General features: G+C 68.2%; 105 protein-coding genes and 3 tRNA genes (2 of these 108 cut by a window edge). 41 read left to right on the top strand and 67 right to left on the bottom strand.

Going from position 1 to position 115343, the window contains the following annotated elements; all coding sequences use genetic code 11:
• The 8 genes from BST38_RS08095 to BST38_RS08060 form a co-directional block, all read right to left on the bottom strand.
• Nucleotides 1-638, bottom strand: the start of a protein-coding gene (locus BST38_RS08095) for a PPE family protein (protein WP_083142735.1). The gene continues 670 nt to the left of window position 1, outside the view; 638 of the gene's 1308 nt are visible here — the first part of the coding sequence; it begins with the start codon at nucleotides 636-638; its stop codon lies off the left edge, out of view.
• A gap of 30 nt (nucleotides 639-668) precedes the next feature.
• Complete coding sequence (locus BST38_RS08090) at nucleotides 669-965, bottom strand: PE family protein (RefSeq protein ID WP_083142734.1); 297 nt, start codon at nucleotides 963-965, stop codon at nucleotides 669-671.
• A gap of 176 nt (nucleotides 966-1141) precedes the next feature.
• A complete protein-coding gene (gene eccCb, locus BST38_RS08085; RefSeq protein ID WP_083142733.1) occupies nucleotides 1142-2893 on the bottom strand; it encodes a type VII secretion protein EccCb in 1752 nt (583 codons plus the stop codon).
• Nucleotides 2890-5121 (bottom strand): type VII secretion protein EccCa, encoded by a 2232-nt coding sequence (gene eccCa, locus BST38_RS08080; protein WP_083142732.1) that lies wholly within the window; start codon nucleotides 5119-5121, stop codon nucleotides 2890-2892. The genes eccCb and eccCa overlap by 4 nt, the downstream gene beginning before the upstream one ends.
• Nucleotides 5118-6599, bottom strand: coding sequence for a type VII secretion protein EccB (eccB, locus tag BST38_RS08075; RefSeq protein WP_083142731.1), 1482 nt, complete (start codon nucleotides 6597-6599; stop codon nucleotides 5118-5120). Before eccB ends, eccCa begins: the two co-directional genes overlap by 4 nt.
• Before the next feature lie 3 nt (nucleotides 6600-6602).
• Entirely contained in the window at nucleotides 6603-8321 is a 1719-nt protein-coding gene (gene eccA, locus BST38_RS08070; protein ID WP_083142730.1) for a type VII secretion AAA-ATPase EccA, read from the bottom strand.
• Entirely contained in the window at nucleotides 8314-8829 is a 516-nt protein-coding gene (locus BST38_RS08065; RefSeq protein ID WP_083142729.1) for a hypothetical protein, read from the bottom strand. The genes eccA and BST38_RS08065 overlap by 8 nt, the downstream gene beginning before the upstream one ends.
• A gap of 16 nt (nucleotides 8830-8845) precedes the next feature.
• Nucleotides 8846-9631 (bottom strand): ESX secretion-associated protein EspG, encoded by a 786-nt coding sequence (locus tag BST38_RS08060; RefSeq protein WP_083142782.1) that lies wholly within the window; start codon nucleotides 9629-9631, stop codon nucleotides 8846-8848.
• Nucleotides 9632-10078: 447 nt separating this feature from the next.
• Here BST38_RS08060 and BST38_RS08055 point away from each other — a divergent pair, with 447 nt between their 5' ends.
• Nucleotides 10079-11206: a MinD/ParA family ATP-binding protein gene (locus tag BST38_RS08055; RefSeq protein ID WP_237160698.1), complete on the top strand. Its 1128-nt coding sequence runs from the start codon at nucleotides 10079-10081 to the stop codon at nucleotides 11204-11206.
• A 4-nt stretch (nucleotides 11207-11210) separates the two neighbouring features.
• On the opposite strand, the gene BST38_RS08050 is transcribed toward BST38_RS08055, so the two are convergent.
• On the bottom strand, nucleotides 11211-11948 hold the full coding sequence (locus BST38_RS08050) for a helix-turn-helix domain-containing protein (protein ID WP_083142728.1): 738 nt from the start codon (nucleotides 11946-11948) through the stop codon (nucleotides 11211-11213).
• 347 nt (nucleotides 11949-12295) lie between these two features.
• On the opposite strand from BST38_RS08050, the gene BST38_RS08045 reads away from it, so the two are divergent.
• Nucleotides 12296-12589, top strand: coding sequence for a WhiB family transcriptional regulator (locus BST38_RS08045; protein ID WP_083142780.1), 294 nt, complete (start codon nucleotides 12296-12298; stop codon nucleotides 12587-12589).
• Nucleotides 12590-12738: 149 nt separating this feature from the next.
• Here the strand turns inward: BST38_RS08045 and BST38_RS08040 are convergent, their stop codons facing one another.
• From BST38_RS08040 to BST38_RS08030, 3 genes are read right to left on the bottom strand one after another with little or no spacing between them, the layout of a single operon-like run.
• On the bottom strand, nucleotides 12739-14286 hold the full coding sequence (locus tag BST38_RS08040) for an acyl-CoA carboxylase subunit beta (RefSeq protein ID WP_083142727.1): 1548 nt from the start codon (nucleotides 14284-14286) through the stop codon (nucleotides 12739-12741).
• Entirely contained in the window at nucleotides 14279-14548 is a 270-nt protein-coding gene (locus BST38_RS08035; protein ID WP_083142726.1) for a DivIVA domain-containing protein, read from the bottom strand. Before BST38_RS08035 ends, BST38_RS08040 begins: the two co-directional genes overlap by 8 nt.
• Nucleotides 14549-14578: 30 nt before the next feature.
• Entirely contained in the window at nucleotides 14579-14845 is a 267-nt protein-coding gene (locus tag BST38_RS08030; RefSeq protein WP_083142779.1) for a helix-turn-helix domain-containing protein, read from the bottom strand.
• Between the two features lie 86 nt (nucleotides 14846-14931).
• Here BST38_RS08030 and map point away from each other — a divergent pair, with 86 nt between their 5' ends.
• The 5 genes from map to BST38_RS08005 all read left to right on the top strand — a co-directional run bounded on the left by map (nucleotide 14932) and on the right by BST38_RS08005 (nucleotide 18333).
• Nucleotides 14932-15702 (top strand): type I methionyl aminopeptidase, encoded by a 771-nt coding sequence (map, locus tag BST38_RS08025; RefSeq protein ID WP_083142725.1) that lies wholly within the window; start codon nucleotides 14932-14934, stop codon nucleotides 15700-15702.
• A gap of 61 nt (nucleotides 15703-15763) precedes the next feature.
• Nucleotides 15764-16198 carry an EVE domain-containing protein gene (locus tag BST38_RS08020; protein WP_083142724.1) on the top strand — a complete coding sequence of 145 codons (435 nt, stop codon included), beginning with the start codon at nucleotides 15764-15766 and terminating at the stop codon, nucleotides 16196-16198.
• A complete protein-coding gene (locus BST38_RS08015; protein ID WP_083142723.1) occupies nucleotides 16195-17160 on the top strand; it encodes a pirin family protein in 966 nt (321 codons plus the stop codon). Before BST38_RS08020 ends, BST38_RS08015 begins: the two co-directional genes overlap by 4 nt.
• An 8-nt stretch (nucleotides 17161-17168) precedes the next feature.
• Nucleotides 17169-17501, top strand: a complete 333-nt coding sequence (locus tag BST38_RS08010) for a GNAT family N-acetyltransferase (protein WP_083142722.1) — start codon at nucleotides 17169-17171, stop codon at nucleotides 17499-17501.
• Between the two features lie 28 nt (nucleotides 17502-17529).
• Complete coding sequence (locus tag BST38_RS08005; protein WP_083142721.1) at nucleotides 17530-18333, top strand: thioesterase family protein; 804 nt, start codon at nucleotides 17530-17532, stop codon at nucleotides 18331-18333.
• Nucleotides 18334-18336: 3 nt separating this feature from the next.
• Here the strand turns inward: BST38_RS08005 and BST38_RS08000 are convergent, their stop codons facing one another.
• Nucleotides 18337-18834, bottom strand: coding sequence for a pyridoxamine 5'-phosphate oxidase family protein (locus tag BST38_RS08000; RefSeq protein ID WP_083142720.1), 498 nt, complete (start codon nucleotides 18832-18834; stop codon nucleotides 18337-18339).
• Nucleotides 18835-18917: 83 nt separating this feature from the next.
• Here BST38_RS08000 and BST38_RS07995 point away from each other — a divergent pair, with 83 nt between their 5' ends.
• Both BST38_RS07995 and BST38_RS07990 read left to right on the top strand, forming a co-directional pair.
• Nucleotides 18918-19142, top strand: a complete 225-nt coding sequence (locus BST38_RS07995; RefSeq protein ID WP_083142719.1) for a DUF3072 domain-containing protein — start codon at nucleotides 18918-18920, stop codon at nucleotides 19140-19142.
• 99 nt (nucleotides 19143-19241) lie between these two features.
• Nucleotides 19242-20528 (top strand): MFS transporter, encoded by a 1287-nt coding sequence (locus BST38_RS07990; RefSeq protein ID WP_083142718.1) that lies wholly within the window; start codon nucleotides 19242-19244, stop codon nucleotides 20526-20528.
• Between the two features lie 181 nt (nucleotides 20529-20709).
• Here BST38_RS07990 and BST38_RS07985 read toward each other — a convergent pair whose 3' ends face one another.
• Nucleotides 20710-20979 carry a YdeI/OmpD-associated family protein gene (locus tag BST38_RS07985; protein WP_083142717.1) on the bottom strand — a complete coding sequence of 90 codons (270 nt, stop codon included), beginning with the start codon at nucleotides 20977-20979 and terminating at the stop codon, nucleotides 20710-20712.
• A gap of 83 nt (nucleotides 20980-21062) precedes the next feature.
• On the opposite strand from BST38_RS07985, the gene BST38_RS07980 reads away from it, so the two are divergent.
• On the top strand, nucleotides 21063-22940 hold the full coding sequence (locus BST38_RS07980; protein ID WP_083142716.1) for an alpha/beta hydrolase: 1878 nt from the start codon (nucleotides 21063-21065) through the stop codon (nucleotides 22938-22940).
• Between the two features lie 7 nt (nucleotides 22941-22947).
• Nucleotides 22948-23511: a lipoprotein LppJ family protein gene (locus BST38_RS07975; protein ID WP_237160697.1), complete on the top strand. Its 564-nt coding sequence runs from the start codon at nucleotides 22948-22950 to the stop codon at nucleotides 23509-23511.
• Nucleotide 23512: 1 nt separating this feature from the next.
• Here BST38_RS07975 and BST38_RS07970 read toward each other — a convergent pair whose 3' ends face one another.
• The 5 genes from BST38_RS07970 to BST38_RS07950 are packed head-to-tail and all read right to left on the bottom strand — an operon-like array spanning nucleotide 23513 to nucleotide 28244.
• Nucleotides 23513-24376, bottom strand: a complete 864-nt coding sequence (locus BST38_RS07970; protein WP_083142715.1) for a polysaccharide deacetylase family protein — start codon at nucleotides 24374-24376, stop codon at nucleotides 23513-23515.
• Nucleotides 24376-25359, bottom strand: coding sequence for an agmatinase (gene speB / locus BST38_RS07965; protein WP_181791977.1), 984 nt, complete (start codon nucleotides 25357-25359; stop codon nucleotides 24376-24378). Before speB ends, BST38_RS07970 begins: the two co-directional genes overlap by 1 nt.
• On the bottom strand, nucleotides 25356-26120 hold the full coding sequence (locus BST38_RS07960) for an SDR family NAD(P)-dependent oxidoreductase (protein WP_083142714.1): 765 nt from the start codon (nucleotides 26118-26120) through the stop codon (nucleotides 25356-25358). Before BST38_RS07960 ends, speB begins: the two co-directional genes overlap by 4 nt.
• Nucleotides 26117-26806: an SDR family NAD(P)-dependent oxidoreductase gene (locus tag BST38_RS07955; protein ID WP_083142713.1), complete on the bottom strand. Its 690-nt coding sequence runs from the start codon at nucleotides 26804-26806 to the stop codon at nucleotides 26117-26119. The genes BST38_RS07960 and BST38_RS07955 overlap by 4 nt, the downstream gene beginning before the upstream one ends.
• Nucleotides 26799-28244, bottom strand: a complete 1446-nt coding sequence (locus tag BST38_RS07950; protein WP_083142712.1) for an APC family permease — start codon at nucleotides 28242-28244, stop codon at nucleotides 26799-26801. The genes BST38_RS07955 and BST38_RS07950 overlap by 8 nt, the downstream gene beginning before the upstream one ends.
• A 142-nt stretch (nucleotides 28245-28386) precedes the next feature.
• Between BST38_RS07950 and BST38_RS07945 the strand changes: the two genes are divergently transcribed.
• Complete coding sequence (locus tag BST38_RS07945; RefSeq protein ID WP_083142711.1) at nucleotides 28387-29775, top strand: PucR family transcriptional regulator; 1389 nt, start codon at nucleotides 28387-28389, stop codon at nucleotides 29773-29775.
• A gap of 3 nt (nucleotides 29776-29778) precedes the next feature.
• On the opposite strand, the gene BST38_RS07940 is transcribed toward BST38_RS07945, so the two are convergent.
• The 14 genes from BST38_RS07940 to eltD form a co-directional block, all read right to left on the bottom strand.
• Nucleotides 29779-30579, bottom strand: coding sequence for a hypothetical protein (locus tag BST38_RS07940; RefSeq protein WP_083142710.1), 801 nt, complete (start codon nucleotides 30577-30579; stop codon nucleotides 29779-29781).
• A gap of 109 nt (nucleotides 30580-30688) precedes the next feature.
• Nucleotides 30689-31990: an HNH endonuclease signature motif containing protein gene (locus BST38_RS07935; RefSeq protein WP_083142709.1), complete on the bottom strand. Its 1302-nt coding sequence runs from the start codon at nucleotides 31988-31990 to the stop codon at nucleotides 30689-30691.
• Between the two features lie 167 nt (nucleotides 31991-32157).
• Nucleotides 32158-32916, bottom strand: a complete 759-nt coding sequence (locus BST38_RS07930) for an SDR family oxidoreductase (RefSeq protein ID WP_420872515.1) — start codon at nucleotides 32914-32916, stop codon at nucleotides 32158-32160.
• Between the two features lie 20 nt (nucleotides 32917-32936).
• The gene (locus BST38_RS07925) at nucleotides 32937-33986 is read right to left on the bottom strand and encodes a substrate-binding domain-containing protein (RefSeq protein WP_083142707.1); all 1050 of its coding nucleotides are present in this window, start codon (nucleotides 33984-33986) and stop codon (nucleotides 32937-32939) included.
• Nucleotides 33987-34040: 54 nt separating this feature from the next.
• Nucleotides 34041-35075 carry an ABC transporter permease gene (locus tag BST38_RS07920; RefSeq protein WP_083142706.1) on the bottom strand — a complete coding sequence of 345 codons (1035 nt, stop codon included), beginning with the start codon at nucleotides 35073-35075 and terminating at the stop codon, nucleotides 34041-34043.
• Entirely contained in the window at nucleotides 35072-36616 is a 1545-nt protein-coding gene (locus BST38_RS07915; RefSeq protein ID WP_083142705.1) for a sugar ABC transporter ATP-binding protein, read from the bottom strand. Before BST38_RS07915 ends, BST38_RS07920 begins: the two co-directional genes overlap by 4 nt.
• A gap of 2 nt (nucleotides 36617-36618) precedes the next feature.
• Nucleotides 36619-37086: a ribose-5-phosphate isomerase gene (locus BST38_RS07910; RefSeq protein WP_083142704.1), complete on the bottom strand. Its 468-nt coding sequence runs from the start codon at nucleotides 37084-37086 to the stop codon at nucleotides 36619-36621.
• Nucleotides 37086-38825: a D-erythrulose 4-kinase gene (derK, locus tag BST38_RS07905; RefSeq protein ID WP_083142703.1), complete on the bottom strand. Its 1740-nt coding sequence runs from the start codon at nucleotides 38823-38825 to the stop codon at nucleotides 37086-37088. Before derK ends, BST38_RS07910 begins: the two co-directional genes overlap by 1 nt.
• Nucleotides 38822-39904, bottom strand: a complete 1083-nt coding sequence (locus tag BST38_RS07900) for an ABC transporter ATP-binding protein (RefSeq protein WP_237160707.1) — start codon at nucleotides 39902-39904, stop codon at nucleotides 38822-38824. The genes derK and BST38_RS07900 overlap by 4 nt, the downstream gene beginning before the upstream one ends.
• An 80-nt stretch (nucleotides 39905-39984) precedes the next feature.
• Nucleotides 39985-41136, bottom strand: coding sequence for an ABC transporter ATP-binding protein (locus tag BST38_RS07895; RefSeq protein ID WP_083142701.1), 1152 nt, complete (start codon nucleotides 41134-41136; stop codon nucleotides 39985-39987).
• A complete protein-coding gene (locus BST38_RS07890) occupies nucleotides 41136-42026 on the bottom strand; it encodes a carbohydrate ABC transporter permease (RefSeq protein ID WP_083142700.1) in 891 nt (296 codons plus the stop codon). The genes BST38_RS07895 and BST38_RS07890 overlap by 1 nt, the downstream gene beginning before the upstream one ends.
• 2 nt (nucleotides 42027-42028) lie before the next feature.
• Nucleotides 42029-42985 carry a carbohydrate ABC transporter permease gene (locus BST38_RS07885; RefSeq protein WP_083142699.1) on the bottom strand — a complete coding sequence of 319 codons (957 nt, stop codon included), beginning with the start codon at nucleotides 42983-42985 and terminating at the stop codon, nucleotides 42029-42031.
• A gap of 11 nt (nucleotides 42986-42996) precedes the next feature.
• The gene (locus BST38_RS07880; RefSeq protein WP_083142698.1) at nucleotides 42997-44388 is read right to left on the bottom strand and encodes an ABC transporter substrate-binding protein; all 1392 of its coding nucleotides are present in this window, start codon (nucleotides 44386-44388) and stop codon (nucleotides 42997-42999) included.
• A 65-nt stretch (nucleotides 44389-44453) separates the two neighbouring features.
• A complete protein-coding gene (gene eltD, locus BST38_RS07875) occupies nucleotides 44454-45542 on the bottom strand; it encodes an erythritol/L-threitol dehyrogenase (RefSeq protein WP_083142697.1) in 1089 nt (362 codons plus the stop codon).
• Nucleotides 45543-45694: 152 nt separating this feature from the next.
• Here eltD and BST38_RS07870 point away from each other — a divergent pair, with 152 nt between their 5' ends.
• Together BST38_RS07870 and BST38_RS07865 are read left to right on the top strand one after the other, a co-directional pair.
• Nucleotides 45695-46717: a sugar-binding transcriptional regulator gene (locus BST38_RS07870; RefSeq protein WP_083142696.1), complete on the top strand. Its 1023-nt coding sequence runs from the start codon at nucleotides 45695-45697 to the stop codon at nucleotides 46715-46717.
• Between the two features lie 5 nt (nucleotides 46718-46722).
• Nucleotides 46723-47505, top strand: a complete 783-nt coding sequence (locus BST38_RS07865; RefSeq protein WP_110781677.1) for an SDR family NAD(P)-dependent oxidoreductase — start codon at nucleotides 46723-46725, stop codon at nucleotides 47503-47505.
• Here the strand turns inward: BST38_RS07865 and BST38_RS07860 are convergent.
• Both BST38_RS07860 and BST38_RS07855 read right to left on the bottom strand, forming a co-directional pair.
• The gene (locus BST38_RS07860) at nucleotides 47490-48989 is read right to left on the bottom strand and encodes an FGGY-family carbohydrate kinase (RefSeq protein ID WP_083142694.1); all 1500 of its coding nucleotides are present in this window, start codon (nucleotides 48987-48989) and stop codon (nucleotides 47490-47492) included. The genes BST38_RS07865 and BST38_RS07860 overlap by 16 nt on opposite strands.
• 240 nt (nucleotides 48990-49229) lie before the next feature.
• Nucleotides 49230-49312 (bottom strand) — tRNA-Leu (locus tag BST38_RS07855).
• 247 nt (nucleotides 49313-49559) lie between these two features.
• On the opposite strand from BST38_RS07855, the gene BST38_RS07850 reads away from it, so the two are divergent.
• The 7 genes from BST38_RS07850 to pknB all read left to right on the top strand — a co-directional run bounded on the left by BST38_RS07850 (nucleotide 49560) and on the right by pknB (nucleotide 59214).
• A complete protein-coding gene (locus BST38_RS07850) occupies nucleotides 49560-51017 on the top strand; it encodes an FHA domain-containing protein (protein ID WP_083142693.1) in 1458 nt (485 codons plus the stop codon).
• Between the two features lie 94 nt (nucleotides 51018-51111).
• Nucleotides 51112-51579, top strand: coding sequence for an FHA domain-containing protein FhaB/FipA (locus BST38_RS07845; protein WP_083142692.1), 468 nt, complete (start codon nucleotides 51112-51114; stop codon nucleotides 51577-51579).
• The gene (locus tag BST38_RS07840) at nucleotides 51576-53135 is read left to right on the top strand and encodes a PP2C family protein-serine/threonine phosphatase (protein ID WP_083142691.1); all 1560 of its coding nucleotides are present in this window, start codon (nucleotides 51576-51578) and stop codon (nucleotides 53133-53135) included. Before BST38_RS07845 ends, BST38_RS07840 begins: the two co-directional genes overlap by 4 nt.
• Entirely contained in the window at nucleotides 53132-54544 is a 1413-nt protein-coding gene (locus BST38_RS07835) for a peptidoglycan glycosyltransferase RodA (protein ID WP_083142690.1), read from the top strand. The genes BST38_RS07840 and BST38_RS07835 overlap by 4 nt, the downstream gene beginning before the upstream one ends.
• On the top strand, nucleotides 54541-56016 hold the full coding sequence (pbpA, locus tag BST38_RS07830; protein ID WP_083142689.1) for a D,D-transpeptidase PbpA: 1476 nt from the start codon (nucleotides 54541-54543) through the stop codon (nucleotides 56014-56016). Before BST38_RS07835 ends, pbpA begins: the two co-directional genes overlap by 4 nt.
• Nucleotides 56017-56047: 31 nt before the next feature.
• On the top strand, nucleotides 56048-57343 hold the full coding sequence (locus BST38_RS07825) for a protein kinase domain-containing protein (protein WP_083142688.1): 1296 nt from the start codon (nucleotides 56048-56050) through the stop codon (nucleotides 57341-57343).
• Nucleotides 57340-59214, top strand: coding sequence for a Stk1 family PASTA domain-containing Ser/Thr kinase (pknB, locus tag BST38_RS07820; protein ID WP_083142687.1), 1875 nt, complete (start codon nucleotides 57340-57342; stop codon nucleotides 59212-59214). The genes BST38_RS07825 and pknB overlap by 4 nt, the downstream gene beginning before the upstream one ends.
• On the opposite strand, the gene BST38_RS07815 is transcribed toward pknB, so the two are convergent.
• Together BST38_RS07815 and BST38_RS07810 are read right to left on the bottom strand one after the other, a co-directional pair.
• Nucleotides 59192-59866 (bottom strand): aminodeoxychorismate/anthranilate synthase component II, encoded by a 675-nt coding sequence (locus BST38_RS07815; protein WP_083142776.1) that lies wholly within the window; start codon nucleotides 59864-59866, stop codon nucleotides 59192-59194. The genes pknB and BST38_RS07815 overlap by 23 nt on opposite strands.
• 31 nt (nucleotides 59867-59897) lie before the next feature.
• Nucleotides 59898-60659, bottom strand: coding sequence for a DUF881 domain-containing protein (locus BST38_RS07810; RefSeq protein ID WP_083142686.1), 762 nt, complete (start codon nucleotides 60657-60659; stop codon nucleotides 59898-59900).
• Nucleotides 60660-60822: 163 nt separating this feature from the next.
• Between BST38_RS07810 and crgA the strand changes: the two genes are divergently transcribed.
• Together crgA and BST38_RS07800 are read left to right on the top strand one after the other, a co-directional pair.
• A complete protein-coding gene (gene crgA, locus BST38_RS07805) occupies nucleotides 60823-61104 on the top strand; it encodes a cell division protein CrgA (RefSeq protein ID WP_083142685.1) in 282 nt (93 codons plus the stop codon).
• 156 nt (nucleotides 61105-61260) lie between these two features.
• Nucleotides 61261-61698 (top strand): PH domain-containing protein, encoded by a 438-nt coding sequence (locus BST38_RS07800; RefSeq protein ID WP_083142684.1) that lies wholly within the window; start codon nucleotides 61261-61263, stop codon nucleotides 61696-61698.
• 6 nt (nucleotides 61699-61704) lie between these two features.
• Here the strand turns inward: BST38_RS07800 and BST38_RS07795 are convergent, their stop codons facing one another.
• The gene (locus BST38_RS07795; protein WP_181791976.1) at nucleotides 61705-62250 is read right to left on the bottom strand and encodes a peptidylprolyl isomerase; all 546 of its coding nucleotides are present in this window, start codon (nucleotides 62248-62250) and stop codon (nucleotides 61705-61707) included.
• An 88-nt stretch (nucleotides 62251-62338) separates the two neighbouring features.
• Between BST38_RS07795 and cwsA the strand changes: the two genes are divergently transcribed.
• Nucleotides 62339-62773 (top strand): cell wall synthesis protein CwsA, encoded by a 435-nt coding sequence (gene cwsA, locus BST38_RS07790; RefSeq protein WP_083142682.1) that lies wholly within the window; start codon nucleotides 62339-62341, stop codon nucleotides 62771-62773.
• Between the two features lie 17 nt (nucleotides 62774-62790).
• Nucleotides 62791-64149, top strand: coding sequence for an L-serine ammonia-lyase (locus BST38_RS07785; RefSeq protein ID WP_083142681.1), 1359 nt, complete (start codon nucleotides 62791-62793; stop codon nucleotides 64147-64149).
• Nucleotides 64150-64960: 811 nt separating this feature from the next.
• On the opposite strand, the gene glnII is transcribed toward BST38_RS07785, so the two are convergent.
• The 3 genes from glnII to BST38_RS07770 form a co-directional block, all read right to left on the bottom strand.
• Nucleotides 64961-65980 (bottom strand): glutamine synthetase, encoded by a 1020-nt coding sequence (gene glnII, locus BST38_RS07780; RefSeq protein WP_083142680.1) that lies wholly within the window; start codon nucleotides 65978-65980, stop codon nucleotides 64961-64963.
• Nucleotides 65964-67637, bottom strand: a complete 1674-nt coding sequence (gene glsA / locus BST38_RS07775) for a glutaminase A (RefSeq protein WP_083142679.1) — start codon at nucleotides 67635-67637, stop codon at nucleotides 65964-65966. The genes glnII and glsA overlap by 17 nt, the downstream gene beginning before the upstream one ends.
• Nucleotides 67638-67846: 209 nt before the next feature.
• Nucleotides 67847-68695: a helix-turn-helix domain-containing protein gene (locus BST38_RS07770; RefSeq protein ID WP_083142678.1), complete on the bottom strand. Its 849-nt coding sequence runs from the start codon at nucleotides 68693-68695 to the stop codon at nucleotides 67847-67849.
• Between the two features lie 259 nt (nucleotides 68696-68954).
• On the opposite strand from BST38_RS07770, the gene BST38_RS07765 reads away from it, so the two are divergent.
• A complete protein-coding gene (locus BST38_RS07765; protein WP_083142677.1) occupies nucleotides 68955-70634 on the top strand; it encodes an AMP-dependent synthetase/ligase in 1680 nt (559 codons plus the stop codon).
• 134 nt (nucleotides 70635-70768) lie between these two features.
• On the opposite strand, the gene BST38_RS07760 is transcribed toward BST38_RS07765, so the two are convergent.
• The 10 genes from BST38_RS07760 to dnaA all read right to left on the bottom strand — a co-directional run bounded on the left by BST38_RS07760 (nucleotide 70769) and on the right by dnaA (nucleotide 82863).
• Nucleotides 70769-70841, bottom strand: a tRNA-Ala gene (locus BST38_RS07760).
• Between the two features lie 135 nt (nucleotides 70842-70976).
• Nucleotides 70977-71050 (bottom strand) — tRNA-Ile (locus tag BST38_RS07755).
• Between the two features lie 69 nt (nucleotides 71051-71119).
• On the bottom strand, nucleotides 71120-72109 hold the full coding sequence (locus BST38_RS07750) for a DUF3566 domain-containing protein (RefSeq protein WP_083142676.1): 990 nt from the start codon (nucleotides 72107-72109) through the stop codon (nucleotides 71120-71122).
• Complete coding sequence (gyrA, locus tag BST38_RS07745; protein WP_083142675.1) at nucleotides 72110-74632, bottom strand: DNA gyrase subunit A; 2523 nt, start codon at nucleotides 74630-74632, stop codon at nucleotides 72110-72112. It abuts the gene before it with no gap.
• A gap of 30 nt (nucleotides 74633-74662) precedes the next feature.
• Nucleotides 74663-76690 carry a DNA topoisomerase (ATP-hydrolyzing) subunit B gene (gene gyrB / locus BST38_RS07740; protein ID WP_083142674.1) on the bottom strand — a complete coding sequence of 676 codons (2028 nt, stop codon included), beginning with the start codon at nucleotides 76688-76690 and terminating at the stop codon, nucleotides 74663-74665.
• Between the two features lie 233 nt (nucleotides 76691-76923).
• Entirely contained in the window at nucleotides 76924-77424 is a 501-nt protein-coding gene (locus BST38_RS07735; RefSeq protein WP_237160706.1) for a DUF721 family protein, read from the bottom strand.
• Between the two features lie 68 nt (nucleotides 77425-77492).
• The gene (recF, locus tag BST38_RS07730) at nucleotides 77493-78653 is read right to left on the bottom strand and encodes a DNA replication/repair protein RecF (protein ID WP_083142672.1); all 1161 of its coding nucleotides are present in this window, start codon (nucleotides 78651-78653) and stop codon (nucleotides 77493-77495) included.
• A gap of 12 nt (nucleotides 78654-78665) precedes the next feature.
• Nucleotides 78666-79559 carry a phosphogluconate dehydrogenase (NAD(+)-dependent, decarboxylating) gene (gnd, locus tag BST38_RS07725; protein WP_083142671.1) on the bottom strand — a complete coding sequence of 298 codons (894 nt, stop codon included), beginning with the start codon at nucleotides 79557-79559 and terminating at the stop codon, nucleotides 78666-78668.
• Nucleotides 79560-79590: 31 nt separating this feature from the next.
• Nucleotides 79591-80787: a DNA polymerase III subunit beta gene (gene dnaN, locus BST38_RS07720; protein WP_083142670.1), complete on the bottom strand. Its 1197-nt coding sequence runs from the start codon at nucleotides 80785-80787 to the stop codon at nucleotides 79591-79593.
• 597 nt (nucleotides 80788-81384) lie between these two features.
• Nucleotides 81385-82863: a chromosomal replication initiator protein DnaA gene (gene dnaA / locus BST38_RS07715; RefSeq protein WP_083142775.1), complete on the bottom strand. Its 1479-nt coding sequence runs from the start codon at nucleotides 82861-82863 to the stop codon at nucleotides 81385-81387.
• 603 nt (nucleotides 82864-83466) lie between these two features.
• Here dnaA and rpmH point away from each other — a divergent pair.
• From rpmH to BST38_RS07670, 9 genes are all read left to right on the top strand, one after another.
• Complete coding sequence (rpmH, locus tag BST38_RS07710; protein ID WP_003930923.1) at nucleotides 83467-83610, top strand: 50S ribosomal protein L34; 144 nt, start codon at nucleotides 83467-83469, stop codon at nucleotides 83608-83610.
• Between the two features lie 19 nt (nucleotides 83611-83629).
• Nucleotides 83630-83989: a ribonuclease P protein component gene (gene rnpA / locus BST38_RS07705; protein WP_083142669.1), complete on the top strand. Its 360-nt coding sequence runs from the start codon at nucleotides 83630-83632 to the stop codon at nucleotides 83987-83989.
• The gene (gene yidD, locus BST38_RS07700; RefSeq protein ID WP_083142668.1) at nucleotides 83986-84312 is read left to right on the top strand and encodes a membrane protein insertion efficiency factor YidD; all 327 of its coding nucleotides are present in this window, start codon (nucleotides 83986-83988) and stop codon (nucleotides 84310-84312) included. The genes rnpA and yidD overlap by 4 nt, the downstream gene beginning before the upstream one ends.
• Before the next feature lie 43 nt (nucleotides 84313-84355).
• Nucleotides 84356-85438 carry a membrane protein insertase YidC gene (gene yidC, locus BST38_RS07695; protein WP_237160705.1) on the top strand — a complete coding sequence of 361 codons (1083 nt, stop codon included), beginning with the start codon at nucleotides 84356-84358 and terminating at the stop codon, nucleotides 85436-85438.
• Between the two features lie 39 nt (nucleotides 85439-85477).
• Nucleotides 85478-86044, top strand: coding sequence for a Jag family protein (locus tag BST38_RS07690; RefSeq protein WP_083142666.1), 567 nt, complete (start codon nucleotides 85478-85480; stop codon nucleotides 86042-86044).
• An 81-nt stretch (nucleotides 86045-86125) separates the two neighbouring features.
• On the top strand, nucleotides 86126-86809 hold the full coding sequence (rsmG, locus tag BST38_RS07685) for a 16S rRNA (guanine(527)-N(7))-methyltransferase RsmG (protein WP_083142774.1): 684 nt from the start codon (nucleotides 86126-86128) through the stop codon (nucleotides 86807-86809).
• Complete coding sequence (locus BST38_RS07680) at nucleotides 86809-87798, top strand: ParA family protein (protein ID WP_083142665.1); 990 nt, start codon at nucleotides 86809-86811, stop codon at nucleotides 87796-87798. The genes rsmG and BST38_RS07680 overlap by 1 nt, the downstream gene beginning before the upstream one ends.
• A complete protein-coding gene (locus BST38_RS07675; protein WP_083142664.1) occupies nucleotides 87798-88802 on the top strand; it encodes a ParB/RepB/Spo0J family partition protein in 1005 nt (334 codons plus the stop codon). The genes BST38_RS07680 and BST38_RS07675 overlap by 1 nt, the downstream gene beginning before the upstream one ends.
• A gap of 217 nt (nucleotides 88803-89019) precedes the next feature.
• A complete protein-coding gene (locus tag BST38_RS07670) occupies nucleotides 89020-89763 on the top strand; it encodes an acetyltransferase (protein WP_083142663.1) in 744 nt (247 codons plus the stop codon).
• Nucleotides 89764-89780: 17 nt separating this feature from the next.
• Here the strand turns inward: BST38_RS07670 and BST38_RS07665 are convergent, their stop codons facing one another.
• The 8 genes from BST38_RS07665 to BST38_RS07630 form a co-directional block, all read right to left on the bottom strand.
• Nucleotides 89781-90968, bottom strand: a complete 1188-nt coding sequence (locus BST38_RS07665; protein WP_083142662.1) for an N-acetylmuramoyl-L-alanine amidase — start codon at nucleotides 90966-90968, stop codon at nucleotides 89781-89783.
• Nucleotides 90969-91063: 95 nt separating this feature from the next.
• The gene (gene trxA / locus BST38_RS07660) at nucleotides 91064-91393 is read right to left on the bottom strand and encodes a thioredoxin (protein ID WP_083142661.1); all 330 of its coding nucleotides are present in this window, start codon (nucleotides 91391-91393) and stop codon (nucleotides 91064-91066) included.
• Nucleotides 91390-92385 (bottom strand): thioredoxin-disulfide reductase, encoded by a 996-nt coding sequence (gene trxB / locus BST38_RS07655; protein ID WP_083142660.1) that lies wholly within the window; start codon nucleotides 92383-92385, stop codon nucleotides 91390-91392. Before trxB ends, trxA begins: the two co-directional genes overlap by 4 nt.
• 160 nt (nucleotides 92386-92545) lie before the next feature.
• Nucleotides 92546-93163 carry an RsmA family anti-sigma factor gene (locus BST38_RS07650; protein ID WP_083142659.1) on the bottom strand — a complete coding sequence of 206 codons (618 nt, stop codon included), beginning with the start codon at nucleotides 93161-93163 and terminating at the stop codon, nucleotides 92546-92548.
• 54 nt (nucleotides 93164-93217) lie between these two features.
• Nucleotides 93218-93790, bottom strand: coding sequence for an RNA polymerase sigma factor SigM (gene sigM / locus BST38_RS07645; protein ID WP_083142658.1), 573 nt, complete (start codon nucleotides 93788-93790; stop codon nucleotides 93218-93220).
• Between the two features lie 55 nt (nucleotides 93791-93845).
• On the bottom strand, nucleotides 93846-97448 hold the full coding sequence (gene murJ, locus BST38_RS07640) for a murein biosynthesis integral membrane protein MurJ (protein WP_083142657.1): 3603 nt from the start codon (nucleotides 97446-97448) through the stop codon (nucleotides 93846-93848).
• Nucleotides 97441-99852: a DUF6049 family protein gene (locus BST38_RS07635; RefSeq protein WP_083142656.1), complete on the bottom strand. Its 2412-nt coding sequence runs from the start codon at nucleotides 99850-99852 to the stop codon at nucleotides 97441-97443. The genes murJ and BST38_RS07635 overlap by 8 nt, the downstream gene beginning before the upstream one ends.
• Nucleotides 99849-100670 carry an NUDIX hydrolase gene (locus BST38_RS07630; protein WP_110781674.1) on the bottom strand — a complete coding sequence of 274 codons (822 nt, stop codon included), beginning with the start codon at nucleotides 100668-100670 and terminating at the stop codon, nucleotides 99849-99851. Before BST38_RS07630 ends, BST38_RS07635 begins: the two co-directional genes overlap by 4 nt.
• A gap of 103 nt (nucleotides 100671-100773) precedes the next feature.
• Here BST38_RS07630 and BST38_RS07625 point away from each other — a divergent pair, with 103 nt between their 5' ends.
• Nucleotides 100774-102231, top strand: a complete 1458-nt coding sequence (locus tag BST38_RS07625) for a CCA tRNA nucleotidyltransferase (protein ID WP_083142655.1) — start codon at nucleotides 100774-100776, stop codon at nucleotides 102229-102231.
• A gap of 6 nt (nucleotides 102232-102237) precedes the next feature.
• Nucleotides 102238-102741 carry a pullulanase gene (locus tag BST38_RS07620; protein ID WP_083142654.1) on the top strand — a complete coding sequence of 168 codons (504 nt, stop codon included), beginning with the start codon at nucleotides 102238-102240 and terminating at the stop codon, nucleotides 102739-102741.
• 100 nt (nucleotides 102742-102841) lie between these two features.
• Here BST38_RS07620 and BST38_RS07615 read toward each other — a convergent pair whose 3' ends face one another.
• Together BST38_RS07615 and BST38_RS07610 are read right to left on the bottom strand one after the other, a co-directional pair.
• Nucleotides 102842-103615, bottom strand: coding sequence for a TIGR03084 family metal-binding protein (locus BST38_RS07615; protein WP_083142653.1), 774 nt, complete (start codon nucleotides 103613-103615; stop codon nucleotides 102842-102844).
• Nucleotides 103616-103625: 10 nt separating this feature from the next.
• On the bottom strand, nucleotides 103626-104903 hold the full coding sequence (locus BST38_RS07610) for an MFS transporter (protein WP_083142772.1): 1278 nt from the start codon (nucleotides 104901-104903) through the stop codon (nucleotides 103626-103628).
• A 134-nt stretch (nucleotides 104904-105037) separates the two neighbouring features.
• Between BST38_RS07610 and BST38_RS07605 the strand changes: the two genes are divergently transcribed.
• Nucleotides 105038-105652 (top strand): YqgE/AlgH family protein, encoded by a 615-nt coding sequence (locus BST38_RS07605; RefSeq protein ID WP_083142652.1) that lies wholly within the window; start codon nucleotides 105038-105040, stop codon nucleotides 105650-105652.
• 16 nt (nucleotides 105653-105668) lie between these two features.
• Here BST38_RS07605 and BST38_RS07600 read toward each other — a convergent pair whose 3' ends face one another.
• Both BST38_RS07600 and BST38_RS07595 read right to left on the bottom strand, forming a co-directional pair.
• Nucleotides 105669-106043, bottom strand: coding sequence for a hypothetical protein (locus BST38_RS07600; protein ID WP_083142651.1), 375 nt, complete (start codon nucleotides 106041-106043; stop codon nucleotides 105669-105671).
• Nucleotides 106044-106115: 72 nt separating this feature from the next.
• Nucleotides 106116-107063 (bottom strand): LpqN/LpqT family lipoprotein, encoded by a 948-nt coding sequence (locus BST38_RS07595; protein ID WP_083142650.1) that lies wholly within the window; start codon nucleotides 107061-107063, stop codon nucleotides 106116-106118.
• Nucleotides 107064-107239: 176 nt separating this feature from the next.
• On the opposite strand from BST38_RS07595, the gene leuS reads away from it, so the two are divergent.
• Together leuS and ctaD are read left to right on the top strand one after the other, a co-directional pair.
• Nucleotides 107240-110095, top strand: a complete 2856-nt coding sequence (gene leuS / locus BST38_RS07590; RefSeq protein WP_083142649.1) for a leucine--tRNA ligase — start codon at nucleotides 107240-107242, stop codon at nucleotides 110093-110095.
• Between the two features lie 84 nt (nucleotides 110096-110179).
• Nucleotides 110180-111928 carry an aa3-type cytochrome oxidase subunit I gene (gene ctaD, locus BST38_RS07585; RefSeq protein ID WP_083142648.1) on the top strand — a complete coding sequence of 583 codons (1749 nt, stop codon included), beginning with the start codon at nucleotides 110180-110182 and terminating at the stop codon, nucleotides 111926-111928.
• Here ctaD and BST38_RS07580 read toward each other — a convergent pair.
• The gene (locus tag BST38_RS07580) at nucleotides 111925-112590 is read right to left on the bottom strand and encodes an SDR family oxidoreductase (RefSeq protein ID WP_083142647.1); all 666 of its coding nucleotides are present in this window, start codon (nucleotides 112588-112590) and stop codon (nucleotides 111925-111927) included. The genes ctaD and BST38_RS07580 overlap by 4 nt on opposite strands.
• A 56-nt stretch (nucleotides 112591-112646) precedes the next feature.
• On the opposite strand from BST38_RS07580, the gene ggh reads away from it, so the two are divergent.
• On the top strand, nucleotides 112647-113987 hold the full coding sequence (ggh, locus tag BST38_RS07575) for a glucosylglycerate hydrolase (RefSeq protein ID WP_083142646.1): 1341 nt from the start codon (nucleotides 112647-112649) through the stop codon (nucleotides 113985-113987).
• Between the two features lie 3 nt (nucleotides 113988-113990).
• On the opposite strand, the gene BST38_RS07570 is transcribed toward ggh, so the two are convergent.
• The 3 genes from BST38_RS07570 to BST38_RS07560 all read right to left on the bottom strand — a co-directional run.
• Nucleotides 113991-114431 carry a MarR family winged helix-turn-helix transcriptional regulator gene (locus BST38_RS07570; protein WP_083142645.1) on the bottom strand — a complete coding sequence of 147 codons (441 nt, stop codon included), beginning with the start codon at nucleotides 114429-114431 and terminating at the stop codon, nucleotides 113991-113993.
• A gap of 81 nt (nucleotides 114432-114512) precedes the next feature.
• Complete coding sequence (locus BST38_RS07565) at nucleotides 114513-115244, bottom strand: amino acid ABC transporter ATP-binding protein (protein ID WP_083142644.1); 732 nt, start codon at nucleotides 115242-115244, stop codon at nucleotides 114513-114515.
• On the bottom strand, nucleotides 115244-115343 hold the 3' end of the coding sequence (locus tag BST38_RS07560) for an ABC transporter substrate-binding protein/permease (protein ID WP_420872561.1). Its footprint extends 1634 nt past the window's final position; 100 of the gene's 1734 nt are visible here — the last part of the coding sequence; its start codon lies beyond the right edge, outside the window; its stop codon occupies nucleotides 115244-115246. Before BST38_RS07560 ends, BST38_RS07565 begins: the two co-directional genes overlap by 1 nt.

Below are 115343 nucleotides of genomic sequence, written 5' to 3'. Positions count from 1 at the left end.
GAGATGATCGCGTTGCGCATCACCGCTTCGCTCGCACCGGGTGCGGCGCCGGACATCGCCGTTGCCAGGGCGCCTTCCGAGCCCGTCGGAACGGTAATCGGCTTCGGCGGCGCCACCGGTTCGAACGTCGTGTTGAGCACGGTCTCGGTTTCGTACGCCGTCATCACCGCGGCGGCCTGATTCCACATCCTGACGTAGTCCGCCTCGTTCAGCGCGATCGGGATACCGTTGACACCAAGGAAATTGGTTGCGTTCAGCGTCGCGTTGGTGACGTGGTTCAGCTCGATCTCGGGTAGCTGCGGGGTGCCGGTGGCCGCAACAGTCCACGAACTCGCCTGAGCAGACGCCTGCAACGCGCGCTTGTGAGCCTGCAGCGAGAGCATGCGCAACCACAGCACCATCGGCATCGCGGCCATGATCGCCTGCTCGGCGGCGGCTCCCTGCCAGTTCTGCGCCAAGGACGCCAGGCTGGAGGCCAGTTCGTCGGCTTGGGTTTCCAGGGATATCGCGAACGCTTCCCATCCGGCCGCGGCCTGAAGCATCGGCACCGCACCCGCACCCGCCTGAAGGCGTGAGGTGTTGATCTCGGGTGGAAAAGCCACCCAAGACGGTGGGACCGGGATACCGATGTTGGCCATGGGCTCAGCAGACTCGAATGAGGCGTTTGCCTAGATGAGCGTCGTGCCGATCGCCACGTCGGTCGCCTCATAGGCGACCGACGATTCGATGACAGCGGCGCCTGCGCGGGCGATCTCCTGCTGGGCCAGCGCGTTGATCCCGAGGGTCTGCACACCCTCGGACGCGAAGCTCAACGCCGCGGTGGCCGAGATCTCGTCGACGCCGGCCGGGGCCAGGGCGCTGACCTCGGCGGTCGCCGCCGTTCCGAAGCCGAGGCCACGTGCCCCGTTGGCGGTGACCTGGCCGCCGATTCCTGCGGCCGCCGGATTGTGCGCAAGTGGCTGCATTTGCTGTCTCCTCATATCGTGAAACACATTGATGTATTTATCTTTGGCAAAGATGCTGGCGCAGAATCATTCGCAATTTTTACTGTAGGGACAATAATGGTTCGCGAGAGCGCTATTTGATTTGCTGGAGTACCGCTTCACCCATATTAACCGCATTCCGCAGGGGGTCAGAACACTTATTCTTCGGGTGGATCCACATAGGCTGCCTGGATCACTTCCTTGGCGTCGGGCGTCACCCAGAACGCCTGCCCAGGGGGCCGTTTCTTGACGATGATCTCCCTCGACGGGAAATCCTGTCGCTCCCCGGACAGGAACATCGTCGGCGTTCCCGACCCGTACGCCGCACCCACGAACTTGTCCATCGTCGCCCGGCTGGCATGGCTCATCTGACAGGTGACCACCAGGTGCAGCCCGATGTCCGCCGCCGCGGGCAGCAACGGTCCCAGCGGAGCCATCGGCGGCATCATGGCTCCCGCGGCCGTGATCATGTGCCAGTCGTCGACCAGCAGCACGATGTCGGGTCCTTCCCACCACGAGCGCGCCCGCAGCTGCGACGGTGTCAGGTCCGCCGGCGGCAGCCGCTTGGACAGGATCACCGCCAACGCCTTGATCGACTCCTCCAGAGCACCCTGGTTGCGGTTGATCGCTCCGGCCGGGAGAAGGTGGCTCTCCGGGACGGCCTCCAACAGGCCCGACCGGTAATCGGCGATCATGAACCGCACCTGCTTGGGACTGTTGCGCGCGCAGATCGCCTGGGCGATCGCGTGCGCGATCGTGGTCTTGCCCGATTTGGGCGCCCCGAAGATCAACTGGTGCGGCGTGCTGAACATCTGGTTGTTCGCCACCGTGAGATCCGCTTCCCGCAAGCCCACCGGGATCGTCCAGCGCGTGCGGTAGTCGGAGTCTGGCCCGGCTGGGTTCTGATCCATGTCGCGCAGATGAATCCGGCTGGGCAACACCCGGACCGGCGGTGCTTCGTCGGTGTGACGTGCCGAGATCTCCTTCACCGCGGCAGTCATCGCCGACACTAGGCCTTCGGCGCTATGCACGCCGTCGAGCCGGGGCACACCGATCATCAAATGGTGCTTCTCGGTCGACACCGCCCGTCCTGGCCGGTTCACCGGGATTTCCCGCGTGACGCGGTCGATCTGGGTCTCGTTGACATCGCCGAGGCGGAACTCGATCTTGGTGCCGAGGTAGTCGCGGATCCGCGCCCGCAGCTCCGTCCACCGCGGGGTCGAGATCATCGTGTGCACGCCGTAGGCCAGACCCTGACCGGCGATGTCCTGCACCGTCGGTTCCAGCGCGTCGAACTCCGCGGCGAACGCCGGCCACCCGTCGATCACCAGGAACACGTCGCCGAACGGGTCCGCCGACGCGGGATGGCTCGGGTCCTCGCGCATCGCGCGGTAGTCGGCGACCGATCCCACTCTGTACTGCTTGAACATTTGCTCACGTTGTCGCAGCACGGTTTTCACTTCGGCGACGACGCGATTGACCCGGTCGGGTTCGGCGCGGGTCGCGACACCTCCGACGTGTGGCAGATCCTCGACGTACATCAGGCCGCCACCGCCCATGTCCACGCAGTAGAACTGGATCTGCCTCGGGGTGTGTGACGCGGCGGCCGACAGGATGAACGTCTGCAGCAGCGTCGACTTGCCGGTCTGCGGGGCGCCGCCGATCGCGATGTTGCCCGCCGCCGTGGTCAGGTCGATCCCCCACACCTCCTGGCGGTGCCTGCGGGGCTCGTCCATGACCCCGAGACCGACCCGCAGCGGGCGCCGCTGATAGTCACGTGCGACCAGTTCGTTGACCGGCGTCGGCTGCGCCAGCGGGGGGAGCCACATCCGGTACGCGTGGTTCTCCCCGGTGGTCAGCTGCTCGAGCACCACCTCGCGCAGCACCTTCGACCCGGTGTCGATGCTCATCGGACCACGCTCGCGTCCAGGATCGGCGCCGTGGTGAACCGATGGATCCGAATACTGGTATCGGCGTGCGCGCCTGGTTCGCCGTCGTCGTCACCGGGCCCCACCACCGTCGGCGCGTACGGGTTGCCGGTGTACACGCTCTGGAATTTCACGGGATCCTCCATCCCCACCCGCAGGAAGCCCACACCGCTCTCCTTGTTGGTGATGTACTGCGCCTCCGGCGTGCCGATGACCGCCTTGGACTCCGCGGAGCTGGTGGTGCGCAGCGCGATTCGGTAGGTCAGGTTGGGTTCGAGTTTGTCGATCCGGGTGCCGCCGGTATTGAGCGACTGGGTGGCCAGCAGCAGATGCACCCGCAGGGATCGGCCCACGCGGCAGATCCGGTCGAACAACTGGATGAAGTCGGGGTGGTTCTGCAGCAGCTCGGCGAACTCGTCGACGACGACGAACAGCGTCGGCAGCGGTGGAAGATCCGCTCCGCGCTCACGGTGCTTCTCGTACTCGGCGACGCCCGAGAGCGCACCGGCGGCCCCGACCTCGATGCCGGCCTGGCGCAGGATCGACTGCCTGCGGTCGAGTTCGCCGGTGAGCACCTCACCCATGCGGCTGACGAGTTCGGCCTCCTCCTCCATGTTGGTCACCACCGCGGCGGTGTGCGGAAGCTTCTCCATGCCGAGGAATGTCGAGCCGCCTTTGAAGTCGGTCAGCAACAGGTTCACCTGGTCGGGATGGTGGGTCGCGGCCAACGACAGGATCAGGGTGCGCAGGAACTCCGATTTGCCCGAACCCGTGGTGCCGATCAGCATTCCGTGCGGACCCGCACCGAACTCGGCGCCCTCCTTGATGTCGAGGTACATCACGTCGCCGGTCTTGAGCTCATGCCCGAACGGGATCCGCAGTCGGTCCCGGTCGGTGTCGGCGAACATCCGCCACCGCGCCGGAGTCACGTCCTCCACCGATTTCGCACCGACGATCTCGTGCCACTCGGTGGCGACCTTCTTCTGCACCCGGGTGCCCTTGTCGATGATGGTTCCGGTGATCGACCATCCGGCGAGCTTGCGCGCCACACGTTCGGCCTGCCCCGGGGTCATCCGGTCGACGTCGCCGGCGACCAGCCGGAACGACGCTCCGGGGAGTTTGTCGTCGGCGGTCCCGTCGGCGGCGTTCACCCGGATCCGGTAGGTGGACTTGTGGTTGCCGAGCGTGATGACGGTGACGCCGGAACGGCCGTCCATCGGGAATCCCGCTCTGCCGCCGGTCAAGTCGATCACGATGACGTAAGGGCCGCTCGGTGTCGCATCGGCGGTGTGGGGACCGCGCGCGGTCAGGTCACCGAGGGCGTCCGGACGGGTGAACACCATCCGGGTGTGGCCGGCCGCGTCGGTGTCCGAATCGTGCTGCAGGTGCGGAAGCCATTTGAGCCACGCCCACGTCGGGTCCTCCGGGTCGTCGGTCAGGACCCGCATCTGCAGCATGTCCGGCGGATGGAACACCGCCAGGTGGCAGATCATCGCGGTGAGCAACTGCGCCGCGCCGTCGGGGTCGCCGCCGATAGCGATGGTGGGGAAGGTCTTCAGCTGCACCAGTTTCGGGCAGTCGTGGATCAGGCCGTGGGTGCGCAGGAACTTCGTGACCCACATATGGCTGACCGGTTCGAGGTGCGGTTGCGGCGCCCCGGCCGGGCCGGCGAGTTCGGCGCCGACGGACGGCTTGAGCAACCGGTCGACGGCGGGTTCTGAACCCAGGCCGATCCGGGTGGCCGCGTAGAAGTCGTTGTTCGAGGCCCTCGACCACTGCCGGTGCGTCCCGACCACGGACAGCAGGTCGTCGGGGTGCGGTGCGTGGTAGTTGAAGAACGAGACCTGCGCGGCCGCCGAGGACGTGACCCGGGTGCGCAACCCGGCCAGGTACCGCAGGTACTCCTTGCGGTCGGCGTTGATCTCGGGCATCTTCTTACCGCCGCCGCCACCGCCGGCCATCATGCCGACGGCGCCCATCACCACCATCATCGGCATCATCAGCATGTACGGCGAAAAGCTGCGCAAGCCACCGAAGATCAGGATGGCGATCATGCCGAGCATGCAGCCGCCCATCACCCACGGCAGCGCCTTCTGCATGCCCGACGGCGGGATGTCGACGCCGAGATCCTCGGGCGGGGTGACGTTGATCTCGCCCGGGGTCAGCCGGGGCCCGCGCTTGATGATCGGGGTGAACTTCCGGGTCGTCATCCTCCACCTCCGTTACCGGCCGCGGTCGCGGACTCGCCGCCGGCCCTGCGCGGGTTCGGGTTCGGGGCCACGGTGTCGTGTTCGACGAGGGCGCCCTGCTGCGAGAGCACGGGTCCGTCCACCAGCAGGCCCACCGCCTGCCACGGCGCGGTGACCGGTGCCGTCAGGCCCAGCTTGGCCGCGGTGTCCTGATCCGGCAGGCCGTAGCGGACGCCCTGCGGGTCGATGTAGTACAGGTTCTCGCCGTATCGCGGGTCCGGCGACTGCAGTTGGATGTACCGGCCGCCGTCGATGTAGACCGTCGCGTCACCGGTGATCTGGTCGATGCCAGTGGTCATCGCGGCGGGCGGCAGCGGAAGGCGGCGCCCGGCGATCACGGAGATCTCCGGCGCCTGGTCACCGGCCACGCGCTGCCACGACCAGCACAGCGTCGGAAGCTGTTCGCGGGACAGCACATCCATCGGCACCTCCGGAAGCGGGGAGTCGTACACCTGCTCGGGCACCCGGGCCACGGCGCTCGATTCCATCCCCGGCGGCTCGACAAGCCCGTAGGAGTTCGTCGCGCGCAGCGCGGCCGCGGTGGTGTCGTTGACCTTCGCGACGCCGGTGGACAGCACCACGTGGTGCTGGGCAGCGGCGCGGTCGTCCGGACCGGTCATCGTCGCGAACACCGAACCGATCACCAGTTGCGGCGGCAGCCCCAGCGTGTTCGGGGCACCGGCTCCCGGGATCACCGGCAGGCGCCACGGACCCGCGTCGGGCAGCGCGTTGAACAGCCCCTCGGAGATCGGGGTGGGCCGTGCGGTCACCGGGATTCCGACCGCCGAGGTCACGGCACGATCGGCGAGGTCGATGAGGTGCCTGCCCGTGGCGGTGACGAGCCAGTTCTGGTTCTCGTAGGTGACGAGCATGCCCTGCTCGGGGCGCATCTCGCCGACGGTCGCGTCCAGCGCCAGCGGGGTGACGAGCACCGAGGACTCCACGGCGGGGGCCACGCTGTCGGGCTTGATCGCGGTGTCGCACAGGCTCCACTGCGAATCCGCGGACGACGACACCGGCGTCGCGTACGGCGCGCCGGGGATTCCGACCGGCTGGCCCTTCGGCATCGTGTTCAGCTCTTCGGATTTCACCGCGACGGGTTCCTTGCCGTCACCGAGGATCAGCCGCGCCGAGGTCAGGTTGTACACGGGCCGCAGCTGGGAGCTGTTCGGCAGCACGAGGTAGAGCTGGTTGGTCGAGCGGTCGACGAGCAAGGTGTCCTCGCCGCGCTTGCCGAGCGGTTTGAAGTAGGCCAGCAGGACCGCGCCGACGCAGATCAGCACCGAGATGACGATGCCCGCGGTGACCGCGCGGCTGTAGAACTGCAGCGGATCGTCGAACATCCGAGTGTCGCGCCGCACGATCGCGTGTTCGACGCGGCGGAGCAGAAACCGCCAGCCGCTGACCTGAACCTTGGTGGTGAGCCTGAATCCCGCCACGCGTCACCCGAGATTCAATCGGGCGTGCACGGAGGTGATCGCGGCGTCGATGTCGTCGCCGGTGATCTCGCTGAGCGTGTCCACGTCGAGGTTGTCGAAGTCCAGCGAGCGGGCCAACCGCATGTCGCGATTCTGTTCCCCGGCCTCCACCAACTGCCGGGCATATCGGCCGTTACCTGCGATGTCGAGTGCCGGTTTGCCGTTGGTGGTGCTCTGCGTCAGCAGGGTAGCGGCGTCCAGCACGTGCTTGGCCGCGTCGTCACTGAGGCTCGAATCGTTGCCGGCCGCAATGACCTTTGCGATGTCGACGATCTCCTCGGGGGAATAGGAGTCGAACTCGATGCGGGTGGCGAACCGCGACCGCAGACCGTCGTTGCTCTCCAGCAGCCGGTCGATGTCGTTGCTGTAGCCGGCGATGATGACGACAAGGCGGTCACGGTCGTTCTCCATCCGCGCGAGCAGAGTGTCCAGCGCCTCGGTGCCGAATGGGTCGGCCCGCCCGTCGCGCTCCTGCACCAGGGTGTAGGCCTCGTCGATGAACAGCACCCCGTCCATCGCGCGGTCGATCGTGCGGGCGGTCTTGGACGACGACTGTCCCTCGTACTCGGCGACGAAGTCCTTGCGGGAGGTCTCGACCAGTTTCGGTTCGGCGATGACCCCGAGCCCGGCCAGGATCTGGGCGACGACCCGCGCGATGGTCGTCTTGCCTGTTCCGGGAGGTCCGGTGAAGATCATGTGCTTGGACGCCTGGGCGACCTTCATCCCGCGTGCGGCACGCACTCTCGCCATCTGGGTGGCCGCGCGGTAGCGCTCGATCTGCTCCTTGACCCTGGTCAGGCCGATCTGGCGGTCCAACTCGGCCTGCGCGTCGGCCAGCATGCTCTCCCGGCCGGAGTTGTCGGCCTGCGCGCTGGCCGGATCCCACGGGTCGCGGCGCGACGCGATCTTCTCGGCCGTGGTGGTCTGCAGCCGGTACGACGTATCCCGCAGTGCCGCAGCCACGTCGGGCGACGGGTGAGACACTTGAAGCCATTCGAGCAGACGCACCGCGGCGTCTTCGTTGCCCAGCCCGCGATAGGCCATCGCCGAGTACCACGCGATCACGCGGTTACAGGCCTGGGCGGCCGGCCCCGAGTTCGCTTCCACCAGGCGCCGCTCGGCCTCGGTGAACAGACCGAGGTTGGCCGCGGCGACGCCGTGGGCCACCAGCGCCGCGCCGGTCAGGAACTTGTCCGGCCAGGACGACGCGGAGCGCACCTGATCGATGACGTCGCTCCAGCGTTCGGCGGCCGCGTAGATGACCGCCTTGACCCACGCCACCAGGTGCTCGCCACCCGCAGCCGGGGCGGTGTCGAGCGCCTCCATCGCGTCGGCGTAGTTGCCCGCCGCCGCTTCGCTGACCGCGAAGCTCAACGTGATCGACAGCGGCGAGTTGACCGGGTAGGTGATGTCGCCGAACATGCCGCCGATCGGAACCCGCGCGCCCAGACTGTTCATCGACACCTCGGCGGAGCTGGCGAGCTGGCCGAAGTTGTTGCGCGAGTACCACGCCCGGAACATCGTGACCCGGTCGGTGTCACCGCAGCGGATCCGGCCCACCCACGCATCGCACGCAGCCTCGTCGAACGTCGTGATCTCGGTGAACAGTTCGAGCGAGCGGGCCTGCGCGGTGGGCAGCAGCCCCACCGCGGTGCCGAAGACGCCGGCCAATTGGTCAGTCATGGTCACCTGCGTAACGGTTCATGAACAGCTCGGCGCGGGCCGTGCGAGCCTGTTCCGGAGTGGGCAGATTCAGATCCCGGGCGAGGAAGTCCCGGGTCGCCACGCTGTCGTGGCCTTGCTCGCGCATTCCGTCGAGCATCATCGTGTACTGGGCCGACCTGGCATCCTGTGTCGCCAGCCCGGCGATGACGACGATCTCGTCGGCCAGCATCACCTCGCTCAGCGTCGCCGCACCCGCCGACAGTTCGACGTCGTGGACACTGCCGTCGATGTAGGTCGTGACGGTCACGGTGCCGGGCGGATTCGTGACGGTGAACATCGGCATACCGGCCTCGTAGTCCGCGGAGTCCGAATAGGCATCCGAAGACGGGTAGTCACCGAGGATTTCGCTGAGCCCGCTGTCGGCGTCGCTGGTGTCGGCGGCAGGCAGGTCGAGCGCCGCCAGGTCGTAGAAGTCCCCATCCTCGGCGAAATCCGAAGAGTGGGAACCGGGCGGGGGGTTGGGCACCGTGTCTTCGCCTTTCCTAGTGCGCGAAGGAGTGGTGGCGCTCCGGTGCGCCGACGTCCTTGTGTTCGAACCATGTTGCGGAGGGCAGGAACTCGACGAGGCCGTCGAGCGCGCGTTGCAGGTTGTCCTGCGTGCCCGGCAGGAAACTTCCGTACAGTTCGCCGTTGACGCGCCGCGGAATCGACACGATGCGGCCGTGCGAGCAGTCCAGTACGCCGGCGCCGATGCCCGCCTCGGAGTGCGTCCCACCCGGATGCCGTTCGCCGGCGGTGATCTCCACCCAGCTGTCCGGTGCGGCGATCGCTTCGGCGTAGATCTTCGCCGAGTGTGGCGGCTGACCGTAGCCGCTGAGCTGATCCGCGGTGCGGGTCTCGGCCAGGGAGCTGACGATCCCGGTGAGTGGCTCGACATCGGCAGGCGTTCCGGCGCCGATGACGACCGTCAGCATCGCCGCGAGCCCGATCTGCGGCGCGACCCGTTGCAGGACCAGCATCTCGTCATCACGAGCGGCGACGACGTGCCGATCACCCTTGCGGCACACCACGAATCGGACCATCTTCTCGCCGGCATCGCGGCGCCACCATCGGCAATCCAGGGTCCGGTCGGCACGGCTGAGCGTGTCCACCATCGCCGCCACCTCGGGGTGTGGGCCTCCGTGGGCGTCCAGGACTCCCTGCGCCGTCAGATCGCGCGTCACCTGCTCCCAGACGAGCTTGCGTTGGTCCTCGTAGGGAATGTTCGGCCGGATTCCCAGCGCCGGTGGGAAGTCGACGAGTTGGAGGCGGTCGGCGATGACCAGCATCCCGTCGATCGTGAGCTCGACCCCCACCACGTCGTCGTAGTGGGTGGGTTCGAGGTTCCGAAACAACGGACCGGTCACCACAGAGCGCCTCCCAAGGGGTCAGGCATTGCTTTGCCACACCCCCTTGGAACATCGATCTGAACCATCTGGCACATCCCTTCCCCGGGGGACTGTACCAGCGGAATTGGAGGGTCCAGCACACTATTTTTCTCGATCGCGGTACGCCGCCACGCACGCGGAGAACACGCCTCACTAGTGCCGAGTTTCGCGCCGTACCAGCTACGTTGACGCACTCGCAAATTTTGTTTGGCTTTTCGCCACTCCCAGCGGTCGGAGGTCAGGCCTGCGGACAACGGTGGCGACAAAGCGTTCGTTCCGAGGCCCGACGACCCTTCGCACTGCCCGTCGACTTGTTTGCTGGGGTACTGGTATGACTAGGCTTGTGGAGTGACAGACCGCGACGAGACCCTGCGGACCGAGCAGATGCCCACCACCGCCCCGCCGGACTGGACACCGCCCACCCGCCCGGTCCCTCCGGTCAGCCAGCCTGTCCCTCCCCCGCTGCAGCCATGGCCTCCGCAGCCGGTGCAGACCACGGCGCCGCAACCGACGAGGCCGCCGCAACCCGCGAGTTACGCCGACGGCATCCGGTCCCAGGAGTTGGTCCCGACGCCGAAGGAGCTGCCCGGTCACGGTTGGCGGCTGGCGCTCTACAAGGCCACCTTCGGCCTCGTCAATCTCGGACCATCCCCACAGGAGCGGCGGCTGGCCGCTCTTGAGGCTGCTGTGCGCGGTCCGCTGCGCGGGCATTTCAAGGTCGGGGTGATGGGCAAGGGCGGTGTCGGCAAGACGACCGTGTCGGCCTGTATCGGCTCGATCTTCGCCGAGCTGCGCCAGGAGGACCGGGTGATCGCCGTCGACGCGGATACCGCATTCGGCAAGCTGGGCAGCCGGGTGGACCCGAAGGCGCAGGGATCGTTCTGGGAACTGACCGCAGATCAGCATCTCGAGACGTTCGCCGACCTACGTAACCGGCTGGGCCACAACGCCTCCGGTCTCTACGTGCTCGCTGGCGAAGCCAGCCCCGCGCGCAGGCGGGTGCTCGACGCCGCGATCTACCGCGAGGCGATGGCCCGGCTGGATCGGCATTTCTCCATCGCGATCGTGGATTGCAGCTCGACGATGGATTCGCCCGTCACCCAGGAGGTGCTGCGCGATCTCGACGCGCTGGTGGTGGTGTCGTCACCGTGGGTGGACGGTGCGGCCGCCGCGGGTCAGGCATTGGACTGGCTCACCGCCCGTGGGATGACCTCATTGCTGCAGAACACCGTCGTGGTGCTCAACGACAGCGACGGACATGCCGACAAGCGAACGAAAAGCATTCTGGCCGACCAGTTTTCCGGGCACGGACAGCTCGTCGTCGAGGTGCCGTTCGACGGGCGGCTGCGCCCGGGTGGCGTGATCGACGGCAGCGCGCAGATGTCGCGCACCGCCCGCCGCAAGCTTGTCGAGGTGTGCGCGGCACTGGCCAGCTTCTACCCGACCCAGGACGACCGCCACCGCGACCGGCGCTGACGCGTCAGATCTGGCCGATGAGGGCCTCGATCGCGTCGGCCTCGGCTGACGAGATCTGTTCTCCCGCTTCGCTGTGCTCGATGGCCTGCTCGGAAACGCCTGCTGCCTGCGCGGTTTCGAGCACGGTCAGGTTGGCGCGGCGGCGCGCGGCGTAGAGCCGATGCCCGAGCGTCGCGCGCGGCGCGCGTGCGGCGCGCATCATCAGGTCGTCGTACAGGCCACGCACGGTACTCAACGCCTTGATCAGGGTCGGCGTCACCCGGCCGATGCGGGCGGCCCGGGACGCCACCGCCTCGAGCTGGCGCAGATCGGTCAGGATCGCGGTGACCCGCGGGATGAACGCGTCGTCGTCGGCGGGCGGCAGCGCGGCGACGGTCGCGTCGAACGCGTGCACCGCGGTGATGACGGCCTGCGCAATCAGGGACACCTCGTCACCGCTGGGCGGCGGCGCCTGCGGCGCCTGGGCCGGCGTGGACCGCACCGGTTCGCCGCGGCGCAGTCCCGCGATGGTGCCGGGAGGCCACTGCAGGATTTCTTCGAGCCGCGCGCGGGTGCGCTCCCGCGGCCAACTGCGGCCCTTCTCGAAGGCGATCAATGCGCCGGCGTTGATGATTCCCTGAGCCGCCAGGCTCCGCTGGCTGATGTTCAGTTCACGCCGCCGCGCCGCGGCCGCCGCCCCCGCGCGGACCATGCCGGGATCCGGCGCACCGATCGATCCGTCGATCGGTTCGGCGTTGGTCATCTACCCGGGGTCCCTCATGCGGTTTGGCGCGGCGCGGTCATCGTACCGAGCTATGTATCACGATCGGCGATGCGGTTACCGAAGCAGCGCCGCACCAAAACTACATCATTTCCGCGGTCTATACCGTAACAATGCGACGGAAATCGCCGCCGAGTTGTCTCGGGTGTTCGAAACCGTAGCACCGCGGTTTCTCGATGTCAGAGCCGTTTATGCCCGGCCAACCGCCGAACAGCCCGGGATTCCCTCCGCAAGTACCGCAGCACTAACTGTTGCATCGCTACGGTTTGGTGATTACCTTGTTCCACATCGCGGCGGGAACCGCCGACACCGGACAAGAGGAGCGACCGATGAACGCCAAGTCGTGGGATGAGACGCCGATCGGCGAGTGCACGCGGGATCCCGAGCGGTGGACCACAACGGCCGATGACGACGCCAAGAAGATCTGCCGGTCCTGCCCCCGGCGGTGGCTGTGCGCCCGCGAGGCCTACGAGTCGCCGCGCGCGGAAGGGCTCTGGGCAGGGATCTACGTCCCGGAGTCCGGCCGCGGCCGGACCTTCGCGCTACGTCAGCTCAAGTCGCTGGCCGAGCAGAACGGCTACCCCGTCGGCACCCGCCGGGTGTACTACGCCGATATCGCGTAACGCGAACCGAGCAATCCCGAGCCGGAATACATCCCCACACCCGACGGTTACATGATGCGACGGTGCCGAGCATGCCCCGGGCCCCATCCACAACAGTCGCTTCGAGCGACCACTCGCCGAGAGGCGCAGGCGGCACCGTCTCACCACACTCACCAAGTGTCGACGAACCGGCTCCCCTCGGGGGCCGGTTCTTTCGTCCCCGCCGCCAGCGTCGACGCGATCACCGCGCGGGTGTCCGCCGGGTCGATCACGTCGTCGATCTCGAACAGCATCGCCGCGTTGAGCGCCTTCGCGTTCTCCTGCGCCGCGGCGGTCGCCGCCGCCACGCGGGCCTCCCGCTCGGCCTCGTCACCAATCGCCTCGAGCTCCTTGCGCAGGCCCAGCCGCACCGCGCCCTCCAGCCCCATCGGCCCGAGATGCGCACCCGGCCAGGCCACCGTCAGCACCGGTTCGTGCAGGCTGCCGCCGGCCATCGCCTGCGCTCCCAACCCGTACCCGCGGCGCAGGATCACCGCGATCATCGGCACCCGAAGTGCCGCGCCTGCCACCAGCATTCGCGACGCGCGGCGCACCAGGGACTCGGCTTCGGCGGCCGGCCCGACCATGTAGCCCGGGCAGTCGATCAGGGAGACGACCGGCAACCCGAACGCATCGCAGAGCTGCAGGAAGCGCGCGGCCTTGTCCGACGCAGCGGCGGTGATCGCGCCCGCGGTGAACCGGGTGTCGTTGGCGATGATGCCGACGGGTCGTCCCTCGATCCGCGCCAGCGCGGTCACCATCTCCCGCGCGAACCGCGGCCGCAGGAAGGTCACCGAGTCCTCGTCGGCGAGGGTCTCGATGATCGGCGCGACATCGTAGGCGCGGCGCGCGCGTTCGGGCACCGCGGTGCGCAACGCCGACTGATCCGCGGCGCTCCAGGTGCCGACCGTTCCGTGGAAGTTCCCGATCAGGCGTTTGGCGACAGCGACCGCCTCGGCTTCGTCGTCGACCAGCACGTCGACGTTGCCGTTGGGCTCCTGCACCGCCATCGGCCCGACGTCGTCGGGTGCGACGTCGCCGAGCCCGCCCCCCGCGATCATCGCCGGGCCGCCCATGCCCAGTGACGCGTCGCGGGTCGCGACGATCAGGTCGGATGCGCCGGCGATCACCGCGTTGCCGGCGAAGCAGCGGCCCTTGACCACCGCGATGCGCGGTACCAGCCCGGACAGCTTGGCCCACAACGCGAATGCCCGGGTGTCCAGTGACGACACCGCCGGGTAGTCGGTGTCGCCGGGTCGTCCTCCCCCGCCCTCGGCGAAGAACACGGTCGGCAGCCGCATCCGCTCGATCAGCTCGAACAGCCGGTCCTTCTTGCGGTGGCCCAGCCCGCCCTGCGTTCCGGCCAGCACGGTGTAGTCGTAGGACAACACCGCGCACGGGTGTCCGTCGATCCGCGCGGTCCCGGCGACCAGTCCGTCGGCCGGGGTGCGGGCGATCAGGTCCTCGACCTCGCGGCGCATCCGCTGCGGGGCGATGGCGAACCGGCCGTATTCGACGAACGAGCCGTCGTCGACCAGATCGGCGACGTTCTCGCGGGCGGTGCGCCCACCGGCCGCATGCCTGCGGGCCACGGCGTCGGGCCGCGCGGCATCCTCGGTCAGCGCGCGCCGGCGCGCCAGCTCGGCCAGGTCGTCGCGGATCGACTCCGGCTCAGGCATCGAGTTTCGCGATGGCCGTGGCGATTTCGTCGAGCAGCGCATCGACCTGGCTCGCGTCGAAACCGCGCTTGCCGAACGGCGGCTTGTTGAACCGGACGTTGCGCACGTCGTCGGCGCTCAGGTGTCCGCGGCCCTCGAGGCGGCGCGCGCAGAGCGCGAGGAAGTCGGTGACCGCCTTCTCGTTGTATCCGCGCTTCCCCCAGGGCGGCTTCTCGAAGGTGGTGGTGCGCAGGTACTCGGCCGTGACGGTGCCGTCGCTCATGGCGTCAGAGTAGACGGACCGGGCGGCCGCTCAGATGGCGATCTGTTCGTCACCGTCGCCGCGCCACACGTCGACGGCCTGCTGCAGTGGCAGATCCAGCGCGTCACACAGGCCCACGACGGTGCCGAAGCTGGGGCTGGGCATCCTGCCGACCTCGATCTTGCGCAGCGTCTCCGGCGAGATCCCGGCTGCCCGGGCGACGTCGTCGGGCGCCCGGCCGGCCCGGGCCGTGCGGATCAGCGCGCCGAGACGCTGTCCGGCGCGGATCTGTTCGGGGCTCAACGGGACGCGGACCATGACAGCCACCATAACCGAACCGGTATTCAAATACCGATCCTGGTACTGTCGGTTCGGTATAAAAATACCAAGCCATGGAGCGATGCATGATCGAACTCAAGACGCCCGCCGAGATCGACAAGATGGCCGTCACCGGCGAATTCGTGGCGCAGACGCTGGCCACCTTGGCGGGCGTCGCCGAACCCGGGGTCAACGTGCTGGATCTCGAGCAGCGGGCCCGCAAGCTCGTCGCCGACCGCGGCGCGGTGTCCTGCTACTGGGACTACGCGCCGTCGTTCGGCAGCGGCCCGTTCCGCAATGTTATCTGTCTGTCGGTCAACGATGCTGTGCTGCACGGACTTCCGCACGACCACGTGCTGCGTGACGGCGATCTGCTGTCGATGGACTTCGCGGTGTCGATCGACGGCTGGGTCGCGGACGCGGCCGTCACAGTCGTCGTCGGCGACGGGCGCGACGACGCGGACCGGGCACTGGTGGACTCCACCCGGCGGGCACTGGCCGCCGCCGTCGCCGCGGCGGTTCCCGGTGGGCACCTCGGTGATATCTCCGCGGCGATCGGTGCCGTCGCGCGCAGTGGCGGCTACGCGGTCAACACCGATTTCGGCGGCCACGGCGTCGGCAGGACCATGCACGAGGATCCGCACGTCCCCAACCGCGGCAAACCCGGCCGAGGCCTGGTGCTGCGGCCGGGCATGGTGCTGGCACTGGAACCGTGGTGGGGCCGGGGCACGGCGCGACTGACCGTCGACGACGACGGCTGGACGCTGCGCTCGGCGGACGGTTCGAACACCGCGCACTCCGAGCACACCGTCGCGATCACCGAAGACGGGCCGCGCGTACTCACCACCCTCGGCTAGTTGTCCACAGGGCCGGGATCGACCCCTGTGGAGTGTCGGTGTGGCGGCATAGCGTTCGGACATGACGAACTGGATCAACACCGTGAGCCGCGATCACGTCGAGCGCGCGGTCCGCGGCCGCTTCACCCAGGCCAACCACGGCAAGCCGCACATGCTGCGCAAGATGGCGCGTGGCGACTGGCTCGTCTTCTACTCCCCGAGGACGGTGTATCCGGACGGCCCACCGCTGCAGGCGTTCACCGCGATCGGCCGGATCGCCGACGACGAGGCGTACCAGGCCGACATCACCCCCGATCTCCAGCCGTGGCGGCGCAACGTCGACTTCCTGGACTGCGTCGAGACACCGATCCGCCCGCTGATCGATCGCCTCGGCTTCATCCAGGACAAGACGCGCTGGGGCTACAAGTTCAGGTTCGGCGTCTTCACGATCGACGATGCCGACCTCGACGTGATCCGCTCGGCGATGATGGTCACGGCGCCTACTCTGGCGCAATGAGCAACACCGACCCCGCGCCCCCCGAAGTCGATTGCACGGCCACGGGATTCGCCGGTGTCCTGCATCCCCGGGAGGTGCCGCTCGGCGGCCCCCGCGCGATCAGGGTGCGGCGCACGCTGCCGCAACGGGAGCGCTCGCTGATCGGGGCGTGGTGTTTCGCCGACCATTACGGCCCGCACGACGTGCGCGGCGGTACCGGGATGGACGTGCCCCCGCACCCGCACACCGGGCTGCAGACGGTCAGCTGGCTGTTCAGCGGCGAGGTCGAGCACCGCGACAGCGCCGGGGTGCACGCGATGGTGCGCCCCGGGGAGCTGAACCTGATGACCGCCGGCGCGGGGATCTGTCACTCCGAGGTGTCGACGCCGGCGACGACGACACTGCACGGCGCGCAGCTGTGGGTCGCGCTGCCCGACTCCGCCCGCGACACCGACCGCGACTTTGCGCACTACGCACCCCGGCCGCGCAGCTCCGGTGGGGTCACCTCCCGGGTGTTCCTCGGCGAGCTCGACGGCGACCGCTCTCCGGTGCACACCTTCACACCGCTGCTCGGCGCACAGCTCGACCTCGATCCCGGCACCGAGGTCGCCCTCGACATCGACGAGGCCTTCGAGCACGGGGTGCTGGTGGATCACGGTGACGTGGTCGCGTGCGGAGCGGCGCTGGCCGTCGCCGATCTCGCCTACCAGGGCACCGGCCACAGCCGGCTGCACCTGGCCAACCGCGGCGACAGCCCGGCGCGGGTGCTGGTTCTCGGCGGCACCCCGTTCGGCGAGGAGCTGGTGATGTGGTGGAACTTCGTCGGCCGCAGCCACGCCGACATCGCCGCATACCGCGAGCAGTGGGAGCAGCACGACGCACGATTCGGTGCCGTCGCCGGCTACGAAGGACGCGTCGGACGCCTGCCGGCCCCGCCGCTTCCGAACGCCACCCTGCGTCCGCGCCCCAACCCCAAGGTATAGAGGAGGGCATGAGCACAGACAAGACAGGCGCGCCCACCGAGGTGACGGCCGAGTCGGACCGCTTCGTAATCTCCGTCGACGGCACCAAGGCCGGCTTCACCGAGTACTTGGACTTCGGGGAGCAGCGGATCTTCCCGCACACCGTGATCGACGACGCGTTCGGCGGGCGTGGGCTGGCGACGATCCTGGTTCGCGAAGCGCTCGAAGCGACCCGCGCCGAGGGCAAGCGGATCGTCCCGGTCTGCTCGATGGTCGCGGGCTTCATCGACAAGAACCCCGAGTTCAAGGACGTCACCGATCCGGTGACCGACGAGGTCAAGGGCGTCCTGGCCGGGCGCTGACCGCCCCGGCTGCGCTAGTGTCCCGGCGGTGAGCAGCCGCGCAATCTACGTCCCTGACAGGGACGCATTCGTCCCGACGAGCTGGGCGCGCGGTCCGTGGGGCCAGACGATCAGTGGGCACTACGTCGGCGGCCTGCTCGGCCACGTCATCGAGCGTGACGCCGCCGACCCTGATCTACAGCCCGCGCGGTTCACCGTCGATCTGATGCGGCCCGCGGCGATCGACCATCCCGTGCACGTCACCACGGAGGTTGTCCGGGAAGGCCGCCGGCTCAAGCTCGTCGACGCGACGATGTCGCAGGCCGGCACGGTGGTCGCCCGCGCATCCGCGCTGTTCCTGCGCCGCGGCGATCAGCCGCAGGCCGACCGGTTCACCACCACGGTCGCGATGCCGGACATCCCGTCGGACCCGCCGACCAGGGATGTCCTGACGCTCGTGTGGTCCTTCGGCAAGAACGGCGAGCAACCCAGCCTGGGCCTGGATGCCTGGGGCTACGCCGGGCCCAAGTACGTCTGGGCGAAGGAACTCGGCCAGGTGGTGGCAGGCACCGAGCTGACCCCGTTTGTCCGCACCGCGCAGGCCGGGGACTTCGCGAGCTCGCTGACTCACTTCGGTGCGGACGGGCTGCCGTTCATCAACGCCGATTACACGCTCACGCTCAGCCGCCTGCCCGAGGGTGCGTGGATCGGCCTGGCGGCGCTGACCCACGACAGCCACGCCGGGGTGGCCACCGGCACGGCCGTCGTCGTCGACGAGAAGGGCCCGATCGGCACCGCCACCGCGACCGCGCTGGCCAACCCCGGCTTCAAGCCGCCGCGGGAATTCAGCTGAGGCTCAGAGATACTGCGCGGTGCTGCCCGAGATCGGCATGCCCTGCATGCCGAGCTTGCGGTGATCCCAGCTGCGCATCCGCGACGGGACCACCCGCACGCTGATCCGGTTGTTCATCATCTGCTCGACGAACGGGCGCATCTCCTCGGTGTAGGGGCCGGTGTAGCGCTCCCACACACTGATGCCGACGCGCAGATTGGTCTCCGGATCGTCGTAGATCTCGGCAGTCCCGTCGATCGACACGCCACGCAGGGTGTCGTAGGTCAGACCGTCCTCGACCATCACGGTGATGGTCGGATCCCGGCGCAGGTTGACGGCCTTCTGGGACTTGCCCTTGGTCTCGAACCAGATCTCGCCGTCGAGCACCGCGTACCACATGGCGACCAGGTGCGGCCGCCCGTTCGGCAGCACGGTGGCCATGGTGGCGGTCCGGTTACGTTCGATGAACTCGGCGATCTCGCCGTCGGACATCCTGATTTTTCCGCGCTCATTCTTACCCACGCGTCGATACTTGCAGTTCATCGTCGCGGGACGGACGCGACCCACAGGTTTCGAACATGCGTGCGATGGGCAATCGGGAAAACATGAGCGACAACATCACCCCCGCAACCACCCCCGCACCCCGTGAGAACGCCGAGAAGGACACCTCGCAGTGGGTCACCGGGCACGAACCGATGACCGGCCCGCAGCGCAGCTATCTGCAGACCCTGGCCCAGGAGGCCGGCGCCGAGGTCCCCGAGGACGCCACCAAAGCCCAGGCCTCCGAGTTGATCGACGACCTGCAGCAGCGCACCGGGCGCGGCGCCTGACCCCAGCGGCCGCACCGCCCGCCGGCGGTGGCACATTGTTGTCGAACATCGGCAGTCCTGCCCCTGTCCCGCCGGAGGGTTCGCGGCCATAGTCGAGCGGTGACCGTCACCGCTCGTCCCCGCGGGACCCTGCGCCTGCACTGGGCCTGGGTGGTGGCGGCCGTCAGTTTCGTCGCGCTGCTCGGCGCGGCGGGCTTCCGCTCCGTGCCCGGGGTGATGATGACGCCGCTGCACCACGAGTTCGGTTGGTCGCACGGCACGGTCGGGTTGGCGATGTCGGTGAACATGACGCTGTTCGGCCTGACCGCGCCGTTCGCCGCCGCGCTGATGGACCGCTTCGGCATTCGGCCGGTGCTTACCGTGGCGCTCGCGTTGATCTCGGCGGGCAGCGCGCTGAGTATCGCGATGACCGCGAGCTGGCAGCTGGTGCTGCTGTGGGGTGTGCTGGTCGGCACAGGGACCGGCGCGATCTCGATGGGATTCGTCGCGACGATCGCGACGCGGTGGTTCGAGGCCCAGCGCGGTCTGGTCACCGGTGTCCTGACCGCGGCGAGCGCGACCGGCCAGTTGATCTTCCTGCCCGTGGTCGCGGCGGTGACCACCGACCACGGCTGGCGGTGGGCATCGCTGGTGGTGGCCGCCGCCGCCCTCGCGGTGATCCCGCCGGTGCTGCTGCTGATGCGGAACTGGCCGCAGGACAAGGGCCTTGCCCGGTACGGGCTGGCGCCCGGGATCGACACCGGGCCCGCACCGACACCGCCGGGCAGTAGTTTCGCCGCGGCGTTCTCCGGGCTGTCGGTCGGGGTACGGGTCCCCGCATTCTGGCTGCTGGCAGGCAGCTTCGCGATCTGCGGGATGACCACCAACGGGCTGATCGGCACCCATTTCATCCCGGCCGCCAACGACCACGGCATGCCCACCACCGTGGCGGCCGGCTTACTCGCGGTGGTCGGGATCCTCGACGTCGCCGGCACGGTGTTCTCCGGATGGCTCACCGACCGGGTGGATCCGCGCGTGCTGTTGGTCATCTACTACACCGGGCGCGGGCTGTCACTGGTGGCGTTGCCCGCGCTGCTGTCCCCGCACGCGGAAGCCGGCACCTGGGTCTTCATCATCTTCTACGGCCTCGACTGGGTCGCCACGGTGCCGCCGACGATCGCGTTGTGCCGCAACTACTTCGGCGACAAAGCACCGATCGTGTTCGGTTGGGTGTTCGCCTCGCACCAACTCGGTGCGGCGGTGGCCGCTGCCGGCGCGGGGTGGCTGCGCGACCTGCAGGGCGACTACGACCTCGCGTTTTATCTCGCGGCCGGGTTGTGCGGCATCGCGGCGCTGATGTGCCTGTCGGTGCGACAGGCCGCCGACGTCGGCGCCGCGGCACGGTGATGCGGGCGAGCTCGGCGGTGCACCGTCGGCCCGATCAGATCTGGTGTGGGCGTTGCACTTCGACGTATCTCAGCACCGGGTCCCCGGTGGCCACCGACCACGACGGGGGCCCCATGCCGAAGACCATCAAGTCCGTCGACGCGATCATGAAAACGAACCGGCGGGAGACCGCGCGCAACCGTCAGGGCTTGCCCGTGCGCTCGCGATGCTTGCAGCCGGGCCAGCAGCACGGTCTGCGCATACCCTCCTCGAGCTCCTCCTGGGTGCGCCGGATCCGTCGCTCCCGCGTCTTGTCCTGCTTGGCGTCCTCCACCCAGCAGATGAACTCGTTGCGTGCCAGCGGGGTGATGTCCTTCCACGCCGCCAGCGCGGTCGCGTTCCCGACGAGTGCGCTGCGCAGGTCCGCAGGCAGCTTGTGGACCACCCCGCCGGGGACCCGTTCGCCGCTCATTCGCCCAGCGTAACGCCGACGCCGAGTTCCGACGCGCTGCGCCGAGTCACCGATGTGCAACGATCGGTTGCGGAGGAGGGACCATGACCGTGTCGGTGTCGACGGTGCGGGATTCGCAGCCGGACCGGTTGGTCGACGCCGCCGACGCGATGGGCCGTACATTCGCGACGCTGAAGACGATCGCCACCGGCGAACGCGAGACGCTGTCCTCCCTGTCGGGCCGCTGGTCCGGTAGTGCCGCGACCGCCGCACTCGACGCGGGACTCAAGGACAGCGCGCATCAGGACCGGATCGCGATGCGGCTTGGGCACCTGGAGTCCGCACTGCGCAACGGCGGGTTGCAGCTGGGCGCGCTGCGCGAGGGTCTGCTGGATCTGGTGGCCTCGACCGAACGATTCGGATTCTCGGTCGCCGACGACGGCACCGTCACCCCCCAGCAGTGGCTGGTCGGCCCGCTACTCGAGGGCATCGCCGAGAACCTGACCCGGTTCCTGCAGAAGATGCTGCAGTTGTTCACCGACCTCGACGAGAACACCGCCGCGGCGATCGACCAGGCGGCCGGTGTCGACATCCCGAATCCGACGGTGGAGGTCGGCGGAGAGCAGATGCGCCTCCCGTCCCCGGACACCGACCCGGCCGACGTCAAGCAGTGGTGGGATTCGCTGACCGACGCGCAGCGGCAGGAACTCCTCGCCGCGCATCCGCCGATGCTGGGCAATCTCAACGGGATTGCGGCCGAGGTGCGTGATCAGGTCAACGTCGCGGTGATGGACGACGACCTCGACCGGGTCGACAACGTCGCCGCCCGCCACGGCGTCTCCCCCGATCAGGTCACCGCCGACCCGGCGCGCTACGGACTGTCGCCGTCCGACGTCACGCGCTACCAGAACGCCAGGCGGACCCAGGAGGGCCTGGTCCACCAGATGACCGGCGAGAACGAACTCAAGGGGCCCGGCGGCGAGATCCGCCGCTACAGCGACATCACCGACCGGGAGCGGGCCGACAAGAACTGGCGTCCGACCATGCTGTGGGCCTACGACCCTCAGGCGTTCGACGGCAAGGGCAGGGCGGCGGTGACCATCGGCAACCCGGACAAGGCCGCCAACACCGCGGTGATCGTCCCCGGCACCAGCGCCAGCGTCCGCGACGGGTGGTTGTCCGACAACCACAACGACGCGATCAACCTCTACAACCAGTCCTTGCTGGTCGATCCCGACAACCCGACGGCGGTGATGTCCTGGATGGGCTACAACACCCCGGAGAGCTTCACCGACCCGAACATCGCCACCACCGGTCTGGCCCGCACCGGCGGTGACGCACTGGCCTGGGATGTCAACAGCCTCAAGGTGACTCATGATCCCGGCGTCCCCCAGCACATCACTGTCGCCGGGCACTCGTACGGGTCGACCACCGTCGCGGACGCCTTCGCCAACAGCGGGATGCGGGCCGACAACGCGATCCTGCTCGGCAGCCCGGGCACCGACGTCGCGCAGAGCGCGGCGGATTTCGGCGTCGACGGTGACAAGGTGTACATCGGTGACGCGTCGACCGATCCGGTCGGCTGGCTGGGCCAGATGGGCAACACCCTGCCCGGCGAGATCAACGACAGCCTCGGTTCGATGGTCGGCCCGACCGCCGGCCTCGGCGCGGACCCCGCCTTCGAGGATTTCGGCGCGACGCGCTTCCGCGCCGAGGTGCCCGGCGCCGACATGATCGATCCCGGGGACCATTCGTACTACTACACCCCGGGCAGCGAATCCCTGCGTAGCATGGCCGAGATCGTCACCGGCAACGGTGACCGGCTCGGCGACCTGGACCTGCTCGCCCAACCGCGCACCGAGATGACGGTGTCCACCCCGCGTGCGGTCGACCTGCCGATCTTCGGCGAAGTGCCACTCCCCCATGTCGAGGTCGAGACACCGGTGATCTACGACCCGGAATTCAACAGGCCGGGAAGGTGATTCGACTGTGACCCGCCCCGTACCCCCGCCCCTGCGCCTGCCCCTGCCCCTTGCCCACCGCCGCGCCGCGGCCGTGCTCGCCGCGCTGACCGCCCTGGTGGTCCCGATAGGAGGATGCTCGGAGATGTCCGCTCAGAACGATCCGCAGGTGAGCCCGCTGTCCGACGAGGAGTCGCGCGCCCAGGTGGTCGACGCCGCCAGGGAGATCGTGCGCACGGCCGGCCTCGACATCACCTACGCGAACCTGCAGTGGGAGTGGTGCAACGACCAGGGCGAACCGCCGTTCCGCACCAAGGTCGAGCTCGCGTTCGTCGTCCCGCCCGGCAGCACCGGGCAGGCGGCCGGCACCGAGATTGCGACAACCGTTGCCGCGCAACCGGGTTGGGAGCCCGGTCCACCCCCCGGGCAGCATTCGGCCGGCGATGTCGTGCACAAGGGCAACGTGTGGGCCACCGTCGGACCCGGCAACAATCCCGACCGCGGCGGCATCGTGGTGTTCGGCGAATGCCGCAACATGAACGACCACCGCGACACCGGCGGGGTGGAGATCACCGACGAGATCCGCGGCTGAACTACCGCGGGACGTCGGGCAGGGTGATCGAGCGCGGCGGAAGCGCCAGTGTCCGAACGTGTTCGGCGATCTGCTCCAGCGAGGTCACCCACACGTCGTCGTGCTCGAGCACGTACCGCATCAAGTCCCCCAGCTCGGCGGCGCGTGACGCCCGGCCGGTCAGGAACGGATGATTGGTCAGCACCCAGCAGCCGCCGACACCACGAAGAGCGTCGAACTCCAGTTGCCACAGTTCCCGTGCTTTGCGGGGGCTCTCGATCAGGCCACTCCCGGACACGTCGGGCAGGTAGCAGTACTGCTCCCAGTCGTCGAGCGCCCACTGGATCGGGATCTCGACCAGGGACTGGTCCGCGCCCGGGGTGATCGACAGCTCGTAGGGGTGGTCGGCGTCCATCAGGCTGGAGTCGTACAGGAAACCCCGTTCGGCCAGCAGCGCCGGGGTGCGCCACGACAGGTCCCACATCGGGGCCCGGTATCCGACCGGCCGCACACCGGCGACGTCGGCCAGCGCCGCGAGCCCGCGGTCGAGCGCGTCGATCTCCTCCTCGAGAGTCAGCGCGGTCGGCTGCTCGTGCAGATACCCGTGATGGGCGATCTCGTGGCCGGCCGCGACGATGCTGCGCACCGCCTCGGGGTAGCGGTCGGCGGTGTGCCCGGGAACGAAGAACGTCGACCGGATCTGGTGCTGCTCAAGGAGATCCAGGATGCGCGGGATACCGACGAGCGGGCCGTAGGCCTGGTGGCTCATCACGCTCATCCGGGCAGCGACGGCCTCGTTGCCCCACAGGACCGCCGACTCGGCGTCCACGTCGAACGTGAACGCCGCGGCGGCGGACTTGCCGTCGGGCCAGCGCAACTGCTCCATCAGATGACCATAAGGCTGATCAGCTCGTAGACCAGGTTCGCCGCGGCCACCGCGGTGACCTCGGCGTGGTCGTAGGACGGCGCCACCTCGACGACGTCGGCGCCCACGATGTTCAACGCGCGCATCGCGCGCAGCACCGCGACCAGCTCCCGGCTCGTCATCCCGCCGATCTCGGGGGTTCCGGTGCCCGGCGCGAACGCCGGGTCGAGCACGTCGATGTCGATCGACACGTACACCGGATGGTCGCCGACACGCTCGAGCACCCGCTCGATCACCCCGTCGACGCCGATGCGGTCGATGTCGCGGCAGTGCACCGCGGTGAACCCGAGTTCCGCGTCGTCGAGCAGGTCACCCGCGTCGTACAGCGAACCCCGGATCCCGACGTGCGCCGAATTCCCCTTCACGATCAGACCCTGTTCCGACGCGCGCCGGAACGGGGTGCCGTGGGTGCACGGCGCCCCGAAGTAGGTGTCCCAGGTGTCGAGGTGAGCGTCGAAGTGCACCAACGCCACCGGGCCGTGCAGCTCATTGACCGCCTGCAGCGCGGGCAGCGCGATGGTGTGGTCGCCGCCGAGCAGCACAAACCGTTGGTCCGGGGTGCGGACGTGGTCGAGGATCCCGGCCTTGATCTGCTCCACCGCGGCGTCGATGTCGAACGGGTTGGCCGCGATGTCGCCGGCGTCGACGACCTGCGCGGAGGCGAACGGCGTCACCTCCAGAGCCGGGTTGTACGGCTTGAGAAGTCGGGACGCCTGCCGGATCGCGGCGGGGCCGAACCGGGCACCGGGACGGTAGGTGACGCCGCTGTCGAACGGCACCCCGAGCACCGCGATGTCGTGGCCGTCGACCTCGTGGAGCTGCGGCAGCCGCGCGAACGTGCCGAACCCGGCGTAGCGCGGCACCTGCTGCGCGTCGATCTGGCCGAGTACGCCGGACTCCGAACGGATCCGCGGGTCGATCTGCACTGGATACTCCTTGCTCATACTCGGGTTCGGGTCGATCCGCCGTTACACGAGACCACTTGTCCCACAATTGCTTCCACGCTGAAGTCGGCGAGCAGCTCAACCGCGGCGGACACCTCGCCGGCGCTGCCGATACGCGCCAGCGGGATCGCCTCGGCATACCGGCGATGGATCTCGTCGAGGGCCACTCCGGCCGCGTCGGCATCCACCTGCAGCTGCGGGGTGTCGATCACGCCGGGGGCGACCGCGTTGACGATGATGTGCTCGCGCGCCAGTTCGCGGCCGAGTGTCTTGACCAGCGAGATCAGCCCGGCCTTCGACGCCGCGTACGCGGTGGCCTCCGGCCAGCCGGTCACGCCCCACTCGCTGGAGATCACCACGATGCGGCCCGCACCGTTCTCACGCATGTACGGCAGCGCGCTCTGGATGAGGTAGAAGGTGCCACCGAGGTTGGTGTCCACCACTTTCCACCAGTCGGCGTCGTCGTGCTCGAGCAGCGGCGCCATGGTCATGTACGCGTGGTTGGCGACGAGCACGTCCAGCCGTCCGGCGATGGCCGCGACGTGCGCGGCGATGGTCCGGCACTGGTCTGGGTCGGAAACGTCTCCGGCGGCGGTGAACCCGCCGATTTCGGTGGCCAGCGCGGTCAGCGCGTCGCTGGGTTCGCGGTCGTTGACCGCGACCGTCGCACCGGCGTGGGCGAGCCGGCGCGCGTGGGCGGCGCCCATGCCCTGGGCGGCACCGGTCACCAGTGCGACGCGGCCGCGCAGATCGGTACTCAAATCACCGCTCCCGAGTTCACGTTCACGACGTCGCCGGTGCTGAACGTGGCGTCACAGACCAGGTATTCGACGCAACGAGCCACCTCCGCCGGCGTGGTGAGCCGGCGCAGTGGCAGCATCTGCAGGTAATCGTCTGCGCGCCAGGGTGAGTCGGGGGCCAGCAGCGGGGTGTCGGTGGGTCCGGGGGCGACCGCATTGATCCGAACCCCGCTGCCGGCTGTTTCCGCGGCGAGGCTACGCACGAATCCGAGGATCGCGCCCTTCGCCGCCGCATAGTGGGCGTCTTCGTCACCGCCGCCGACGGCGAGCTCGCTGGCCACCGCGACCAGCGATCCGCGCGTCGCCCTCAGGTCCGGCAGCGTCGCACGCGCGACGTTGACCAGCCCGCCGAGGTGGACGCGCAGCATCCGCCGCCACGCGTTCTCGCTGATGTCGGACACCGGCGCCATCTCGTAGTAGCCGGCCGACGTCACCACAGCGTCGAACGTTCCGAGCTCGTCACGCAGTTTCCCGACCGCACGGGCCACCGCGTCGGCGTCGGATACATCGACCGCGACGCTGTTCGCGGCGGCACCGGGGTTCAGGTCCAGGCAGCCGACCCGGTAGCCGCGGGCGGTGAGCGCGTCGACCACCGCGGCGCCGATACCGCTGGCGCCGCCGGTGACCAGCGCGACCTTGTCAGTCATCGACCAGTACGGGCTCGTCCTGCGGCGCGGAGATCCGGGATTTCACGCTCGTGTACAGCACCGCGCCGATGATGCCCAGCACCACGACACCGATCCACACCGACCAGTCCAGGTAGCGCTGCTCGAAAGCCACGCGCGGCCACGCGATGTTGAGGAACTGCAGGACCGCCCACACCACGGCGACCACGGCCACCGGCATGGTCCACCCGCGCAGCGAGAACGCACCCGGCGTCCACGCCTTGCGCAGCAGCACCGCCAGGAAACCGATCAGCGGGAACAGGAAGGCCAGGTAGAAGCCGCCCGCGGTGAAGTTCACCATCAGCGAGTAGATGTCTCCGGCGACGATGCTCAGCAGGAACAGCGCGGCACCGATGACGGTGGTCACCAGGATCGCGACCACCGGGATCCGGGCCTTGCCGCGCAGCTGTACCAGCGTGCGCGAGGCGGGCAGTGCGCCGTCGCGGGCGTAGGCCCAGATGACCCGCGACGCGGAGGTCTGCAGGGCCAGGAAGCTGGCCAGGAAGCCGATCACGAACATCACCTGGACGGGCTTGGCGATGCCGGCGCCCAGCGCGGTGGTCAGGGTGTCATAGACCGGGTCGGCGACGGCGCCCTCGGCGACCGCGTCGAGGTCCGGGATGGCCAGGATGATCGCCAGCGCCGAGTAGCCGACGACCAGCGCGATGAACGCGATCGAGAACAGCACGGCCTTGGGCAGATCGCGACGCGGGTTGTGGACTTCCTCGGCGATCGAGCCGGCGCTCTCGAAGCCGACGAACGACCAGCCGATGAACGCGACCGCGAGCAGGAACGGGCCGCCCAGGTAGGCCCCGAGGTCCAGGTCGGCGCCGCCGCCCTCGAACAGCACCGACAGCGAGTTGTGCCGATGGAAGATCAGCAGCCACGTGCCCAGCACGACCGACCCGATGACCTCGGCGATGATGCTGCCGATCATGAAGATCTTGAGGGCCTGGCGCCCGACCAGGTTCACCGCCGTGCCGCAGAGCAGGATCACCAGCGCGATCAGCGCGAGCGTGCCACCCGACGGCTCCTCGATCCCGACGATGTTGGCGACGAAGCCCGCCGCACCCAGCGCGACGGTCGCCATCGCGATGACCAGGGTCCACATGTAGACCCAGCCCGCGAACCAGCCGTACGTGCTGCCGAGCAGCCGGCGCGACCACTGGTAGATCGAGCCTTCCAGCGGCCACCGGGAGACCAGGGTCGCGAACACCAGCGCCACCAGGAACTGGCCGGCGAAGACCAGGGCGAAGCCCCACCAGAAGCTCGGCCCGGCCGCCGATAGGGCGAGGCCGAAGATTCCGTACAGGGCGACGATGGGCGAGATGAAGGCGAACGCGAAGGCGAACGCCGATCCCAGCGAGAACTCCCGGCGCAACTGAGGCTGCTGCTCAGCCGGGCTGACCAATGACGACATGGCTGGAACTATCGACGCCGAGGTCAGGTGACGCCAGCTGTGAAGGTGAAGACGCCAGAATCGCACCGTCGCGGGGGTGCGGTATTGGAGGATCGCACAACGGAGGCGCCCCGGCGTGTGACAGCCGCGTTACGCTCGCGGGGTGTCAGAGCAGCGTGCGGAGTCGGTCGCCCCGACGCTGCATGATTTGCTGGAGACGGCCCGGTTGGGGTTGTCGGTTCCCGCCGACACCGCCCAGGATCTGGACCGGACCATCAGCTGGGTGCACACGACCGAGATGCCGGATCCGTCGCGGTATCTGCGCGGCGGGGAGTTGGTGTGCACCGTCGGCATCAGCCTGAACAGCGAGCGCAGCTGCACGACGTTCGTCGACGCGCTGGTTTCCGCCGGGGCTGCGGGGGTGTGTTTCGGCGTAGGTGACGGACATGACACCGTGCCTGCCGCGCTGCTGCAGCGGTGCAGGCAGAAGGGGCTGCCGGTGCTGGTGGCGCCGCCGTCGGTGCCGTTCAGTGTGATCAGCCGGTTCGTCGCGGAGTTCCGGCTCGGTCACGAGATCGCGGTCGCGCGGGCGACGAACGCGCTGGTCCCGGAACTGCTGTTGTCGCTGCGCCGGCACGACTCGCCCCGACAGCTGCTGGACGCGGCGGGCCAGGTGCTGGGGTGCTACTTCCTTCTTGAGCCCGACGGCAGCGCGGAGGGTGACGCGGACAGTGACGCGGGCAGTGAGGACGCCGGGGTGACGGTCCCGGTGCCGGGGATGGGCACGCTGGTGTGGATGGGCCGGGGTGACCGCCCGGAGCCGGCACTGCTGGACCTGATCGCACGGTTCGTGCGTGCGGCGCAGGGTGAGCGCGACATCGAGGCGGCGTTGACCCGGGAGCGGGTCGGGCAGCTGCTGTCGCTGGTCGAGCGCCGGATGCTGCTGCCGGACGCGTTGAGCCAGTTGTTGGAGTGGCCGGGGTTCGGTGAGGAGGTCGCGTGCTCGGCGTGGCCGGCCGGTGCGGGCGCGCTGTTGTCGATCTCGTTCCCGGACGCGTTGATCGGGGATGCCCCGGATCTGTGTCTGATGCTGACGGTCGGCGCGGCGAAGGTGACCGACGACCTGGCGCTGCCGACGGGGCATTCGGCGCCGGTGCCACTGCCTGACCTCGGGTCGGCGATCGCGCAGGCGCGCATCGCGCTGGGCTTGGCCGAGCACCGGGGCGGCCGGGTGGGGCCCGATCAGTTGAGCACGCTGGAGAGCCTGCTGGAGCAGTTGCCGCTGGCGCAGCTCGCGCCGTTCCGGCAGTTGTTGATCGATCCGCTCACGGAGCTGGACAGCGCGCGCGGCACCCAGCATGTCCGAACGCTGCGGACCTTCGTCGCGTGCAACGGCTCGCTGAGCGAAACGGCCAAGGCGTTGTTCCTGCACACCAACACGGTGCGCCACCGGCTGTCCCGCATCCAGGAGATCACCGGCCGAGACCCGTTGCAGCACAACGACTTGACGGCGTTCGTGATCGGCATGTGGGCGGCCGAGCGGGCGGAGTGACCCTCAGGCAGCGCCGTCGAGGCGAGCCTTGTCGATCTCGCCCTTGATTTCCCGGTACGCCTGCACGCGCGCCATGACCGAGTCCACGGCCGGGCTCGTGGACGATGTGTCCGGCGTCGCTTCGACGCCGTAGAGCATTGCGCTCAACTCGGCATGAAGCTCGGCGCGCTGCGCGGCGACTTTTGCATCTTCACGTTCCCTGCGCAGCGAGTCGTCGATGTGTTGTGCCTCTTCCGCGCATTTGACGATCAGCACGACGCGGCGGTTCGCCGTGTCCTCCAGCCTTTTTATCGTTGCCTTGGCTTCGGCGAGGATCCTGCGATCGTCGTCGTTCGGCGACTCAAGCCCAGCCAGCCTGTCGGCAACCAAGCGAAGGTCGTAGGCCTTCTTCAAGCTGCCGGTGATCGTCTGGATGTCGGTCGTGAAGTCAACGTCACCGAGCCATCCGGCGTGCGCAGCTTCCGAATCGCCGACCTGTCTCGCTGCCACGACCGCGGATTCGACAACTTCGGCATTCTTCTTGCCGAGCGTCGCGATGCGCTCCTGCCGCGCTCGTTGGTCGCGTTCCCGACGCTCCCGCTTCGCCTCCGCAGCCTGCTCATATGCGTCCGCACGGTCCCGCTCCTCGGCCTCCGCGCGACACTTCCGGTCCTCTTCTCCTATCGCGAGGATGATCCAGGTGATCAGGGCGGCGCCCCCAAGGATCAGGAGGAGTATCCACACCGGCTTGGGGACTATCGCGATCAGTACGACGGCCAAAACAAGGAATCCGCCCACGGCTGATCCGCTGAATGAACTACTCATGCCCCCCACAAACTCCCTCGTCGCCCCGGCTGCATTTTAAGGGCCCTGCTTGATTCCGGGACTTTATTGGGGCACCGCGATCAGCGGCCAGGCTGAACCAGGCTCGACTTCAGTTCCGCATCGGCGGTGGGGGTTCGTAGGGGTTGTACCACTTCCATTGGGCGCGTTCACCGCACGGCCCGGGGTAGGGCGGGACATCGGGTGGTGGTGTGGACGGCTGGTGTGCCAGCGACCCGTGCGTCAGTGGTTTACCGAGGTGATTGGCGACGACGAGCCGGTGGGCGGGGCCGACGATGTTGATCAGCCCACGGTGGTGCGCGCGATGGTGGTACGGACACACCAGCACCAAGTTCTCGAGCTCGGTTTCCCCGCCGTCTTCCCAGTGCACGATGTGGTGAGCATGCAGCCCCTGGGTGGATCCGCAGCCGGGGACGACGCAGGTGCGGTCGCGCTGTTCCAGCGCGCGTCGTAGCCGCCGGTTGACGGTGCGGGTGCTCCGTCCGGCACCGATGGGCCGGCCGTGGCGTTCGAACCACACCTCGCAGGTGGCGTCACAGGACAGGTAGCGGCGCTCCTCGTTGGTCAGCATCGGTCCGAGATGCAGTGCGGCGACTTTGGTGTCGGCGTCGACGTGCACCACCACCGTGGTGTGCTGGCCGTGCGGGCGACGGAACGCCTCGGCATCCCAGGCGGCCCGCACCAGCGCTTTGAACGCCGCGACCTTGCCGGGCAGCGGCGGACGCTGCGACTGCGAGCCGCTGTCGGTGTCGGTGTCGTGGTCGTGGTCGCGTTTCCACTCCGCGATCAGTCCGTCTTTGTGCGATTGCAGTGCCGAGGCGAAGATCGCGGAGTTGTCGTGGGTGAGCTTGATGTGCCAATAGGTGTAGTCGGCGTCGCTGGTGGTGGTGATCGCCTCGTCGGGCATCGGCGGCGGGAGCGGATCGTCACCCTCTTCGGCGAACGGATCGACCTCGGGTTCGGGGTCGGGGCGGGGTTCGAGTTTGACGGCGGTGCGCAGCTGGCTGACCGAGGCGTTCTCGGCGAGCTGGGCGTAGTGGGCATCGGAGCCCTCGCCGGCGTGCTCGGCGATCACCCCGACCTGATCCAGCGAGAAGCGGCCCTCCTTGAGCCCTCCGACGCAGAGTGGGAACTCACCGAGCCGATCGGCCACCGTGACAATGGTTTCGGCGTTGCGGCGCGAAGTCCCGACCTTCCAGGCCAGTAGCGCCGCGACCGTTTTGGCGCCACTGATGCCGAGCAGTTGCTGCCGGTCGATCTCGGCGGCGAGCTCGACGATGCGCCCGTCGATGGCATTGCGCTGACCGGCCAACTCGGAGAGCTCGTCGAAGATCAACCCCAACTGATCCGACTGAGTCAGCCCGACAGACGTGTCAGCACCGGTCAAGGACATAGCCCCATACAACCACCCGGGTCTGACAACTAACGCGCGCGAAACCGCCTGTCACTCAAACGAATCGCGATGACCGCGAAACTGCGCCCAGGGTCGTGAAATTGGTCAGATCACGACCCTGAGCACCGTCTCGCGGTCGGGCGACGTCGTCGCGCAGGTCGATACAGCTAGCGGATGGTGTACCCGCCGTCGATCAGCAGATCCGCGCCGTTGACCATGCCGGCCGCGTCGGAGGCCAGATACACCGCAGCGGCGGCGATCTCGTCCGGATAGGCGAACCGCCCGCTCGGGATGAGCTTCTTCATCTCCTCCCCGCGCGGACCGTCCCATGCCTTGCGGCCGAGCTCAGTGAGCACCACGGTCGGCGAGATGGTGTTGGCCCGCACCCCGCGCGGACCCCACTCGGAGGCCAGCACCTTGGTCACTCCCAGCACACCGAACTTCGAGGCGCAGTACGCGACGTGCTGATCGAGGGCGACCGTGGCGGCCTGGGATGCCAGATTGATGATGGCCCCGCCCCCGGCTTCCAGCATCGCCGTCCCGACCGCCTGACACATCAGGAACGTGCCCTTCAGGTTCACGTCGAGGGTCGCATCCCATCCCTTCACCGACAGTTCCTCTGCCGGGGCCAGCGCCACGATGCCCGCGCAGTTGACCAGGATGTCGATCCGGCCGAACGTCTCCAGTACCGCGTCGACGACAGCCCGCACCGAATCGGGATCCGCTACGTCGCAACGAAATCCGCGACTGTCGCCGGGCAGGGACCGGGCCGTCTCGACCGCGCCGTCCTCATCGCGGTCGACGACGGCGACCCGGGCGCCCTTACCCGCGTAGGCCGAGGCGATGGCCGCCCCGATGCCGGCGGCTCCGCCGGTCACCAGGGCGACCTTGTCGTCGAGTCGGAAGGTGAAATCGACTTCAGTCACCGATATGTCCGATCGTCCGCTCAGGGCTGCTTCTGACCGGGAATGCCCTCGTAGGCGATGTCGCCGGTCTCGAGGTTCTTCGTGATCAGGTCGCTGAGTCCGTCGAGGAACTGCTGCCGGCCGGTCACCACGTGCTCGATCGCGACGTCGACGTTCTCCGGGGTGATGGCGGGCATGATGTAGACGGGCTTGGTGTCCACGGTCTCCCCCTTGACCAGCGCGTTGGCGACCGCCAGGCCCGTCGCGAGTTCCACGGTGCCGTTCTGCAGTGAGGTGCCGATGAACTCACCGCTCTTGACCGCGTTGAGCCCGTCCTCGATTCCGTCGATGCCGACGATCGGCACGCCGGTCCGGCCGGCCTCCTTGAGTGCCTGCAGCGCGCCCAGACCCATGTCGTCGTTCTGCGCGACCACCCCGTCGATCTGCGGGCCGAACCCGGAGATCCAGTTCTTCATCTTGTTGACCGCCTCGTCGCGTTTCCAGTTCGCGGTGTCCTTGGCGAGCACTTTGATGTCGGGATACTTGGCCAGGGTCTGCTCGATGCCCTTGCTGCGGTCGAGTTCACCGGACTGTCCGAGCGGGCCCTGCAGGATCACGATGTTGCCCCTGCCGCCGAGTCGGTCGGCCATCATCTGCATCTCCTGTGCCCCGGCCGCAACATCGTCCGGTTGCACGCTGGCAGCGACGTCGGGGCTGTTGAGCGCGGCGTTGACCGGGATGAGCGGAATTCCCTTGGCCTTGGCCGCTGCCACCTGCGGCCCGAGCGAATCGGCTTGCACCGGAACCACGATGATCGCGTCCACACCCTGGTTCATCATCGAATCCACCTGGCTGGCCTGGGTGGAGACGTCGAGATTGGCGGAGTTCCAGACCAATTCGATGTTGTTGTCCTTGGCGTAGGCCTCCATGCCCTCTTTGCCGGCGGTGATGAACGAGCTCATGTCGTACACCGTGACGCCGATCCGGGACGCGTCGCTGCCCGCGCCGGGGTCACCGGCGCCGCAGGCGGTCATCGTCAAGCCCAACGCGGTGGCGGATGCGACCGCGAACATCTTTGTGCCCAGTCTCATGTGTCTTTCTCTTTTCAGTGGTGGGGATGGGATCGCGGACGCCGGATGCGTCCGTCAAGTTCTTCGGCGGGAGGACCACACGTCGACGGCGACCGCCGACACGATCAGTACGCCCTTGATGACGTCCTGCCAGTAGGCGGGCACGACCAGGATGTCCAGGCCGTTGTTCAGCGTCTGGATCATCAAGAGCCCCAGTGCGGTTCCCCAGATCGACCCGCGACCGCCCATCAGGCTCGCGCCGCCGATCACGACCGCGGCGATCGCGTCGAGTTCGTAGCCCTGGCCCAAGTTCGGCGGTCCCGAGATCACTCGCGAGGCCAGCATGACGCCCGACAGCCCGGCCAGCAGGCCGGAGATCGCGTACACGCTGAACAGCACGTTCTTGGCGTTGATCCCGGCGATCTCGGCGGCGACGCGGTTGCCGCCGACGGCGTAGACCCGCATGCCGTAGGTGGTGCGCTTCATGATGACGGCCAGCGCGATGATGGCGACGATCATCAGCAACACCGGCACCTGCAGTCCGAGGATCTTGGTGTTGGCGATGGAACCGAACTCGGCGGGCAGCCCGTTGATCGGTGCGCCGCCACCGATCACATACGCCATGCCGGAGCCCGCGGTCAGGGTGCCCAATGTCGCGATGAACGGTGGAACGTTGAGGCGCGACACCAGGATTCCGTTCACGCAACCCACCGACAGACCCACCAGCATCGCGACCAGCACGCTCAGCCAGACCTGGCCCGGGTTGGCCTTGGCCGTGGCCGCGGCGGCCATCGCCGACACCGCGATGACGCTGCCCACCGACAGGTCGATGCCGCCGGTGAGGATCACCAGCGTCTGCCCGAGCGCGATCAGCGCGAACGGCGCGGCGGCCACCAGGATCGTGACGAGGTTGTCGACCGTGCCGAATCGTGCACTGCGGTAACTGAAGTAGGCGATGACCAGCAGCATCACCAGCACCATCGCGTATCGCAGCGCCATCCCGGCGAACCACTCGCGCGAGAACAGCCGCACCGGCTCGCCGGTGACCGGCGACGCCACACTGGGTGCCCGGGAGGACGCGGTGTCCTCCCCGTCAAGCCTGGTGGTCACGATACGGCCTCCTGATCGCTGGGAAGTGAAGTCTCCGGAGTGGAGTCGAGCGCTGTGGCAAGCCGGAAGACCGACTCCTGCACCGCGGGATGATCGAGTGCGTCGCGGTCCAATTCGCCGACCAACCGCCCCTCCCGCATGACGAAGGCACGGTGCGACAGGCCCACCACCTCGGGCATGTCCGATGAGGCCATCAGCACCGCCATCCCGCGGGCGGCCAGTTCGGTGATGATGCGGTAGATCTCGCTGCGCGCGCCGACGTCGACCCCGCGGGTGGGTTCGTCGAGCAGCAGGACGTTGACGTCCCCGGTCAGCCACCGCGCCAGCACGACCTTCTGCTGATTGCCGCCCGAGAGCGTGCCGACCTCCTGGCTGAGCCCGCGACTGCGCAGCTGCACCGAGGCCATCGCCTGCTCGACGGCGGTGTTGCGCGCCTTTCCGCGCAGCCAGCCCGCCAGCGAGAACGACGACATTCTGGGCAGTGTCGCGTTGTCCAGCACGCTCATCGACAGCACGGCACCGGAAAGCTTGCGGTCTTCGGGCACCATCGCCATCCCCGCCGAGATCGCGGCGGCCGGCTGGTTACGTTTGACCGTCTTCCCGCCGACCGTCACGGAGCCACCGGTACTGTGCCGGGCTCCGAAGATCGCCTCCAGCAGTTCGGTGCGGCCGGCGCCGACAAGTCCAGCCAGCCCGACGATCTCACCGGCGCGGACCGTGAACGACACCGGCCCGGAGGCGCCGTCGACGTGCAGGTCGGCCACCTCGAGCACCGGATCGTCCCCGGGGTCGGACCGGTCGGGGAACAGGGCCTCGAGTTCGCGGCCGATCATCGCGGTGACGATGTCGTCGTCGGAGACGTCGTCGATCGACTCGTCCAAGATCAGGCCGCCGTCGCGCAGTACCACCACCCGGTCCGCGATGGCCCGGATCTCTGCCATCTTGTGCGTCGTGTAGACCATCGCCACCCCGTGGTCACGCAGTTGCCGCACGATCCGGTAGAGGCCTTCGACCTCTCGCTCCGAGATCGCCGAGGTGGGTTCGTCGAGCATCATCACCTGCGCACCGGTGCGGGCCGCCTTGACGATCTCGACGATCTGCCGCAGCCCCACCGGCAGGCTGCCCATCCGCGCGGTCGGGGAGATCGCGACGTCGAACACGGCCAGGGTCTCCCTGGCCTCGGCGATCATCGCGCGCCGGTTCAGGAACGGCCCGCGCTTCAATTCCCGTCCCACGAACAGGTTCTCGTAGACGGTCATATCCTCGATCGAGGCCAGCTCCTGCGGCACGATAGCCACGCCGTGCCGGACCGCGTCCCGGGTGTTGCCCGAAGCCAGCGTCTTTCCGTGCACCGACACGGTGCCCGAATCTGCGGCGTACTGGCCCGAGACGATCTTCATCAACGTCGACTTGCCCGCGCCGTTCTCGCCGGACAACGCGGTCACCGTCCCCGGTTCCAGGTGCAGGGTGACACCCTCGAGTACCGGCACTCCACCGAAACTCTTTCTGATGCCCGAACATTCGAGCAGTGCTTCGGCCATCGCTAGTTCGCGACCGGGTGTTCGTAGTTCTCGATTGCCTCGACCTTGGCAGCGGACGCACTTTGCGGGTCGAACTGGTAGCCGATCCACTCGCGGGCGAGCCGGCGCGCCAGCTCCAGCCCGATCACGCGCTGGCCGAAGCACAGCACCTGCGCGTTGTTGGACAACACCGACCGTTCCACCGAGAAGCCGTCGTGTGCGGTGACCGCGCGGATGCCCGGCACCTTGTTGGCGCTGATCGCCACCCCGAGCCCGGTACCGCACACCAGCAGTGCGCGGTCGGCCTTGCCGTCGGCGACGATCCGGGCCGCCGCGACAGCGATGTGCGGGTAGGCGGTGTCCTCGTCGGACCCCACCCCGACGTCGGTGACCACCTCCACCCTCGGGTCGGACGCCAGGTCGCCCTTGAGCGCTTCCTTGTACTCGTATCCGGCGTCGTCAGAACCGACGACGATCCGCAGCTTGTCCATCAGATATCTCCTTGCCCAACAGATGTGAAGCACTCGGCGATGGTGTGTGCACACATCGCCAGTGAGGTGGCGCCGGCGTCGGGAGTGCCGACACTGCGCTCGGCCAGCGGGCGGGCCCGTCCGACCTTCGGGCGCAGCGACGCCGTCGCGCTCGCGGCCGCGGTGGCGACCTCCGCAGCGTCCCGCCACGCCTCGCCGAGCGAAGCGCCGTCGGACACCCGCCGGTCCAGCTCGTCGACGAGCGGCAGCAGCGCGTCGAGCATCGTCTTGTCGCCCGGCGCCGCGCCCCCGAGTGCGACCAGGGCGTCGTAGCCGTCCCGCAGGCCGGCCGCGACGCCGGCCGCATCCGGTGTCCCGGTGTCGCCGAGCCGAGCGCCGACCGCGGTGAGCAGCGCGCCCCAGAGCACCCCGGACGTACCGCCGGCCTTGGCCGCCCACGCCCTGCCCGCGGCGCTCAGCACCGACCCGTGTCCGGCGCCGCCGTCGGCGGCCTCGGTGGCGGCATCGCGCGCCGCCGAGGAGCCCTTCACCATGCCGCGGCCGTGGTCGCCGTCTCCGGCGACGGCGTCGATGCGGCCGAGCTCGGCTTCGGCGTCCGCGAGCATCGCCGCCACGGCCTCCAGTCCGCGGGCGACCAGCCGGCCGACGGCGCGGCCCTCGTCGTCGGCGACGGCCGCCGGTTGGGTTGCCGCCGCGACGGTTTCGTCGTCCTGGCTGCGGGCTTCACCGGCCGGGGCCGTCACCGCCGACCCCTTGCGGTAGGCCGGGGTGTCGGCGGGTGCGGTCCAGTACCGCTCCAGTTCGTCGTCGAGCCACATCACCGTCAGCGAGCAACCCGCCATGTCCAGGCTGGTGACGAGTTCCCCGACCTCGGGTTCGACCACCACGTATCCCCGGTCGCGCAGCAGCCGCGACACCTCGCCCCACACCACGAACAGTTCCTCGTACTTGGTCCGGCCGAGGCCGTTGAGGATCACCGCGATGCGCCGGCCGTCGGCGTCGGGGCGGTCACCCAGCACACCGTCGACCAAGGTGCCGGCCAACTCGGCAGCGGTGGGCATCGGCTCCTCGGAGACACCGGGCTCGCCATGAATACCGAGGCCGACGCCCATCTGCCCGTCGGGCACCGTGAACAGCGGTTCGTCGGCGCCGGGCAGGGTGCATCCGTCGAACGCCACCCCGAGCGTGCGGGTGGCCGCGTTCGCCGCCTCCGCGACCCGCAGCACACCGGCGAGATCGAGTCCTTCTTCGGCCGCGGCGCCTGCACATTTGAAGACCGTGAAGTCCCCCGCGATGCCGCGCCTTTTCGTCTCGTCACCGCGCGGTGCGCTGGCGACGTCGTCGGTCACGGCGAAGTAGTGCGCGTCGATGCCCTCGCTGCGCAGTTGCGTCACGGCCAGACCGAAGTTCATCACGTCGCCGGCGTAGTTGCCGGTGGTCAGCAGCACGCCGGCGTCGGAGTGTGCGGCGCGCGCAACCGACGCTGCCTCCTCGGCCGACGGCGAGGTGAAGATGTTGCCGACGACCGCGCCGTCGGCGAAGCCGGGCCCCACGGTGCCGCAGAACGCCGGATAGTGCCCGGAGCCGCCGCCGATCACGACGGCCACCTTCCCCGGCCGGGTGCGGTGCGCCCGCACCACGCCGCCGGGCACACCCACCACGTAGCGGGCGTTGGCGTCGAGGAAGCCGGCCAGCATGTCCTCGGTGAAGCGGGCGGGGTCGTTGTACAGCTTCGTCATCGCAACCTGTCTCCGGATTCGGCGTCGAACAGATACACCCGCTCCGGTGGCGCCGTCACGATCACTCGCTGGTCGGTCCGGTACGAATCGGCTGCCGGGGTCTGCACCACGAGACCGTCCTCCAGTCCGGGCACGGTGCCGGTCAGCAGCCCGAACTCCAGCAGGTGCTCGAAGTACGCGACCGTGGCGGCGATTCCGTCGCCGTCGGCGCCACCGATCACGCAGTCCTGCGGCCGGACACCGACATCGACCGTCGCGCCGTCCTGTAGTCCTGAGGTCGCCGCGTCCACGGTGGTCTCCAGACCGCCTGCGTCGGCGCCGATCTCGACCTGCACGCCGCCGTCGCGTACCCGGGCGATACCGCGCAGCACGTTGATCTGCGGTTCGCCGACGAACTGGGCCACGAACAGGTTCGCCGGATCGTCGAACACCTCGTCGGGGGTGCCGAACTGCTGGACCACCCCGGCGTCCATCACCGCCAGCCGGTCCGCCAGCGACAGCGCCTCCACCTGATCGTGGGTGACGACGATCGTGGTGTATCCGAATTCCCGTTGCAGCACTTTGAGTTCGCGGCGCACCCGTTGCCGCGCCGACGCATCGAGATGACTGAGCGGTTCGTCGAGCAACAGCACCGGTGGATTGCGCACGAGCGCGCGGGCCAGCGCCACCCGTTGCTTCTGCCCGCTGGACAGGCCCGCGGGCCGCAGCTCCAGCATGTCGTCGAGCTCGAGTCGGCGGCTGATCGCGGCCACCGTCTGCTCGGCGCCCTTGACCTTTCGGGCCTTCAGCCCGTACAGGAGGTTCTCCCGCACCGACATCGGCGGGTAGAGCGCGTAACTCTCGAAGCCGACCCCGACGCCACGCTTGGCGGCCGGCAGCTGCGACACCTCCCTATCCCCGATGCGGATCGATCCGCCGGTGACCGTCTCCAGCCCGGCGATCATGCGCAGCGTGGTGGTCTTCCCACAGCCCGAAGGACCGAGCAGGGCGACCAGTTCACCCGCCTCGATCGCGAGGTTGATGCCCTTGACCGCGGGCACGACCTCCCGGCCACGGTAGACCTTGACGAGATCGGTCAGCGTGAGGCTCTGCGCGGCCGCCGCCTCGGTCGCACCGCGCGCCCGGCTCCGCGTCGTCGATGTCGTCCGAGTAGTCGAAGTCACTGTGCGGCCTCCAATACCGGCTCGTGGCCGGACGTCCCCAGCCGTGGTGTGGCGCCGTCGCCGATCTCGAAAAGATGGACGTCGGTATCGGCGACGGTCAGCGCGACCTCGGCGCCTTCACCCGCCCCGCCGCGACCGGCGGTGAGCACGATCAGCTGGGTGCCGCCGATGTCGACGGTGAGCTCGACGTTCCGGCCGAGCCGTTCGGCGAGCACGACGCAGCCGCGCGGTGCCGATCCATCGGCACTCGGTGCTACGTCGGCCTGAATGTCGGCCTGAATGTCGCAGGGCCGCAATCCCACCCGGACACGGTCGCCGCGCTGACACGGCGTGCTCGGCGGGACGGGAACGTCGAAGGTGCCGTCGCCGAGCCGGATCCGGCCGCTGTCCACCACCCCGTCGAGCAGGTTGATCTCGGGCTGACCGAGTGCCTTGGCCACGAAGGTGTCCGCCGGTTGGTGCCAGATCTCCTCGGGGCGGCCGATCTGTACCAGCCGGCCGTCGCGCATGACCGCGATGCGGTCTCCCAGCGCCAGCGCCTCCTGGTAGTCGTGCGTGACGTAGATCGTGGTGGTGTTGCTCATCGCGCCGAGCTGTTTGAGTTCGGCGCGCATCGATGCCCGCAGCTTCGCGTCGAGATGGCTCAACGGCTCGTCGAGCAGGTAGACGTCGGCCGGGCGGACCAGCACCCGCCCCAGCGCGACGCGTTGACGCTGTCCGTTGGACAGCTCCCGCGGAAAACGCTTCTGCAGGTGGTTGATTCCGAGGGTCGAGGTCACCTGGTCGATGCGCTCGGCGCGCTCGGCCTCGGTGTAGCGTCCCGTCCTGCCGGACTTCAGCGGCGAGGCCAGATTCTCCGCGACGGTCTTCTGCGGGTACAACGCGTAGCTCTCGAACGCCATCGCGACGTTGCGGTTGTACGGCTCCACCAGGGTGACATCGTTGCCGCCGATGTGGATCGACCCCGCGTCGATGTCGACCAGGCCCGCCACCGATTTCAGCGTGGTGGTCTTGCCCGCGCCGCTGGGGCCGAGGATCACGAAGAACTCCCCGTCGGCGATGTCCACCGAGAGCCCGTCGACCGCGTCGATCGTGTTGCCGCCCTTGTTGAACGACTTGTGCACGTCAACCAACGACACCGTTGCCATCAGGCCTTCACCGCCCCGAACGACAGGCCGCGAACCAGGTACCGCTGAATGGTCAGGGCCAGTATCAGCGGTGGTAGCGCGGCGATGATGGCGGCCGCCGCGGTCAGGTTGTAGTAGGCCTGACCGCCGCCGCCGAGGAACTTGGTGATCGCGAGGGTCACCGTGCCGGCATTGCTGTCGGCGAGAATGAGGGGGAACACGTAGTTGTTCCACGCGAAGATGAACGCCAACAGGGCGGCCGCGGCGATGCCCGGCCGCACGATCGGCAGCGCGACCATCACGAACGCCTGCCGCCGGGTGTATCCGTCCAGCAGCGCGGCCTGCTCGAGATCGTCGGGCAGGTCCTGGAAGTAGGACCGCAGGATCCACACCACCAGCGGCATGGTCACCAGCTGCAGCACCCAGATCATGCCGACCTTGGTGTCGAACAGCCCGATCTGGTTGTAGATCACGAACAGCGGCACGATCACCATCAACTCGGGCGCGAACCGGAACGACAACATCGTGAACATCAGGTCGTTGCTGCCCTTGTACTGCCAGCGTCCGGCGGCATAGGCCGCCGGGATACCGATGACGAGCGACACGATCACCGCGCCACCACAGTTGAGCAGGCTGGTCACCAGCGAGGCCTTGAAGTCGACGCTGGTCATCTCGGTGCCCTTGTTGCTCAGCACGGTGACGAAGTTCTCCAGCGTCGGGCTGAACGAGAAGTAGGTCGTGGTCTGCTCCTCGGCGTTCTTCAAGGCCAGCAACAGCATCCAGAAGATCGGGAACAGCGAGAAGACGAACCAGAACACCAGCCCGACGTCGGCGGCGACCGCGCCGATCGACCACCGCCGCTGACCGGGTTGCAGTTCCGCCCGGCTGAATCGGTCCTTCAGACCCGCCATGTCTATGACTCCGCCCCGGCAGCGCGGCGCTGCGCCTTGCCCAGCACGCTGACCAGGTAGCGCGCCGTGATGAACACGATGACCCAGAGCAGCAGCATGTAGGTGCTGCCCCGGGAGTAGTCCAGGTTGATGATGGAGTCCTCGAACGCACCGATCTGCAGTGTCCTGGTGGCCACGCCGGGCCCGCCCTGGGTCAACACGTAGATGTGGTCGAACACCTTGAGGTTGTCCATGAACCGGAAGATGACCGCGACCAGGATGTAGGGCCACAGCATCGGCAGCATCAGCTTGCGGAACATGTAAAACCAGCCCGCGCCGTCGACCTCGGACGCCTCGAACGGCTCCTTGGGCAGTGACCGGATCCCGGCGAGCACCAGGATGGCGACGAACGGGGTGAAGATCCACAGATCGACCAGGATCACCGACCACAGCGCGTTGGTCGCCGACAACCAGTCGAAGGTGTTCCCCAGCGCCAGAACGTGATTGAGGATGCCGAACTGCGGGTTGAACATCAATTTCCAGATGACGCCCGCGATCACCGGCGCGATCATCAGCGGCAGGATCAGCACCTTCTCGAACACCTTGCCGATCAGCGACGAGCGGTTCAGCAGCAGCGCCAGTCCCACCCCGATCACCGTCTCGATGACGGTGGCGACCACCGCGAAGATCGCGGTGACCTTGACGCTCTGCCAGAAGATCTGGTCACCCAGCACGGATTTGAAGTTGTCGAACCACACGAAGTGCGGATCGGGGTTCACCGCCGCATAGTTCAGGAATGCGTAGTAGGCGCCCACCGCGAACGGATACAGGATGCCGATGACGATCACCACGGCAGGCACCGACAGCAGGTAGGGACGCAGCCGGCGCCGCCAGGTCGGCACCTCGGGCACCGCGCGCGCCGAGTCCGCGCCGACCTGGTCGGCCGGGGCGGCGGGCTGTTGGGAGGTCTGCAAAGTCATGTCGCCGGCTCCTAGAGGTTGACCTTGGAGGTGTTGGTCTTGGCCAGGCTGCGCAATCGGGAGGCCGCGTCGTCACCGCCGTAGATGTCCTGCAGGGCGACCGCCCAGTCCTTGGTGGTGTCGAAGAACTTCTTCTGCGGCGTGAACTGGATTTTCGACGACCCGATGACGGTCTCGAACGCCTCGAGGTAGCCGGGCTGGTTCCCGGCGACGCGCTTGAAGGTGCTGTCGAACACCGACTTTCGGACCGGATCGGCGAAGATCCCGCCCTCGACGGCCTTGGTCATCGATTCCTTGCCGGTGGCCCACTGGATGAACAGCCAGGCCGGCAACTTGTTGGCGGAGTTGGCGTTCATCGCCCAGCTCCACGTCCAGAGGTTGGTCTTGTAGTTGCCGTCGGGACCGGCCGGACCGGCGTACCACCCGAGGTTGCCCGCTTCGGCGCTGGCCCCGGGCTTGTTCTTCGGATAGGTGGCGCTGTCGGCGTCGTAGACCATCATCGCCGTCCCGTCGCCGAGATCACCGGTGGCGTTGGGGTAGTCGTAGGTCGTCCACGACGTCGGACCCGCCTTCTGCTGCATCTCGATCCACTTGCGGGTGAAGTCGACGGCCCGGTCACTGTCCATCTCGGCGATCAGATCGGTGCCGTCGAACGTGTAGTCCACAGCCCCCTCGCGGACGTATTGGGTCATGAAACCGGGGTGGATCGTCGCCCAGGACTTCGACCCGCGCGTGGCGATGCCGTACCGGTTGGCGGAGCGATCAGTGAGGTCGATCGCCAACTGGATGAAGTCGTCGAAGTTGTCCGGCAGCCGGATCCCGCGGCGGTCGAAGTAGGCCTTGTTGTAGGCCACGACGTTGTTCTCGAATCCCCACGGGATGGCCCACTGGCCACCGCTGCCCAGCGGCTGGCCGGTGGTCAGGTCCCACCGGGTGGAGGTCCGCAGGCCGTCGAAGATGTCCTCGAAGTCGTACTCGGCCGAGGTGGCCGAGGTGTTCTGCAGCCACGGGCCGAGGTCCTCGATCCATCCCGGCGGGCCGTACTGCCAGATGAAGTAGGCACCGAGCATGAACGCGTCGTGCTTTCCGGTACCGCCGGCCAGTTCGGTGTTGAGTTTGGTGAAGTAGTCCGCCTCGGGCACCAGGTCGACGTTGACATCGATGCCCGTCAGCTCGGTGAACTCGGCGAGCATCGGCTGGTAGGACACCTGGTAGGGGTGCGGGGTCTGCAGGATGTTGATGGTCTGACCGGCGGCCTTCTTCCAGTCGAACCCGCCGGTGACGTCCGCGGCCCCGTTGGGGGCACTGGCCCGCCCGCCCACACCGCACGCCGACAGTATCGGCAGACCGGCCGCCGCGATGCCGGTAAAGCCCATGGCGGCCAGCATGTTTCGACGCGTCATGGGCCGGTGCGCGCCGAGGCGATTGCGTCCGGTCGGGGTTTCTGGGCTCATCACAGTCGCTTTCGCTACGCCGGAATCAGGGAGACCTTGACCGACTCCTTGCCGTTGGCCACCAGGTCGAGCCCCTTCTGGAAATCGGTGAGGGGCAGCTGATGCGTGCAGATCTCGTTCATCGGCAGGACGCCGGATTCGATCATCTTGATCGCGGCCGGCCAGCAGTACGGGCCCAGATGCGCGCCGAGGACATCGAGTTCCTTGTCGTCGCTGATGATGCTCCAGTCGACGGTGGCATCGCTGCCGAAGACGCCGTACTCGACGTAGCGGCCGAGCTTGCGCAACAGGTTCAGGCCCTGCGGCACGGCCGAGGTGTGGCCGGTGCCCTCCAGGTACACGTCGGCGCCGTAGCCGTCGGTGAGGTCCTTGATGATCTTCTCGGCGTCCTGTTCGGCGATGTTGATGGTGAGGTCGGCACCGCACTTCTCGGCGAGCTTGAGCTTCTCGGGCGCCATGTCCAGTGCGATCACCCGCATCGGGTTCTTCGCCTTGGCGCCGGCGACCATGCCCAGGCCGATGGGCCCGCACCCCGCCACCACCACGGTGTCCTCGAACAGGATCTGCGCGCGCTCGACGGCGTGCAGGGCGCAGGACAGCGGTTCGGCGAACGCCGCGTGGTGTGCCGGCACGTCCGGGGAAACCTTGTGCACCAACGCTTCTGCCGGGTACACCATGTAGCTGGCCATGGCTCCGGGGGTGCGGCGCTTGAAGCCGTACAGGTCGTGCGGCTGACACATGTGGTACTGGCCGCGCTTGCAGAACCGGCACTCCCAGCACGGGACGATCTGCTCGGACACCACGCGGTCGCCGACGGCGATGCCCCACCGCTGGGCGGCTTCGTCGTCGAGTTCGACGACGCGGCCCACGAATTCGTGCCCGGGGATCACCATGGTCTCGGCCCACGCCGGCCGGTTCTCGTCACCCCAGAACTTCGCCGCACCGTGGTAGCACTTCAGGTCACTGGCACAGATGCCGACGGCCTCGACCTTGATCAACGCCTCACCCGGGCGCCTTGTCGGTACCGCGACCTCTTCGAGTCGGTAGTCGTGCGGTCCATGGCACACCACCGCTTGCATCTTCTCGGGCGTCGAGCCTGACATCTGCGCTCCTGTGGATGTCGTCGGGATCATGTCCAACACCGCGGTCGGCGATGTGGGTCCAGTCACACTAACTCCGCCTGTGCACGAATGTCCAGAACAGTTGTTCAGCGAACATCTGACGTGGACAGGTGCTCAAATGGCATACTCCTGGCATGGCCAGCCACGCCAAGCCGACGCCTCCCACAGGAGCCTCCACCTCTTCACCCGAGGGGGAGCCCGGGCACTTTCCGGCGTCGCTGCTGTATCAGGCGGCCAAGTTGTACTACTCCGAGGAGGCCACTCAGGCCGAGGTCGCGGCACAGCTCGGCACCAGCAGGGCGACGGTCAGCCGGCTGCTGGCCGAGGCCAAGCGGCGGGGCATCGTCCGGATCGAGGTGATACCTCCGTCGGACGTCGAGGTGGGCGATCTGTCCGACCGGCTGGCACGCGCGCTGTCGCTGGCCAAGGTGGTGCTGAGCCTGCCGGTTCCCGCGCCGGGACCGGGCCGCACCACTCTGGACGTGATGGGCGGCGTGCTCGCCCCGGCCGTCGGCCGGGCGCTGTCGACGGCCGGCCTGTTGGCCGGCGACGTGCTGCTGGTGTCGTCGGGACGGACGGTGTACGAGGTCGCGCAGTACGACCTGCCGCCGCTGCCCGGCGTCCTCGTCGCGCCGACGGTGGGCGGGAACGACCAGCCCGAGGCGTGGTACCAGACCAACGAGATCACCCGGCTGGTCGCCGCCCGGGTTGCCGGCCGGCCCAATTACCTTTTCGCCCCGGCACTTCCGGGCCCGGACCTGTATCCGTCGCTGCGCAACGACCCCAGCATCCAACGCGTCCTGGATCTCTGGCCGCAGGCCCGGTGCGCCCTGATGGGGGTGGGCGCCCCGCCGCTGATGCGCTCGGACATCCCCCGGTTCGTCCCGACCGAGTCGACCTCGCTGCGCGCGGCAGTCGGCGACGTGTGCTCGCGGTTCTACGACCGGGCGGGCGATCCGGTCGAATTCGACGGCAGCGGACGGCTCATCGCGGTGGAACTGGAGGCGCTCCGCCACATTCCGGTGACGATCGCCGTGGCGATCGGCGCCGAGAAGATCGACTCGATCGTCGCGGGCGCCCGCGGCGGCTACTTCAATCAGCTCGTCACCGACCCTGCCACGGCGACGGCGATCCTCACCCACCTGGAGAAGGCGTGACGACAATGGCGATGCCCCGGTACGCGGGTGCACTCCGGCTGGACGGCAAGCGCGCGTTGATCACCGGCGCGACCAAGGGCATCGGCGCCGACATCGCCGCGGCGTTCGCGTCGGCCGGCGCGAATCTGGTGCTCAGCGGCCGCGACGAGGGCGAGCTGGACGAAGCGCGGTCGACGTTGGCCGACCGGTTCGGCGTCCAGATCCGCACCGTCGCAATCGATCTGGCGGAACCGGCGGCGCCCGCGGAGTTGGCCAGGATCGCCGGCGGCGCGTTCGACGGCCTTGATGTCCTGGTCAACAACGCCGGCGTCTCGTACCCGCAGCCGGCCGCCGAAACCGACCCCGCCCAGTTCGACGCGACCATCGCGGTGAACCTGCGGGCTCCCGCCCTGCTGGCGTCGGCGGTCGGCGCCACGATGGTGGCGGCGGGCACCGGCGGGTCGATCATCACCGTGGCCTCGGCGGCCGCGTTGGCCCCGCTGCCCGACCACTACGCGTACTGCGCGTCGAAGGCCGGCCTGGTCATGGCGACCAAGGTGCTCGCCCGTGAGCTGGGGCCGCACGGCATCCGGGCGAACTCGGTCTGCCCGACAGTGGTGCTGACCGAGATGGGGCAGCGGGTGTGGGGCGACGAGGTGAAGGCCGCGCCGATGCTCGCGCGGATTCCGCTCGGTCGCTTCGCCGTTCCGCAGGAAGTGTCCGACACCGTGGTGTGGCTGGCATCCGACATGGCCGCGATGATCAACGGCGTGGACATCGCGATCGACGGCGGTTACACGATGGGCTGAGGCTCGCGGCGGTCCAGGTTCGCGAGCCTGTGCACCTGGTCTCTGGTGGCCGGGTAGAGCTCGCGCCAGCCCGCGTACAGCTCCTCGTAGAGCTCCTGGTTGGCCGGGTCGGGTTCGATCTCACGTGCGATCCGGGCCCAGTCCGTCGTCGCCGGTACCACTCCGGCGCCGATGCCGGCCAACAGCGCATCGCCGTAGCTGGCGCCGATGGCCTGTTCGGGGACCAGCTGCGACCGTCCGGTGACGTCGCTGACGGTCTGAGCCCAGATCGGACTGCGGAGTCCGCCGCCGACCGCGACGGTCCTGGTGCCGCTGTGGGCGTCGTCGAAGCGTTCCAAAATCTGCCGGATACCGAACGCGATGCCCTCGTACGCCGCCCGGAACAGGTGGCCCCTGGTGTGCCGCAGCGTCAGCCCGGCGACCACTCCCCTGGCCTGCGGATCGAACACCGGCGTGCGCTCACCGGCGAGGTACGGAAGCACCAGCAGTCCCTCGCTACCCGGAGGGACCGCACGCGCCTCGGCCATCAGGTCGTCGAAGGACGCGCCGCCGGTCACCGTCTGCAACCAGTTGATCAGGCTGCCCGCGGTCGAGGTGCCCGCGGCCAGCGCATGGCTGCCGTGCGCGACGCCGGCCGTGGTCCACAACGCCGGATCGCTGTGGTACTCGTCGATGACCTGGACGATGAACATCGTCGAGCCGTACATCAGCATCTGATCGCCGGGCGCGCGCACGCCGACGGAGAACGCCTCGGAGTACGCGTCGACGGCGCCCGCCACGACCGGTGTGCCGACCGGGACCCCGGACGCGTCGGCTCCCTCGGCGGTGACCGTCCCGACCACCTCGCTGGGCCACACCAACCGCGGCGACGGGATGTGCCCGCTGATGCGCTCCGCCCACTCGCGGTTCCAGTCGAAGTCGCGCGTCGCGTACATCGGGTCGCACTGGCTGGCGGTGTGATGGTCGATGACGTACTCGCCGGTCAGCTTCGCCGCGATGTAGGAGTTGGACCCGTACCAGCCGCGGGCCCGCGCGAACACGCCGGGCTCGTTCCGGCGCACCCATTCGAGTTTCGGGCCGACGGCCTGGCTCGACAGCAGCGTCCCGGCCCGGTCGAGGATGTTCTGCTCTCCGAATTCGGCTGTCAGGGCATCGATTTCAGCCGTGGCACGGGTGTCGATGCCGTACAGGATGGCGGGACGCAGTGGCCGGTGATCGGAGTCGCACAACACCAGGCACGGACCCACACCGCTCACACACATCGCCGCGAGCCGGCCGCCACCGGGCATCTTGGCCATCAGCGCACGGGCGATCGTGCAGACCTCGCGCCACCACACGGCTTCGGCGTCGACCTCGGCCCACCCGGGCCGCGGCAGATCCATCGAATGCGGGATCGTCTCCGTGGCGATCACCGACCCCGCGGTATCCACCAGGACGCCTTTCGTGCTTCCCGTCCCCATGTCGATTCCGAGCAGCAAGTCCACCCGACAGACCCTACGTCGGGCCGGCGGGCCGCGAGCCCGGCTTCAGGGTTGCGATGTCGTCGTCATTCGCGACCCTGGCGCCCGGCTCGGCGAGCACCCCCCTTTTGCCCGCGAGCAGACACAAACTCGCGCAACACGCCTACGACACGCCCGATTTCGCGTCTGCTCGCGCCCGGAACTCAGCGGCCCCGACAACGACGAAGGTCGCGGACTCCGGAGAGTCCGCGACCTTGTCTCGTGTGGGCGAAGGGGGACTTGAACCCCCACGTCCCGAAGGACACTGGCACCTGAAGCCAGCGCGTCTGCCATTCCGCCACTCGCCCGAATGACCGAGGGAGCCTATCACGCACGGCTCCCGGCATCCCAACCGTACTTCGGCACCCCCTTGTTCTCCAAAACGGGTACACACAGATCCGTGACCAGCACCGATGGCTTTCTCAGAGAACTGTTGGTCCCGCGTGCGCACCCATGGCCGATAGCATGCATGCAAGCATCGCTGCCGGTCGACGCGCCGGTGGCGGCGTGGTGCGAGCAGAAATCACCCAGTCGATGACGGAGGCGAACAGGACCATGGGACTCGTCGGCCGCTTCGAGCGCAAGCTCGAGGATTCGGTCGGTGATGCCTTCGCCCGGGTGTTCGGCGGCTCCATCGTCCCCGCGGAAGTCGAGTCGCTTCTGCATCGGGAGGCCGATGCGGGCGCTCGTAAAGTCCACGGTGGACGCATTTTGGCCCCGAACGACTACGTCATTACCCTCAGTGTGCCTGACTTTCGGAAGGTGAATGCCGATCCGGACATCACCGCGACCACGTTCGCCAAGCACTTGGAGGGATACATCCATGAGCAGGGATGGCAAACGTATGGTGATGTGGTCGTCAGATTCGAGCAGTCACCCACCCTGCACACCGGACAGTTTCGCGCGCGTGGCGTGGTCAATCCCGACGCGGCCACAGATGAACCCGCTCCACCTTCACGAGACGTCACGTCCCAGGCAGAACCAGGAGTACCAGCGATGACCGACAATCCGAGCTACCGCGGCGGCCCAGGACAGGGTCGGCCAGACGAGTACTACAACCGTCCGGAGAACCGTCCCGAGGGCCGCCCCGAAGACGAGGGCTACCCCCGCCAGGACGCCCGCCCCGAAGACCAGCGCGGCGGCTACCCGCCTGCGGATCAGGGCGGCTACCCGCCTGCCGATCAGGGCTATCCCCCTCAGGAGCAGGGGTATCCGCCCCGCGGCGGCTACCCGGAGCAGGGGGGTTACCAAGACCAGGGCGGCTACCCCCAGGGTGGCTACCCGCCGCCGTCGTACGAGCAGCGTCCCCCGGCCGGCTACGGGCCGCCGTCGGGCGGCTACCCGCCGCACAACTACGAGCAGCGCCCCCCTGCCGGCTACGGCCCGCCCCCCGGCGGACCCGGCTACGGCGCTCCGTCCAACGACTATGACTACGGCCGCCGCCCCGACGAGGGTGGCTACGGTCAGGGCCGTCCGGCCTACCCGGACCAGGGTGGCTATCCCGAGCAGGGCGGCTACCCGGACCAGGGCGGTTACGGTCAGCAGCCCTACGGACGCCAGGACTACGGCCAGCCCGATTACGGCCGCTACGGCGAGGCCCCGGCCGGTTACGGCGACCAGGGTTACGGCGAGCCCGCCGGCTACGGCGACCAGGGCTACGGCGCACCCGCCGGGCAGCAGGGCGGTTACGGCGGCTACGGCGCCGGACAGGGCGACTACCCCGCCGGCGCGACGGTCACGCTGCAGCTCGACGACGGCAGCGGACGCACCTACCAGCTGCGTGAAGGCGCCAATGTGATCGGTCGCGGACAGGACGCGCAGTTCCGTCTCCCCGACACGGGTGTGTCACGACGGCACCTGGAAATCCGTTGGGACGGTCATGTCGCGCTATTGTCAGACCTCAATTCCACCAACGGCACCACGGTGAACAACGCTCCGGTTCAGGAGTGGCAGCTGGCCGACGGCGACGTCATCCGGCTCGGACACTCCGAGATCATCGTCCGCGTTCACTGAGGCGCGCCGCTGAGGGAAGCGGTCGCGTGCACGCCACGTCGATCGACGCCCCACAAGGTGGCGTGCCGATAGGACGGGACGGAGAGGACGTCAGATGCAGGGGCTTGTTCTGCAGCTGACCCGTGTCGGCTTCCTGTTGCTGCTGTGGCTGTTCATCTGGTCCGTGCTGCGCATCCTGCGCACCGACATCTACGCACCCACCGGCGCGGTGATGGTGCGGCGCGGGCTGGCGCTGCGCGGGACGATTCTGCCCAGCCGGGGCCGGCGCACGGTTCCGCGCCAGCTCGTGGTCACCGAGGGCGCCCTGGCCGGCACCCGCATCACGCTGGGCACCCAGCCGGTGCTGATCGGCCGGGCCGATGACTCGACGCTCGTGCTGACCGACGATTACGCCTCTACCCGCCACGCCCGGCTCTCCCCGCGAGGTCCGGAATGGTACGTAGAGGACCTAGGATCAACCAACGGTACATACCTCGACAGGGCGAAGGTGACGACAGCGGTACGAGTTCCGATGGGCACACCGGTGCGGATCGGCAAGACGGTGATCGAGTTGCGCCCGTGACACTCGTTCTTCGATATGCAGCCCGTAGCGACCGGGGGTTGGTGCGCGCCAACAACGAGGACTCCGTCTACGCGGGGGCCCGGCTGCTGGCGCTGGCCGACGGCATGGGCGGCCACGCCGCAGGTGAGGTCGCCTCGCAGCTGGTGATCGCCGCGCTGGCACACCTCGACGACGACGAGCCCGGCGGAGACCTGCTCAGTAAGCTCGACGCCGCGGTGCGCGACGGCAACGCCGCGATCGCCGCGCACGTCGAGGAGGACCCCGAGCTCGAGGGCATGGGCACCACGCTGACGGCGATCCTGTTCGCCGGCAACCGGCTCGGGCTGGTGCACATCGGCGACTCCCGCGGCTACCTGCTGCGCGACGGCGAACTCACCCAGATCACCAAGGACGACACGTTCGTCCAGACCCTGGTCGACGAGGGCCGGATCACCGCCGAGGAGGCCCACAGCCATCCGCAGCGGTCGCTGATCATGCGCGCGCTGACCGGCCACGAGGTCGAGCCGACGCTGATCATGCGGGAGGCCCGCGCCGGCGACCGCTACCTGCTGTGCTCGGACGGGCTCTCCGACCCGGTCAGCCAGGACACCATCGCCGAGGCGCTGCAGATCCCCGATGTCGCCGAGAGCGCCGACCGCCTCATCGAACTGGCCCTGCGCGGCGGCGGTCCCGACAACGTCACCGTGGTGGTGGCCGACGTCGTCGACTACGACTACGGCCAGACCCAGCCGATCCTGGCGGGCGCGGTGTCCGGCGACGACGACCAGACGGCCCCGCCGAACACCGCGGCAGGCCGCGCGTCGGCGTTCAATCCGAAACGCAACGCCGCCAAACGTGTTGTGCCGCAACCCGAGGAACCCCCACCGCGCCCCCCGTCGCGTCGGCGCATGATCATCGCCGCGACCGTGCTGGTCCTTGTGGTGCTGGCGGGCCTGGCAGTCGGACGCGAGATCGTGCGGAACAACTACTACGTCAGCGAGCACGACGGCACCGTCTCCATCATGCGGGGTGTTCAGGGCTCCTTTCTCGGAGTGTCCTTGCAGGAGCCATATCTCCTCGGATGCCTGAACAACCGCAACGAACTCTCCCTCATCAGCGCCGACCAGTCCGGTGACCCCCGGGACTGCCGCCTCCTCGCCGTCGGTGACATCCGTCCCTCAGAGCGCGCCCAGGTGATCGCCGGGCTGCCGTCCGGCTCGCTGGACGAGGCCATCGGCCAGATCGAGGAACTGTCCCGCAGCTCCGTGCTGCCGGTGTGCGCGACCCCGACGCCTACCCCGACACCGAAGCCGGCTCCCCCTCCCGCGCCGACGTCCGCGTCGCCGCGGCCCGCCCCGACGTCGGCCTCCGGCGCACCGGAATCGCCTGCGCCGTCGGCGAATCCGCGCCCGAGAAGCCCTGCGCCCGCGACCCCGCGCGCCTCGGCCCCACCGACCCCGTCGGGATCGGCGCCGCCCGCTCCCCCGCCCGCCGCCACACCGTCGCCGTCGCCGACGGTCACCGCGCTGCCCCCACCGCCGCCTGAACCGGGAACGAACTGCCGGGAAGTCGCATGACGACCCAGCCGCAGCCCGTCGTCTCGGTCGCCCCGCCGCTGCCGAACCGCCGCAACGCCGAGCTCGCGTTGCTCGCGTTCGCGGCGGCGATCACGACCCTCGCACTGCTGTTGGTCGAGGCCAACCAGGAGCAGGGGCTGCGCTGGGATCTCGCCCAGTACACCGTCGCGTATCTGGCGCTGTTCACCGGCGCGCATCTGGCCGTGCGCCGCTTCGCCCCGTACGCCGATCCGCTGCTGCTGCCGGTGGTGGCGCTGCTGAACGGTCTCGGCCTGGTGATGATCCACCGCCTGGACCTGCCCGAAGGCCAGGCCACCGCCCAGGGCCTCGGCGGCACCGCGAACCAGCAGATGCTCTGGACGCTGGCCGGAGTGCTCGGGTTCTCCGCGGTGGTGATCTTCCTGCGCGACCACCGCATGCTGTCGCGCTACGGCTACGTGTGCGGGCTGACCGGCCTGATCCTGCTCGCGATCCCGGCGGTGCTGCCCCGGTCGATGTCGGAGCAGAACGGCGCCAAGATCTGGATTCAGTTCCCCGGCTTCTCGATTCAGCCGGCCGAGTTCTCCAAGATCCTGCTGCTGGTGTTCTTCGCGTCGGTGCTGGTGTCCAAGCGCAGCCTGTTCACCAGCGCCGGCAAGCACGTCCTCGGCATGGATCTGCCGCGCCCGCGTGACCTCGCGCCGCTGCTGGCGGCGTGGATCGCGTCGATCGGCGTGATGATCTTCGAGAAGGACCTCGGAACATCGCTGCTGCTGTACGCGTCTTTCCTCGTGATGGTCTACATCGCGACCGAACGGTTCAGCTGGGTGGTGCTGGGGCTGGGGCTGTTCGCCGCGGGAAGCGTGGCCGCCTACTACATGTTCGACCACGTGCGGGTGCGCGTGCAGACGTGGCGCGACCCGTTCGCCGATCCCGACGGGGCCGGCTACCAGATGGTGCAGTCGCTGTTCAGCTTCGCCACCGGTGGCATCTTCGGCACCGGCCTGGGCAATGGCCAGCCCGGCACCGTCCCGGCCGCGTCCACCGACTTCATCATTGCTGCGATCGGGGAAGAGCTTGGGCTGGTTGGCCTTTCGGCTGTGCTGATGCTCTACACCATCGTCATCATCCGCGGTCTGCGGACGGCGATCGCGGTGCGCGACAGCTTCGGCAAGCTGCTGGCCGCCGGGTTGTCCGCGACGCTGGCAATCCAGTTGTTCATCGTCGTCGGCGGTGTCACGAAGCTGATCCCGCTGACCGGCCTGACCACCCCTTGGATGTCCTACGGCGGCTCGTCTCTGGTCGCGAACTATCTGCTGCTGGCCATCCTGGTGCGCATCTCCCACAACGCGCGTAAGCCGATCTCGACCAAGGCACTGCCCTCGGGCAACATTGCGGGCGCCAGTACCGAGGTGATCCAGAAAGTATGAACACCTCACTTCGCCGCATCTCGGTCATGATCATGGCGCTGATCGTGCTGCTCCTGGCCAACGCGACCCTGACGCAGGTCTTCACCGCCGACGGGCTCCGCGCCGATCCGCGCAACCAGCGGGTGCTGCTCGACGAGTACTCCCGCCAGCGTGGGCAGATCTCGGCGGGTGGTCAGCTGCTCGCCTATTCGGTGAAGACCGAGGGCCGCTTCCGGTTCCTGCGCGTCTACCCGGATCCGCAGGCCTACGCGCCGGTCACCGGCTTCTACTCGCTGAGCTACTCGAGCTCCGGTCTGGAGCGCGCCGAGGACACCGTCCTCAACGGCTCCGACGAGCGGCTGTTCGGGCGCCGGCTCGCCGACTTCTTCACCGGCCGCGATCCGCGCGGCGGCAACGTCTCGACCACCATCAACCCCGAGGTCCAGCAGGCGGCATGGGACGCGATGGAGGACGGCTGCAACGGACCGTGCAAGGGCTCCGTGGTCGCGCTGGAGCCGTCGACCGGGAAGATCCTGGCACTGGTGTCGGCACCGTCCTACGACCCGAACCTGCTGGCCACCCACGACATCACCGAGCAGGCCGCCGCGTGGGAGGCGCTGCGCGACGACCCCGACTCGCCGCTGCTGAACCGCGCGATCTCCGAGACCTACCCGCCCGGCTCGACGTTCAAGGTCGTCACCACCGCCGCCGCGCTGCAGTCCGGCGCCACCCCGCAGACGCAGCTGACCGCGGCGCCGCAGATCCCGCTGCCGAACAGCACCGCGACGCTGGAGAACTTCGGCGGCATGTCCTGCGGCGGCGGTCCGACCGCCACGCTGGAGTACGCCTTCGCCCACTCCTGCAACACCGCGTTCGTCCAGCTCGGCGTCGATACCGGCGCCGACGCGCTGCGCTCGACCGCGGCCGATTTCGGGGTGGACACCCCGGCCCCGGCGATCCCGCTTCAGGTCGCCGAATCCACAGTCGGACCGATCGCCGACGACGCGGCGCTCGGCATGTCCAGCATCGGACAGAAGGACGTCGCGGTGACGCCACTGCAGAACGCGATGATCGCCGCGACCGTCGCCAACAAGGGTGTGACCATGACGCCGTACCTGGTGGACAGCCTCAAAGGCCCGGACCTGGCGACGATCGCCACCACGGCGCCCACCGAACAGCGGCGAGCGGTACCCGAGCAGGTCGCAGATACACTTACGGACCTGATGGTCGCCGCCGAGCAGGTGACGCAGCAGAAGGGAGCCATCGCCGGCGTGCAGATCGCATCCAAGACCGGCACTGCGGAGCACGGCACGGACCCGCGCAACACGCCGCCGCATGCCTGGTACATCGCCTTCGCGCCCGCTCAGGCACCCAAAGTCGCGGTCGCGGTACTCGTCGAGAACGGTGGCGACCGCCTCGGAGCCACCGGCGGCGCGCTGGCCGCACCGATCGGGCGCGCGACGATCGCGGCGGCGCTGAGGGAGGCATCATGAGTCCCCGCAGCCGAGCGAAGCGAGGCGAGAAATGAGCCCCCGCGTGGGAGTCACGCTGTCCGGCCGGTACCGCCTCCAGCGGCTGATCGCGACCGGCGGCATGGGCCAGGTCTGGGAGGGTGTCGACTCCCGGCTGGGACGCCGTGTGGCGATCAAGGTCCTCAAGGCGGAGTACTCGACCGACTCCGAGTTCGTCGAACGCTTCCGCGCCGAGGCGCGCACCGTCGCGATGCTCAACCACCCCGGCATCGCCGGCGTGTACGACTACGGCGAGACCGACATCGACGGCGAGGGCCGCACCGCGTACCTGGTGATGGAACTCGTCAACGGTGAGCCGCTGAACTCGGTGATCAAGCGGACCGGCCGGCTGTCGCTGCGACACGCGCTGGACATGCTCGAGCAGACCGGCCGCGCGCTGCAGGTCGCGCACAGCGCCGGCCTGGTGCACCGCGACGTCAAGCCCGGCAACATCCTGATCACCCCGACCGGCCAGGTGAAGCTCACCGACTTCGGCATCGCCAAGGCCGTCGACGCCGCCCCGGTCACGCAGACCGGCATGGTGATGGGCACCGCCCAGTACATCGCGCCCGAGCAGGCTCTCGGGCACGACGCGACCGCGGCCAGCGACGTGTACTCGCTCGGCGTGGTCGGCTACGAGGCCGTCTCCGGCAAGCGCCCGTTCACCGGCGACGGCGCGCTGACCGTCGCGATGAAGCACATCAAGGAGACGCCGCCGCCGCTGCCCGCCGATCTGCCGCCGAACGTCCGCGAGCTGATCGAGATCACGCTCGTGAAGAACCCCGGCCAGCGGTACAAGTCGGGGGGACCGTTCGCCGATGCGGTGGCTGCTGTGCGTGCCGGCCGTAGGCCGCCGCGACCCAACGCGGCGCCGTCGATCGGTCGTGCCGCCCCGGCCGCGGTGCCGCCGGCGATCCAGAACCGTCCGGATCCGACCGGGCGCGCCCCGGCCGCGACCGCACGTACCCGCACGACCGGGAGCCATCACCGCTCGGCGCCCCCGGCGCGGCGCACGTTCTCGTCGGGTCAGCGCGCCTTGTTGTGGGCCGCCGGTGTGCTCGGTGCGCTGGCGATCGTGATCGCGATCCTGATCGTGCTGAACCACCAGGACAAACAGAACAGTCCGACGCGCAGCACGGTCACCGAGACGCCGAGCAGTGAGACGACGCCCGAGTCGCCGGTGGAGGGAACCCCGGGTGCCGCGCCGCCGATCGAGGGCCATGGCCCGGGGGAAAACTGGGTATCCCCACCCGTTAATAACGCGTCACCGCCGGTGACGCTGTACGCCCTGGAACAGATACCGCGATGACGACCCCACAGCACCTTTCCGACCGCTACGAAGTCGGTGAGATTCTGGGCTTCGGAGGCATGTCCGAGGTCCACCTGGCGCGCGACCTTCGCCTGCACCGCGATGTCGCGATCAAGGTGCTGCGCGCCGACCTGGCCCGCGATCCGAGTTTCTACCTGCGCTTCCGCCGGGAAGCGCAGAACGCCGCCGCACTGAATCATCCCGCGATCGTCGCCGTCTACGACACCGGCGAGGCCGAGACGCCGACCGGCCCGCTGCCCTACATCGTGATGGAGTACGTCGACGGCGTGACGCTGCGCGACATCGTGCACAACGAGGGACCGATGCCGCCCAAGCGCGCCATCGAGGTCATCGCCGATGCGTGCCAGGCCCTGAACTTCAGCCACCAGCACGGCATCATCCACCGCGACGTCAAGCCCGCCAACATCATGATCAGCCAGAGCGGCGCGGTGAAGGTGATGGATTTCGGCATCGCCCGCGCGCTCGCCGATGCCGGCAACCCGGTCACCCAGACCGCCGCGGTGATCGGCACCGCGCAGTACCTGTCTCCCGAGCAGGCGCGCGGGGTCAAGGTCGACGCCCGGTCGGACGTGTACTCGCTCGGGTGCGTCCTCTACGAGCTGCTGACCGGCGAACCACCGTTCGTCGGGGACTCCCCCGTCGCGGTCGCCTATCAGCACGTCCGCGAGGATCCGGTGCCGCCGTCGGCGCGGCATGAGGGCATCTCCCCCGAGCTCGACGCGGTGGTGCTCAAGGCGCTGGCGAAGAATCCGGACAACCGGTACCAGACGGCCGCCGAGATGCGTACCGACCTGGTCAAGGTGCACAGCGGCGAGACGCCGGACGCGCCGAAGGTGCTCACCGACGCCGAGCGCACCTCGCTCCTGTCGGCGACCCCGTCGCACCGGACCGAGCCCGTCGAACCCGTCGGCGCGCACCAGCCCCGCTACGACGACCGCAGCAGCGGCGGATCGCTGGGCCGATGGCTGATCGCCGTCGCGGTGCTGGCGGTGCTCACGGTGCTGGTCACGATCGGCATCAACGCGTTCGGCGGCGAGACGCGCGATGTCCAGGTGCCCGATGTGCACGGGCTGACCTCGGCCGACGCGATCGCCACCCTGCAGAACCGTGGGTTCTCGATCCGCACGCAGCAGAAACCGGATTCCGAGGTGCCGCCGGATCACGTCATCGACACCGATCCGGACGCGAACGCGTCGGTCGCGGCGGGCGACGAGATCACCGTGAACGTCTCGACCGGCCCCGAGCAGCGCGAGGTGCCCGACGTATCCGGTCTGAGCTACTCCGACGCGGTGCGCAGGCTGACCGCGGCCGGCTTCGAGAAGTTCCGCCAGACCACGTCGACCTCGCTGCCCGAGCAGAAGGACCGCGTGCTCTCCACGGTGCCGCCCGCCAACCAGACGTCGGCGATCACCAACGAGATCACCGTCGTAGTCGGCAAGGGCCCGGCGACGGCGCCCGTCCCCGACTGCGTCGCTCAGAGCGTGGACGTCTGCCAGCAGGTCCTGGCCGCATCCGGCTTCACGAAGTCCGTGCCGGTCGAAGTGGACAGCACCGTGGCGGCCGGTCAGGTCGTCGGGCTGGAACCGGCGGCCGGACAGACCGTGCCGCAGGACACGGTCATCCAGATCCAGGTGTCGCGCGGCAACCAGTTCGTGATGCCGGACCTGAGCGGGCAGTTCTGGACCGACGCGGAGCCGCGCCTGCGCGCACTGGGTTGGACGGGTGTGCTCGACAAGGGCGGCGACGTGCAGAACAGCGGTCAGCGCACCAACGCGGTGGTCCGGCAGAGCCCGCCGGCGGGCAGCGGCGTGAACTACGGCGCGACGATCACGCTGAACTTCGCGTCGTAGCGGCCGCGACGGCGCCGGCGACCTCGTCCTCGAGCTGACGGACCAGGGTCTCGGCCGGTGCCGCGCCGCAGTACCCGAGCCAGTTGGCCAGCATCCGGTGCCCGCCCTGGGTCAGGATCGACTCGGGATGGAACTGCACGCCGTGCACGGGCAGTTCGCGGTGCTGGACGCCCATGATGACGCCCCCCTCGGTGCGGGCGATGACCTCGAGCTCGTCGGGCACCGTCTCCGGCAGGATCGTCAGCGAGTGGTACCGCGTCGCGGTGAACGGGTCGGGCAGCCCTTTGAGCACGCCGGCATCGGCGTGGTAGACGGTGCTGGTCTTGCCGTGCAGCAGCTCCGGAGCCCGGTCCACGGTGCCGCCGAAGGCCACCCCGATCGCCTGATGACCCAGGCACACGCCGAGCAGCGGAGTGCCCGCGGCCGCACACGCGTGCACCAACGGGATCGTCGCGCCGGCCCGCTCCGGGGTGCCCGGTCCGGGGCTCAGCAACACGCCGTCGAACTCGGCGGCCGCGCGGGCGATGCCGGCATCGGAGGACAGCCGGTCGTCGTCGTTGCGCCACACCTGAGCCTCGACGCCGAGCTGGCCGAGGTACTGGACCAGGTTGAACACGAAGCTGTCGTAGTTGTCGACGACCAAGACCTGCATCAGCACAGGTTACCGGCAGCGGCGGGGCGGCTCAGTAGCCGAGCGGGCCGATCGGCTGGGCGTACTTCATGCGGACCGCCTCGGTGTGCCCGACCAGTTCCACGTCGCGGACCTCCTCGGTGTAGCCGAGCCCGAACCGGACGGCGTAGCGCTTGTACAGCGTGACGAGGGGCGCCGCGGCCAGTGCCTCCTGCATCGCCGCGGAATCGCCGACCGCGGAGATCACATACGGCGGGCTGTAGGTGCGGCCGTTGAGCAGCAGCGTGTTGCCGACGCACCGCGGTGCCGAGGTCGCGATGATGCGCTGGTCCTGCACCTGGATACCCTCGGCGCCCGCACTCCACATCGCATTGATGACGCCCTGAATGTCCTGCTGGTGCACGACGAGGTCGTCGGGGGACGCGTCGCGGGGGAACCGGCCGTGGGCGTCGCGTTGCGCATCGTTGAGCGTGACGACGAGGCCCGGCCCGCGCAGAGGTGTCAGGCCCGCGGCCGCGGCGAGCGCGTCTCCGCGGTTGGTGATGGCCGTCAGCGCGGCCTCGGCTCCGGGGGAGCCGCCGTGATGGTTGTCGATGCTCGAGGCCAGCGCACTCTGCTGGGCGCTGAGCCGGTCCACCGAATGCTGTGATTCCCGGACCAGGTCGACGAGTCGGGGGGCGTCGCTGCTGCGGATCTCGTCGCCGCCGGAGACCCCGTGGGTGGCGCCGAGGAGCAGGCCCGCGGCCACACACACCACCGGGACGCCGACGCGCCACCCGGAGCGGGTGCGCGCTGGGGTGTCCTTGCCGGTCATCTGTCTTCGTCGGTCATCGTCGTCCTGGCCTTCCGTAGGTGGCGTAGGTGAGGTCCGGAAGTGCGCGGATCGCCTGCGTTAGGCTCTCCCTAAACATCGTCGCACTGACCGGCCACAAAGTGGCACCGGCGACAGACGCGGCGCCGATCGTTCGAAGGTACGCATGCCCAAGTCCAAGGTCCGTAAGAAGAACGACTTCACCATCAACCCGGTGAGCCGGACTCCGGTCAAGGTCAAGGCCGGGCCGTCGAGTACGTGGTTCGTGGTGCTGTTCGTGAGCCTGATGCTGATCGGTCTGGTGTGGCTGATCGTCTTCCAGCTCGCCGGCAGTGGCCCCGACGTTCCTGGCTTCCTGCAGTGGATGGCCGATCTGAACGTGTGGAACTACGCCATCGCGTTCGCTTTCATGATCACGGGTTTGCTGCTGACAATGCGCTGGCGATGACGGGTACGGGCGGCCAGATGAATTCATCGTGGTCGCCTGTTGTTCGTCCGACGGTCACCCGGACGTCACCGGATCACACGGATGTGATTCATCCCCATTGGGGATAGCACTTGTGGATAACCGCCGTTTCTCGCGGTAGAAGGGTGTGAAGTACCGGTGCAGCAAACACAGTGGCAACCGCAGACCGCAGCCATCGTGGTGCAGGGAATCCTGGGCATCCTGCTGGCCGTTTTCGCTGTGACGCTGGTCACAGACACGCCAGGGCGCGTCCTGATCGGCCTGGCCGCAGTCGGCCTGATCTTGTTTGCGCTCATGTCGTGGCGCGCGCGGCCCAAGCTAGCAATCACCGAGGACGGCCTGGTACACCGCGGCTGGTTCACCACGCGTCAACTCACGCGCGGGGACATCACACGGATCCGGATCACGGAGTTCCGCCGGATCGGCCGCAAAGTCCGGCTTCTGGAGATCGACACCGTGGACGACCGGCTGCTCGTGCTGAGCCGGTGGGATCTGGGTACCGATCCGCTGACGGTGCTCGACGCACTCACCGACGCCGGGTACGCACCCGGCGCCGGTGCGGGGGAGACCCCGTAGCAGCGTCTAGGAAATGGTGATCGACTCGATCACGACCGGATCGACGGGGCGGTCGCTGCGGTCGGTCGGCGTCGTCGCGATCGCGTCGACGACCTTCTTCGACTCCTCGTCGACGACCTCACCGAAGATGGTGTGGCGGCGGTTCAGGTGCGGGGTCTCGGTCACGGTGATGAAGAACTGCGAGCCGTTGGTCCCCGGCCCGGCATTGGCCATCGCCAGCAGGTAGGGCTTGTCGAACTGCAGCTCCGGGTGGAACTCGTCGGCGAACTTGTAGCCCGCGTCGCCGCGGCCGGTGCCCGTCGGGTCGCCGCCCTGGATCATGAAGCCGTCGATGACGCGGTGGAAGATCACGCCGTCGTAGAACGGCCCCGACGAGCCGCCCGACGCGTTCTCCGTGCTGTACTCCTTGGTTCCCTGGGCCAGTCCGACGAAATTGGACACGGTCTTGGGGGCGTGGTTTCCGAAGAGTGCGATCTTGATGTCGCCGCGGTTGGTATGCAGGGTCGCGGTCGCGGTCTGAATGGGACTCGTCACGGGAATCCAGTCTGCCACGCGCCCTCGCGGGCCAACCGGGCACCGTGCGCTCCACGGGATGGCAGGCTGAAGGTGCGACATCCGTCCATCGAGAAAGGGGTGGGAAATGAGCTCCACGACCCGCGAACACCTGACACCCGGCCAGCGCCTCGGGCGCGGCCTGAAGTACTCGACCGTCGGTCCGGTCGATGTGACCAGGGGAGCGGTGGGGCTCAGCGTCGACTCGGTGCGGTCGTCTGCCGCGTGGGTCGGTGACCGCTACCGCCGCAGCAAGGTCGCCCGCCAGCTGCGCGAGGAGCTGTCGTCCGCACAGCAGGTGATCGCGGCCGAGGTCGCCGCCGCCCAGGAGGTCGTCGCGAACCTGCCCGAGGTGCTGCAGAAGGCCCGCAAGCCACGGCGACGGGTGCGCCCGTGGCTGCTCGCCGGCGTCGGCGTCGCATTGCTGGCCGGGGGAGCGGTGACGTTCTCCATCCTGCGCCGATCGGCCCAACCGGATCCGTCTCCGCTGCCGCCGAGCGTCGAAGTGACGCCGAAGCCCTAGCGAAAGCTGTTCGCGCCGTGGCTGTCTCGGTATTCGATCTGTTCTCGATCGGTATCGGCCCGTCGAGCTCACACACCGTGGGCCCGATGCGGGCGGCCCGGCGCTTCGTCGAGCGCCTCGCCGCCGCCGGAGTTCTGTCCGGCGTTGCCGGGGTGCGCGTCGAACTGTACGGTTCGCTCGGCGCGACCGGCGCCGGGCACGGGACACCGGGCGCGGTGGTGCTCGGTCTGGAAGGCGCCGACCCCGAGACCGTCGACCCCGACGCGGCACGCGCCCGGGTCCCGGAGGTGGGGGAGCGGCGCGTACTTCAGCTCCGCGGCGAGCAAGAGATCGAGTTCGACATCGCCTCCGACATCGTCCTGTCGTTGCGGGCCATGGACTTTCACAGCAACGGCATGGTGTTCGTCGCCCGCGACGCCGACGGTGGCGAGCTCGACCGGCACGTCTACTACTCGGTGGGCGGAGGATTCGTCGTCGACGAGGACGAGGCCACCGGCGGAGCGCGCGACGAGATCGCGGTGCCGTACCCGTTCCACACCGGAGCGGACATGATGGCGCTCGCGGTCGAACACGACTGCCGAATATCTGATCTCGTCGCCGCGAACGAGGAAGCACTCGGAAACGGGGCGCGGCTGAGGGACGGTCTGCTGCGGATCTGGGCGGCGATGCGGGAGTGCGTCGACCGCGGTCTGGCCGCCGACGGCACGCTGCCGGGCAGTCTGCAGGTGCAGCGTCGGGCCCGGGTGCTCGCCGCGGCCCTGGAGGCCAACCGCGCCGAGCCGCTGTACGCGATGGACTGGGTGGGGGTGTACGCGCTCGCGGTCAACGAGGAGAACGCGGCGGGCGGACGGGTCGTCACCGCGCCGACCAACGGCGCGGCCGGGATCATCCCCGCGGTGCTGCACTACTACTGGCGATTCGTGCCGGGAGCCGACGAGGACGGTGTGGTGGAGTTCCTGCTGACCGCCGGCGCGATCGGTCAGTTGTTCAAGACGAACGCGTCGATCTCGGGCGCGGAGGTCGGCTGCCAGGGCGAGGTGGGGTCGGCCTGTTCGATGGCGGCCGGGGCGCTGGCGGCGGTGATGGGTGGGACCCCGGCCCAGGTGGAGAACGCCGCGGAGATCGGGATAGAGCACAACCTCGGCCTGACGTGTGACCCCGTCGGGGGACTGGTGCAGATCCCGTGTATCGAACGCAATGCGATCGCGTCGGTGAAGGCGATCGCCGCGGCGCGGATGGCGATGTTCGGCGACGGCACGCACCGGGTGAGCTTGGACACCGCCATCAAGACGATGCGCGACACCGGGGCCGATATGGCGGACAAGTACAAGGAGACGTCACGCGGGGGACTGGCCCTCAACGTGGTCGAGTGCTGACGCCCCGCCTCCCGCGGGCCTTGTCCATGGAATGCGAGACCTAGCCGCGATACAGCCTGGATACCAGGCGATCTCCCCGCCGAAGCTTGCCGGGTGCACAACCCCGATCCATTCTCTCCCGACGATTCACTGAGACGCACTGTGTTCGCCGTCCTCGTGACCTTTGTCCTGATCGGCATCCTCGCCGGTGTGATGGTCGGCCTCCTGTGACGCCGGGAGGCGCCATCGACCGCGAAATCCTCTGGCTGGTAATCGAATACGCCATCCTATGAAGGATTCACCTAGTAGGAGTACAGCCTCGACAGCCGCGCGTCGTCACCTGAGCATTGGTGTGGTGATGCCATACCTGAGAATTCGACCTTCTGCGGCGGCTGCGCTGCCTGATGGTTCCAAACCTCTTACCCCAGTGAATAACTCGCCGTCATTGATCGGTTCCTCGTCGCCGCGGGCACGAAGCAGATGGCTGGTGCGTCTCTGGCAGCTCGTCAGGACACCCGCCAGAACCGCAGGCGGCGAGGTGAGGACCAAGGGTTCGAAGGTGCGCCGCCCCGACTATATGGAAGAGGCCGCGATGCGGCGGGAGATGTTCCGGCTTTGAGGCTGCCGTGTTATGGGCCGCCGGCGGCGCTGGGTCTGCGCGTATGAGGACGTTACGTGTCGGCGCGTGGATTCCGCCGCACCGTCCGCAACATGATTCGCTGTACCGCAACGCGTTCCGTGTGGTCCCCACAATGAGTCCGGCCCATCCCGCGGTCGATGATGACGCGCGGGATGGGCCGAATGCCCGGGGCCTGCAAAGGCCCCGGGTGTGTCAGGCCAGGCCGGCCTTCTCCAACGCCGTCGCACAGGTGTCCACGATGAGCCGCGTCACCACGTAGGGGTCGACGTTCGCATTCGGGCGGCGATCCTCGATGTAGCCCTTCTGCTCAACCTCGACCTGCCAAGGGATGCGCACGGACGCACCCCTGTCGGCCACGCCGTAGCTGTACCGGTCCCAGGGGGCAGTTTCGTGGGCCCCGGTGAGACGCGCTTCGATCCCGACTCCGTAGTGCTCGATGTGCTCGGCCGGCTTGTCGTCACGGCCCAGGGCCTCTGCGGCTTCGATTACCGCCTCGTAGCTCTCCCGCATCCTCTTGGTGGAGAAGTTGGTGTGAGCACCCGCTCCGTTCCAGTCACCCTTGGCGGGCTTCGGGTCGAGGGTCGCCGAGATTCCCGCGTCCTCGGCGGTGCGGTAGAGCAGCCAGCGCGCCACCCATAACTGGTCGGCGACATCCAACGGGCCGAGCGGACCCACCTGAAACTCCCACTGCCCCGGCATGACCTCGGCGTTGATACCGGAGATGGCGAGCCCGGCGGACAGACAGTTCTCCAAATGCTTCTCGACGATCGCACGACCGCTGATCTCGTCCGCGCCGACACCGCAGTAATATCCCCCCTGCGGAGCAGGGAAGCCACCGTCGGGGAAGCCCATCGGCCGCGAGCCGCGGAAGAAGGTGTACTCCTGCTCGATGCCGAACAGTGGTTCTTGAGATTCGTGACGTGCCGCGACATCCCGTAAGGCAGCCCGCGTATTGGACGTATGCGGGCTGAGATCGGTGTTGAGCACCTCGCAGAGCACGAGCAGGGCATCACCACCGCGGATCGGGTCCGGGTACGTCGCGACCGGCTGGAGTACCCGGTCGGAGGCATGCCCCGCCGCCTGATTCGTGCTGGAGCCGTCGAAACCCCAGATCGGTGGCTCATCGCCTGCGGCAAGTATCTTCGTCTTCGACCTCAGCTTGGCAGTTGGCCGCGTGCCGTCAATCCAGATGTACTCAGCTTTGTAGGGCATGGTCTTTCCTTTCCTTTGTCCGTTTGGTGGGGCTCTTGGCGGGTTGTCCGATGCCTTTGCAGCGCAACAGATCGGCTACTTCGGTGTGTTCTCCGCGGAGTGCGTCTGTCAGCGGCGTACCTCCCCAGCGGTCGGTGACGTCCGGCCGGGCACCTGACACGAGGAGATAGCGCACAGCGGCGACGTGGCCCTCGGACGCGGCGAGGTGCAGCGCGGTACGCCCGTCGTAGTCCGCGGCGTTCGGCTCGGCCTCAGTGGCGAGAACTGCCCGCAACTCGTCGAGGTCGCCCTGGCTCGCCGCGTAGAGAAGGCGCATCGTCACGCTGATCTCGGCTTCGTTCTTCTTCCGACGAGGGTCGCGCTTGTCGGTGTCCTCGCCCATGGTGAGGGAATCGAAGGCATGGAAGTTGTAGCGGTTGACCAGCTCCTTGCAGAACGCGACTCCGCGAACTGAATTGCCGTGGGAGTCCAGGCGCGGCGACCATACACACACCCCCATCACTCCCGGGACGACAAGCATCAGTCCGCCGGAAACACCGCTCTTGGCCGGTAGTCCGATCGTGAACGCGAACTCGCCCGAATAGTCGTACATTCCGCATGAAGACATCAACGACAAGCAGTGACGCACCGTGTTCGGGTTGAATACCCGGTCATTGGTCAAGGGGTTGATGCCGGCATTGGCGAGCGTCGCGGCGACAACGGCCAACGCTTCTGTGTCCAGTTCGATCGAGCAACACTGAAAGTAGAACTCCAGCGTTTCCAGAAGGTCTGTACGTTCGGGAAACGCTCCCCGTTCTCTCATGAAGTAGCCGAGGGAGAAGTTGCGGTCTGCGGTTCGTCGCTCAGAGAGGTAGACAGAGTTGTTGAAGCCGACCCTGTCGGAGCCGCAGAGCCTACGCCAGGTCTCCGCTACGTAGTCGAAGCGGTCTGCAAGCTCGTCGTGCGCCCGCAACATCGAGCACGCCATGATGGCACCCGAGTTGATCATCGGGTTGTGCGGCAATCCGTCAGCGGTCAGCGAAAGCTCGTTGAATCCGCGGCCGCTGGGTTCACGACCGATATGACGGTGGACGACCTCGACACCGTGTTCCTCCAGCGACAGGCTGTAGTTCACCGGCTTGCACAGGGATTGCACGCAGAAAGGGTCGTTCGTGTCGCCGATGCTGAAGCGCTGGCCGTCGATCGTGCAGACAGCGATACCGAACTTCTCCGGATCGACACGCTTGAGCTGCGGGATGTAGTCGGCCGTCGCCCCCCTGGTGTCCCCTCGGACCAGGTCATAGGTCTCCCGGAGCTCTCTTTCGAGGCGTCCGAAGTCAGGGATGACGAGGTCACCACGCAGCGCCCGGGCAATCAGACCGCCGCTTGCCTCGCAGATGGAAGCGAACTGCTCCAACGTCAGACCGCCTCCGTCATCACCGTCAGCCGCCAGCAACTGTGAAATGCCTTGCCGTACTCGGAGGTCATCTGGCGCGATACCCGCGACCTGGATCCTCGTCCGAAGCTCCATCAGCGAAATCCGCTGCTGCGAAGAGAGTTTGAACGTCCTCGCGAGGGCGCTGACACCGAACGAGTCCCGGTCCTCGGGCGCTGATGGGGTTGGGCGGCTATCCGCCGGTGCGCTCTGCGCCACTGCAGAACCTTCGGCCACGAACATTTCTCTCAGTGCTCCTACTGCGTTGGCTCGCGCAGATCGCGATCGGCCCTGTGCCGAACGGTGGATGTGCGTGCTGCAAAACCTCTGCGACTCAACAACGATCGCCCGGCCGCTACCGCAACAGCCAGACCCCAGTGCTACTAGGAGAATTTCTCATAGCCCGCTGGTGGCGGGGTCGGTCGCGCCTCGGTATCGAGGCCGAAGCCTTCCTAGGTCCGAGCCGTGCCCTGGTGCGAATCAGTCTCAGCTGTAGTGATTTCCACGAGCCTGTGCAATGCGCGTTCGGACGGCGACTCCGGCTCGGCCCAATAGGCAACCATGATGTGCTCACCCGTGCGAACGTTCAGATGCTGGAAATGGAGGTCCAACGGTCCGACAATCGGATGATTGATGAGGAGCAGACCCCTGCTATGGCCTTTGACGTCGTATGACGCCCACAAACTGCGAAACCGCGCACTTTCGCTGAGCAGCTCGTCGATCACGGCCTGCAACCCAGGATCAGGGTGCCGGCCGACGTAGGCACGTAGCCAACGCACCGCCCACGCAGTCAGCCCTTCCCAGTTTCGGTAGAACTGGTCCATGCCGTCATCCAAGAAGAGGCTCCGCATCGGGTTCTCTCCCTGTGCGAATGTCGGCGTCAAAGCTGCCGCCAGGGGATTCGCCATCACGATTGTCGCTGTGACGTCGTGAATATGCGCCGGCGTGACGGGCCAGTTGTCGATCAGGTGCTGGAGGGCCGGATTCAGCGGCTGGATGAATTCGCGCTCCCGCGGCCACCGCTTGGGGGCATGCACGAGATTGCGCATGTGCGCCGCGGCGTCTGGACTGAGACGGAATGCTTCCGCCAACGCGTTGAGGACTTGTTCCGAAGGCTTTTCACGTCCCTGCTCGATGCGGTGGTAATAGTCGGTGCTGATGCCGGCGAGAATCGCCACTTCTTCGCGCCGAAGACCTGCGACTCGACGACGATGACCGGTCGGCAACCCAACATCGCTGGGCTGGATCTTTGCGCGTTGTGTACGTAGGAATTCGGCAAGTGGATCATTCTTCCGGACCACGCATTCATCCTAGGTGCGGGGCCTGCCGCGGGACCAGGACGAGAAGTGTTCAGACGAGTCACCCGACCTGGAACGCGGCGGATTCGAGCAGGTGAGCGGTCGGTTCTGCGGAAGGTGGGCGTGATCTTCCTAGGAAACTCTCTGCCTTTCGTTCGAGTCGTCTCACATGTTGACTCTCAGACGGATGCGATTGTCGAATTGCATTGTTGTGTCGCGTGATTCGGCGTCGTCAATGGTAGCCGTCGGAGAGGATCGCAAAATGTTGACGTCCAGTGCCACCCCGAGTCCGGATGAGCGCCCGATTGCACACGGCGGTCCGCATCTGGCGACCAGACATTTGACCGTTGCGGAGGCATTTCTCTCCCAAGTTGCGCGCGGCGGCACATATCCCGCAATTCTTGACGAGCAGCTCGGCGTTGCCTTGACGTGGCGCGGATACGGTAAAGCCGCGCAGAATGTTTCGGCAGGATTGAAGGCTGCCGGACTCGGCCGCGGCGATGCGGTGGGTCTGCTTCTCAGTAATCGACCCGAGTTCCACATCGCTGACATCGCGGTCCTTCTGGCCGGGAGCACGCCGATCTCGCTGTATCACACCGCGGCCCCAGAGCAGCTGGCCGAGATTCTCGACAACGCGGGATGCAGCTTCATCATCACTGAGCCCGCGTACGAGGACAAGCTGGAAGCAGCGTTGGCGTTGATGAATTCTGCGGCGCCGCGGATTGTCGTCGTCGGACGGGACTCGTGGATGATGCTGTTGACCAACCCGTCCGCCCAACCCACCCTCGCGGCGATCTCGATGCCGGAACAGTCCGATACCGCCACGGTGATCTACACGTCCGGCACCACGGGCGCTCCCAAGGGGGTGGAGCTCACCCATCGAAACATCATGACGACGATCACCGAGATCACTCGGCGGATCCCGCTTCGACGCGATATGCGATCCATCTCCTTCCTGCCGATGGCTCATATCGCCGAGCGGCTGTCGACGCACTACATCCCGCTGATCACCGGCTCGACCATCGTGTGTTGCGGCGATATGGCCCATCTCGTGCCACTTCTCCAGCAGGTGCAACCAGAAATTCTTTTCTCGCCGCCTCGGCTCTGGGAGAAGTTGATGGCAGCCACCGCCCCCGCGTATCAGAAGGGCGCCGACCCGGATACGTTGCGCCGTAACATCGGCTGCAGCCGGGTGGAGGTCGCGCTCACCGGCGCCGCGCCTTGTTCGCCCCGCGTCCTCGACTACTTCCGCACATTGGGCGTGCCGCTGCGCGAAACCTACGGAATGTCAGAGAGTGCGGGTGTCGTCTCGATCGCCGAACTCGACGCCGCCGGATGTGTCGGCAAGCCTCTGCCACACAATGAAGTTCGGGTAGACGCGGACGGTGAGCTACTCGTGCGCGGCCCGTCTGTGATGGCCAGGTACCGCCGCCGGCCGAGCGCGACTTCCGCAGTGATCGATGAACAGGGCTGGCTACGGACGGGCGATATCGCGCGGGTCGACAACAACGGAAGGATCTGGATCGTCGACCGCAAAAAGGACCTGATCATCAACAGCGGCGGAAAGAACATGTCCCCGGCGAACATCGAAGCGCGTCTGAGGGAGGCGGATCCGCTGATCGAGCATGCGTGCGTCATCGGCGACGGCCGTCCGTACAACATCGCTCTGATCGTCGTCGATGACGCCGTGCGACAAGCCCTCGGCCTCGACAGTGAGGACAGTCTCCGCGCGGCGGTGCAGGAACATGTCGATCAGGCCAACTCCCGGCTGTCGCGGGTCGAGAGGGTTCGACGCTTCGCCGTGGTGCCGTCCTCGTGGACGCCGGACTCCGACGAACTCACCCCGACGTTCAAACTCAAGCGCACATCCATCCAGAAGAAGTACGCCGACGTGATCGAGGCGCTCTATGCGGACGACTCTCCGGTTTCGGTGATCCCCTGAGTGGACGCCGCGGCTCGCGTGGATGCACGGCGCTCTGGCCCGTCAGGTGCTTGCTCGGCCACGCACGGCCCGCCGCCTGGACGCCCGAACGCAGAACAGGTCAGACCCACGCGGTCTGACCTGTTTGTTGATTGTGGAGCCTAGGAGATTCGAACTCCTGACATCTGCCTTGCAAAGGCAGCGCTCTACCAACTGAGCTAAGGCCCCTCGCCGTCAGGAAGGTGTCTCGCTGAGACTGTGCCAGACCTCCGGCCCGTGCTGGGTTCGCCACACGATGACCGAGGCGACGGCCGCAGCAGCGCCTGCGAGGAGAAGCACCAGCTTCATCGACGTACCTTTCCGTGGGGCTAGGAGGACTCGAACCTCCGACCTCTTCGTTATCAGCGAAGCGCTCTAACCGCCTGAGCTATAGCCCCGTCAACCACACGGGCCGAGCGACGAGATTACCGTACGAGTATCCCGACTCCCAAACCGGAAGGTCGCGGTCAGTCCCGGTCTGCCAGGGTGACCTCCACACCGCCCACGAGGTCGGTGGTCAGGTTGTAGATGAACGCCCCGATCGTGGCCCCGGCGGTGAGCAGAACGATGTTCACCAGACCGATGAGCGTCGCACCGCCGAAGATGGTGCCGCTGGACACCAGCTCGCCGCCGGAGCTACCGCTGGCACTGGTCAGCAGGTCGCCGACGTTGCTGTTGAGCTTGCTCCAGACGCCCATGCCGCCGAGCACCAGGTACAGGATCGCGACCGCGATCATCCACACGAAGAACAGCACCACCGACAGCAGCAGCGACACCTTCAGCGTGCTCCACGGGTCGACCCGGCGGATCTGCATGCTGGCGCGCACCGGGCCCTTGTGCTGGCGCGTACCCACCTGCAGACGGCCGGCGGGGGCAGCGGTGCCCTTGGCAGCGGGTTTGTCCGCCGGACGATCCACCGGCGGACGCTGCGGCGGACGCGGTGGCCGCGGCCCGGACAGGTCCGGCAGCTCGCTGGCGTACGCGGCACCGGGCTCGGGCCTGCCCTCCGGCCGGCCCTCGGGACGACTGCCCTCGGGACGGGCACCTTCCGGGCGTACGACGTCGGTGCGGTCCCCGCGGGGCCCTGGTTCGGGGCGCGGGTCCTTCCGTGGGATCTGCTCGGTCTCCGGCCGGCCCGCCGGGGCGGACCCACCGGCCATGAACCGGTTCAGCCGCGCATCGAGGCCACCGGGCTGACCCGGCTGACCCTGCTGCCCGGGCTGACCCGGCTGCGGGGTGCGGGGCCCGTCCTGGCGCTGCGCTTCCGGGCCCTGAGGCTCCTGCCTGGCCCGCGCGGCCGGACCCCGCTGCCAGGGCGGCAGCTCGGTGGTGTCGGCCGTGTGTGCCGGTCGTGAGCCACTGTCCTGGCCCGAGGCCGGTGCGCCGGCGCCCGACCCGTTGGCCGGGCCGGAACCTTCACCCGTCGGCGCGGATCCCGGCTCTTTCGGTGAGCTCACCTACGACTCCTCATCCGTCGCGTCCAGGTCCGTGTTGACCTCGTCCGTGCTGTCGCCGGCCTCAGCGTTCCGCGCGATGGCGATAAGTGTGTCGCCCTCGCCCAGGTTCATCAAGCGAACGCCCTTGGTCTGGCGTCCGGCCTTGCGGACCTGCCGGGCCGCCGTGCGGATGACACCTCCACCGGAGGTGATCGCGTACAGCTCGGTGTCGTCGTCGACGATCAGCGCGCCGACGAGGGTGCCGCGACGACGGTCGTACTGGATCGTCAGGATGCCCTTGCCGCCACGGCCCTGCGGTGAGTACTCCTCGATCGCGGTGCGCTTGGCGTAACCACCCGAGGTCGCCACCAGAAGGTAGGTGTCGGGCCGAACCACGTTGAGCGACAGCAGCTGATCCTCTTCGTTGAACCGCATGCCCTGCACGCCCGAGGTGGCGCGGCCCATCGGCCGCAGCACCTCGTCGTTGGCCGAGAACCGGATCGACTGACCCTTCGCGGACACCAGCAGCAGGTCGTCGTCCGAGGAACACAGCACCGCACCGACCAGTTCGTCACCGTCGCGCAGGTTGATCGCGACGATGCCGCCCGAACGGTTCGAGTCGAAGTCGACCAGGCGGGACTTCTTCACCAGACCGTTGCGGGTCGCGAGCACCAGGTACGGCGCGTCCTCGTAGGTCTTGAGCTGGATGACCTGAGCGATGCGCTCCTCCGGCTGGAACGCCAGCAGGTTCGCCACGTGCTGGCCGCGCGCCGTTCGAGACGCCTCGGGCAGCTCGTAGGCCTTCGCCCGGTACACCCGGCCCTGTGTGGTGAAGAACAGGATCCAGTCGTGGGTCGAGCAGACGAAGAAGTGGTTGACGATGTCGTCCTGCTTGAGCCCGGCGCCCTGGACACCCTTGCCGCCGCGCTTCTGGCTGCGGTACAGGTCGGTCTTGGTGCGCTTGGCGTAACCGGTCTCGGTGATCGTGACGACGACATCCTCACGGGCGATCAGATCCTCGTCGGCGACGTCGCCGTCGGCCGGGATGATCCTGGTGCGGCGGTCGTCGCCGTACTTGTCGACGATCTCCTTGAGCTCGTCGTGCACGATCGCGCGCTGACGTTCCGGCTTGGCCAGGATGTCCTCGAGGTCGGCGATCTCGGCCTCGATCTTGGCCAGATCGTCGACGATGCGCTGCCGCTCGAGGGCGGCGAGCCGGCGCAGCTGCATGTCGAGGATCGCCTGGGCCTGGATCTCGTCGATGTCGAGCAACTCGATCAGGCCGGTGCGGGCGATCTCGACTGTCTGCGATGCCCGGATCAACGCGATGACCTCGTCGAGCGCGTCGAGCGCCTTGACCAGACCGCGCAGGATGTGGGCGCGTTCGTTCGCCTTGCGCAGCCGGTAGCGGGTGCGCCGGACGATGACGTCCAACTGGTGGTTGACGTAGTGGCGGATCAGCTGATCCAGGCGCAGCGTGCGCGGCACCCCGTCGACGATGGACAGCATGTTGGCGCCGAAGCTGGTCTGCAGCTGGGTGTGCTTGTAGAGGTTGTTCAGCACCACCTTCGCCACGGCGTCGCGCTTGATCTCGACGACGATCCGCAGACCCACCCGGTCGCTGGACTGATCCTCGATGTTGGAGATGCCCGTGAGCTTCCCGTCGCGGACCTGTTCGGCGATCGAGGTGATGAAGTTGTCGTGGTTGACCTGGTACGGCAACTCGGTGATGACCAGCGAGGTACGCCCGCGGGAGTCCTCTTCGATCTCCACGACACCGCGCATCCGGATCGATCCGCGACCCGTCTTGTAGGTGTCCTCGATGCCCTGCGTTCCGACGATCAGGCCGTAGGTCGGGAAGTCGGGCCCCTTGACCCGTTCCATCACCGCCTCGCAGGTGGCTTCCTCGTCGGCCTCGTGGTTCTCCAGGCACCAGTACACGGCCTCGGCCAGCTCCCGCAGATTGTGCGGAGGCATGTTGGTGGCCATACCGACGGCGATACCACCGGAGCCGTTGGCGAGCAGGTTCGGGAACCGGCTCGGCAGGACCGTCGGCTCCTGCACCCGTCCGTCGTAGTTCGGAATGAAATCGACTGTCTCCTCGTCGATTTCGCGCAGCATCTCCATCGCCAGCGGAGTCAGCCGCGCCTCCGTGTAGCGCATCGCGGCCGGCGGATCGTTTCCGGGCGAACCGAAGTTGCCCTGACCGTCGACCAGCGGGTAGCGCAGCGACCACGGCTGGGCCATGCGCACCAGGGTGTCGTAGATCGACGAGTCGCCGTGCGGGTGGTAGTTACCCATCGTCTCGGCAACGGAGCGTGCAGATTTCGCGTGGCCGCGGTCCGGGCGGAAGCCCGAGTCGAACATCGCGTACAGCACGCGGCGGTGCACCGGCTTGAGACCGTCGCGCACCTCGGGCAGCGCGCGCCCGACGATGACGCTCATCGCGTAGTCGATGTAGCTGCGCTGCATCTCCTGCTGGATGTCGACCGGTTCGATCCGGTCGCCGGCGTCCCCGGTCGGGGGCAGGGTGGTGTCAGTCATGAAGTTGTCCTATGCATTTGGCTAACGTCATCAAACATCAAGGAATCGAACGTCTTTGGCGTTTCGGGTGATGAAGCTGCGCCGGGCTTCGACGTCCTCGCCCATCAGGATCGAGAACAGTTCGTCGGCCGCCGCAGCGTCGTCGAGAGTGACCTGGCGCAGCACGCGCACCGAGGGATCCATGGTGGTCTCCCACAGTTCCTTGGCGTCCATCTCACCGAGGCCCTTATAGCGCTGGATGCCGTCCTCGGTGTTGATCTTCTTGCCCGCGGCACGGCCGGCCTCGAGCAGGCCGTCGCGTTCCCGGTCGGAGTAGGCGAACTCGGGTTCGGTGCGCTGCCACTTGAGCTTGTACAGCGGCGGCTGGGCCAGGAAGATATGGCCGTTCTCCACAAGGGGTTTCATGAACCGGAACAGCAGGGTCAGCAGCAGCGTGGAGATGTGCTGGCCGTCGACGTCAGCGTCGGCCATCAGCACGATCTTGTGGTAGCGCAGCTTGCTGATGTCGAACTCGTCGTGGATACCGGTTCCCAGCGCTGTGATGATCGCCTGGACTTCGGTGTTCTTGAGCACCCGGTCGATGCGGGCCTTCTCGACGTTGATGATCTTGCCGCGCAACGGCAGGATCGCCTGGAACATCGAATCGCGGCCGCTCTTGGCCGAGCCACCGGCCGAATCACCCTCCACCACATACAGTTCCGACTTCGTCGGGTCCGTGGAGCGGCAATCGGCCAGCTTGCCGGGCAGCCCGCCGATGTCGGTGGCGCTCTTGCGCCGCACCAGTTCGCGCGCCTTGCGGGCCGCGATCCGGGCCTGCGCCGACGACACCGCCTTGTTGATCACGGTCTTCGCCTCGGCCGGATTCGACTCGAACCAGTGGGTGAGCTGCTCGTTGCAGATCTTCTGCACGAACGACTTCACCTCGGTGTTACCGAGCTTGGTCTTGGTCTGGCCCTCGAACTGCGGCTGGGACACCTTCACCGAGATGACGGCCGCGAGGCCCTCGCGGATATCGTCGCCGGTCAGGTTCGCGTCCTTCTCCTTGAGGAGCTTCTTGTCCTTGGCGTACTTGTTCACCACCGTCGTCAGCGCCGCGCGGAACCCCTCTTCGTGGGTGCCGCCCTCATGGGTGTTGATGGTGTTGGCGAACGTGTGCACCGACTCCGAGTAGCCGGCGTTCCACTGCATCGCGATCTCGACCTCGTGGCCTTCGCCCTTGCCGTCGAAGTCGATCACGCTGGGCTGGATCGGGGTCTTGGTCCGGTTGATGTGCTTGACGAAATCGACCAGGCCGCCGGGGTAGTGGAACACCCGGTGCTTGACCTTGTGCGGGGCATTGGCCTCCGCCGCCTTCTCCTCCGCGGACTTCGGCGCTTCGGCCTGATCGCTGACCACATCGTCGACGACGTCCTCGGAGCTGACCCGTTCGTCGGTCAGCTCGATGGTCAGGCCCTTGTTCAGGAAGGCCATCTCCTGCAGGCGGCGCGCGATGGTCTCGAAGTCGTAGGTGGTGGTCTCGAAGATGTCCGGATCCGCCCAGAACCGGATCGTGGTCCCGGTCTTGTCGGTCGGCTCACCCTTGCGCAGCGTTCCCGGTACCGACTTGTCATAGGTCTGGAACCACTGGTGACCATCCTTGTAGATGTCCGCCTCAAGGCGCGTCGAGAGTGCGTTGACCACGGAGACACCGACGCCGTGCAGACCGCCGGACACCTGATAGGCGCCTTCTTCGAACTTGCCGCCGGCGTGCAGCACCGTCATCACGACGTCGACGGTCGGGATGCCGGTGGAGTGCATCGCGACCGGGATACCGCGGCCGTCGTCGGTGACCTGGACACCGCCGTCGGCGAGAAGGCGCACGTCGACCTTGGTGGCGAAGCCCGCCATCGCCTCGTCGACGGCGTTGTCCACTACCTCCCAGATAAGGTGGTGTAGGCCGCGTTCGCCGGTGGAGCCGATGTACATGCCCGGGCGTTTGCGTACCGCTTCGAGACCTTCGAGAACTTTGATGGAATCGGCGCCGTACTCACTCGGAGCATTCTTCTTCTGGGCAGCCACGTTGGACGCGTCTCCTTGGTTCTTTGGCAGGGATCGCCTGCTGAGCGGAGGACCACCGCTCGCGGATCACCGAACCAGTCTACCTTTAACTACCGTCAGGACCGATCCTGCGGGGGCGTTTCTGCATACCTGATCAAGCCGTGCGCGGAATTTTTCGGTCGAAGTTAGGTCTTGACGCCGTGGAAACTGTGATGTTGTGTTCTGGCGGCTCTGAGACGATCGTCGGCGGGCGGCTAACCGTACGTGTCGCGGGGTCCGCGACCGGGCACGTTGTAGCGCCCCTTCCGCCAGGACGGACCCACCGGACCGACGATCTTCAGCGAGGTCACGACCCCGTCGCCGACCGCCGCGGCGATCTTGGCCAGGATCTGGGACTGCACCATTCGCAGCTGGGTGGCCCACGCCGTCGATTCGGCCGAGACGGTCAGCACACCGTCGTGCAGGCTGGTGGGGGAGGCGTGCTCGGCGATCTGCTCACCGACGACGGCAGGCCACCTGCCGAACACCGCACCTTCGGAGACGCGCGCCGACCAGCCGCGACTGCGCGCGACGTCCTTGGTGATCGAGCCGAACAACTGCGGATCGCGGCTGTCCGGTCCCGGACCGGACCAGCGTCGCCGTCCGTTGCCCGCGGCCCGGCGCGGAGCGGGGTTCGTCCTGCCGTTCCCGACATTCTTGCCCTGCCGGCGCGCGGCACCACGGGCCTCTTCCAGTGCGCGACGCACCAGATCCATGCCCTTGAGCCCCTCGAGGTGCGCGGGCGGACCCAATTCCTTGTCGTTGTCGTCCTTGCTGTCGTCGGTCACTGCCGCACCACCGAGATCCGGCCCGAGTCGCTGTCGGTCATGGTGATCTCGACAAGCCGGGCGTCCCAGTCCGTCGGGATGTCCTCGTGTACCGCCGCGGTCACCAGCACCTGTTCGGCCGACGCGGCAACCTGAGCCAGCGCCTGGCGACGGGCGGTGTCCAGTTCGGCGAACACGTCGTCGAGCAGCAGCACCGGATCACTGCCCTCGGCGCGCAACAGTTCATACGCCGCCAATCGCAGAGCCAGCGCCATCGACCACGATTCTCCGTGGCTGGCAAAACCTTTCGCGGGCTGATCGCCGAGACGGAGTTCCAGGTCGTCGCGATGCGGACCGACCAGGCACACCCCGCGCTCGAGCTCGGCGTCGCGGCGGCGGCTCAACGCCTCGAGCAACGCGGCCTCGAACACCTCCGCGTCGCTGTTGCCCGCCGCGGCCTCGGCCTCCACCACCTCGACACCGGAGCGGTACCGCACCGCCGCCGGCCGGGAGGCCGGAGCCAGCAGCTGGTACGCCTTCTCCACCTCCGGGGCCAGTTCGTGGACGAGTGCCACCCGCGCGGCGATCAACTGGGCGCCGTGATGCGCGAGGTGCCCGTCCCACACATCGAGTGTCTCGAGCGCACCCCGGTCACCGCGGAACCGCGCCGCGGATGCGGTCTTGAGCAGCGCGGTGCGCTGACGCACCACCTTGTCGTAATCGGCGCGCACCGCGGCGATGCGCGGTCGCCGCGTGGTGGCCAGTTCGTCGAGGTAACGGCGGCGCTCACCCGGGTCGCCGCGGACCAGCGCGAGGTCTTCGGGGGCGAACAGCACGGCGCGCAGCACCCCGAGGATCTCGCGCGCCGAGCGCACCGGGGAACGGTTCAGCCGGGCCTTGTTGGCCCGCCCGGACGTGATGTCCAGGTCCACCGCGAGCTCGCGACCGTCGTTGACCACGATCGTCGACACCACGGCCCGCTCCGCGCCGGCGCGGATCAGCGGCGCGTCCGAAGCCACCCGGTGCGATCCCAGCGTCGACGAATACCACAGTGCTTCAACGAGATTCGTCTTTCCGAAGCCGTTCGAGCCGACGAACACGGTGCGCCCGGGTTCCAGCTCGAGCTCGACCCGAGCCCAGGACCGGAAGTCGGTCAGCGTGAGGTGACGGACGTACACAGGTTCACCTTGTCAGCCCGACTCGCTGACCCGCTTGACGGCATGGCCGCCGAACTGGTTGCGCAGCGCCGCGACGGCGCGCATGGTCGGGGATTCGTCCTGGCGCGACAGGAACCGCGCGAACAGCGATGCCGCGATGCTCGGCACCGGCACCCGCAGCCGGATAGCTTCTTCGACGGTCCACCGGCCCTCACCGGAATCCTCTGTGTAGCCGCTGATCTCGGCCAGATTCGGATCTTCTTTGAGAGCCTTGGCCAGCAGCTGCTGCAACCACGACCGCACCACCGTGCCGTTGGTCCAGGCCTGGTACACCGCCTGCGGATTCTGCACGAGGTCCTCGGCGGCGAGCAGCTCGTAGCCTTCGGCGTAGGCGGTCATCAGCGCGTACTCGACGCCGTTGTGCACCATCTTGGCGAAATGACCCGCGCCGACCGGTCCGACGTGGACGAAACCGTCCTCCTTCGGTCCCGGCGGACGCAACGTGTCGAAGATCGGCATCGCGCGCTCGACATCGGCGTCGCTGCCGCCGACCATCAGACCGTACCCCTCGGTCAGACCCCAGATACCGCCGGAGACACCCGCGTCGACAAACGATATCCCCTTGTCGCCCAACAGCTTTGCGTGCCGGCCGTCCTCGGTGTAGCGCGAGTTTCCGCCGTCGATCACCAGGTCGCCCTCGGACAGCACATCGGCCAGCGCCGTGATGGTGCTGTCGGTGACCGTGCCGGACGGGACCATCACCCAGACCACCCGCGGGGATTCCAGCCGCTCGGCGAGTTCCTCGAGCGAGGCCACGTCGGAAACCTCGGGCCGCGGGTCGTAGCCGATGACCTCGTGGCCGCCGTCGCGCAACCGCGCGCGCATGTTGAAACCCATCTTGCCGAGGCCGATCAGACCCAGTTGCATGGTGAGCGCCCCCTCTCGTGTGGCAGACCGGTCAGCCGGGTAGGCGCACCGGCATCAGCAGATACACGTAGTCGGTCTGCGCAGCGGGGAACGGACCATTGCCCTCGGCAGCGGCGTCGTCCTCACCGGCGGGCCGCAGCACCGCCGGACGGCTGGGGGTGGTGAATCCGAAGGTGACCCGGTCGGAGTGCAGCGAGCCGAGCCCGTCCGTCAGGTAGTTCGGGTTGAACGCGATGGTCAGCGGGTCGCCCGCGAACTGCACCGCCAGGTCTTCCTCCGCGCGGCCGACATCGTCGGCGCCAGCGGACAGTCGCAGCACATCGTCGGCGAATTCCATCCGGACCTGCGCGCCGCGGTCGGCGACCAGGGCCACACGCTTGATGGCCTCGGTCAGCTCGGCGACACCGATGGTCGCGATCGCGGTGTGCTCGGTCGGCAGCAACTGGCGGAACTTCGGGAACTCGGCATCCAGCAGCCGGGTGGTGCTGCGCTTGCCCTTGCTGCGGATGCCGAGCAGGCCTTCCTTGCCGACGGTCGGGCCCTGCCCGAGTGACAGGTGGACCTCGGTGCCGTCGGTACCGGCCTTGGCCGCCTCGGCAAGCGTCTTCGCCGGCACCAGAACCGCGGCCTCGACGCCGGCGGCGCCCGCCGACCAGGTCAGTTCGCGAACCGCCAGGCGGAATCGATCGGTCGCGGCCAAAACGACTTTCTCGCCGGAGATCTCGACCCGGATGCCGGTCAGCATCGGGAGGGTGTCGTCACGACCCGCGGCGACGGCGACCTGGCCGATCGCCTCGGAGAACAGCTCCGAGGAGACCACACCGGTCTCGTCGGGCAGCGTCGGCAGCGTCGGGTAATCCTCGACGGCCATGGTGGGCAGCGAGAATCGGGACGAACCGCAGGTCAGCGACACCCGGGTGCCCTCCACGCTGACGTCCACCGGCTTGGCCGGCAACGCGCGCACGATGTCGGACAGCAGCCGCCCCGAGACCAGAACGCTTCCCGGAGAAGCGATTTCGGCCGGAATCTGGACCTCGGCGGAGACCTCGTAGTCGAAACCCGAGACCGTGAGGCCTTCGTCGGAGCCCGTGAGCAGCACGCCGGCCAATACCGGCACCGTGGGCCTCGACGGCAGGTTGCGAGCTACCCACGCAACCGCGTCGGCGAAGTCCTCGCGAGTCAGCCGGAATTTCAGGTCCGACAGACCAGCCGTTGTCGCCACGTTCATAGCGTCCCTTCGATGCACACCCAGTCAAGCTTCACCAGCGGTTTCGGCGAATGACGCGGCGCTGCGAGTGGGCTGCGCCGCGACTACCGGAACGGCTGTCGCTGAACCACCGTAGAGCTTTCGGCTCCAACTTGAAAGCTAAACGATCGCGCTGACATGCGCCGAAGGAACCACCCCGGGGAGCCGGTGAATGACAGGTTTCCCCAACAGTCTTCTTCTAGAAGATATTGAGAGAGAGATACAAGTATTAGTAATAGGCACTGTGCAGACTGGGGATTACCGGGGTTTCGCGCAGGCCAGCGGCTGCCTCGAGCTGTGAGCAGACTGGGGATGGCCGTGGAACGGTTGGGCACCGGTTGGGGATGGTTCGGCGTTTGGGGACCGCGGGGGATGTTGTCGGCAGGTTGACCTCAGGTTGTGCACACCGTTGTGCACAGCTCTCGACGTGGCTGCTGTGGCACCAGTGACAGAAGATTTTGTGATTCGGCCGAGCCGAAAGGGTGCGACACGCGGCACGACACGCGCAGCGGTCATCGCCCGACGGCCGGCCGCGGCGGCCCTTCGGGTGGGGTGGGAGCTGAATGTGATCCGGTCGGCTCAGCGCTTCGCGCGCTGGCGGATCCGGGTGGTGAGTTCCTTGACGTGGTCGAAAACCTCACGGCGCTCGGCCATTTCGGCGCGGATCTTCTTCTCCGCGTACATCACCGTGGTGTGATCGCGACCGAACGCCTGCCCGATCTTGGGCAGTGACAGATCGGTGAGTTCGCGGCACAGATACATCGCGATCTGCCGCGACTGCGCCAGCGCACGGGTCTTACCCGGCCCGCGCAGCTCGTCGACGCTGGTCTCGAAGTACTCGGCGGTCGCGGCCATGATGGCCGCGGTGCTGATCTGCATGGTGCCGGGATCGGAGATCAGATCCCGCAGCACGATCTCGGCCAGCGACTTGTCGATCGGGGTCTTGTTCAGCGATGCGAACGCCGTGACCCGGATCAGCGCGCCCTCGAGCTCGCGGATGTTGCGCTCGATCCGGCTGGCGATCAGCTCGAGCACGTCGTCGGGCACGTCCAGGCGATCCATCTGGGCCTTCTTGCGCAGGATCGCGATCCGGGTTTCGAGTTCCGGGGGCTGGACGTCGGTGATCAGACCCCACTCGAACCGGGTGCGCAGCCGGTCCTCGAGGGTGGCCAGCTGTTTGGGCGGGCGGTCCGACGAGATGACGATCTGCTTGTTCGCGTTGTGCAGCGTGTTGAAGGTGTGGAAGAACTCTTCCTGGATGCCGTCCTTGCCCTCGATGAACTGGATGTCATCGACCAGCAGCACGTCGATGTCGCGGTACGTGCGCTTGAAGGATGCCCGGCGGTCGTCACGCAGGGAGTTGATGAAGTCGTTGGTGAATTCCTCGGTGGAGACGTACTTGACCCGCATGCCGGGGAACAGGCGCTGGGCGTAGTTTCCGGCGGCGTGCAACAGGTGGGTCTTGCCCAGCCCGGACTCGCCCCAGATGAACAGCGGGTTGTAGGCCCGCGCCGGGGCCTCGGCGATTGCCAGTGACGCCGCGTGGGCGAATCGGTTCGACGCACCGATCACGAACGTCTCGAAGGTGTAGCGCCGGTTCAGGTTGACCGAGACAGTGTCGTCCTCGGTCAGGTTCCTGGCGCGGTTGTAGTACGTCGGCCAGCTCTCTTCGGCGCTGGCACGGGCGGCGAGGTCGTCGTCGACATCGTCGTCGTCGGATTCCACCGGCGCTACGGCCGTCGGCTCCGGGCTCGGATCGCCGATGTCCTCGGTCGCGGGATCGGCGATCCGCACTCCGAGCTCGACGCGCTGACCGAGCTGGCGGCTGAGCGCCGACACGATCGGTTCGCGGAGATGGCGTTCGATCTCGTTCTGGACGAACGGGGTGGGCACCGAAAGCAGCGCGAAACCCTCGGTGATGACGAGCGGCCGGACCAGCTTGAGCCAGGCGCGCTGTTGCGGGGTCAGGGACCCGTTCCCGGTGCCGCCGGCGCCGTTGAGTTCGGTGACGACGTTGTTCCAGATGGATACGAAGGGAGGATCGGGGTCAGCGGTCAACGACACTTACCCCCTCGCGGTCCCGTCCGAGACGGCCAAAAAATACGGTGACGAACTGTCCACAAGGTTATCCACAAGCTGTGGAAAAAGGACACTCGCCGCCGTCTGGTTGTCTACCGGCGTGAACACCTCGGTGCCGGAGCTCATCACGATTGGATCAGTGGGCTCGCGACGGAGTCTGGGCGCCCCCGCTTCGTTGTCTTGCGCCGATCCGGCGTGGAATCGGCATTGCCAGAAGCTAACAGTTTTCTCTCCGAGTGCCAACAGTTCTGCAACATTCCCGGGATGCGAAATCCGGGGCGGCCCAATAGAACCAGACGGACGTGACGGTTGAGACTTTTGTGATGTTCCTGACGTGCGGCGCAGCGGTGTGAGGCAGGGTTTTTGCGCCGGTGGAACCAGGTTTGACCCAGCCAATTCTCGTCAGTACCCTCGAACAGTCGCCCGCACGTGGCGATACGGCTGCGACCGGCCCCGGCCGGGGACCGCGCCGGCTAGGAATGCAAGACCGATCGAGCTTAACAACGGCCGACAGCTTTGCGCCTGCATGAGAAATCATGGGGGTGTCGAGCCGGGGGCCAGACTCAACAAGGAGTGACTGCCGTGGCCAAGGGCAAGCGGACTTTCCAGCCGAACAACCGTCGCCGGGCCAAGGTGCACGGTTTCCGGTTGCGGATGCGTACCCGCGCGGGGCGTGCGATCGTCACGGCTCGGCGCGCTAAGGGCCGTCGTTCACTGACTGCGTGACGCGGTCAGGTCTGACGCGGTGCTTCCGGCCCAGTACCGGATGACACGGTCGGCCGAGTTCGGTGCCACAGTCAGCCGAGGGACCAAGGCCTCACAGCCTGACCTCGTTCTGTATGCACTTCGTTCCGATGAGACGGGTGACCCCGGACCGAGAATCGGCCTGATCGTCTCGAAGGCCGTCGGCAATGCTGTCGTACGGCACCGGGTGTCCCGTCGGTTGCGGCATGCCGCGCGGACGATTCTTCCGGATCTCGATCCCGCCGAGCGGGTGGTGATCCGCGCGTTGCCGCGCAGCCGCGACGCGATCTCGGCTCGCCTCGAGCAGGAACTCCACGCCGCGTTGCACCGGATTCGGGTCCGCACCGGAGCACTCCCATGACCGGGCGTTCGGCCGCCGTACGGGCCGCGGTGTTTCTGATCCAGCTGTACCGCCACACCATCTCGCCGTTGCGGCTGCCGACGTGCCGGTTCACCCCGACCTGCAGCCAGTACGCCGTCGATGCGCTGACCGAATACGGCTTCGTCAAAGGCAGCTGGCTGGCCGCGGTGCGGCTGCTCAAATGCGGTCCGTGGCACCCGGGCGGATGGGATCCGATCCCGGATCGCGATGGCCCCGTGGACGGTCCCGTGGATTTCTGTGACAGAGCCGAACACCGGGACGCCCCGGTAAACCAAGGGAAGAGTCAAACGAGTGTCGTTTAACTGGTTCAGCCTCGACATCATCTATTACCCGGTGTCGGCCATCATGTGGATCTGGTACAAGGCGTTCGCCTTCCTGCTGGGGCCGTCGAACTTCTTCGCGTGGGCGCTGTCGGTGATGTTCCTCGTGTTCACGCTGCGCGTCATCCTCTACAAGCCGTTCGTCAAGCAGATCCGGACCACCCGGCAGATGCAGGAACTGCAGCCCCAGATCAAGGCGCTGCAGAAGAAGTACGGCAAGGACCGCCAGCGGATGGCGCTGGAGATGCAGAAGCTGCAGCGCGAGCACGGCTTCAATCCGATCCTGGGCTGCCTGCCGATGCTGGCGCAGATCCCGGTGTTCCTCGGCCTGTTCCACGTGTTGCGATCCTTCAACCGGACCCAGGGCGGCTTCGGTCAGGTGCACCTGACCGTCGAGCAGAACCGGGCGACGGGCAACTACGTCTTCAGCCCGGCGGACGTCGCGCACTTCCTGGACGCCAACCTGTTCGGTGCGCCGTTGGGCGCGACCATGATCCAGACGACCGGTCTGGATGCGTTCACCGAATTCAACCGGATGGCGGTGATCGGTGTCGGTGTCCCGATCATGATCCTGGCCGGCATCGCGACCTACTTCAACAGCCGTGCATCCATTTCCCGGCAGAGCCCCGATGCGGCGGCGAACCCGCAGACCGCGATGATGAACAAGCTGGCGCTCTATGTGTTCCCGCTCGGCGTTGTGGTCGGTGGTCCGTTCCTGCCGCTGGCGATCATCATGTACTGGCTCGCGAACAACATCTGGACCTTCGGTCAGCAGCACTACGTGTTCGGCAAGATCGAGAAGGAAGAAGAGCAGAAGCGGCTGGAGGCGCTCGAGCGGCGCTCGGCCAATGCTCCGGCCCCCGGTGCGAAACCGGCCCGCAAGAAGAAGTCGGCAGCTGATCGTGGTGCGTCCGGATCCGACGAAGCCGGCGACCCCGGTCAGTCGGTGTCCAAGGACGGCGACGACGAGCAGGGCAGTGACGGTGCGGCCACCGACAGTGCGGCCAGCAAGCCGACAACCCAGAGTCCGAACAAATCCGCTGCGCAGAACGGGGCGCCGAGTCGCACCCCGAAACCTGGCGCGCGGCCCAAGAAGAAGAAACGTTGACGCGCGGGCGACCGCGAACAAAGAGAGGTGGTTCATCCCATGACTGATATCGAGAACGGCGCCGACGGCGCGGGCGCGACCGACGTGCTGCCGGCAGGCGACGACGCGGATACGACGATCCCTGCCGACGAGCCGGACGACCTGGAGGACAAGCTGGTCGCCGAGGGCGAGATCGCCGGCGACTATCTCGAGGAACTGCTCGACCTGCTCGACTTCGACGGCGACATCGATCTGGACGTCGAGGGCGACCGCGCGATCGTCAGCATCGACGGTGGAAGTGATCTGAACAAGTTGGTCGGCCGTAAGGGCGAGGTGCTCGACGCGCTGCAGGAGCTGACCCGGTTGGCGGTGCACCAGAAGACCGGTGAGCGCAGCCGGCTGATGCTCGACATCGCGCAGTGGCGTCAGCGGCGTCGCGACGAGCTGGCGGCGCTGGGGGAGAAGGTGGCCCGCCGCGTCCTGGAGACCGGGGACCGCGAGGAGTTGTCGCCGATGACTCCGTTCGAGCGCAAGATCGTCCACGACGCGGTCGCCGGTATCGACGGGGTGCACAGCGAGAGCGAGGGCGTCGAGCCGTCACGGCGAGTGGTCATCCTCGCCGACTAAGAGTTACATCGATGTAGTTCTACGTCGATGAGAGGGGTGTCGGTAGGTGGTAAGCCCGCGCAGGGTCGGAGGATGTTTCACGTGAAACACGCGGAGGTGCCACCACCGCCCCCATCGGTACACGAAGTTTTCGGGGACGCCGCAGAGGCGGCACAGCGGTACGCGGCGATACTGGCCGGAGCCGGGGTCGAGCGAGGACTGCTCGGCCCGCGGGAGATCGATCGTCTCTGGGACCGCCACATACTCAACTGCGCGGTCGTCGGTGAACTGCTGAACCCGGACGAGACCGTCGCGGACATCGGTAGTGGAGCCGGACTGCCCGGGATACCGTTGGCGTTGGCCCGGCCGGACGTGAAGGTGATCCTGATCGAACCCCTGCTCCGTCGCAGCGATTTCCTTCGCGAGACGATCGAGCAGCTCGGTATCACGTGTGCGGTTGTCCGAGGGCGGGCGGAAGATCGACAGGTGCGCGAGGAGGTGGGGGAGACGGACGTCGTGGTCTCCCGAGCCGTCGCCTCCCTCGACAAACTGACCAAGTGGAGCAGTCCGCTGCTCCGTCCCGGCGGCCGGATGTTGGCGATCAAGGGCGAGCGCGCGGACGACGAAGTCGAGCAGCACCGCCGCGCGATGGCCGCGCTGGGAGTGACCGAGGTGAAGGTGGAAAGATGTGGCGGCCAATACGTGGATCCGCCCGCGACAGTCGTCGTAGGGTTTCGGGCAACGGCGCCGGGGAAGCAGCCACGGTCCGGAAGGAGACATCGCTGATGACGGGCGCCGAGAGTTCTGGAGCCGCGAAGGGGTCCATCCCCGACGTACCGGGCGGTGTTTCACGTGAAACCGATGTTTCACGTGAAACGTGGACGACACCCGACGTCGACACCCCGATCGGTGCGGAGGCCGCCCGGGCCGTCCGCCTGATGCAGGCCGCCGTCCAGGGACAGCTGCCGCGGCCCAGCCGTCAGCGGGTGTTCACCATCGCGAATCAGAAGGGTGGTGTCGGCAAGACGACCACCGCCGTCAACCTCGCCGCCGCGCTCGCGCTGCAGGGGCTGAAGGTGCTCGTCATCGACCTCGACCCCCAGGGCAATGCGAGCACCGCACTCGGGATCGAGCACCGCCCCGGTACCCCGTCCTCCTATGAAGTGCTCATCGGCGAGATCCGCGTCGAGGATGCCCTGCAGCGCAGCCCGCACAACGAGCGGCTGTACTGCATTCCAGCCACCATCGACCTGGCCGGTGCCGAGATCGAATTGGTCAGCATGGTCGCGCGCGAAGGCCGGCTGCGGACGGCGCTGGCCGAACTCAAGCATTACGACTTCGACTACGTGTTCATCGACTGCCCGCCGTCGCTGGGTCTGCTGACGATCAACGCGCTCGTCGCCGCCCCCGAGGTGCTGATCCCGATTCAGTGCGAGTACTACGCGCTCGAAGGCGTGGGGCAGCTGCTGCGCAACATCGAGATGGTGAAGTCACACCTGAACCCCGACCTCGATGTCAGCACGGTGGTGCTGACCATGCACGACGGCCGCACCAAACTGGCCGACCAGGTCGCGATGGATGTCCGCGAGCACTTCGGTGACAAGGTGCTGCGGACGGTGATCCCGCGCAGCGTCAAGGTGTCCGAGGCGCCGGGCTACGGGATGACGATCATCAATTACGACCCGGGTTCACGTGGAGCGATGAGCTATCTCGACGCCAGCCGGGAGTTGGCGCTTCGTGGGGGGACCAGGCAGGACGAAGGAGGACAGGGTTGATGAGCAAGCAGGCCGGCAAGCGCAGCGGGCTGGGTCGAGGACTCGCCTCCCTGATCCCGACGGGACCCGTGGAAGGGTCGGAGCCCGCGACGCTCGGCCCGAAGATGGGTGGTGCTGCGGCCGACGTCCTGCTCGGTGGCGCACCCGCACCCGCGGCGACGGGCACGGCGGAGACCAACCCGGTCGGTGCGGTGTACCGCGAGATCGCGCCGTCGCAGATCGACCCGAACCCGAAGCAGCCCCGCCAGGTCTTCGACGAGGAAGCCCTCAACGAACTGGTGCACTCGATCCGCGAGTTCGGCCTGATGCAGCCGATCGTGGTGCGCGCGACCCCGGCGGAGCCCGGCGCGGCGCCCCGCTATCAGCTGGTGATGGGGGAGCGGCGGTGGCGCGCCGCCCAGCAGGCCGGCGTGGCGACCATCCCGGCGATCGTGCGCGAGACCACCGATGACAACCTGCTGCGGGACGCACTGCTGGAGAACATCCACCGCGTTCAGCTGAACCCGTTGGAAGAGGCCGCGGCATACCAGCAGCTGCTCGAGGAGTTCGGCGTCACCCACGAGGAACTGGCGTCGCGAATCGGTCGCTCCAGGCCGCTGATCACCAACATGATCCGCCTGCTGCGCCTGCCGATCGCGGTTCAGCGCCGCGTTGCCGCGGGCGTGCTCTCGGCCGGCCACGCCCGTGCGCTGCTGTCGCTCGAGGGCGGCCCGGAGGTCCAGGAGGAGCTCGCGGCGCGCATCGTGGCCGAGGGTCTGTCGGTACGCGCGACCGAAGAGGCGGTGACACTGGCCAACCGCAACGGCCCGACCCCGCCGGCGGCGCCGCGCCGCAAGCCGATCCAGATGCCGGGTCTGCAGGATGTGGCCGAGCAGCTGTCGACGGCGTTCGACACCCGGGTCACGGTCAGCCTCGGGAAGCGGAAGGGCAAGATCGTCGTCGAGTTCGGTTCGGTGGACGATTTACAGCGCATTGTGGAGTTGATGAACGCGTCACAGCAATGACCCACCACACCGGCGAATTACGTCACTGTGACACACCTTCGGCGCGCCTCGGTGGCGGCGGGAATCGGTGTCGTAAACGTGATGTGGCGCAGGTGAATTGGATTCACTGCGCTGGGAACGCCGGTTTTGGTGCCCACGCTGGCCCTGCTCGGCGCCGGGCTTCTATCCTGGACGGGCAGTCGTATGTTTCGGCGCGACGAAGAGACCGGGATTTTCAGTGGCTACACGGATAACGCCTCTGCGGCTCGAGGCTTTCGAGCAGCTACCCAAGCATGCGCGGCGATGCGTGTACTGGGAGGTCGACCCGGACATCGTCGGCAGCGGTGACAGCCTCTCCGATCCCGAATTCGAGAAGGAAGCATGGCTGTCGATGGTCATGCTCGAGTGGGGATCGTGCGGGCAGCTCGTCGTCGAATGCCGCGACACCTCCGATGACGAACCCCCGGCCTTCTCGGATGACGACCCCTGCCTCGGATACGTGTTCTACGCACCCCCGCGATCGGTACCTCGAGCGGTCCGGTTCCCGACGGGACCGGTCAGCGCGGACGCCGTACTGCTCACCACGCTCGGCATCGAGGCAGGGCAGAACAGCGACGAGCTGTCACACGCGTTGATCGGTGCCGTGGTCGCGGATCTGGTCCGCCGCGGTGTCCGCGCACTGGAGGCGTTCGGCCGCACCGACCGTGTCGGCGAATTGGCTCACCGCGATTCCGTTCCGCCGGACTGCCGGCCGGTGACCGACGCACTCGGGGACTGTTCGGTGGAGCAGTGTGTGCTCGACTCGGATCTGCTGCTCGATGCCGGGTTCGTCGTGGTGTCGCATCACTCGTATTTCCCGCGGCTGCGGCTCGAGCTCGAGCAGGGTCTCGGCTGGAAGGCCGGAGTCGAAGCCGCCCTGGAGCGTCTGCTGGAGAGTGCGCAGTTGCAGCAACCGGTGGGTGCGGGCGCGGGCTGCGTCTGAACTGAAGGGGCCGGGACTCAGCCGCGGCGGGCCTGTTCCACGGCAAGTTCGTGGGCGAGCAGTTCGGCGAAGGTGAACGTGCCGGTCGGGCGGTCATTCTTGCCGAGCAGGTACAGCCTCTTGACGGCGGCCAGGATTCCCTCGGCGATCGCGTCGCGGGCGTCGGGGGACACCAACGTTGCGCAGTCGTTCGGGTTGGTGATGTAGCCGACGTCCACCTGGACAGTGGGCATCCGGGTCAGGCGCAGCAGGTCCCAGGTACGTCCGTGTACGCGGCAGTCCCGTAATCCGGTTCGCGCCACCACTTCTCGCTGGATGAAGTCGGCGAGGTTGCGCCCGATGGTGGACACCGAACCGTGTGAGTTACCGAAGTGGAACGACGCGACGCCGTTGGGCGCCGACGAGGCCTGGGTGGCGCATCGGAGGCTGATCATCATGTCGGCACCGACGGTGTTCGCCGTGGCCGCGCGCTCGGCATCGGTGGGGGAGTTGGTCGCCGAGCGGGACAGAAACGTCTCGATGCCGATCGCGGTCATCCGGCCCTCGAGGCGACTCGCCAAGTCCCACAGGATGTCTGCTTCGCTGATCGGTCCCGACGGACCGTTGACGATCAACCCGTGGTCGGAGCCGCCGCGGCCCGGATCGAGGATGATCCGCTTGCCGGACAGCCGCGGCCCGGAGCTGCGCACCAGCTCCTCCTCGCGGATCGCGTGCGGGGAGCCGCCGGTGACGCGGGCGCCGAGAAAATACAAGGAGCGCAGCGTTTCCGGACCGCAGATGCCGTCGGGGTAGAGGCCGTACTCGCGCTGGTACGACGACAGCGCGTTGTGGGTCTGCAATCCGAAGTGTCCGTCGACCAGACCGGTGTAGAAACCGAGATCCTGCAGGCGTGCTTGCAGTGTCGCGACGTCGTCGCCGTACATCGGTGCGCCGAACTGATGATTCAGCGTGCGGGCGCCGAGCCGGTAGGAGGCTTCTTTGAGCGCCCGGTAGGTGGCCTCGCCGACGATGCCGTCGACGAGCAGGCCGCGGTGCTGCTGGAAGGCGCGCACAGCACGGTCGAGTTCCTCGTCGAAGAGATCCAGGGCGACGTGCTTGCCGGTGGTCAGGTCGTCGTCGGGGTTCTCGAGCATGCCGAGCGCCGCGAGAGCGGCTCTGATCTCGGTGACCGCACCCCCGCGGTCACCGCGACGCAGACTCGACATAGGCCGATTCTCTCAGACGGATTCCCGATTCGAGAAAACCCCAGGAGCGAACCGCACCCGCGATTCGCGCTTTTTCGGGGGGATCAGACAGGGGATCAGACCACGTCGGAGAGCTCGCGCAGCAGCGCTGCCTTGCCCTTCGCGCCGACGATGCGCTTGACCGGCTGGCCGTCCTTGAACAGGATCATCGTCGGGATCGACACCACCTGGAAGTCGCGGGCGGTGGCCGGATTCTCGTCGACGTCGAGCTTCGCGACGGTCAGGGAGCCGGCCTTCTCCGACGCGATCTCCTCGAGCACCGGGGCGACCATCTTGCACGGTCCGCACCAGGTGGCCCAGAAGTCCACCAGGACGGGCGTTCCGCTGGACAGGACGTCGTCGGAGAACGAGTCGTCGGTCACCGTGACCGTGCTGGAACCGCTCATTGCTGTGCTCCTATCAGATCGGTGTCGTCCGTTGTGGTGGAGGTACGTTCGCCGGGCTCAGCGTGGTCGGCCAGCCACCGCTCGGCGTCGATTGCTGCGGCACAACCACTTCCGGCCGCGGTGATGGCCTGGCGGTAGGTGTGGTCGACGAGATCGCCTGCGGCGAAGACACCGTCGAGCGAGGTGTAGGTGGTACGGCCCTTGACCTGCACGTAGCCCTCGTCGTCGACGTCGACCTGGCCGCGAACCAGTGCGGAGCGTGGGTCGTGACCGATCGCGACGAACACGCCGGTGACGGCGAGCTCGGACTCCTCACCGGTTACGGTGTTGCGCAACTTGATTCCCGTCACCTTCGGATCGCCGACGACTTCGGTGACCTGGGTGTTGGTCAGGAACGTGATCTTCTCGTTCTGCTCGGCGCGGTCCAGCATGATCTTCGACGCGCGGAACTCCTCGCGGCGGTGGATCAGTGTGACGCTGCGGGCGAAGCGGGTCAGGAACGTCGCCTCTTCCATCGCCGAATCGCCGCCGCCGACCACGACGATGTCCTGGTCGCGGAAGAAGAAGCCGTCACACGTCGCACAGGTGCTGACGCCCATCCCGGTCAGTTCCTTCTCGCCGGGGACGCCGAGCTGACGGGCAGCTGCGCCCATCGCCAGGATCACGGCGCGGGCGCGGTGGGTTTCGTCACCGACGGTGACGGTCTTGACCGGACCGGCCAGATCCACCGAGTCGACGTCCTCCATGCGCAGATCGGCGCCGAAGCGCAGCGCCTGCTCCCGCATCTCGTCCATCAGTTCCGGACCCTGGATGCCGTTGCGGAAGCCGGGGTAGTTCTCGACCTCGGTGGTGGTCATCAGCGCACCGCCGAACTGGCTGCCCTCGAACACCAGCGGCTTGAGCTGGGCGCGGGCGGCGTAGACCGCGGCGGTATAGCCGGCGGGTCCCGATCCGACGATGATGACGTCGTGAATGGTCTCTGAGGAGGTCATGCGAACCTTTCTGCCTGAGGCAAGAGTTCTCCAGATCGCCGGCACGACAAACAGCCGGAGGCTGTCGGCTCACCGCAGGCGCTCTGAACACCGCGTTCTATAAACAACAGGGTATGCCGGGGTGTTCCCGCGTTCGCAACGGGCGCGGCCGGTGGCGGGTTCACCGGGTGAACGTGGTCTGCGCGAGCAGCCCGCTGTCGGCCGCGGAGCATCCGCTGTCGACCGTCAGCGCGGTCACCTCACCCGGCGCGGTGCCCGCGATCAGCACCAACACCGTCGGCCGACCCAGTACCTCCAACTGGGTGCCGCCGAGCACGTCGGTGCCGGGCGGGTAGCCGAGGGCGCCCAGGCACGCGGTACGCCGGCGCGCGTCGGCGAGCGGGCCGAGGTCGGCGGGTGCCTGCAGCCGGGTGCGCAGTTCGGCTTCGGACAGCGGGAACGGCGGGTGTGCGGTGCCGACGGTGATCTGCGACGCGGTCGGCCCCGGCGGGAACATCGGGACGGGGTCGTGGGTGAGCATCCGCGCACCGATCACGGTGGCGACCGCCGCGGCGGCGATCCCCAGCGCCAGTGCGATCCGCTGGGTCCGGCTCAACGCCGGCCGGGTCACGGTGTGCGCACCACCGGCGGTGCGCAGCGCCGCGCCGATGCGGGCGGACACCTCGGGGGGAATGTCGGGGCCCGCACCGGGGTCGCTGCCGAACTCGGCGAGCTCGCGCCGCACACGGGCGTCGGCGGCGGAGTCGAACTCCGGCGCCTCGCCGGTGCCGCTGCTCATCTGGTGCCCCCGCCGGTCGAACCCCTGACAGATCGTTCGAGGCTAACCGACGGCTCAGTCGACGACGGAGGCGAAGCAGTCCAGTGTTTCGGCGAGTTTCGCGCGGGCGCGTGAGCACCGCGATTTCACGGTGCCCTCGGCGACCCCGAGCAGGTGGGCGGTCTCGGCCACCGAGAAGCCCTGCATGTCGACGGCCACCACGGCGGCGCGTTGTTCGGCGGGCAGACGCATCAGCGCCCGTTCGATCACGATCGCGGTGTCGAGCCGGCCCGTCGGGTCGAACGCGCCGCCGGCGTCGTCATCGAGCACCTCGCAGGCACGGGTCTTGTTGCGCCGCAATCGATCCAGGCAGGCATTGACGACGATCCGGTACAGCCAGCTGCTCACCGCGCTGTCATGCCGGAACCGCGGTGCGGTGCGGTGTGCGGCCAGCATCGCATCCTGGAGGGCATCGGCGGCGTCGTCGGGATCGCGACTGGTCAGGTACGCCAGCCGATAGAGCCGGCGCTGATGGCGGTAGAACAGCTCCTCGAACGCATAGCGGTCGCCGGCGACGTGGGCGGCCAGCAGTTCGGCATCCGTGCGCACCCGCTGCGGTGGCTGCGGACCGTCCCCGAATATCCCCACAGCCGAACACTAATCGGCACCCGGGGAGGGGTCGGGCACCAGTTTTTCAGGCGCCTCAGGAGGCGGCGTTGAGGGTGATCTCGGCGATGTCCGAACGGCTCTGGCCGTTCACCTGGCCGAGGGTGGAGACCCACACGAGCACATTGGAGGTGGGTTCGGCGTCCTCGACCTCGATGGTGTTGGAGCCGGGTTTGACCGGGGTCGGGTCCGTCAGCGCGGTGGTCGCGTCCAGCGAGGACGGGTTCGGCGACGACGAGGACCGGATCTGCACCTCGGTGCCGGTGCTGTTCAGGTTGATGGTGACCGAGCCGATCTTCGTCGGCTCCGACAGTTGCAGCATCAACCCGACACCGTTCTTGAAGTTCGGGAACGGCACCGGGTCGCTGTAGGTGTCGATCGGCCACACCGTGGAGGAGTCACCGTCGATGGCCAGCCCGGCGGACTCCGGGGCGTCGGCCTCGCCTTCGGGCGAAAACACTGTTGCGCGAACGGGTTTGATCTCGGTGCCGGGGACGGCCGGGCTGGAGGAGGATCGCGATGAGCTCGGGCCGCTGAGCCCGAGTTCGTCGCCGCCGAGGCCACTGCCGACGTCGCCGAAGATCCGGCTGAGGACGGTCGCCAGCAGCACGATCGCGATGACCGCGATGGCGCCTGCCACCGACAGGCCGACGATCAGGCCCTTGCGGCGCCGTGCGGCGGCCTCCGGGTCGGGTTCGTCGGTCCAGGGTGCCGCGGCGGGTTCGGGGGAGGGATCGTCGACCGGCGCGATGTGATCGGTGCGGTCGGCGACCGCGGTCGCCTGCTGCAGCAGGTTCAGCAGCGTCGGGGCGCTGCGGATGCCGCCGCCCTCCTGCACCGCGCGTGCCGCGGCCGCGGAGATCTGGAACGGGATGTCGCGGTCGAGGGTGCGCGGCTCGGTCGGCTGGCCGGCGGCGTCGAGTTCGGCCGGAGCCAGCCCGCTGGGCTCCCCGGTCTCCGGCAGCGGCCACTTGTCGACCAGCAGCGCGTACAGCGCCGCGCCGATCCCGCGGATGTCGTCGTCGGGGGTCGCGTCGGGCAGGGTGGCCGGGAACGCCAGCGCGACGTCGCCGTCGATGCTGACCCGGATCCTGCTGGGATGGTCGATCGACAGCGCGACGCCGTTGCGGTGGGCCACCTCGGCGGCCGCGGCCAGCGACTGGATCGCGCGGGCGCCGCCGATCGGGGACGGGTGGGTGTCGGCGACCTCGGCCAGCGACCCGCCCCGGATCCACTCGGAGACGACGAGGCCGCCGGTGCCGGTCCTGAGCACGTCGAGCACGCGCGCGACGCCGGGCATGTCGATCTGGCTGAGCCGCTGGGTGCGATCCAGGATGGCCTGCACCTGGTGCTCGGGCATCGACCCGTCGGGGTCGACGAACGTCAGCGCCACCTGCCGGTCCAGCGCGGTGTCGGTGGCCTGCCAGAACTTCAGGTGGCTGGGCCCGCCGTGTGAGACGAGCAGCCGGTAGCGGCCACCCGCGATGGTCGCGCCGGGGATCAGATGGGTGTCCTCGGCGGCGGTGGCGGTCTCGATCGCCGGTTCGCGGGGCGGGTCGAACGCGAGCGCCTCGCGGGTGGGGTCGTTGGAGTAGTCGGCGCGCGGGCGCGATACGACCTCGGTGGGCTGCGACGGCGAGGCGGGCAGCACCGTCGTCGCCGAATCGGGCCCGGAATCGGGCGCCTGGTCCACGGGTTCTTTGTCGACTTCTTCGCCGACGCGCTCCGGGACGTCCGGGGTCTCGGGGACGTCGGGCTGGAAGTCGTCGGGGGACGGGCCGGACGGCACCGTGAACCGGGTCGTCGGCGCAGCGTCGACGTCGGGTGAAGAATCGCTGGTGGGTTTGTCGCTCACCGCTGATCCTTTCCGCCTCCCGTCGTCGGCAACCCGGGCCGAGGACTGATTTCTGGCATCAGCGTACGTCAGCGCCCGAGGGGCAAGCGGTGGGACCGCAGCGCCGCCACGACGCCCGGGCAGGCGGCGGCGCACCGCGGCCAGTGCGGCCAGCGCGTCGGGGACCTTGGCGCCGATCAGCACCGCCCCGATGATCGGGACCATCACCAGCCCGATGACCGTCAGCCGGATCAGCGAGCCGCCGCCGCCCCAGTGCTCGGTCAGCTTCTCCAGACCCAGCAACTGGTCGACGACATGGGCGGTCAGCCCCGCGGCCAGCGAGGCGGTGATGGTCACCAGGATCGTGCGCAGCACGTCACGGCTGAGCAGATGGCCGCCCGGCGGGTCCAGGCGGTTGCGCAGCAGCAGGTGGCCGAGGGTGGCCCCGGCCAGGAACCCGAGACCGTTGGCGAGGCCCAGATAGCCGGCGACGAGGTGCGGGTCGTCGGTGACGTGCGGCGCGGCCAACGACGCGACGACCTTGACGATCGTGATGACGACGATCAGCGCGATCGGCGTCCACGGTTCCTCCCGCGCGTAGAACACCCGCAGCTGCAGCAGCGCCATCGTGTACGGGATCAGCGTGAACGCCGACAGCGTGATCGCCATGCCCAGGTAGCCGGCGTCCACGGCACCGAAGTTGCCGTAGGAGAACAGCGCGCTGCCGATCGCCGGACCGCCGACGGTCATCAGCGCCACCACCGGGATCAGCACCAGCATCGTCAGCCGGGTCGCCAGGGACAGGTCCGCGAGCACCGCGGGGCCGTCGTTCGCGGCGGCGTTGCGGGACAGCCGCGGCATCACCACGGTCAGCACGGTGACACCGACGATGCCGAACGGCAGCTGCAGGATCAGCCAGGTGTAGTTGTAGATCGCCGGGCCGGACGCGGCCGCGCCGCTGGCGACCTGGTTGCCGACGATGAACCCGACCTGGCTGATGAGCACGTAGAGCACCATCGCCAGCGCCATCATCCCGAACTTCTTCAGCCGGGCGTCGATACCCCACAGCGGGCGCAGGCTGACCCGTTCGCGGCGGATCGCGACGAACAGCACCGCCGCCTGCGCCACCACGCCCAGCGTGGTACCGACTCCGAGGACCAGCAGCTTGGTGTCGCCCATCCGGACCGGATCGAGCGAGAGTTCGCCCGGCACAAGGACATAGACCACCAGCGTGGCGATGGCGACGACGTTGTTGACCACCGGCGCCCAGGCGGGCGGCCCGAAGATGTTGCGGGTGTTCAGGATTGCCATGAACACCGAGGACAGACCGTAGAAGATGATCTGCGGCAGCAGCAGGTACGCGAACGCGGTGGTCAGCGAGCGGTCCACCATCGGGTCCGACCCGAGCATCAGGTCGACCAGCAGAGGGGCACCGACCGTCGAGACGATGGTGACCGCCAGCAGCAGGGCGGTGGCAAGCGTCAAAAGCCTTCGGATGAACGCGGTTCCGCCGTCGGGGTCGTCGCGTTCGGCACGGGCCAGCACCGGCACGAAGATCGCGGTGAAGGTCGCCTCGAGGACCAGCGCCGCGATCATGTTCGGCAGCTGGTTGGCCACGGTGAACGCACTCGACAGCGCGGCGCCGAGGATCGCGGCGAGCAGCACGATGCGGGCGAATCCGGTCAGCCGGCTGACCAGGGTGGCCACCGCCATCCCCCAGGACCGCGACACCACGGCCCGGTCCGACATCTCCGGGCGCGGCTGGCGGGGCTGGGCGGGTGCGGTGTCGCGCCGGGTCTCAGCCATCGTCGCCGCCCGGCGCGGTGGGTGCGCGACTCTTGGCGGGCCGGCGGGCGCCGGTCTCGTCGTCGTAGGCCAGCGCGACGTCGACCGGGTCCGGCCGGGTCGGGTCGGCCTCGAGATCGGCACGGTCGGGCTGGCCGCGGAACCGGTGCCACAGCCGCCGCCCGACCAGCAGCGCCAGCACCACTCCACCGGTCAGCGTGATGATGAACAGCACCTTGCCGTACGCGTTGGAGTGCACCGACAACCGCACCGGCTCGCCGAGCGGCAGGCCGTCGGCGGTGCGCAGCGCCACGTCGACGGCGACGCGCTGGGTGAAGTGCACCTCGATGGGCACCTTCAGCGGCAGGAAGCCCGGGGGCAGCACGATCTCACCCATGTCGGTGACGGTCATGCCGGGCGGCGCGTCGATGTCCAGCCGCACCCGGATCGGCACCGGAAGGTCGTTGCGCAGCGCCAGCGGCAGCGGACTGCGCTCGGTGGCCAGCGTGTAGGAGCCGCCGGGGTTCACGATCGTCACCGCGTCGAACAGATCCTCGACGGTCTTGCGCACCGTCGTCAGCCGTTGCTGGGCCAGCCCGTTGCGGGCGTCGGGCGGGACCGACAGGCTCAGCGCGCGCAGCAGGTCCTCGCGTAGCGGAGCGGTGTACTGGTTGCCGGTCAGGCCGGTGCGCTCGTCGGTGGTCAGCGCGGCGGTGAGGCCCCACAGCCGGTTCGTCGCGGCGGCGATCCCGGTGACCACGCCGTCGTCGAACCGGCCCCGCGGGCTGCCCAGCGGCCCGTCCGGCGGTGCCGACTCGCGTGCGGTGGTCTGCGCTTCGGCGATCACGACCGGCAGCGGTCGGGGTACGGCGAGGCGGGCCCGGATCGCGGTCGCGACGGCCGACAGGATCGCCTGCGCGTCCGGCGGGGTCAGGTTCCACATCAGCGGAGGCATCAGGATCTGGGTGCGCGGCGCGACATCGGGCCGCAGGCCGTGCCACAGCAACGAGCCGAGCGCCGACTGCAGGCGCGCGGCCGGGGAGTCCTGTTTGACCGCGATGTCGAGCGACGGGTCCACATAGGACGGTGTCTCCGGGGTCGGGCCCACCCCGGCCAGCGCCGCCCCGACTGCCGGGTCGAACGGCGCGGCCACCACGTTGGCGGTGTAACGCACCGGCGCGGTGTCGGCGGTCTCGGCGACGCCGTACTCGCCCTCCTGCGGACCGACCAGGTTGGCCGCGGCAACGGCGACCGTCGGCGCCTGCCCGGACAGCAATTGCAGGGCCGGCGCGGTCAGGGGCCCGTCACCGACCAGGGTGAGGCCGCGAGTGGAGGCGACCCCGAGGATCTGGTCGACGATGCCCGCGGCCCCACCTGTGGCGATCGCGGACAGCCCCGGGTCGGCGACCCGGTTGAGCGCGTCGAGGTCGGCCTGCGCGTAGGTGGTCGGCGCGACGCACAGCCGCCGCGACAGCGTCTTGAGCCGGTTGAGCCAGTCGATGGCGGCCTGCTGACCCGCGCCCGGATGGGTCGGGGTGCCGGGGCCCGCGTCGGCGGCGTCGTTGACGACGTAGCCGTTGGTCATCGCGTTGACGGTGACGAGCAGGTCGGGGTCGACGGCCAGGCACAGTGCCCGCCCGACCGTGCCGTCGGGGTCCACGTCCGGGCTCGTCGCGAAGTCGACCGCGCTGAGCATCGTGTCCAACCGCCCACCGGCGGCCAGCGACGTCGCGAGGTCGTCGTCGATCAACCGCACCGGGGTGGTGCCGCCGGGCGCACCCGCGGCCAGCCGGGGCTTGTCGGCCAGCGGCCAGAACATGGTCAGCCCGACCGGTCGCGTGATGTCCGGTGCGACCGTGGAGTCGAAGGCCTCGCCGGCGGAGTCCGATCCCGGCTGCGGGGGCACGCCGAGCACGGGCAGAAGGAACCGGGAGTCGTCGAGCCGGGCCGGCGACCCGTAGTCGGGGGTGCCGTTGACGTTGACCATCAACGGGTACACGCCCGGTTCGTCGATGCGCATCGACGAGCGGTCGTCGGCGCGCAGGGGATAGGCGAGCCGGAACGGGACCTTCTGTCCGCGGGCGAGTTCCGGTGCGGCGGTGATGAAGTCGGCGACGGGGGAGTACTGGTCGACGTTGCCCGCGAGGTCGGTGCGCAACTGGCTGGACGACGTGACGGCGCCGGCCCGTTCGAGTCGCACCACGATGTCGCGAACCGGCCGATCGCCGACGTTGCTGATGGTTCCGGTGACGATCACCGTCGGGTTACTGGTGGTGGTGACGATGTCCGGGGTGACGTTGTCGATCTGCACCTTCAGGAACGGCATCGATCCCGGCTGGGCGGACGCGGTCGGAGGCGCAACAGCGGGGGCGACCGCGAACAGCAGCGCGACGACCGCGGCGAGCAGCCGCGCGGCGCGGCTCACGGCCCTTGACCGCAGCCGTTCGTCCTCCGGCCGGGCTGTTGTTGGGTGGTCGGATCCGGTCTGTTCCTGCGCGTGTGGGAGTGCGTCTGGCCGCGCCGGCGCGGCGTCGAGTGGGGCAGCGGCGGAAGGGCGCCGGGGCCGTCGGTGTGCAGTTTGTCGATGAGCTCGTCGGCGACCTCGGCGAGTTTGCGTTCGTCGGCGTAGGCCAGCCGCGACGGCAGCTCCTTGAGCGGCACCCACGCGACCTCGCTGACTTCGACGTCTTCGTCGGAGAGCTCACCGCCACGGAATCGCATCAGGTAATGGTGCACGGTCTTGTGCACGCGCCTGCCCTCGGTCACGAACCAGTAGTCGATGCTGCCGAGCGCGGCCAGCACGGTGCCCTCGATCCCGGTCTCCTCGGCGACCTCGCGGATCGCGGTCTGTTCGGCCGTCTCGCCCATCTCGATGTGGCCCTTCGGCAGTGACCACAGCATCCGGCCGCGCCGGTCGATGCGGCCGATCAGCGCCGCGACCTGGCTGTCCTTCGGCCCGTCGAGCCCGTCGATGACCAGGCCCCCTGCGGACGTCTCGTGCACGGTGCGCAGGCGTTCCTGTGGGCGCCGGGCCCTGCTCTTCTGGGGCTTGGGCGTTTGGACCGGCTTGTCGGCTGCCGCGGGTTTGTCGAAAGACGCCGGTTTGTCGAAAGAGGGCGTCCCCGAGTTCGGCTGCTTGCGGTTGGTGGCCTGCTCGGTTCCCGCCTCGGGCGGACCCGCAGCGCGTCGGCCGCGGCGGCGTCCTCGACGCCGTCGTGGTTTGGCCTGCTCGCCGTCCGACACCCAAGCGATAGTAGCTGGCACCGGTACCGCCAATCGCCGCACTCGCCGGTCGGTGACATGGCTGTGACCAGTGGGCTCGCCAGGACCAGTAGGCTCACCGGACGTGCCCGACCCCATCTCCGATGCCGAACGCCTGGCGACAGCGCAAGTCGCGCTGAACCGCCGCGGCGAAGTGCTGCGTGGTCTCGGCCGGGTGTTCGCCGACCACGGACACGAGCTGTACCTGGTGGGCGGTCCGGTCCGCGACGCGCTGCTGGGCCGCTTCAATCCGGACACCAACGACCTGGACTTCACCACCGACGCCCGCCCCGACCAGATGCAGCGATTCCTGCGCGGTTGGGGTGACGCGCTGTGGGACACCGGCATCGAGTTCGGCACGCTCGGCGTCGCCAAGGGCGCCGACCGGCTGGAGATCACCACCTTCCGGGCCGACTCCTATGACCAGGTGTCGCGCAATCCGGAGGTCCGGTTCGGCGACAACCTGGCCGACGATCTGGTGCGCCGAGATTTCACCGTGAACGCGATGGCGGTGCGGGTCACCGCCGACGGACCGACCGAATTCCTGGACCCACTCGACGGGCTGTCCGCGCTTCGCGACGGCGTGCTCGACACCCCCGCCGCCCCGGAGGTGTCGTTCGGCGACGACCCGCTGCGGATGCTGCGCGCGGCGAGGTTCGTCTCGCAGCTCGGGTTCACCGTCGCGCCGCGGGTGCGAACCGCGCTGCAGGAGATGGCCCCGCAGCTGGCGCGGATCACCGCCGAACGGGTCGCCGCGGAGCTGGACAAGCTGCTGCTCGGGCAGGACCCGGTGGCCGGGCTGGACCTGATGGTCGAGACCGGCCTGGGTGACGTGGTGCTGCCCGAGATCGGTGCGATGCGGATGGCGATCGACGAGCACCACCAGCACAAGGACGTCTACCAGCATTCGCTGACCGTGCTCAGACAGGCCATCGACCTCGAAGAAGACGGGCCCGACCTGGTGTTGCGCTGGGCGGCGCTGCTGCACGACATCGGCAAGCCCGCGACCCGCAGACACGAATCCGACGGCGGGGTGAGCTTCCACCACCACGAGGTGGTCGGGGCGAAGATGGCGCGCAAGCGGATGCGTGAGCTCAAGTACTCGAAGCAGATGATCACCGACGTGTCCCAGCTGGTGTATCTGCACCTGCGGTTCCACGGCTACGGCGACGGCCGGTGGACGGACTCGGCGGTGCGGCGCTACGTCACCGACGCCGGGCCGCTGCTGAGCCGGCTGCACAAGCTGGTGCGCGCGGACTGCACGACCCGCAACAAGCGCCGCGCGGCGCGGCTGCAGGCCAACTACGACGACCTCGAGCGGCGCATCGCGGAACTGGCCGAGAAGGAAGACCTGGCGCGGGTGCGCCCCGACATCGACGGCAACGAGATCATGTCGATCCTCGGGATCCCGCCGGGACCGCAGGTCGGCAAGGCGTGGAGCTATCTCAAGGAGCTGCGGATGGACCGCGGGCCGCTCGATCACGACGAGGCGGTGCAGGAACTGTTGACATGGTGGAACCAGCAGGGCGAGCCGCGCGTCTGAACAGATGTGGAGTATTGCCTGGGTGATCCGGACGGTTCGGCCACGATGTGGAGCGCCGGCCTCGACACCGATCTGGACGGCGACGGGGTGTTCGACGCGCTCGGCATCGACCTCGACGACGACGGGTTGGCCGACGACGCGCTGACCGATCTGGACGGCGACGGGACGGCCGATCATGCGGCGCTGGACCTTGACGGCGACGGGGCGCGGGAGGCCTATTTCACCGACGACGGCACCGGCACCTGGTCGGTCGGGGCGGATCGGATCGGCGGCGCGCTGCGCTGGTTCGGTCTCGACGGTGTCGAGCAGCCCGCGTCGGCGCAACCCGTGGACATCGACGGCGACGGCGCCCCGGAACGGTTGGCCGACGCCGACGGTGACGGTCTGGCCGACCGGGCTTTCGGCACCGGCCAGGCCTGGGCGGACACCGACGGCGACGGCAGCTGGGACGTCCGGCTCGTCGACTCCGACGGTGACGGCGCCGCCGACAGCGCCGAAACCCTGCGGTGACCGGCGGTCCCGTCGCCCCGCGAGCGCGCATGTCTGCACGCCGACGCGCCGCCGATTCCGGACGACAGCGCGCATTCGTCAGCGGCGAGCGCGCGTGAACCTAATCGCGGCCGGTACCCGGCGGCCCGGCGAACGCCTGCGCGATCGTCAGCCACCGCTCGGCATCGGCTCCGGTCGCGACGACGTCCAGCGCGCCACGTGGCCGCCGCTGGGTGACGAGCATGCAGAAGTGCTCGGCCGTTCCGGTCACCCGCTGCGCCGCATCGGGCGGACCCCACTCCCAGCTGGCGCCGTCCGGTGCACTCAGTTTCACGTGGAACGGTTCCGCGGGCGGGGTCAGCCCGTGCACCGAGAATGCGAAATCACGGGTGCGGACCCCGATGTGCGCGACCGAGCGCAGCCGTGACGTCGGCGCCCGGGTCACCCCGAGGGCGTCGGCGACGTCGAGCCCGTGCGCCCAGGTCTCCATCAGCCGCGCGGTCGCCATCGACGCGGCGCTCATCGGCGGACCGAACCAGGGCAGTTTGCGGCCGTCGGCGACGGCGACGAGTTCGTCGTGCAGCGCGGTGCGTGCTTCGCGCCAGTCGGCCAGCAACACCGCAGGCGGTGTGGCTGCCAGTTGCGCGGCGCCGTCGTCGACGAAGTGCGGGTTGTGCGCCGAGTCCGCGACGACGGCCGCGAAGGCCGCCTCATCGGTCACGGCCAGCATCGCGACGCGATCGGTCCACAGCAGGTGGGCGATCTGATGGGCGATGGTCCAGCCCGCCGCCGGGGTGTCGGCCGCCCACCGGCCGGGTTCCAGGCCCGCGACCAGCGTGTCGAGCTCGTCGCTTTCGGCCCGCAGTTCGGCGACCAATGAGGCGGCTGTGGCCATGCGGCTCACCCTAGCCGCGTCGCGCGCGCCGTCCTACCGTCGCGTGGATCGCCAGGCCCACCAGATAAAGCACCGAGCCGGCCACCGCCAGGCCGGGGGAACGGCCGTCGGCGGGGATCACCGCGGCTGCGCAGGAGATCGCAGCGATGAACGCCATCCAGAACAGCGCGTCCTGCACCGCGAACAGGTGGCCGCGCAGCGCGTCGGCGACATCGATCTGCATCGCCGAGTCGACGCACAGCTTGACCACCTGACCGGCCGCGCCGAGCACCAGGCCGCAGACGATCATCACCGGCAGTTGCAGTGTGGCGCCGCACAATTGCACGCAGGCCGCCAGCAGCAGCGCGCCGTTCGGCGTCGCGTATCGGCCCCACTTCCTGATCAGCGCGGGCGTGGCGATGGTCGCGAGGAACTGTCCGGTGCCGCCGGCCATCACGAACAGCACCGTGATGCCGAACCCGGCGACCGTCGCATCCTCGACGTGGCGGACCATCACCAGCATCAGCAGTGTGTTGATCCCGAACACCATCCGGTGCGATGCGAGCCCGGCCAGTGTCGAGGCCACCGCCGGGACGGCGATCACGGTGCGCGCTCCGTGCAGCCATCCTGTCGCGACGGCGTAGACGACCGACCCGTGCACCGCGGCCGCGGAGGGGTCGGGGCCGAGGAGCCGGGGCGGGAACCGCATTGACAGCCACAGTGCGCCCGCGACCGGAACCGCGACCATCAGAATCGTGATCGAAGATCCCGAATCGCCTGCGCCGAACAGCCAGCGCGGCAGCAGCATGAAGATCGCGCCCGTGAACGCGCCGATCGAGCTGGTCAGCGTTGCCACCGAGTTCATCGCGATCACCTGATCGCGCGGCACGACGTGCGGCAGCGCCGCCGACAGGCCGGCGGACACGAACCGGGTGAAACCGTTGGCGACCAACGCGCTCAACAGGATCGGGATGTCGCCGGCCCCGGCTGCCAGCAGCGCCCCGACCACCAGGATCACCGCCACCCGCCCGGTGTTGGCGCCGATGAGCACCAGTCGGCGGTCCCAGCGGTCCAGCAGCGCACCGGCGAACGGGCCGAGCAGCGAGTAGGGCAGGAACAGCGCGGCGAACGCACCGGCGATGGCCCACGGATCGGCCTCGCGTTCCGGGTTGAACAGCAGCGCGCCGGCAATGCCCGCCTGGAACAGTCCCTCGGCGAACTGGCTGACTGCCCGCAGTTCCAGCAGTCTGCGGAAGTCGGGCAGCGCCCGCACCGCACGCCATGACGTCCGGGTTGCGTCGTCTGGCACGAAGGTCACGTCCTGGGGCGGGGAGCCGGGTCGGGGTCGGATGTTTCGGGGGAGAACCCGACCCACAGTACAAATATCGGGCCGGGCTGTGCTCGTTCGCCACGATCTGCCAAGGGTGGTGACATGATGGATGAATGGGCCAGCCCGACGATCCGGAGGAGTACCAGGACAGGGCCGCACCGATCGCGCCCCGGGTCCGCGCGGGGACGTTGCTGCTGGCCGACACCGACCTGCTGGAGCCGACCTTCCGGCGCAGCGTCATCTACGTCGTCGAGCACAACGACGGCGGCACCCTCGGGGTGGTGCTGAACCGGCCGAGCGAGACGCCGGTCTATAACGTGCTGCCGCAGTGGGCGAAGCTGGCGGCCAAACCGAAGACGATGTTCATCGGCGGGCCGGTGAAACGCGATTCGGCGCTGTGCCTGGGAACCCTGCGCGAGGGCGCCGATCCGTCCGGGGTGGCAGGCCTGCGCCACGTGCAGGGCCGGGTGGTGATGGTCGATCTGGACGCCGACCCGGATTCGTTGGCCCCGATGCTTCAGGGAGTCCGGATCTTCGCGGGCTATTCGGGCTGGACCATCGGACAGCTCGAAGGTGAGATCGAGCGTGACGACTGGATCGTGTTGTCCGCGTTACCTTCTGACGTTCTGGTAGAGCCGCGGGTCGATCTGTGGGGCCGGATCCTGCGCCGCCAGCCGATGCCGCTGTCGCTGCTGGCGACCCATCCGATCGACCTGAGCCGGAACTAGACCCCGACCAGTACGACTAGCTACCGCACGTCAGCGTGCACGACCCGCACGCACTCCCGCATCCGCCGGTGCTCTTCGCGGCGGCTTGGCGCGCGTTCTGCAGCGTGACCACCTTGGCGTTCTGCCAGCAGCCGGCGGCCACGGTGCCGATCGCGCCGAGGACGCACACGCCGAGGATGACGGCGGCGAGCTGGCTCTGGGTCGATTCCCGCGCCGCCAGTGCGACGGCCCCACCGACCGCGAGCATCGCGGCGGCGGCGAGCTGGGTGGGCGCGAGCGCGCGCAGCACCTGCTGAACGAAATCGGTGGAGGGGCGGCGGCGCAGCGACCAGATTCCGGAAGCAGCGGTCGCGACGGCCGCGCACAGACAGAGAATCGCGGCGACCAGCATGAGGCGAGTTTACGGGGTCCGGGCAGGGCCGCCGTCCCCCGGGCGCCAGGCTTCGCCCGGGGGACGACGTTGTTATCCCTGCAATCCCAGCAGCTGTGGCGGGGGAGCCGCTGCCGGAACGCTGGGAGCTTGGGGTGCGGCCGCAGGTAGCGGCAGCGCGGGGGTGCCGGGAAGCGGCATCACCGGTGCTGGGCCGGGGATGCCGACCTTGAAGCCGTTGACGATCGCATCGGTGGCGTCGGCGGCCGCGACCACCTGGTCGACACTGGTGGTCACCGCCAGCGACACCAGGTACCGGTCGGCTCCGGCGGTCGCGATGACGTGGCGCCGCGAGGTGTTCAGCGTCAGGGTGTTCTCGCGGTAGGTGCCCTCGATCAGCGCCGACGGCATCCCGCCGAAGTCGGCCATCGACGCGTCGGTGGAGCGCCACGCGGGCAGCTTCTGGCTGTCGACGAAGCCGTGGCTGATGGCTTCCTTCGGGTCGAACTCGCCGACCAGCTTGTAGACCTTCACCTGCGCGTTCGACGAGTACAGCCCGTTGCCGCCGACACGGTCGGCCAGCACGGCGAACGCGTCGGGCACGTTCGGGTCGGGGATGTGTTCCCAGCCCCGCGGCTTCGGCAACACGATGTTCAGCGCCCTGAAGTCGGTGGCGCTCTGCGGTTCCATCGCGACGCCCTTGGCCGCGAAGAACTCGGCGAGGGTGCCCGAGGTCGCGGGCACGATGGTGGTCACCGGGCGCGGCGGCACCACGGGGGCGGCGCTGGCCGCCGCGGGTACCGCGACCGCGGCGGCGGGTGCGCCTGTGGGGGCGGCGACCGGGGCCTGCAGCGCGGGGGCCGCGGCGTTCGGGGTGACGGTGACTGTCTGGGTCACCGTGGCCGGTGCGGGTAGCGCGGGCTGGGGTGACACGGGCTGAGCGGAAGCCGTCGACGTGACACCCAGCACACCGGTGACACCGGCGGCCAATGCGCCGATCCCCCCTGCCAGAGTCCGCCAGCGACGGGCGTTTTCGCTCATTGTCGGTGCTGTCCTTCCCGGTCCGAGGGGCTGTCAGGCGACGAATGTATCCACGCCCCGCACGGACCCACCAGCGCCGGTATCGACCTGGAATCAACCCCTGATGCATCCGCAACGGAACCGAGACCAACCCGTGGCCGGGAAATCGGAGAAGCAGGTGCTTATACCCTGGTGGGGTGACTGAAACGCCGAATCGATCCGCTGTGGCCGACGACACTCCCCGGTTCCGCTACACCGCGGAGCTCGCCGGTGAGATCGAGCGCGCGTGGCAGCAGCAGTGGGCGCAGGACGGCACCTTCCATGTCGACAACCCGGTGGGGGCGCTCGCGCCGGCCGACGGCGGCCAGGTGCCCGCGGACAAGATGTTCGTCCAGGACATGTTCCCGTACCCGTCGGGCGAGGGTCTGCACGTCGGGCACCCGCTCGGCTACATCGCGACTGATGTATACGCCCGCTACTACCGGATGGCCGGTCGTAATGTGTTGCACGCGTTGGGGTTCGACGCGTTCGGCCTGCCCGCCGAGCAGTACGCGATCCAGACCGGCACGCACCCGCGCACGCGCACCGAGGCCAACATCGTCAACTTCCGCCGCCAGCTCGGCCGGCTGGGGCTCGGCCACGACTCACGGCGCAGCTTCTCCACCACCGACGTCGACTTCTACAAGTGGACGCAATGGATCTTCCTGCAGATCTTCAATGCGTGGTTCGACCCGGAGCAGAACAAGGCCCGCCCGATCTCGGAGCTGATCGCCGAGTTCGAGGCCGGTACGCGTGAGGTCGGCGACGGGCGCGAATGGGCGGACCTCGACGCGGGCGCACGCGCCGACGTCGTCGACTCGCATCGGCTGGTCTACCTTGCCGATTCGGTGGTCAACTGGTGCCCCGGGCTGGGCACGGTGCTGGCCAACGAGGAGGTCACCGCCGACGGCCGCAGCGAGCGCGGCAACTTCCCGGTGTTCAGAAAGCGCTTGCGGCAGTGGATGATGCGGATCACCGCGTACTCCGACCGGTTGCTGGACGACCTGGAGCTGCTGGACTGGCCGGACAAGGTCAAGACGATGCAGCGCAACTGGATCGGGCGTTCGACGGGCGCCTCTGTCCAATTCGGCACCGACGCAGGCGATATCGAGGTGTTCACCACCCGCCCCGACACGTTGTTCGGGGCGACGTACATGGTGCTGGCACCCGAGCACGACCTGGTGGACCGGTTGGTCGCGCAGGCCTGGCCCGAGGGCACCGACGAGCGGTGGACGTTCGGGGCGGCCACCCCGGTCGAGGCGGTCGCGGCCTACCGGGCGTCGATCGCGGCCAAGTCCGATCTGGAGCGGCAGGAGAACAAGTCCAAGACCGGTGTGTTCCTGGGCTCCTATGCGACGAATCCCGCCAACGGGCAACAGGTTCCGGTGTTCATCGCCGACTACGTGCTGGCCGGTTACGGCACCGGCGCGATCATGGCGGTGCCCGGCGGTGATCAGCGCGACTGGGATTTCGCCACCGCGTTCGGGTTGCCGATCGTCGAGGTGGTCAGCGGCGGGGACGTGTCGGTGGAGGCGTACACCGGTGACGGTGTGATGGTGAACTCCGGCTTCCTGGACGGGATGGACGTCACGTCGGCGAAGCAGGCGATGACCGAGCGGCTGACCGCCGACGGGCGGGGCCGCGAGCGCGTCGAATACAAGCTGCGGGACTGGCTTTTCGCGCGGCAGAGATACTGGGGTGAGCCGTTCCCCGTCGTCTACGACAGCGACGGCCGCGCCCACGGCCTGCCTGAGCACATGCTGCCGGTCGAACTGCCCGACGTGCCGGACTACTCGCCGGTGTCGTTCGACCCGAACGACGCCGACAGCGAGCCGTCACCGCCGCTGGCGAAGGTGACCGACTGGGTCACCGTCGAGCTCGATCTCGGCGACGGTCCCAAGCAGTACACGCGCGACACCAACGTGATGCCGCAATGGGCGGGCAGCTCCTGGTACGAACTGCGCTACACCGACCCGACCAACACAGAGGCGATGTGCGCCAAGGAGAACGAGGCGTACTGGATGGGTCCCCGGCCCGCCGAGCACGGGCCCGACGACCCGGGCGGCGTCGACCTGTACGTGGGCGGTGTCGAGCACGCGGTGCTTCACCTGCTGTACTCGCGGTTCTGGCACAAGGTGCTCTACGACCTGGGCCATGTCAGCTCGCGCGAGCCGTATCGCCGGCTGGTGAACCAAGGCTACATCCAGGCTTTCGCGTACACGGACTCCCGCGGTGCCTACGTGCCCGCCGCAGAGGTGACCGAGCGTGACCGCAAGTTCTACTGGACCGGCCCCGACGGGGAGATCGAGGTCAACCAGGAGTTCGGCAAGATCGGCAAGAGTCTGAAGAACTCGGTGTCGCCGGACGAGATCTGCGACAACTACGGCGCGGACACGCTGCGCGTCTACGAGATGTCGATGGGTCCGCTGGAGGCGTCCCGGCCATGGGCCACCAAGGACGTCGTCGGCGCGTACCGGTTCCTGCAGCGGGTGTGGCGGCTGGTGGTCAGCGAGGACTCGGGGGAGACGATCGCGACGGACGATGCGCTCGACGACGACACGTTGCGGTTGCTGCACCGCACCATCGCCGGGACGGCGGAGGATTACGCGGCGCTGCGCAACAACACCGCCGCGGCCAAGCTCATCGAGTACACCAACCACCTGACCAAGCAGTCGGTGACGGCGCGGGCAGCGCTGGAACCCCTGGTGCTGATGCTGGCTCCGCTGGCCCCGCACCTGGCCGAGGAACTGTGGAAACGGCTGGGCCACGACTCTTCGCTGGCGCACGGACCGTTCCCGGTGGCCGACGAGCGCTACCTCGTCGAAGACACCGTCGAGTACCCGGTCCAGGTCAACGGCAAGGTCCGCGGCCGGGTCACGGTGCCCGCGGACGCGGCCGCCGACGCGGTCGAGGCGGTCGCGCTGGCCGACGAGAAGGTCGTCGCGTTCCTCGACGGCAAGGCCCCGAAGAAGGTCATCGTGGTGCCCGGCCGGCTGGTCAACGTGGTGGTCTGAACCCTTTCGGGCGACAAGAGTAGGGCGTAGCTTTACGGGTACCCGGCCGCGGTCGTGACCGCTGCCGGAGGCTTAGGAGCACGCATGGCTGTCGAGGCACCGAACCTGCTGACTCTCGAGCCGAGACGACCGTTTCCCGCGCGCCTCGGCCCGAAGGGCAATCTGCTCTACAAACTGATCACCACCACCGATCACAAGCTGATCGGGATCATGTACATCGTCACCTGCTTCGCCTTCTTCCTGGTGGGCGGGTTGATGGCGCTGTTGATCCGCACCGAACTCGCCTCGCCCGGACTGCAGTTCCTGTCCAACGAGCAGTACAACCAGCTGTTCACCATGCACGGCACGGTGATGCTGCTGTTCTACGCCACCCCGATCGTGTTCGGTTTCGCGAACCTGGTGCTGCCGCTGCAGATCGGCGCGCCCGACGTCGCCTTCCCGCGGTTGAACGCGTTCTCGTTCTGGCTGTTCCTGTTCGGCGGTCTGATCGCGATGGCCGGGTTCATCGTGCCCGGCGGCGCCGCGGACTTCGGGTGGACGGCGTACTCGCCGCTGACCGATGCGATCCACTCCCCGGGCCCCGGCGGGGACCTGTGGATCATGGGTCTGGCGGTCGGCGGTCTGGGCACCATTCTCGGCGGCGTCAACATGATCACCACCGTGGTGTGTATGCGCGCCCCCGGCATGACGATGTTCCGGATGCCGATCTTCACCTGGAACATCCTGGTGACCTCGATCCTGGTGCTGATGGCCTTCCCGATCCTGACCGCGGCGTTGTTCGCGCTGGCCGCGGACCGCCATCTCGGCGCCCATGTCTACGACCCCGCCAACGGCGGCGCGATCCTGTGGCAGCACCTGTTCTGGTTCTTCGGCCACCCCGAGGTGTACATCGTGGCGCTGCCGTTCTTCGGCATCGTGACCGAGATCTTCCCGGTGTTCAGCCGCAAGCCGATCTTCGGCTACACCACGCTGATCTACGCGACGCTGGGTATCGCGGCACTGTCGGTGGTGGTGTGGGCGCACCACATGTTCGCCACCGGTGCGGTGCTGCTGCCGTTCTTCGCGTTCAGCACCTACCTGATCGCGGTGCCGACCGGTATCAAGTTCTTCAACTGGATCGGCACGATGTGGAAGGGCCGGTTGACGTTCGAGACGCCGATGTTGTTCTCGGTCGGCTTCATCGCGACGTTCCTGCTCGGTGGTCTGTCGGGGGTGATCCTGGCCAGTCCGCCGCTGGACTTCCATGTCACCGACAGCTATTTCGTGATCGCGCACTTCCACTACGTGCTGTTCGGCACCATCGTGTTCGCGACCTACGCCGGCATCTACTTCTGGTTCCCGAAGATGACCGGACGGCTGCTCGACGAGCGCCTCGGCAAGCTGCACTTCTGGCTGACGTTCATCGGTTTTCACGTCACGTTCCTGGTGCAGCACTGGCTCGGTGACGAGGGCATGCCGCGTCGCTACGCCGACTACCTGCCCTCCGACGGATTCACCACGCTGAACATCGTGTCCACGATCGGCGCGTTCATCCTCGGCCTGTCGACGCTGCCGTTCCTGTGGAACGTGTTCAAGAGCTGGCGCTACGGCGAGGTCGTCACCGTCGACGACCCGTGGGGCTACGGCAACTCCCTGGAGTGGGCCACCAGCTGCCCGCCGCCGCGCCACAACTTCACCGAACTGCCCCGGATCCGTTCCGAGCGACCGGCCTTCGAGCTGCACTACCCGCACATGATCGAGCGGATGCGTTCCGAGGCGCACGTCGGCAAGCACGCGACGGCCGGGGAGTCCCCGGAGGGTTTCGGGCCGCGGACCGAGCCCGACCGCTCCTAGCGCGGCCGGATGATCACTTCGTGGACGTGCGCGTCGCGCGGGGCGTTGATCGCGTCGACGGTCAGCTGAGCGACGGTCTGGGGGCTCAGGAACTGGTCCGGGTCGTACGGGCGGCCCTCGTAGGCGATGAGGTCCTCCTGCATCGCGGTCGCGATGCGGCCCGGGTGTACGGAGGTGACCCGCAGGGACGGCTCGTCGGCGCGCAGGGAGTCGGCGAAGCCGCGCAGCGCGAACTTGCTCGCCGTGTACGACGCGAGGCCGGGGGAGGCGTTGATCCCGGCGCCGGAGTTGATGAACACCACGTGCCCGCCCGCGGCGCGCAGCGCGGGCAGCAGCTCCAGGGTCAGCGCCACCACCCCGATCAGATTCACCGACATCGTCGCGCGCCATTCGTCGACGCTGGACTCCGCGACGCGGCCGGGGTAGGCCACACCGGCGTTGTGGATCAGCACGTCGAGCTCGACGATCGGTTCGACGACGGCGGGGATCGAATCGGGATCGGCCAGGTCGAGCGGCCAGGTGGTCGCCCCGAGCCGCTCGGCGACCTCGTCGAGGCGCCGCGACGGCCGGCCTGCCAGAAACAGCGTGTGGGTGGGGGCCAGCGCGTCGGCCAGGGCCGAACCCAGCCCTCCGGAGGCCCCGGTGATCATCGCGGTCGGCACACCTGAGACCCTACCGACCTGCACTGAGCGCAAAGTCGTCGCATCATAAGGGAACAATGCCCCACGATCCGAGCTTCACCCCCACCCAGCTGGCGGCCCGCGCCGCCTATCTGTTGCGCGGTAACGACCTCGGCACCATGACGACGGCGGCCCCGCTGCTGTACCCGCACATGTGGAGCTGGGACGCCGCGTTCGTCGCGATCGGCCTCGCCCCGCTGTCGGTGGAACGGGCGGTGGTGGAGCTGGACACGCTGCTGTCGGCGCAGTGGCGCAACGGCATGATCCCGCACATCGTGTTCGCCAACGGCGTCGACGGCTACTTTCCGGGGCCGGCCCGCTGGGCGTGTTCGGCGCTGTCCGCGGATGCGCCGCGCAACCGGCATACGTCGGGCATCACCCAGCCGCCCGTGCACGCGATCGCGGTGCAGCGCATCCTCGACCACGCCCGAACCCGCGGCCGCTCGACGCGCGCCGTGGCCGAGGCGTTCCTGGACCGGCGCTGGAACGATCTGGTGCGGTGGCACCGGTGGCTGGCCGAGTGCCGGGACCCGGACGCTCGCGGCCGGGTCACCCTGTACCACGGCTGGGAATCGGGCATGGACAACTCACCACGCTGGGACAGCGCCTACGCCAACGTGATTCCCGGCGACGTCCCCGAGTATCAGCGTGAGGACAACAAGATCAACACCGACGCGACCCAGCGGCCGTCGGACCTGGAGTACGACCGCTACCTGTGGCTGCTGGAGGAGATGAAGGCAGCTCGATACGACGACGAACTGCTCTCCAAGACAGTCAGTTTCGCGGTTGAGGACGTCTTCGTCTCGGCGATCCTCTCGGTGGCCTGTCAGGTGCTCGCCGAGATCGGGGAGGATCACAAGCGCCCCCGGTCCGACGTCAGGGACCTGTATGCGTGGGCCGACCGCTTCCGCGCCGGGGTGGTCGAGACGACGGACGAAAGAACCGGTGCGGCAAAGGATTACGACCTGCGTGCGGAGAAGTGGATCGTCACCGAGACGGTGGCGCAGTTCGCCCCGCTACTGTGCGGCGGGTTGCCGCACGAGCGCGAACGCGCGCTGCTGCGCCTGCTGGAGGGTCCGCGGTTCTGCGGGCATCCCGACCTCGCCTACGCGCTGATCCCGTCGACGTCGCCGGTGTCGCGGGACTTCCGGCCGCGTGAGTACTGGCGCGGGCCGGTGTGGCCGGTGATGACGTGGCTGTTCTCCTGGTGCTTCGCGCGGCGCGGCTGGGCCGAACGTTCGGCGACGTTGCGCAGGGAAGGACTTCGGCAGGCAAGCGACGGCACGTTCGCCGAGTACTACGAGCCGTTCACCGGGGCGCCGCTGGGCAGCATGCAACAGTCGTGGACCGCCGCGGCGGTGTTGGACTGGCTGGGCTGAACGCTATTCGGCGATCCGCTCCAGCGGCGCCAGCGCCTTGGTCAGCGCGTCGAGTTCGTCGCAGCTGAGCTTGCTGAGCAGAGATGCCAGGTGCGCCTGGCGGGTGGCCAGTGCCTCCTGATGCTGGGACAACCCCTCGGGGGTGATGTCGACCAGGACGGCGCGCAGGTCGGACGGGTCGCGGTCACGTTTGACCAGGCCCAGCTTCTCCAGCCGGCGGATCGCCACCGTGGTGGTCGGGGTGCGGACCTTCTCGTGGGCCGCGAGCTCGGTCATCCGCATCGGACCCTGGTCGATCAGCGTGAGCAGGATGGACAGCTGCGCCAGCGTCAGATCACCGGAGGTCGGCGTCCGACCGGTGTGCCGCATGACCGACAACACCTTGGACAGCACGCGCTGCAGTTCCCCTGCCAGCTCGCTGACCTGCGCTTCCGTCGCCACCATAATTCAGCCAGTCTAACCTGTGGCCCCGTTGTCGGGGTGATTTGTCGGTGGGTAATCCCGCTGAACCTGCAGCGGCCGGCCTTAGAGCACCTGGGACAGGAAGCGCCGCAGCCGGTCCGTCTCGGCGGCCTCGAAGAGCTGGTCCGGCGGCCCGGCCTCGACGACCTGGCCGTGATCCATGAACACCACCGAATCGGCGGTCGACCTGGCGAAGCCCATCTCGTGGGTGACCATCACCATCGTCATCCCGTCGGCGGCGAGGTCGGCGATCAATGCCAGCACGCCCTTGACCAACTCGGGGTCGAGCGCCGAGGTGGCCTCGTCGAAGAACATCACCTGCGGCGCCATCGCCAGCGCCCGCGCGATCGCGACGCGCTGCTGCTGGCCGCCGGACAGTGTCGACGGGCGCACCTCGGCCTTGTGCCGCAGCCCGACCCGCTCCAGTTGCGCCAGCCCGAGTTCGCGGGCCTGCTCGGCGTCCATCCGCTTGAGTTTGCGCGGGCCGAGCGTGACGTTGTCGAGCACCGTCTTGTGCGGAAACAGCTGGAACTGTTGGAACACCATGCCGATTCGCTGCCGCAGCGCGTTCGGGTCGTCCTTGAGCACCGAGCGGCCGTCGAGCAGGATGTCGCCGCGGTCCGGTTCGTAGAGCCGGTTCAGGGTGCGCAGTAGCGTCGACTTCCCGGACCCCGACGGGCCGATCACGGCGGTGCTGGTGCCCGCCGCGACGTCGAGGCCGACGCCGCGCAGCACCTTGGTCTTCCCGAAGGACAGATGGATGTCCTTGGCGGCCAACGACACTGCGGCGGTCATCAGTTCATCTCCTGAGAGGTCGAGAGCACCAGCGGATCCTCCTCGTCAGGCCGTCGGCCGCGGCGCAGCCGGGCGTCGATGAAGTTCACCAGGTGGGTC

It is taken from the genome of Mycolicibacterium parafortuitum (genome assembly GCF_002086815.1).
In the GTDB taxonomy this organism is placed as follows: Bacteria; Actinomycetota; Actinomycetes; order Mycobacteriales; family Mycobacteriaceae; genus Mycobacterium; species Mycobacterium parafortuitum.
This window is presented reverse-complemented; position numbering and strand designations above follow the sequence as displayed.

Coding starts and splice junctions, on each gene's coding strand:
- BST38_RS08090 (WP_083142734.1), bottom strand. CDS start 965: ATGCAGCCACTTGCGCACAATCCGGCGGCCGCAGGAATCGGCGGCCAG.
- eccCb (WP_083142733.1), bottom strand. CDS start 2,893: ATGAGCATCGACACCGGGTCGAAGGTGCTGCGCGAGGTGGTGCTCGAG.
- eccCa (WP_083142732.1), bottom strand. CDS start 5,121: ATGACGACCCGGAAGTTCACCCCGATCATCAAGCGCGGGCCCCGGCTG.
- eccA (WP_083142730.1), bottom strand. CDS start 8,321: ATGACTGACCAATTGGCCGGCGTCTTCGGCACCGCGGTGGGGCTGCTG.
- BST38_RS08060 (WP_083142782.1), bottom strand. CDS start 9,631: ATGCTGGTCATCGCCGACCGCCTCCAACTCGTCGACTTCCCACCGGCG.
- BST38_RS08050 (WP_083142728.1), bottom strand. CDS start 11,948: ATGACCAACGCCGAACCGATCGACGGATCGATCGGTGCGCCGGATCCC.
- BST38_RS08045 (WP_083142780.1), top strand. CDS start 12,296: ATGAACGCCAAGTCGTGGGATGAGACGCCGATCGGCGAGTGCACGCGG.
- BST38_RS08040 (WP_083142727.1), bottom strand. CDS start 14,286: ATGCCTGAGCCGGAGTCGATCCGCGACGACCTGGCCGAGCTGGCGCGC.
- BST38_RS08035 (WP_083142726.1), bottom strand. CDS start 14,548: ATGAGCGACGGCACCGTCACGGCCGAGTACCTGCGCACCACCACCTTC.
- BST38_RS08030 (WP_083142779.1), bottom strand. CDS start 14,845: ATGGTCCGCGTCCCGTTGAGCCCCGAACAGATCCGCGCCGGACAGCGT.
- map (WP_083142725.1), top strand. CDS start 14,932: ATGATCGAACTCAAGACGCCCGCCGAGATCGACAAGATGGCCGTCACC.
- BST38_RS08020 (WP_083142724.1), top strand. CDS start 15,764: ATGACGAACTGGATCAACACCGTGAGCCGCGATCACGTCGAGCGCGCG.
- BST38_RS08015 (WP_083142723.1), top strand. CDS start 16,195: ATGAGCAACACCGACCCCGCGCCCCCCGAAGTCGATTGCACGGCCACG.
- BST38_RS08010 (WP_083142722.1), top strand. CDS start 17,169: ATGAGCACAGACAAGACAGGCGCGCCCACCGAGGTGACGGCCGAGTCG.
- BST38_RS07995 (WP_083142719.1), top strand. CDS start 18,918: ATGAGCGACAACATCACCCCCGCAACCACCCCCGCACCCCGTGAGAAC.
- BST38_RS07985 (WP_083142717.1), bottom strand. CDS start 20,979: ATGAGCGGCGAACGGGTCCCCGGCGGGGTGGTCCACAAGCTGCCTGCG.
- BST38_RS07980 (WP_083142716.1), top strand. CDS start 21,063: ATGACCGTGTCGGTGTCGACGGTGCGGGATTCGCAGCCGGACCGGTTG.
- BST38_RS07970 (WP_083142715.1), bottom strand. CDS start 24,376: ATGGAGCAGTTGCGCTGGCCCGACGGCAAGTCCGCCGCCGCGGCGTTC.
- speB (WP_181791977.1), bottom strand. CDS start 25,359: ATGAGCAAGGAGTATCCAGTGCAGATCGACCCGCGGATCCGTTCGGAG.
- BST38_RS07955 (WP_083142713.1), bottom strand. CDS start 26,806: ATGACTGACAAGGTCGCGCTGGTCACCGGCGGCGCCAGCGGTATCGGC.
- BST38_RS07950 (WP_083142712.1), bottom strand. CDS start 28,244: ATGTCGTCATTGGTCAGCCCGGCTGAGCAGCAGCCTCAGTTGCGCCGG.
- BST38_RS07940 (WP_083142710.1), bottom strand. CDS start 30,579: ATGAGTAGTTCATTCAGCGGATCAGCCGTGGGCGGATTCCTTGTTTTG.
- BST38_RS07935 (WP_083142709.1), bottom strand. CDS start 31,990: ATGTCCTTGACCGGTGCTGACACGTCTGTCGGGCTGACTCAGTCGGAT.
- BST38_RS07925 (WP_083142707.1), bottom strand. CDS start 33,986: ATGAGACTGGGCACAAAGATGTTCGCGGTCGCATCCGCCACCGCGTTG.
- BST38_RS07915 (WP_083142705.1), bottom strand. CDS start 36,616: ATGGCCGAAGCACTGCTCGAATGTTCGGGCATCAGAAAGAGTTTCGGT.
- BST38_RS07910 (WP_083142704.1), bottom strand. CDS start 37,086: ATGGACAAGCTGCGGATCGTCGTCGGTTCTGACGACGCCGGATACGAG.
- derK (WP_083142703.1), bottom strand. CDS start 38,825: ATGACGAAGCTGTACAACGACCCCGCCCGCTTCACCGAGGACATGCTG.
- BST38_RS07895 (WP_083142701.1), bottom strand. CDS start 41,136: ATGGCAACGGTGTCGTTGGTTGACGTGCACAAGTCGTTCAACAAGGGC.
- BST38_RS07890 (WP_083142700.1), bottom strand. CDS start 42,026: ATGGCGGGTCTGAAGGACCGATTCAGCCGGGCGGAACTGCAACCCGGT.
- BST38_RS07885 (WP_083142699.1), bottom strand. CDS start 42,985: ATGACTTTGCAGACCTCCCAACAGCCCGCCGCCCCGGCCGACCAGGTC.
- BST38_RS07880 (WP_083142698.1), bottom strand. CDS start 44,388: ATGACGCGTCGAAACATGCTGGCCGCCATGGGCTTTACCGGCATCGCG.
- eltD (WP_083142697.1), bottom strand. CDS start 45,542: ATGTCAGGCTCGACGCCCGAGAAGATGCAAGCGGTGGTGTGCCATGGA.
- BST38_RS07870 (WP_083142696.1), top strand. CDS start 45,695: ATGGCCAGCCACGCCAAGCCGACGCCTCCCACAGGAGCCTCCACCTCT.
- BST38_RS07865 (WP_110781677.1), top strand. CDS start 46,723: ATGGCGATGCCCCGGTACGCGGGTGCACTCCGGCTGGACGGCAAGCGC.
- BST38_RS07850 (WP_083142693.1), top strand. CDS start 49,560: ATGGGACTCGTCGGCCGCTTCGAGCGCAAGCTCGAGGATTCGGTCGGT.
- BST38_RS07845 (WP_083142692.1), top strand. CDS start 51,112: ATGCAGGGGCTTGTTCTGCAGCTGACCCGTGTCGGCTTCCTGTTGCTG.
- BST38_RS07835 (WP_083142690.1), top strand. CDS start 53,132: ATGACGACCCAGCCGCAGCCCGTCGTCTCGGTCGCCCCGCCGCTGCCG.
- pbpA (WP_083142689.1), top strand. CDS start 54,541: ATGAACACCTCACTTCGCCGCATCTCGGTCATGATCATGGCGCTGATC.
- BST38_RS07825 (WP_083142688.1), top strand. CDS start 56,048: ATGAGCCCCCGCGTGGGAGTCACGCTGTCCGGCCGGTACCGCCTCCAG.
- pknB (WP_083142687.1), top strand. CDS start 57,340: ATGACGACCCCACAGCACCTTTCCGACCGCTACGAAGTCGGTGAGATT.
- BST38_RS07815 (WP_083142776.1), bottom strand. CDS start 59,866: ATGCAGGTCTTGGTCGTCGACAACTACGACAGCTTCGTGTTCAACCTG.
- BST38_RS07810 (WP_083142686.1), bottom strand. CDS start 60,659: ATGACCGGCAAGGACACCCCAGCGCGCACCCGCTCCGGGTGGCGCGTC.
- crgA (WP_083142685.1), top strand. CDS start 60,823: ATGCCCAAGTCCAAGGTCCGTAAGAAGAACGACTTCACCATCAACCCG.
- cwsA (WP_083142682.1), top strand. CDS start 62,339: ATGAGCTCCACGACCCGCGAACACCTGACACCCGGCCAGCGCCTCGGG.
- glnII (WP_083142680.1), bottom strand. CDS start 65,980: ATGCCCTACAAAGCTGAGTACATCTGGATTGACGGCACGCGGCCAACT.
- glsA (WP_083142679.1), bottom strand. CDS start 67,637: ATGTTCGTGGCCGAAGGTTCTGCAGTGGCGCAGAGCGCACCGGCGGAT.
- BST38_RS07765 (WP_083142677.1), top strand. CDS start 68,955: ATGTTGACGTCCAGTGCCACCCCGAGTCCGGATGAGCGCCCGATTGCA.
- gyrA (WP_083142675.1), bottom strand. CDS start 74,632: ATGACTGACACCACCCTGCCCCCGACCGGGGACGCCGGCGACCGGATC.
- BST38_RS07735 (WP_237160706.1), bottom strand. CDS start 77,424: ATGGATCTGGTGCGTCGCGCACTGGAAGAGGCCCGTGGTGCCGCGCGC.
- gnd (WP_083142671.1), bottom strand. CDS start 79,559: ATGCAACTGGGTCTGATCGGCCTCGGCAAGATGGGTTTCAACATGCGC.
- dnaN (WP_083142670.1), bottom strand. CDS start 80,787: ATGAACGTGGCGACAACGGCTGGTCTGTCGGACCTGAAATTCCGGCTG.
- yidD (WP_083142668.1), top strand. CDS start 83,986: ATGACCGGGCGTTCGGCCGCCGTACGGGCCGCGGTGTTTCTGATCCAG.
- yidC (WP_237160705.1), top strand. CDS start 84,356: ATGTGGATCTGGTACAAGGCGTTCGCCTTCCTGCTGGGGCCGTCGAAC.
- BST38_RS07690 (WP_083142666.1), top strand. CDS start 85,478: ATGACTGATATCGAGAACGGCGCCGACGGCGCGGGCGCGACCGACGTG.
- BST38_RS07680 (WP_083142665.1), top strand. CDS start 86,809: ATGACGGGCGCCGAGAGTTCTGGAGCCGCGAAGGGGTCCATCCCCGAC.
- BST38_RS07675 (WP_083142664.1), top strand. CDS start 87,798: ATGAGCAAGCAGGCCGGCAAGCGCAGCGGGCTGGGTCGAGGACTCGCC.
- BST38_RS07665 (WP_083142662.1), bottom strand. CDS start 90,968: ATGTCGAGTCTGCGTCGCGGTGACCGCGGGGGTGCGGTCACCGAGATC.
- trxA (WP_083142661.1), bottom strand. CDS start 91,393: ATGAGCGGTTCCAGCACGGTCACGGTGACCGACGACTCGTTCTCCGAC.
- trxB (WP_083142660.1), bottom strand. CDS start 92,385: ATGACCTCCTCAGAGACCATTCACGACGTCATCATCGTCGGATCGGGA.
- BST38_RS07650 (WP_083142659.1), bottom strand. CDS start 93,163: ATGAGCAGCGGCACCGGCGAGGCGCCGGAGTTCGACTCCGCCGCCGAC.
- murJ (WP_083142657.1), bottom strand. CDS start 97,448: ATGGCTGAGACCCGGCGCGACACCGCACCCGCCCAGCCCCGCCAGCCG.
- BST38_RS07615 (WP_083142653.1), bottom strand. CDS start 103,615: ATGGCCACAGCCGCCTCATTGGTCGCCGAACTGCGGGCCGAAAGCGAC.
- BST38_RS07605 (WP_083142652.1), top strand. CDS start 105,038: ATGGGCCAGCCCGACGATCCGGAGGAGTACCAGGACAGGGCCGCACCG.
- BST38_RS07600 (WP_083142651.1), bottom strand. CDS start 106,043: ATGCTGGTCGCCGCGATTCTCTGTCTGTGCGCGGCCGTCGCGACCGCT.
- BST38_RS07595 (WP_083142650.1), bottom strand. CDS start 107,063: ATGAGCGAAAACGCCCGTCGCTGGCGGACTCTGGCAGGGGGGATCGGC.
- ctaD (WP_083142648.1), top strand. CDS start 110,180: ATGGCTGTCGAGGCACCGAACCTGCTGACTCTCGAGCCGAGACGACCG.
- ggh (WP_083142646.1), top strand. CDS start 112,647: ATGCCCCACGATCCGAGCTTCACCCCCACCCAGCTGGCGGCCCGCGCC.
- BST38_RS07570 (WP_083142645.1), bottom strand. CDS start 114,431: ATGGTGGCGACGGAAGCGCAGGTCAGCGAGCTGGCAGGGGAACTGCAG.
- BST38_RS07565 (WP_083142644.1), bottom strand. CDS start 115,244: ATGACCGCCGCAGTGTCGTTGGCCGCCAAGGACATCCATCTGTCCTTC.